Genomic DNA, 114,052 nt, shown 5'->3' on the forward strand with positions numbered 1-114,052 from the left:
GGGTCGGCGTCGAGCGCGCGGACCGCGTCGTCGATCGTGGCGCCGGGGCCGACGATCCGCCCGGCCACCGTCCGCATGTCGGCCTCCAGACGGGCCAACTCCGCGAAACCCCAGGCGTACGTCTCGTCCAGGTCGACCTTCGCGCCGAGGAAGTACTGCGAGGCCAGTTCGTAGCGCTCCCGGCCGGCGGCCTGCTTCTGCCGCCCCTCCGGGGCCAGCTCGGTGCGGAGGAAGTGCCCGAACTCGGCGGTGGCCGCGGTCGCGGCGGCGGCGCCCTTGCGCAGCTCGGCGCCGAGCGGGCCGTCGGAGTCGAGGCGTTCGACCAGGCCGTGGAAGAAGTTGTCGCCGTCCGGGTCGACCCAGGCGTCGCACTGCTTGGCGACCTCGACCAACTGCACCTGTGAGCTGACCCGGCCGACCGCCGCGGCCTCGCGGAGCGTGCGCTTGTAGCCGTCGAGCGCCGACGCGAAGCGGTTGAGCCGGGCGGCCACGTTGGCCTTCGCCTCCTCGCCGTCGGTCGGCATCAGGTCGAAGACCATCCGGAGCTCGTGCAGCCCGCTGGAGATCACGTTGACCTCGCTGGTGAGCTCGCCGGCGTCGTACCGGGCGAGTTCCAGCCCGAGGCGTTCCTGCATCGCCTCCTGGGCGATCCGCTCCGCCTCGGTCTCCGGCTCGATGACGTCGAGTTCGCCGAGCGTGCGCCGGGTCAGTTCGGCGCGGGCCGCGTACCCGTCGGGGGAGAGGTCGTCGAGCTGGTCGTCGTAGCCGGCGATGCCGACGTAGGTGGCGCCGGTCGGGCTCAGCGGAGCCCACTGGGCCACGTATCGGTTGGCGAGGTCATCGATTCGTCCCACGGGGCGACCCTACGTGACCGGACCGCCCCGGTGTCGAGCGTGTTCGCCGTGTCAGGGCAGCAGGTCCGCCGGATCGAAGTCGATCGGGAACGGCAGGTCCAGCTTGAGTCGTTGGCCACTGACGGCCTGGGCCGTGCCGACGTAGCCGCCGTCGTCGAGCGTCAGGAATTCGACGCCGACGTGCCGGATCTGGCGGGCGATCTGCACCCGCATGAAGTACGGCACCCCGGCCTCGGCGCAGCGACGCGGCTTGTCCACGAAGTCCTGGCGTCGACTGCCCGGCGACACGAACTCCACCGCCATGGTGCACAGCCGGGCCGGGATCCAGCGGTCCTCCTGGTCGGTCCCGGGCAACGTGTGCAGGATGGTCAGGTCGGGCTGGATCCACCGGTCGGGGGTGAAGGTCAGGTTCACCTGGCCGAAGACGTAGTAGCCGGCCTCCTTCGCTGCCGGCTTGAGCAGGTGCATCAACTCACCCTCGGCATAGCTGTTGGTGGCGGTCTCGGCGGGGGTCATGACCAGCCTTCCGTCGATGCACTCGTAGCGCGTGCTCGGCAACTCGCGCAACGGGAGGTAACGGTCGGCGAGCCCGGTGGTCCACATGCCGTCGAAATCGACGAGCGGATCGAAACGCATGGGCATGGCCATCGACGTGTCACCTCCTCGACCGGTCAACGCTCCCACTGTAGGTCGGTTGCTGTGGCGGTCGACACCACGTCCGATTTTCGCGCGACTTCGTCGTACCCGAGGGGCAGAGTGTCAGGGGTGACCGTCGAGACCGCTCCTGACCGGGCGCCACTGCGCAGTTGGCTGCCCGGGTTCGTCGCACTTGCCGCGATCTGGGGTTCCAGCTTCCTCTTCATCAAGGTCGGGGTGAGCGAGCTGCATCCCGTGCACCTCACCCTCTACCGGGTGGCCACCGGCGCGGCCACGCTGCTGGTGGTGCTGGCCGTGCTGCGCGACCGGCTGCCCCGCGAGCCCCGGATCTGGGCCCACCTGCTGGTGGTGGCCGCGTTCGGCGTCGCGCTGCCGTTCACCCTGTTCGGCTTCGGCGAGCAGCGGGTCGAGTCCATGCTCGCCGGCATCTGGAACGCCACCACGCCGCTTATCGTGCTGCCGATGGCGGTGCTCGTGTTCCGCACCGAACGGCTGACCGCGCGGCGGGCGGTCGGGCTGGCGCTGGGCTTCGTCGGCGTGCTCGTGGTGCTCGGCGTCTGGGAGGGCGTCGGCGGCGCCCACTTCACCGGCCAGCTCATGTGCTTCGGCGCGGCGGCCTGCTACGGCCTGGCGATCCCCTACCAGAAGAGGTTCATCGCCGGCAGCACGCACTCCGGCCTGTCGCTGTCGGCCGCCCAACTGCTCGTGGCGAGCGCGCAGCTCGCGCTTGTCGCACCGTTCGTGGCCGGTGCCCCGCCGGTGCCGACCGGCCTGTCGTGGCGGGTGGTGGGAAGCGTGCTCGCGCTGGGCGCGCTCGGCACCGGGCTGGCCTTCGTGATCAACATGCGGAACATCCGGCTGGCCGGCGCCAGCACGGCGTCCACCGTGACGTACCTGATCCCGGTCTTCGCGGTGCTCGTCGGCGCCGTGGTCCTCGGCGAACGGACGAACTGGCACCAGCCGGTGGGGGCGTTCGTCGTGCTTGTCGGCGTGGCGGTCGCGCAGGGCCTGTTCGGCCGGCGTCGCCCCGGCGCGCAGCCGGTGCCGGCCGCCGTCCCGGAGTCCGAGCCGGCGCCTGCCGGCGATCCGGTGATCCAGGCGGCCGTCCGGGGCTGACCGCTCAGCCCCGGCTCGTCGTCCACCTCACCAGGCGGTCGGCGGTCCAGGTGTTGACCACCCGGTCCGCCGGTACGCCGCAGCGCGCCGCGCGCTCGCAGCCGAAGCGCTGCCAGTCGAGCTGCCCGGGGGCGTGCGCGTCGGTGTCGATGGCGAACCGGCAGCCGGCCTCCAGGGCGCGGCGGATCAGCCGCTTCGGCGGGTCCTGCCGCTCCGGCCGCGAGTTGATCTCGACGGCCACGTCGTGCTCCGCGCACGCGGCGAAGACGGCATCCGGATCGAAGTCGCTCTCCTTGCGGGTACGCGCCCGGTGTCCCTTGTCACCCGGGCCGGTCACGCCGGCCGGCCGGGACGACACCATCCGGCCGGTGCAGTGCCCCAGGATGTCCAGGTGCGGGTTGGCGACCGCGGTGAGCATCCGGCGGGTCATCTTCGCCCGGTCGTCGTTCAGGCCGCTGTGCACCGAGCCGACCACCACGTCCAGCCGGGCCAGCAGCTCGTCGGTCTGGTCGAGCGAACCGTCGGCGAGGATGTCGACCTCGATGCCGGTGAGGATGCGGAAGCCCTTCGGCAACGCCTCGTTGACCGCCGCCACGTGGTCGAGCTGCCGGCGCAAGCGGTCCGCGGTGAGCCCCCGGGCCACCTTGAGCCGGGGCGAGTGGTCGGTGAGTACCAGATATTCGTGGCCCAGCTCGACCGCGGCCAGCGCCATCTCCTCGATCGGTGAGCCGCCGTCGGACCAGTCCGAGTGGCTGTGGCAGTCGCCGCGCAGCGCGTCCCGCAGCTTCGCCGCCTCCTCGTCCAGGTCGGTGCCCTCGGTGGCCAGCAGCCGGCGCAGGTAGACCGGCTCCTCGCCGGCCAACGACTCGGCCACACAACGGGCGGTGACGTCACCGACGCCGGCCAGCTCGGTCAGCTTCCCCGTGCGGGCCCGCTCGGCCACCTCGCCGCTCGGCAGCGCGCCGAGCGCGTTCGCCGCCGACCGGAACGCCCGTACCCGATAGGTGGCCTCGTTCGCCCGCTCCAGCAGGAACGCGATCCGGCGCAGGTCGGCGATGGGATCCCGGGCACTCATGCCCTGGAACCTACGCGCTCCGGCCGCCCGCCGTGCGCCGGCGGACCGCGCGTCGGGTCACCCGCCCGAGCCGGAGCGACCCGGCGACTTCGGACAGCCGTGCTTGCGCTGCCAGGCGGTGACCTCGGCGACCGGGGAGCGGTTGCTGCCCTTGCGCCAGGAGTTCAGGTAGGGCGCCGGCCAGACCACGCCCCGACGGATCCACCAGTCGTCGTGGCCGGTGCACTTCGGCGACAGCCCGAAGTGCAGGTGGCACACGTTGTTCGCGTTGCCCGTGCGGCCCACCTTGCCGAGTTGCTGCCCGGCGCGGACGCGTACCCCGGCGTCCACGTTGGCGGTGATCGCGCTCAGGTGGGAGCCGTAGTAGCGCACCCCGTCGTCGCCGAGCAGCGACACCGAGAGGCCGCCGTTGTTCGGCCCCAGCGGACCGCGCTTGTCGAACCGGTCCACCCGGCTCACCTCAAGGACCACGCCGTCGGTGACCGCCACCACCGGCTCACCGCAGTCGGCGAAGATGTCGGTGCCCGGATAGCCACCGTGCGTCGGGTGGTAGTCGATGTTGCCGGCCCGGACCGGGAAGACCCGCCGCGTCGCCGCGCGGGTCGGCGTCGGCGTCGGGGTCGGGGTCGGGGCGACGGACGTGGCCGGGCTCGCCGTCGGCGCCGCAGGCTGCGCCGCGGTCACCATCGGGCTGGGATCCTGCCACGCGTCGGCGGGCGCTTCGGGCCGGTCGCACCCGGCGGCGAGCGCCGCGACGAGCAGCAGGACCGGGTACGCCGGACGCGCGCGGCGTCCGATCGATGGCGAGCGCATCCGATCATCCTGGCAGACCACTACCGTAGGAACGAACGCCGAGACCCACCCACGACGGGGTGTCACTGTGCGTGATGTCGCGGGCGTGGTCCAGGGGAGGGAGCAGCGGTGGCGAACGGGTGGCACGGCGGATCCGAGCAAACCGGCCCGGCGGTGTTCCACCCGCCGCCGCGTACCCCGTCGGGGCTCTTCCCGTCCGGCGGGTCGACGCGGCCCAGCTACCGCGAGCCGTACCCGGTCACCGGCGCGGGCGTCGCGATCGGCGCGGTGGTCACGTTCGCCTGGCTGCTGCTGTTCGGGCTGGTCGGCCGCGACGTGGCCGGATACGCCTGGTGGACGCTGCTGGCCGGCGGGCTGGCCTGGGCGGTGGCCGCGGTGCTGGTCCGACACGGCGACCGCGGGGTCGCCACCGGCGTGGCGATCGTCATCGCCGGCGGCTGGAGCATCGCCGCGGCGGTCGTCGCCGTGCGGTGGGCGCAGACCGGCGACTGGCCGCTCTGGTGACCTTCGGTGCCGGTTTCGCTGCGTAGCGAAGACCATCTTGACGTACGGGCGGTGACGGTTCACGCTCGCCGTATGGCCTGGACCACACCGCCGCGGCTCGACCCCGATCGGAGCCGCCGACGCCTTCAGATCCTCGCCGAGTTGGCCGGTGCCCGAGCGGTTCAGCAGCGCGAACGGCCGCAGCGGGCGCACAGCGCGCGTCTTCGCCAACTGATCGCCACGCGTCGCCGCGTCACCGGCTGACCGGCTTTCTCCAGGAACGGCCGGCCCGTTACGGGGCGTTGACCGGTCGCCCGCCGACCCGACCGGTTAACGTGCATCGCGTGAGTTGTCGGCGTGCCGCCGAAGCCAGTTTGGGGGGACCGTGTCGTACTTCGCTGCTGCCGTGGCGCGCGTCGACGGCGGCTGGAGCGCCGGCGAGGTGAGCCTGCGGGGAATCACCGACATCGAGGAGGCGGCCGACCGCCTGCGCGACGTCGAGCCGGACGCGGACATCTCGCTGCTGTTCGTCGAGGCGGACGACACCTACCTGGTGGTCCTGCGCCTGGACGAGGGCGAGGACCTGCGCGTGTTCGGCTCCGACTCGGCGTACGCGGAGGAGTCCCGGCTGGGCGCGTTGCTCGTCGGCGACCTGAAGACCTCGGTCACCGGCCTGGAGGAGGTCGACGAGCCGCGCCCGTCCGGCGGCGACGACGAGACCGAGGAGCAGCCGGCCGTGGACCCGGAGGCCGACCCGGTGGGCGACGCCGACCTCCTCGCCGACCTGGGCATCTCGGCGCAGAAGCTGCTCGCGCTCTGCGCGCACGACGGCAACATGCCGGCCGACGTGACCGCCGAGATCTGCCAGGTGCTCGGCTGCGCGGACGAGGTCGAGGAGCTGCGTGAGGTCTGAGCCCGGCGAGCATGTGACGCCCGGCGCCACCGAGCCGGCCGACGCCACCGACCCGGCGCTGGCGACCGCGGGGACGTCGCGTCCCGGCCCCGGCGCCGACGAAGGGCTGACCGACCCGGGCACGGTGGGCCGCCGGCAGCGGCACGAGCTGTGGATGCGCCGGGCCCTTCAGGTCGCGGTGACCGGCCCGGACAGCGGGCCGCCCGCCGAAGGCGTCGACGACGTGCCGGTCGGGGCGGTGCTCTACGGACCCGACGGCGCCGAACTGGCGATCGGCCGCAACGAGCGGGAGCTGACCGGCGACCCCACCGCGCACGCCGAGGTGCTGGCGCTGCGTCGCGCCGCCCGGCGGCTGGGCCGATGGCGGCTGGACGGCTGCACGCTCGTGGTCACGCTGGAGCCGTGCACCATGTGCGCCGGAGCGATCGCGCTGGCCCGCGTACCGACAGTGGTGTTCGGGGCGTGGGAGCCGAAGACGGGCGCGGTCGGCTCGCTCTGGGACGTGCTGCGCGACCGCCGCCTCCCGCACCGCCCCGAGGTGTACGGCGGCGTCCTCGCACCGGAGAGCGCCGCGTTGCTGCGCGCCTTTTTCAGGTAAGGCGGGGGCCCCGCTTAACGCATCCGGTAGAGGCGGGGCCCCCGCTTAACAAGCCGCCGCCCCCGGCACCGGGCGGGTGGCGGGGGCGGGCGGAAACGGGACGGTCAGGCGATGGCGGTGTCGAGGGCGATCTCGACCATCTGGCCGAACGTCTGCTCACGCTCCTGCGACGTGGTCTTCTCACCGGTCTTGATGTGGTCGCTGACGGTCAGGATGGTCAGCGCGCGGGCCTTGAACCGCGCCGCGATGGTGTAGAGCGCCGCCGACTCCATCTCCACCGCCAGCACGCCGTAGTCGGCGAGCGTGTCGTAGAGGTCCGGCCGGTCGGTGTAGAAGGCGTCCGCGGCCAGGATCGGGCCGACCCGCATGCTGATGCCGCGCCGCTCGGCCACGTCGACCGAGGTACGCAGCAGCCCGAAGTCGGCCACCGGGGCGTAGTCGATCAGCCCGTCGAAGCGCATCCGGTTCATGTTCGAGTCGGTGGACGAGCCGATCGCGGCCACCACGTCCCGCAACTGCAGGTCCTCGGTCAGGGCGCCGCAGGAGCCCACCCGGATCAGCGTCCGCACGCCGTAGTCGTTGATCAGCTCGTGGGCGTAGATGGAGGCGGACGGCATGCCCATGCCGGAGCCCTGGACGGAGACGTCGACGCCGTTCCACCGGCCGGTGAAGCCCAGCATGCCGCGCACCGTCGTGTAGCAGCGGGCCTCCTCGAGGTAGGTCTCCGCGATCCACTTGGCCCGCAGCGGGTCGCCCGGCATCAGGACCCGCTCGGCGATCTCTCCCGGCTCAGCGCCGATGTGCGTACTCATGACAAAGATCCTGCCAGGCCGGCCGACGGGATACCGGCTCGGCGTCCGTGCCGGTGGTCCTGTACCCTCGTCGGCGGTGGCGTGTCCGAGTGGCCTAAGGAGCACGCCTCGAAAGCGTGTGAGGGTTTACGCCCTCCGCGGGTTCAAATCCCGCCGCCACCGCCAATCGCCGAAGCGCCCGGAATCCCCGGGCGCTTCGTCGTCAGCAGGGGCCGTAGCCCTCGTCGAAGAGGCGGCGGGCCCAGTCCGCGTACCCGACGATGATCTTTCGGACGGTGACGCCGTCGTGCAGGAACAGGTAGCCGCGGTCGCCGTCGCGGGCCAGCAGCCCGGCGAAGCGGTGGCTACCGGGCGGCGCCGGCAGCGCGGCGGCGCCGGGGTAGGCGGCGCGCACCTCGCCGACCGGTGTGCCGGCGCTGATCCCCTCCGGCGTGGTCATCGGGTCGTCGAGCCAGAGCAGGACGAGCCGGTCGTCGACGAAGATCGGGCTGACCGAGCCGTGTCCGGCAAGTGTGGGCCCGCAGGCGTCCTCGTCGGTGCGCAGCAGGCCACGCCGGGTCAGGTCGTCCTCGGTGGCGCCGAACTCCGCGTTGCGCAGGCCGTTCAGGCTGACCACCTCGGCGGCGCCGACCGGCCGGGCCGCCACGTCCGGTCCCTGTGGACGGACGCCGCTCCCGGTGGCGGAAGCGGCGACCAGCAGTGCGGCTATAAAACCGAATTGTCGTGATTTCATGTAATCCCCCAGTCCCCAACGGGACCGGGGCGAAGAGGTTGCTGGTGCGGGCCGGATTGGCGCGATTCCCATTCTTCGGCCAACTCGTCCCAGTAGTCGGCGGACAGCCCGCGCCGGCCGTGCGCCAGCCAACCGTCCGTGTCGCGCTCCAGATGCAGGCCCAGTTCGGCGAACGGGTCGATCCACGCGCCCGGCTCGGCACCCAGCCGGGCCAGCGCCGCGTTGATCGGCCACTCGGCGCGCGGCCGGTCCAGCGCGCCGTCGTGGCGCGGCCCCCAGCTCACCTCGCCGCCCAGCCACACCACGGCCGCCTGGTGGCCCAGCCCGCCGGCGAACTCCGCCTCCAGGTATGCCACCGGGCCGGGCCTCGACCAGCGGGCCAGCAGCTCCGCCAGCGGCGGGGAGAGGACGAGCCGGAACGGACGCACGGCGCACGGCTCGTCGGTGGCGAAGTCCGGCGGCGCGCCGGTCAGCTCCGCCACGAGCTGCGGGGTGACCGGCAGCAGCGCGAAGTCCTGCCGGAGCGCGGCCAGCACCGCGTGGTCCAGGTCGGCGGTCTGCTCGCGGAGCAGCTCGACGTCCGCGACCACGGCGCTGAGCTGGTAACTCATCCGATCCCCCAGGTGCGTCCACAGGCTGTGGATAGAACATGTGTACGACGGGGATGGTGGAAAACCCCCGGTCGTAGCCGGATGGTTTCCGGCTGTCGACCACCGGCGGCGCTGCCTAGCGTCGACTGTGTGATCGAACTACGTGAGCTGACCAAACGCTACGGGAGCCGGGTCGCCGTCGACGGGCTGAGCGTCCGGGTCCAGCCGGGCGCGGTGACCGGCTTCCTCGGCCCGAACGGATCCGGCAAGTCGACGACGATGCGCATGATCCTCGGCCTGGACGCCCCGGACCACGGCGAGGCGCTTGTCGACGGCGTCCGGTACCCGGACCTGGCCTGGCCGTTGAAGACGGTCGGCGCGCTGCTCGACACCGGGGCGTTCCACCCCGGCCGCAGCGGGCGCGCACACCTGAGCGCACTGGCCGCCAGCAACGACATCCCCGCCTCCCGGGTCGAACGGGTGCTGCGCGTCGTCGGGCTGACCGACGCGGCGAGCGGGCGCGCCGGCACCTACTCGCTCGGCATGCGCCAACGGCTCGGCGTCGCTGTGGCCCTGCTCGGCGACCCGGCCGTCGTCCTGCTCGACGAGCCGGTCAACGGGCTGGACCCGTAGGGCATCCGCTGGATCCGGGACCTGCTGCGCGGGCTCGCCGCCGAAGGCCGGACCGTGTTCGTGTCCAGCCACCTGATCGCCGAGATGGCGCTGACCGCGGACCGGCTGGTGGTGATCGGTCGGGGCCGGCTGCTGGCCGAGACGACAGTCGCCGAACTCGCCGCCGGCCACGACAACCTGGAGGACGCGTTCTTTCGGCTCACCTCGCAAACCACCGACTATCGCGGAACGGACGTGTCATGAGCGGCTACGGATTCCGGCACGCGGCCCGGATGGAACGGATCAAGCTGGGTAGCGTCCGGTCCACGTGGTGGCTGGCCGGGGCGTCGGTGGCCGCGATGGCCGCGGCCGGCGTCGGGGTGGGACTCGGCTACCGGTCGCACACACCGGTGGCCACCACCGCGCAGATCCTGAACAACAGCCTGAGCGGCGCCATCCTGGCCCAACTCCTTCTCGGCGCGCTCGGCGTCCTCCTGGTGACCGGCGAGTACGGCACCGGGATGATCCGTTCGACGCTCGCCGCCGTACCCCGGCGCAGGACCGTCCTGGCCGCGAAGGCCGCGGTGTGCGGTGGCGCGGCGCTCACCGTCGGTCTGCTCGCCAGCTTCGCCGGCTATCTCGGCGGGCAGCTCGCGATCCGCGATACCGCCATCCCGGCCGCCTCCCTCGGCGACCCGCGGATCCTGCGCGCGGTCCTGCTGACCGGCGGATACCTGGCCGCCACCGCGCTGATCGGCGTGGGCATCGGGACTGTGGTACGGCACTCGGGCGCCGCGATCGGCACGCTGTTCGCGCTGATGTTCGTCCCGACGATCGCGGTCGGCCTGTTCGGCGAGGACGGCATCGGGGTCGGCCGCTTCGTCCCGCTGCTGATGCTGCTCAACTCGGTCGCGGTGACCGCGCCGACACCCGGGCTGTTCGCCGGCTGGGTGAGCGTGCTGCTGATGTGCGGGTACGCGGCGGTGGCGCTCCTCTGCGGCGGCGTACTGCTCCGCCGGCGCGACGCGTGAGCGGCGACAATGGGCCGATGACCGCGCTGCGCGCCCCGTTCACCGGGCCGACCCTGCGCCGGGCGGTGTTCTGCCTGGTCGGCGTGCTCAGCGCGGTCGTGATCCTGGCCGTGCCGGCGCTCGTGCCGGCCCTGGGCGCGCTCATCCTCCGGGCGACCGGCGGCATGTCCCGGCAGCCCGCGCCGGTCGTCGCGCCGATCTTCCTGGTGCTCTTCCCACTCACCGTCGCGCTCCTGGTCGTGCTGGCCGCCCCGATCGGGCGCGCGACGGGCGCGATGCACCGCCGGCTCGCGGACCGGTTGCTCGACGTGCGGGTGGACGCCCCACCACCGCGGCCCTCGAAGCGGCTCGGCGCCCTGGTCGCCGACGGGCCCGGCTGGCGTGCCGTCGGGTACGGCCTGCTCAAGGTGCCACTGGCCATCCCGCAGGGGTACGGCGTCTTCTGCTACGTGCTCGGCCCGGTCAACCTGAGCTACCCGCTGTGGTGGCCGCTGTTCCGCAACCACCCACCCGGCACCCGCCTCGGCCCGGTGTGGGCGCTGACGCCGTTCGGCGCGATCGGCACCCGGACGCTCGCCGGCACGTTCCTCATCGCCGCGGCCGGCCTCGCCATGCTGCTCGTCGCGCCGTGGCTGATGCGGGCCGGTACGACAGCGGACGTGGCCGCGATGCGCCGGCTGCTCGGCCCGCGCCGGCTCGCCGAGCGGGTACGCGAACTCCAGGTCAGCCGCGCCCGCGCGATCGACGACGCGGCCACCATGATGCGCCGGCTGGAACGGGACCTGCACGACGGCGCGCAGATCCGGTTGGCCACGCTGGCGATGAACCTCGGCATGGCGACCGAGAAGCTCGGCGCGGACGGCCCGCCACCGGACCTCGCGCAGGCCCGGGAACTGGTCGCGCTCGCCCACCGGGGCGCGAAGGACGCCCTCGCCGACCTGCGCGACCTGGTGCGCGGCATCCATCCGCCGGTCCTCGACAACGGTCTCGGTGACGCGCTGGCGACGCTCGGCACGAGCAGCGCCGTCCCGGTCGCGGTGACCGTCGAGCTGCCCGCCCGCCCGGCGCCCGCGATCGAGACCATCGCCTACTTCTGCGCCGCCGAGCTGCTCGCGAACGCGGCCAAGCACAGCCGGGCGACCCGGGTCGGGCTCGACGTCGGCGGATCCGCCGAGCGCCTGACGCTCACCGTCACCGACGACGGCGTCGGCGGGGCGTACCCGGACGGCCCCGGCCTGACCGGCCTGGCCCGCCGCATCGCCGTGGTGGACGGCCGGATGCGCGTGCACAGCCCGGCCGGCGGTCCGACCCGGGTCGAGATCGAACTGCCCACGCACGTGTGAACGGAGACGACGACATGCGGGTGGTGATCGCGGAGGACGCCGCGATGATGCGCGAAGGGCTGGTCCGGCTGCTCACCGACCGCGGTTTCGAGGTGTGCGCGGCGGTGGCCGACGCGGACGCGCTGCGGACCGCGGTCGCCGACTTCGTTCCGGACGTGGCAGTCGTCGACATCCGGATGCCACCGACGCACACCGACGAGGGGCTGCGCGCCGCCATCGACGTCCGGCGCGACCAGCCCGGGGTCGGCGTGCTTGTCTTCTCCCAGTACGTGGAGACCCGCTACGCGACCCGCCTGCTCGCCGACCGGCCCACCGGCGTCGGCTACCTGCTCAAGGACCGGGTCGCCGACGTCGCCGACTTCGTGGACGCGCTGACCCGGGTGGCGTCCGGCGGCACCGCCCTGGACCCGGAGGTGGTCGGCCACCTGATGCGGGCCGGGCGGGACACCACCGGGATGGCGTCGCTGACCCCGCGGGAGCGGGAGGTGCTGTCGCTGATGGCCGAGGGACGATCCAACGCCGGGATCGCGGCGGCCCTGGTCATCACGCCCGGAGTCGTGGAGAAGCACGTGGCGAACATCTTCGCCAAACTTGGCCTGCCGGCCTCGGAGGGCGACAACCGCCGCGTCCTGGCCGTCCTCCGCCACGTCAGCGGCTGACGTCAGGCGCCGGCGCCGCCGACGAGATACCTCGGGCGTCCGTCGGTGAGCGCAGCCACCGCGTGACGGCGGCCGACCCGTTGCGACACCGAACGACGAAGGGCCGGCCCTGATTGGGCCAGCCCTGTCGCTTGCTGCTCAAGAGAGCGGAGGATACGAGATTCGAACTCGTGAGGGTGTAAACCCAACACGCTTTCCAAGCGTGCGCCCTAGGCCTCTAGGCGAATCCTCCGCGAGCCAGGATACAGGTCCCGCGACGGTGGGCCACCCCACCCTCCCGGAAGATCCACACGGCTTCGGGTAGGCTTGGCGTCACCTCCCGTGCGGCGGTATCTCGTGAACCTCCCCAGGGCCGGAAGGCAGCAAGGATAAGCGAGCTCTGCCGGGTGCACGGGAGGCCTTTTTGTCTCCCCGGCCCGCCAGCTCGGCGAGGTGGGGGTGTCCCGGCCGCTTCGATGCCGCCACTTCGGCGTGCTGGAGTGGATCAAGGCGCGCGGCCGTCGGGGCTCGGGGTGGTGGGTGGTCACCGGCGGCCGACCGGCGCAGAATGGCTCGGTCGAGAGGAGGCGGGACGGGTGGCACTGGCCCTTTACCGCAAGTACCGGCCGCGGACGTTCGCCGAGATGATCGGCCAGGAGCAGGTCACCGAGCCGCTGTCGCAGGCGCTGCGCAGCGGCCGGCTCAACCACGCCTACCTCTTCTCCGGTCCGCGCGGCTGCGGCAAGACCTCAAGCGCCCGGATCCTGGCCCGCTCCCTCAACTGCGAGCAGGGCCCCACCCCCGAGCCGTGCGGGCAGTGTGACTCGTGCCGCGGGCTGGCTCCCGACGGCGGCGGCTCGATCGACGTCATCGAGATCGACGCGGCCAGCCACGGTGGTGTCGACGACGCCCGTGAGCTGCGCGAGAAGGCGTTCTTCGCCCCGGCCCGCAGCCGCTTCAAGATCTACATCATCGACGAGGCGCACATGGTCTCGTCGGCCGGCTTCAACGCCCTGCTCAAGCTGGTCGAGGAGCCCCCGGAGTACGTCAAGTTCATCTTCGCCACCACCGAACCGGAGAAGGTCCTCGGCACGATCAAGTCGCGGACCCACCACTACCCGTTCCGGCTGTTCCCGCCGAAGGTGGTCCGCCCCTACCTCGAGCAGCTCTGCGAGGCAGAAGGCGTCAAGGTCGAGCCGGCGGTCTTCCCGCTGGTGGTGCGCGCCGGCGGGGGCAGCATGCGCGACAGCCTCTCCGTGCTCGACCAGCTCATCGCCGGCGCCGGCCCGGAGGGCGTCGACTACGTCCGGGCCGCCGCGCTGCTCGGCGTCACCGACGCCGCGCTGATCGACGAGATGTGCGACGCGCTCGCCGCCGGTGACGGCGCCGCCGCTTACGCCACCGTCGACCGGGTTGCCGAGGCCGGGCACGACTCGCGCCGCTTCGCCTCCGACCTGCTGGAACGCCTCCGCGACCTGATCGTGCTCCAGCAGGTGCCGGACGCCGCCGCCAAGGGCCTCGTCGACGGCCCGGCCGACCAGATCGAGCGGATGGCGGCCCAGGCCCAGCGGCTCGGCCCGGCCACGCTGTCGCGGTGCGCGGACATCGTGCACAACGGCCTGGTGGAGATGCGCGGCACCACCGCGCCCCGGCTGCTGCTGGAGCTGATCTGCGCCCGGATGCTCCTGCCCGGCGCGGACGACTCGTCCGGCGGCCTGCTTCAACGCCTGGAGCGGATGGAGCGCCGGCTCACCCTGGGTGGCGCCGAGCCGCCGCCGTCCGCAGCGGCCACACCCACCCAGGAGGTACGCCCACCCGCTCCCGCCCCGGGCGCGGCTGCCGCCGCGGTCCACCCGTCGACCGCCGGCACGCCGGCGGCTGCCGATGCCCCGACCGGGCCCGCCGCCGCTCGTGCCGCTGCCGCGGCGGCCGGCTCCCGAGCCCCCGGCGGCCCGGTAGCAGCCAGCGGCCCCACCGGTCCGGCTGGTCCGGGCGTGGACGCCGATTCCGCCGCGTCGGTATCTCCTTCCCCCGGGTCGGCGATTCCGGAGCCGGCCGCCGCGGCCCGCCGGCCGATGCCGCAGTCGGCGGTGATGCCCGATCCGGCCACGCCCGAGCCGCCCCGTCCGGGTGCGGCGAACCCCGGTGCGCTTGACGCCGTGGCGGTGCGCCGGGTCTGGTCGGAGGTGGTCGGCAAGGTCAACCGGAGCAACAAGCGGATCGCCGCGCTGATGCGCGATGCCGTGGTCCGTGACCTGGACGGTGACACGCTGGTGCTGACCGTGAAGTCGACGGTGCTGGCGAAGATGATGGCGGATCATGCCGCCGTGCTCACCGACGCGCTCTACGAGGAGTTGGGCGGTCGCTGGCAGATCCGCTGCGAGGTGGCTGGCGAGCGGGGTGGCGCGGCACTCGGCGGCCCGTCCCGTGTCGCCGCTCCGGCCCGTCCGGCGGCACCTCAGCCGGAGCCGCCGGCCCGCCCGGAGCAGGGCGGCGCCGGCCCGTCCCGTGGCGCCGGTGGCCCGGACGGCACGAGTCACGCCAGCGGACCGCCCGCGTCGCCCGCACGCCCCGGCCCCTCGGCCGCCGCGCCGGCTCGGCCCGCCGCCGGCGGTGCGCCCCAAGCCGGCGGTGCGTCGCAGCCCGGCGGTGCGTCGCAGCCCGGCGGTGCGTCGCAGGCTGGCGGTGCGTCGCAGCCCGGCGGTGCGCAGCCCGGCGGTGCGTCGCAGGCTGGCGGTGCACCCGCCGACGACGAGGCCGAGGACTGGCCCGAGCCGGCCCGGCCGGGCGGCGCGGCGGCGAGCGCGGACGACGGCGGGTGGCCGGAGCCGGCCCGGCCGGGCGGCATGCCGGCCGTCACCCCGTCGGGCGGCACCCCGTCGGGCGGCGGCACGTCGGCCGGCACCTCGTCGGGCGGCGGCACGACGCTGGGCGGCGCAACCGCGACCGCATCTGCCGCCACGCCGACGGCCCGTGCGGTCCCGGCCACCCCGAAGCCGGCCACGGCACAGTCGCAGGCCGCGCCGGCCGGTCCGCCGGTGAGCAGCGCGATCGCGGCGGCTCGTGCGGCCGCGGCGGGACGGGGTCCGCGTACCGGGCAGGCGGCCCGGAAAACGGCCGACAGCGACTGGGCCGGCGAACCGCCGTACGATCCGGACTTCGACGGCCCGGTGCGCGGCGGCGGGGGACGCCCCGGCGGCGCCGCGCCGGCGAGCTTCGAGGGGTTCGACCCGGGTGACGAGCCGCTGGACGAGGTCATCGACGAGCGGACCGCGCGCGAGTCCAGCCAGGAGCAGGCGGTACGGCTGCTCCGCGAGGCGTTCGGCGCCGAGCAGATCGACGAGGTGGACGCCCGGTAGTCCGCCGTCCTGCGGACGGGTGGGCTGCTACGCGGGGGTGTGACCGCCCAGCGGATAGGCTGAGCGGCGGCCGAGCAGACGAGTGCGAGAAGGAGCGGTCCGTGCGCCCAGGTGGACAGCCGAACATGCAGCAGATGCTGAAGCAGGCGCAGAAGATGCAGCAGCAGATCGCCGCCGCTCAGGCCGAGCTGGCCGAGGCGGAGCTGACCGGCACCGCGGGCGGTGGCCTGGTCACCGCCACCGTCGCCGGCACCGGTGAGCTGAAGGCGATCAAGATCGACCCGAAGGCGGTCGACCCGGAGGACGTGGAGACCCTGGAGGACCTGGTCGTCGCGGCCGTGCACAACGCCGCCGAGGCGGCCCGGGAGCTGACCGAGAAGAAGATGGGCCCGGTCGCGGGCGGGATGGGCGGCCTCGGCCTGCCCGGTTTCTGAGCCGGCAGATGTACGAAGGTGCCATCCAGGATCTGATCGACGAGCTGGGCCGGCTGCCGGGCGTCGGCCCGAAGAGCGCCCAGCGGATCGCGTTCCACGTCCTGTCGGCCGATCCGGCCGACGTCAACCGGCTGGCCGGCGCGCTGCGCAAGGTCAAGGATCTGGTGCGGTTCTGCACGACCTGTTACAACGTGGCCGAGTCCGAGCAGTGCCGGATCTGCCGCGACCCACGGCGTACCGATGAGGTGCTCTGTGTGGTCGAGGAGCCCAAGGACGTGGTGGCGATCGAGCGGACCGGCGAGTTCCGCGGGCGTTACCACGTGCTCGGCGGCGCGATCAATCCGCTGGAGGGCATCGGCCCGGACAACCTGCGGATCCGGGAGCTGATGACCCGGCTGGGCGGTGGTGAGGTCCGCGAGCTGATCCTCGCCACCGACCCGAACACCGAGGGCGAGGCGACCGCCACCTACCTGGCGCTGATGGTCAAGCCGATGGGGATCGCGGTGACCCGGCTGGCCAGCGGCCTGCCGGTCGGCGGCGACCTGGAGTACGCCGACGAGATCACGCTCGGTCGCGCCTTCGAAGGGCGTCGGGCGGTCTGAGTTCATGGCCTGGTGGTGGGGGGTGTACCCGCCACCAGGCCATGATGTGAGGCGGCCTCGGAAGGTGTCGGCTTGATAGCGATTGCCCGCCGCTCTTTCCACTCCTATGTGACATGCCATACCCTCCCGCTCACGGACTGAGTCACAGCTCGGCGTGGACACATGTGCATGACAGAGGTGAGAGATGCAGGCGAGCAGGCTGAAAACGGCCGTGGCCCTCGCGGCCGTGGCCGCCCTGGCGGTCGGTGCGTCCGGCTGCGCCAAGAGCGATCGCGAAGACGACGGTGGGGACGCCAAGACCGGCGGCACCTTCGTCTTCGCCGGCGCCGGGGACCCGAAGAACTTCGACCCGATCTTCAACGACGACGGTGAGTCGTTCCGGCCGATCCGCCAGATGTACGACACCCTCGTGCAGAACAAGCCCGGCACCGCCGAGCTGCAGGGTGCCCTGGCGGAGAGTTGGGAGCACGACCCGGACGGCAAGGTCTGGACCTTCAAGCTCCGCAAGGGCGTGAAGTTCCACGACGGCACCGACTTCAACGCGGCTGCGGTCTGCTTCAACTTCGACCGCTGGTTCAACATGAAGGGCGCCGCCGCCCAATCGCAGATGATCTACTACTCGGACGTCTTCGAGGGCTACGCCAAGAACGAGGCCGAGGGCGTCGGTGACCCGGTCTACAACAAGTGCGAGGCGAAGGACGACGGCACCGCCGTCGTCACCATGAACAAGTACAAGGGCGCCTTCCCGGGTGCCTTCGCGCTGACCGCCCTGTCGATCGCCAGCCCGGACGCGCTGAAGAAGTACGACGCCGACGCGGTCAAGCAGAACGGCGACTCGTTCGAGTACAGCGCGTTCGCCAACGAGCACCCGGTCGGCACCGGCCCGTTCAAGTACGTGGGCTGGGACAAGGCCAAGGGTGAGATCACCCTGGAGCGTAACGCCGACTACTGGGGCGAGAAGGCCAAGGTCGACAAGCTCGTCATCAAGGTCATCAAGGACGAGAACACCCGCAAGCAGGAGCTGCGGGCGGGCACCGTCCAGGGCATCGACTTCCCGGCCCCGGCCGACCGGAAGGCACTGTCGGGTGAGGGGTTCCAGGTCCTCGACCGCCCGGCGTTCAACATCCTCTACCTCGGCTTCAACCAGAAGAACCCGAAGCTGAAGGACCTCAAGGTCCGGCAGGCCATCGCCTACGCCCTCAACCGTGAGCAGCTGGTCCAGACCAAGGGCCCGGGTGGCACCAAGGTCGCCGACGAGTTCATGCCGGACACGGTGCTCGGTTACGCGCAGGACGTGCAGAAGTACGAGTACAACCCGGACAAGGCCAAGCAGTTGCTGAAGGAGGCGGGCGCGGAGAACCTGTCGCTCAACTTCTACTACCCGACCGACGTCTCCCGGCCGTACATGCCGAACCCGCAGGAGATCTTCACCGTGCTCGCCAACGACCTGCAGGCCGTCGGCATCAAGGTCAACGGTGTGGCCCGCCCGTGGAACGGTGGCTACAAGGACGACGTGCAGCAGTTCGGCAAGCACGACCTGCACCTGCTCGGCTGGACCGGTGACTACAACGACCCGGGCAACTTCGTCGGCACGTTCTTCGGCCGCGAGAAGGTCGAGTTCGGCGACCAGGGGATGACCGAGATGTTCGACGCCATCGGCAAGGCCGACGGCACGGTCGACGAGGCCGGCAAGAAGACGGCCTGGGAGCAGGTCAACCGCGACATCGCCGGCAAGTGGCTGCCGGCCGTGCCGGTCTGGCACGCTCCGCCCGCCATCGTGGTCACCAAGGACGTCAAGGGTCTCGTCGCCAGCCCGCTGACCGACGAGCGCTTCAACACCGTCAGCGTCGGCTGAGGCGTTACCCACCGCTGACGCGACACGCGGAATCGGCCCGGGCCGGGCTCTCTCTCCCGGCCCGGGCCGACCCGCTGTTCAACGAGAATCTGGTGTGTGAGAGATGTTGCGAGTCATAGTTCGCCGCCTGCTGCAGCTGGTGGTGACCCTGATAGGGCTGTCCGCGCTGGTCTTCATCTGGCTGCGGAACCTTCCCGGCGGCCCGGTCGAGGCGCTGCTCGGTGAGCGGGCCACCCCGGAGCGGCGGGCCCTGCTGATCAAGGCCCTCGGCTACGACCAGCCCGTCCTGGTGCAGTACGCGAAATTCATGCAGCGGCTGCTGACCGGCGACTTCGGCAACTCGATCCGGAGCGGTGACCCGGTCACCGAGGTGATCGGCCGTGCCTTCCCGGCCACCGTCGAGCTGGCCGCCGCCGCCATGATCATCGCGATCGGGCTCGGTGTGCCGCTCGGCTACCTCGCCGCGCGGCACCGCGGCCGGCTGCTCGACAACCTGAGTATCGGCGGCACCCTGCTCGGCATCTCGATCCCGATCTTCTTCCTGGGCTATCTGCTCAAGGACGTCTTCACCCAGAACATGCACCTGTTCCCGCCGTCCGGCCGGATCAGCACCGGGGTGGACAACACCGACGTCACCGGCTTCTTCGTGCTGGACGGGCTGCTCACCCGGGAGTTCGACGCCACCGGCGACGCACTGTGGCACCTGATCCTGCCGGCGCTCACGCTTGCCACCATCCCGCTCGCGGTCATCGTCCGGATCACCCGGGCCAGCGTGCTCGACGTGCTCAACGAGGACTACGTCCGCACCGCCGAGGCGAAGGGCCTGCGACACAGGACCATCCGGGGCCGGCACATCCTGCGCAACGGCCTGCTGCCGGTGGTCACCACCATCGGCCTGCAGACCGGCGCGCTGCTCTCCGGCGCCGTGCTCACCGAGCGGGTCTACAACTGGGGTGGCCTCGGCACGCTGATCTACGACTCGATCAGCGGCGGCCGTGACTATCCGGTGCTCCAGGCGCTGATCCTGCTGGCCGCGCTGGTCTTCGTGTTGGTCAACCTCCTGGTCGACCTCTCCTACGCCTTCATCGACCCGAGGGTGCGTGTGCGATGAGCGACCCGATCGTCCAGCCCACCGTCGGCGCCCAGCGCGAGAGCGTGGACCCGTCGGCCGTCACGGAGAAGCCCGAGGGCACCCTGCCCCGCGGCCTGGACCGGCTCGGCGAGCGCAAGCGCGCCCGGCTGGAGCAGTTGGCCCAGGCCACCGCCGACAAGGGCGGCGTGAGCCTGGTCCGGGACGCGTTCCGCCGGCTGCGCCGCAACCCGACCGCGATGGTCGGCGCGTCCATCGTGGCGCTCTTCGTCCTGGTCGCGATCTTCGCGCCGCTGCTCGCGCCGCACGACCCCGCGCAGCGGTTCGACGAGCTGACGAAGAACCTGACCGTCGACAACATCCCCGGCGCCAGCAGCGAGTTCCCGCTCGGCTCCGACCCGCTCGGCCGGGACTTCCTGTCCCGGATGATCCACGGCAGCCGGCAGACCCTGTTCGTCGGCGTGCTCGCCACGCTGATCGGGCTGGCCCTGGGCGTGCTGGTGGGCGCGCTCGCGGGCGCGTTCGGCGGGTGGGTCGACAACATCCTGATGCGCTTCACCGACGTGATGCTGGCCCTGCCGGCGCTGCTGCTCGCGATCAGCCTGGTGGCCATGGCCAGCCGGTCCAGCCAGTGGACGGTCATCCTCGCGGTCGCCATCGTCAACGTGCCGATCTTCGCCCGGCTGCTACGCGGTTCGATGCTCGCCCAACGGGAGAGCGACCACGTGCTCGCGGCCCGCGCGCTCGGCGTCAAGCGCGGGGCGATCGTGCTGCGGCACATGCTCCCCAACGCGATGACCGCGGTGATCGTGCAGGCGACGCTCACCCTCTCCACCGCGATCCTGGAAGCCGCGTCGCTCTCCTTCCTCGGCCTCGGTGACCCCGACATCAACCGCGCGGAGTGGGGCCTGATGCTCGGTGTGGACGGTCAGCGCTACTTCGAGGTCCGGCCGGAGCTGGCCTACTTCCCGGCCGTCGCGATCATCGTGGTCGCGCTCGGCTTCACCCTGCTGGGCGAGGGCATGCGCGAGGCCATCGACCCGAAGAGCCGGCGGTGACGGCGGTGCGGACAAATGACCAGCACGGTGAGGAAGTGACCCGATGAGCCTGCTCGACGTACGCGACCTGAGCGTCGTGTTCCAGCGCCGCGGTGAGCGACCGTTCACCGCCGTCGACGAGGTCAGCTTCAGCGTGGAGCCCGGGCAGACGGTCGGCCTGGTCGGCGAGTCCGGCTGCGGCAAGAGCGTCACCAGCCTGGCGATCATGGGCCTGCTGCCGAAGCGCGGCAACAAGGTCACCGGCGAGGTCAACTTCGACGGGGCCGATCTGCTGAAGCTCCGTCCGGAGGACCTGCGGGACCGGCGCGGCCGGGACATCGGCATGATCTTCCAGGACCCGCTGTCCTCGCTGAACCCGGTCATCCCGATCGGCACCCAGGTGGCCGAGGTGCTCGAACGACACCGCGGCATGGACCGCAAGCTGGCGCTGAAGGAGGCCCGGGAGCTGCTCGACGCGGTCGGTATCCCGGACCCGACGCGGCGGCTCAAGGAATACCCGCACCAGATCTCCGGCGGCATGCGCCAGCGCGCCCTGATCGCCATCGCGCTCGCCTGCAAGCCGCGGCTGCTGATCGCCGACGAGCCGACCACCGCCCTGGACGTGACCATCCAGGCGCAGATCCTCACGCTGCTCAAGCAACTCGTCGACGAGACCGGCACCGCCCTGATCATGATCACCCACGATCTGGGCGTGGTGGCCGGCCTCTGCGACACGGTGAACGTGCTCTACGGCGGGAAGATCGTGGAGCGGGCCGCCCGGCACGAGCTGTTCGCCCGGCCGCGGCACCCGTACACGCACGGGCTGCTCAGCTCCGTGCCGAGGCTCGACTCGCCCCGGGGCGAGCGGCTGCACGCCATCCGTGGCTCGGTGGCCGACAACATCCCGTGGACCGAGGGCTGCGCGTTCGCGCCCCGGTGCGACAACGTGGTGGACGCCTGCCTCGATGGGACGCCTCCACTGGAACCCACCGCGAACGGCGGGGACCTGCGCTGCAACAACCCCGTATCCGAGGAGGTGGCGGTCCCGTGACCGAGTCGACCGAGCGGACCGGACCACTCGTCGAACTGCGCGACGTCAAGGTCCACTTTCCGATCAAGAGCGGCGTGCTCTTCGACCGGACCATCGGGCACGTCTACGCCGTCGACGGTGTCTCGCTCACCATCAACAAGGGCGAGACGTACGGGCTGGTGGGCGAGTCGGGATGCGGCAAGTCCACCCTGGGCCGGGGCCTGCTGCGGCTGGTCGAGCCGACCGACGGCGAGATCGTCTTCGACGGCACCGACCTCCGCGCGCTCAAGGACGAGCCGATGCGCCGGATCCGCCGCCGCATCCAGATGATCTTCCAGGACCCGCTGTCCAGCCTCGACCCCCGGCAGTCGGTGGAGTCCCTGCTGGTCGAGGGCCTCAAGGCGCACGACCTGGCGAAGGACAAGGCGGCCGTCGGCAAGCGGCTGCGGGAGGCCCTCGCCGCGGTCGGCCTGCCCGCCTCGGCGCTCAGCAAGTATCCGCACGAGTTCTCCGGCGGCCAGCGCCAGCGCATCGGCATCGCCCGGGCGCTGGTGCTGGAGCCGGACCTGATCGTCGCCGACGAACCGGTGTCCGCGCTCGACGTGTCCATCCAGGCCCAGGTGCTCAACCTGCTCGACGAGTTGCAGGAGGAGCGCGGCCTCACGTACCTGATCATCGCGCACGACCTGGCGGTGGTCCGGCACATCGCCGACACGGTCGGGGTGATGTACCTCGGCGGTCTGGTGGAGGAAGCGTCGAGCGACGACCTCTACCGGGAGCCGATGCACCCGTACACCAAGGCGCTCATGTCGGCGGTGCCGGTGCCCGACCCGCAGGTCGAGGACCGGCGGGAGCGGATCCTGCTCGCCGGCGACCTGCCGTCACCGGCGAACCCGCCGGCCGGCTGCCGGTTCCACACCCGCTGCCCGTGGGCCCAGCCCACCCGCTGCGCCGACGAACGGCCCGCGCTGCGCGAGGTGCTCGACGGACACCGGGTCGCCTGCCACTACGCCGAGGACATCGCGGCCGACCGGATCCGGCCGCACGAGGTGAAGCCGGAGCTGGTCCGGCCGGACGACGGCGCGGCGCCGGGCGACCCGGGGGAACTCATCCCAAACACGTGACACGAGGACGCGCGTCGGCCCCGCACCGGGGCCGACGCGGCGCCTCGATCAACCCTCGGGACGGTTCAGCAGGCCCACCGCGACCGTGTGCACCGCGTCCAACGCGGCCGGATCGGCCAGCGGCGCGGTGCCGCCGGTGACCGCGTACCACTCGTCGGCGTCCTTGTACTGCACCCGCAGCGTCACCCGGCCGTCGGCGTGCTCGGTCCGCAACGTCAACTCGCCGGTCACCACGCCGACCTCGTCGGTCATCACCCCGCCCGGACCGGCGGTGATGTCGGTGGCGCGGGACGCCGCGCCCGCCCCACCCGGCGCCGCATCGGCGGACATTCCCGCGCCGGAGACGTCGGCGGGCGCCGGCTGCCGGCCGTCCGCCGTCATCCCCGCCGAGGCCGGACCGGCCGCCGCGGCGTCCCCGCCGGCCGCTGCGGCGTCCCCGCCGGCCGCTGCGGCGTCACCCGCGGTGACGTCCGGCGTCGGGTCCGGCGTCGGTGTGCCACTCGCCCCGGTCACGGCTTGCTCGCCCATGTGCAGCCCTCCAGCATGTCGGTGAGGGCGGCTTTCTCGGCACTCGTCACCGTCAGCCGCCAGTAGTGCTTGACCGTCACCCAGTCCGCCGCGTACTGGCACCAGTACGACCGGTTCGTCGGCTTCCACTGGGACGGGTCCTGGTCACCCTTTGACCGGTTGGAGCGCGCGGAAACCGCGATGAGCTGCGGGCGGGTCAGATCGTTGGCGTAATCGCCCCGCTTCGAGTCGTCCCACTCGTCCGCGCCGGAACGCCAGGCGTTCGCAAGCGGCACGGTGTGGTCGATGTCCACGTCCGACGGGTCGGTTAGCACCACCCCGTCGTACACGCTCTCCCAGCGCCCACCGACCACGTTGCAGCCGGAGAGCTTGATGCCCTCACCGTCCTTCTGGAGGACGCTGTCCCGCACGTCACAGTTCTTGCCGGTGTCCCGCCAGTGCGGGAACCGGGAGCGGCTGTAACCCTTCATCGACGCGGCAGTGGCCACCGTCAGCTCGCCGAGCTGCTGGTTCACGTTCCCCGAGGCACTCGGCGGCGCGTCCGGCTCGGTGACCGCGGGGTCACAGCCGGCCGCGCCGAGGGCGAGCACCGCGCTGAGCGCGGCGGTCAGCCCGGCTCGAACTCCTGATCTCGTACGCACAGACGACACCTCTCCAGCTTGCGTGCTCCGGGCGAGTCCGCACAGTACCCGGCGGCGGTTTCTGTGATTCGTGGCGTCGACGCGGCAACACGGGCAGAGTGGACAACCGTGATCTCTCCCGCTCCCGCGCTGCGTACCGGCTCCGCCGCAGGACGCGGCACGCTGCTCGCCGCGATCCTCGCCTCCGGCATGGTCTTCCTGGACAGCACCGTGGTCAACGTCGCACTGCCGCGACTCGGCGCGGAACTGGGCGCCACCGTGTCCGGCCTACAGTGGACCGTGAACGGCTACCTGCTCATGCTGGCCGCGTTCGTGCTGCTCGGCGGCGCGCTCGGCGACCGGTTCGGCAGGCGCCGGATCTTCCTGCTCGGGGTGGTCTGGTTCGCGGTCGCGTCGGTGCTCTGCGGACTGGCCCAAGATACCGGCTGGCTCATCGCCGCCCGGTTCCTCCAGGGCGCGGGCGGCGCGTTGCTCACCCCCGGCTCACTCTCCGTGCTCCAGGCCAGCTTCCACCCGGACGACCGGGGCCGGGCGATCGGCACCTGGTCCGGCCTCTCCGGCGTGTCCACCGCGCTCGGGCCGCTCGTCGGCGGCTGGCTGATCGACACGTTCTCCTGGCGGTGGATCTTCTTCGTCAACCTCCCGCTGGCCGTGGGCGTGGTGCTCGCCGCGATGCGTTGGGTGCCGGAGAGCCGCGACGAGACGGTCTCGCGTACCGGAGGAGGGCACGGGTTCGACGTGACCGGTGCGTTGCTCGGCGCGCTGGCGCTCGGCGGCGTCACGTACGCGCTGATCGACGCCCCGGCGCGCGGCGCCTCCCCGACGGTGCTCGCCGCGGCGGTGGTCGGGGTGGCCGCCGTGGCGGTCTTCGTGTTCGTCGAACGGCGACGCGGCGACACCGCGATGCTGCCCACCGCGCTGTTCGGCAGCCGGCTCTTCTCCGTGCTCAACGTGTTCACCGTGGTGGTGTACGCGGCGCTCGGCGGGTTCACCTTCTTCCTCGCCGTCTACCTGCAGAACGTGGTCGGCTGGTCGGCGCTGCTCACCGGCCTGGCCACGGTGCCGATGACGGTGCTGCTGCTCGTCGGCTCGCCGCGGGCCGGCGCGCTCTCCGCCCGGATCGGGCCCCGGCTGCCGCTCACCGTCGGCCCGGTCGTCGCCGCGGCGGGCCTGCTGCTGCTGCGTCGCGTCGGCCCGGGCGCTTCCTACTGGACGGACGTGCTGCCCGGCGTGGTGCTGTTCGGCGCCGGGCTGACCCTCGTGGTCGCGCCGCTGACCACGTCGGTGCTCGGCGCCGTGTCGGACCGGTTCGCCGGGGTGGCGAGCGGCTTCAACAACGCCGCCTCCCGGGCCGGCGGCCTGCTCGCGGTGGCGGCGCTGCCGCTGCTGGTCGGGCTCTCCGGCACCGGGTACGAGCAGAAGGGCGCGTTGGCGCACGCCTACCGGGGCGCGATGGCGTGGTGCGCGGGGCTGCTGCTCGCCGGCGCGCTGCTGGCCGTCGTGCTCATCCACCGCCCCCGGAAGTAAGGAGGGGGCCCTTCTTAACGCATTCGGTAGAGGCGGGGGCCCTTATTAACACCGCGGCCCCGCGCACAGGGTGCGAAGTGTTAAGCGGGGCCCCTTCCTATGCAAAAAGCGTTAAGAAGGGGCCCCGCCTTACACCTCAGCGGGTGCGGTTGGCGGCGCTCGTTACCGCCTTGATCGAGGCGGTGACGATGTTGGCGTCCACCCCGACGCCCCACACCGTCCGGCCGTCCACCTCGCACTCCACGTACGCGGCTGCCTGCGCGTCCCCGCCGGAGGAGAGCGCGTGCTCGTGGTAGTCGAGCACCCGTACCGTCACGCCCAGCGACTGGAGCGCGTTGACGTACGCGTCGATCGGGCCGTTGCCGACCGAGGTGAGCGGCCGGACCTCGCCGCCGAAGCCGACCCGGGCGTCGATCTCGACCTTGCCGTCGACGGTGCCGATGGTGTAGCCGGCCAGCGTGACCGCCGGGTCGACCTGGTGGTCGACCAGGTAGTTGCGGGCGAAGATCTCCCACATGGTGCCCGGGTCGACCTCGCCGCCGTCGTGGTCGGTGACGCTCTGCACCACGCCGGAGAACTCGATCTGGAGCCGGCGCGGCAGGTCGAGCTGGTGCTCGGACTTCATGATGTACGCGACGCCGCCCTTGCCGGACTGCGAGTTGACCCGGATGACGGCCTCGTAGGTGCGGCCCAGGTCCTTCGGGTCGATCGGCAGGTAGGGCACGGCCCAGGTGAACTCGTCGACCGGCACACCGGCCGCCGCCGCGTCGGTGTGCAGCGCGGCGAAGCCCTTGTTGATGGCGTCCTGGTGGGAGCCGGAGAAGGCGGTGTAGACCAGGTCGCCGGCGTAGGGGTGGCGCTCGTGCACGGGCAGTTGGTTGCAGTATTCGACCGCGCGCCGGATCTCGTCGATGTTCGAGAAGTCGATCATCGGGTCGATGCCCTGGGAGAACAGGTTCAGGCCCAGCGTCACCAGGTCGACGTTGCCGGTGCGCTCGCCGTTGCCGAACAGGCAGCCCTCGATCCGGTCGGCGCCGGCGAGCAGGCCCAGCTCGGCGGCGGCGACGCCGGTGCCCCGGTCGTTGTGCGGGTGCAGGCTCAGCGCCAGGCTGTCCCGCCGGGGCAGGTGCCGGTGCATCCACTCGATCGAGTCGGCGTAGACGTTCGGCGTGGCCATCTCGACCGTGGCCGGCAGGTTGACGATCAGTTTCCGGTCCGGGGTGGGGTCGACCACCTCGATCACCGCCGCGCAAACCTCCAGCGCGTAGTCCAGCTCGGTGCCGGTGTAGGACTCCGGCGAGTACTCGTAGTGGATGTCGGTGTCCGGGGTGTGGATCTCGGCGTACTTCTGGCAGAGCCGGGCGCCCTGGGTGGCGATGTCGGTGATGCCGTCGCGGTCCAGGCCGAAGACGACCCGGCGCTGGAGCGTGGAGGTCGAGTTGTAGAAGTGCACGATGGCCCGGCGGGCGCCGCGCAGCGACTCGAAGGTCCGCTCGATCAGGTGCTCCCGGCACTGGGTCAGCACCTGGATGGTGACGTCCTCCGGGATCAGGTCCTGCTCGATCAGTTGGCGGACGAAGTCGTAGTCGGTCTGGCTGGCCGACGGGAAGCCGACCTCGATCTCCTTGTAGCCCATCTGTACGAGCAGGTGGAACATCCGGCGCTTGCGCTCGGGGGACATCGGGTCGATCAGCGCCTGGTTGCCGTCGCGGAGGTCGACGGCGCACCACCGGGGCGCGGCCTCGACGCGGCGGGTCGGCCAGGCACGATCCGGCAGCTCGACCTGGAACTGCTTGTCGTACGGGAGGTAACGGTGGATCGGCATCCGGCTGGGGCGCTGCCGGGCGAACGGATCGGTGTCGGTGACAGGTTGAGCCATCTCGGATTGCTCCCTGGGAACATGTGGCGTCAGCAGATCGGAAGGTGTCGGCGGGGTGCCGGGCGACGGTGCGCGGCGGTGCCGAGGAGAAGTTCGGATTGCTGGACGGCGCGGTTCAACTCCGCGACGAGGTGCCGGCCGGTCAGGCCCCGTCGCGGCAGCCAAGGAGAAGATAGGCCCGCCACATGTCGGGGTCACCCTACGTGGTGGGACGGGCGGTGGGAAGGCCGGTCCGGACTGTGGGACCAACGTCACCGACCGCGTCCGCGGAGCAGCAGGTCAGTGCAGGAGCAGGGCGGGCAGGGGCCGGCGGCGGCGGAGCGCGGTCTCCCGGGCGTACAGGTCCGGCGGGAGCGTGGCCGGGTCGCCGAGCCGGCCGACCGCGGCCACCGCCAACGGCCGGACGTCGTCGGGCAGGTCCAGTTCGGTGGCGAGGCGGGCGCGGTCGAGGCGGGTGAGCTGGCGTACGTGCAGGCCGAGCGCGGTGGCCTGCACGGTGAGGTGGGCGACCGCCTGACCCAGGTCGTACGCGGTGCGTTCCGGTTCGCCGCCGGCGTGCGCGGCGAGCAGCAGGGCGGCGGCGTGCCGTGCCCAGCCCTGGTCGGCTTCGGGCAGGCCGACCAGGATCCGCTTCCAGGTTTCGCTCTGCCGGCGTCCGAGCGCGAACCGCCACGGTTGGGCGTTGCCGGCCGAGGGCGCCCAGCGGGCCGCCTCCAGCAGGGTGGCCACCTCGTCGGCGGTCAGCTCCGCGTCGGGGTCGAACGCGCGGGGACTCCAGCGGAAGGCGAGTAGCGGGGTCAGATCGGTCATGGGGGACATAGTCCTTGATGCCCGTTTCAGGCTTCCGGCACGGGTGTCAATAATGTGGTCAAGGACACCCGTAACGGACAAAACGCTACGACGGTTCCGGTGTGGACCCGTCCCGACCCACCGGCTCACCCTCGGTCACCGCGCCCGCCAGGTCGATCGTCGCCGGAGCCGGGCCCGGCTCACCGGTCAGCGTGAGCGCGCCGAAGGTGGCACGCACCGCCACCGGGGTGCCGTCCTCCCGGAAGCAGTAGACGCCCACGTCAAGCGGCGCGTTGAGCGAGGCCGAGGTGGAGTCGACCGTGTAGCACCGGCCGTCGTCGACGCCGGACGGCGGCGTGGCGGGCGAGACGACGAGCGGCGCGCGCCGGTCGGTGAGCACCTCCAGCCAGTCGGTGAACGGGTGCTGCACCCGCGGGTCCAGCCGGCGTGGCATCGCGTCGTCGGCGTCGCCGAGGCGCACGCACCCGGCCGGCCGCGTCCACCCGGCCGAGGGCAGCGCGCACTGGAACAGGCCGTCCGAGGTGCCGGCGAGGGAGACGTCCACCGTGCCGTTGCGCCCCCAACCGGGCACGTCGACCCGCCAGCTCCCGTCGTTAGCGCTTGTCACCGCGACCGGTCGGGCGGCGCCGCCGGGTGGCGCGAAGGCGTACGTGGCGGTGAGGTGCCGGTCCTGGGCGGCGGCGGCAAGCCCGGCCAGCTCGTCGCGGGCGGCGTCGACCTGCACCGACACCGGATCGGGGGTGCCGGTCGGGGTCGCCTCCCGCGGGTCGGGGACGCAGGCGGCCAGCAGCGCCGGCAGGGTGAGCGCGAGCAGGCCGGCCAGCCGGCGGGCCGCGCGTCGGTGAGCGTGCACCAGGCCATTCTGCGCCGCCGCGACCGTCCGGGTCAGCCCACCGTACGGCTGTACCGTTTGCGGCCCGTGTGGCCCCCGAGGCTGGTGAGCCGCCCCACCCCGGGGCCGGATGGTGGGATCACCCGACCCGGCGGCGTGACCCGCCCGATACCCTGAAGAGGTCTGACACGCGCCGCCGGACCGAGAGACCCGGCGGCGTCGGCACGCTCAGGGCCGTCACTGGAGGGGAGCGCACCGTCGTGGCACTCGTGGTGCAGAAGTACGGCGGGTCCTCCGTCGCCAACGCCGAGCGGATCAAGCGGGTGGCCGAGCGCATCGTGGCGGCCCGCAAGGCAGGTGACGACGTCGTCGTGGTGGTCTCCGCCATGGGCGACACCACCGACGAATTGCTCGACCTGGCCAACCAGGTCAGCCCGCTGCCGCCGGGCCGCGAGCTGGACATGCTGCTCACCGCCGGGGAGCGGATCTCCATGGCGCTGCTCGCCATGGCCATCCACAACCTGGGGTACGAAGCCCGCTCGTTCACCGGCTCGCAGGCCGGCGTGATCACCACCTCGGTGCACGGCCGGGCCCGGATCATCGACGTGACTCCGGGGCGGCTCAAGGGCGCGCTGGACGAGGGCGCGGTGGTCATCGTCGCCGGTTTCCAGGGCGTCTCGCAGGACACCAAGGACGTCACCACCCTCGGCCGGGGCGGTTCGGACACCACCGCGGTGGCGCTCGCCGCCGCGCTCCACGCGGACGTCTGCGAGATCTACACCGACGTGGACGGCATCTTCACCGCCGACCCGCGGATCGTGCCGAACGCCCGGCACATCGAGCGGATCACCTACGAGGAGACGCTGGAGCTGGCCGCCTGCGGCGCGAAGGTGCTGCACCTGCGCAGCGTGGAGTACGCCCGACGCGCGGGGTTGCCGATCCACGTCCGTTCGTCATACTCGACCAACACCGGCACGATGGTCACCGGATCGATGGAGGACCTTCCTGTGGAACAGGCACTGATCACCGGCGTCGCCCACGACCGCAGCGAAGCGAAGATCACCATCGTCGGGGTGCCCGACGAGCCGGGCGCCGCCGCGCGGATCTTCGACACCGTGGCCGGTGCCGAGATCAACATCGACATGATCGTGCAGAACGTGTCCACCGAGGGCACCGGCCGCACCGACATCTCGTTCACGCTGCCCAAGGCGGACGGTCCGACCGCGATGGCCGCGCTCAGCAAGATCCAGGAGCCGGTCAAGTTCAAGGGCCTGCTCTACGACGACCACGTCGGCAAGGTCTCGCTGATCGGCGCCGGCATGCGTTCGCACCCGGGCGTCGCCGCCGGCTTCTTCGCCGCCCTCGGCACCGCCGGCGTGAACATCGAAATGATCTCCACCTCGGAGATCCGGGTCTCCGTGGTCTGCCGGGACACCGACCTGGACAAGGCGGTCAAGGCCATCCACGACGCCTTCGAGCTGGGTGGTGACACCGAAGCCGTCGTCTACGCCGGCACCGGGCGGTAACGCCGATGGCGTCGCTGCCCACCCTCGCCGTGGTCGGGGCGACAGGTGCCGTCGGCACGGTGATGTGCCAGATCCTCTCGTCCCGGCGCAACGTGTGGGGCGAGATCCGGCTGCTCGCCTCCGAGCGCTCGGCCGGCCGGCGGGTGCCGTGCCGGGGTGAGGAACTGACCGTGCGGGCCCTCACCGCCGAGGCGTTCGACGGTGTCGACGTGGCGATGTTCGACGTGCCCGACGACGTCTCGGCCGAGTGGGCGCCGGTCGCGGTGGCCCGTGGCGCGGTGGTGGTGGACAACTCGGGCGCGTTCCGGATGGAGCGGGACGTGCCGCTCGTGGTTCCCGAGATCAACCCCGAGCAGGTACGCGACCGGCCCCGGGGCATCGTCGCCAACGCCAACTGCACCACCCTGGCGATGATCGTGGCAATTGCTCCGCTGCACCGGGAGTACGGCCTGCGCGAGCTGGTCCTCGCCTCCTACCAGGCGGCCTCCGGGGCGGGACAGGCCGGGGCGGACGCGCTGCACCTGCAACTCGGCAAGGTCGCCGGGGACCGCGGGCTCGGCTCCCGGGCCGGCGACGTGCGCCAGGCGGTCGGCGACGAGCTGGGCCCGTTCCCGGCCCCGCTGGCGCTCAACGTGGTGCCCTGGACGGGCTCGCTCGGCGACGGCGGCTGGTCCACCGAGGAGCTGAAGCTGCGCAACGAGTCGCGCAAGATCCTCGGCCTGCCCGACCTGAAGGTCTCCGCCACCTGCGTACGGGTGCCGGTGGTGACCGGCCACTCGGTCGCCGTGCACGCGGTCTTCGCCACCGAGGTGGACGCCGAGGGCGCCCGCCAGGCGCTGCGTAACGCACCGGGGGTGATCCTGGTCGACGACCCCGCCGCCGGTGAGTTTCCGATGCCGATCGACGCGGTCGGCACCGACCCGTCCTGGGTCGGCCGGATCCGCCGCGCGGTGGACGACCCCCGCGCCCTGGACCTCTTCGTCACAGGTGACAACCTCCGCAAGGGCGCCGCCCTGAACACCGCCCAGATAGCCGAACTCCTGGCCAAGGACCTGACCCGCTAGCCCGACCACCCCTTAGGCGGCGGAGAGGTGGACGCCGTCCCGGCCGTGGCGCTTCACCGCGTACAGGGCCTGGTCGGCTCGGTGGAGGGTGCGCTCGGGGGATTCGCCCTGGCGGGGCAGCGCGACGCCGACGCTTATCGTCCGGCCGGTGCGTCGGGCCGCGTCGGTGAGCCGCTCGGCGATCCCGACCGCCTCCTGCGGATGGCTCACCTCGATCACCGCGACGAACTCGTCGCCGCCGGTCCGGTACAGCTCGTCGCCCTGCCGCAGCGCGCCCTCAAGCGCCCGGGCCAGCCCCACCAGCAGGCGGTCGCCGGCCTGGTGGCCGTACGTGTCGTTGACGTCCTTGAACCCGTCGACGTCGATCGCCAGCAGGGCGGTACGCCCCGGCGTGGCGCTGGCGATCCGCCGCCCGAACGGCCCGGTGTGCCGGAGCCCGGTGAGCGGGTCGGAGCTGGCCTGCTCGCGTAGTCGCGCCAGGGTACGCAGCCGGTCGAGGCAGGTCCACGCCTGCCCGGCCAGCAGCTCGATCAGGTTGACCGTGGTCGGGTCCGGCCGTAGCGACCGTTCGTCGGCGACCAGCAGCACCCCACCGGCGGACGGCGCGCCGACCGGCACCGCCACGAGTGTGTACGCGCCGGCCCGGGTCAGCGGCAGGTATTCCTCGGTCGGCGGGTGCCCCGCCTCGCCGAGCGTGTACGCCGAGCCGTACCGGTGGGCGCGCTCGATCATCTTCTCCAACGCGGCCGGGCCCGCCTCGGCCAACTCGGCCCGGATCCGGGTCTCCAGCTCGCCCGGGGTGTCGGTGGCCGCGCCCAGCCGGGGTCCGTGGCGGCCGGTGAGCACCAGCACGGCTGCGGAGAGCGCGGACACGTCCCGCGCCGCGGCGATCGCGGCGGCCATCAGGTCCCAGTCGGTCGGGGCGGCGGTGAACGCGGCGGCGTGCCGGAGCAGCTTCTCGCTGCGGCTTTCGGCGGGTGGCCCGCCGAGCGCCGCGATCCGGGCGCCGAGCCGGTCGGCCAGCCGTTCGGCGGTCGCCTGCCACGGCGCGAGCGTGACCGGTCCGCTCCACTGGAGGTCGAGCACGCCGATCGGGGCGCCGGCCGGGTCGCGTACCGGCACGCAGAGTTCAGCGGTGACGTCCGGGCGGACCGGGAGGTAGTCGGGATCGGCGGCGACGTCGGGAACGGCGGCGGTCTCGCCGGAGGTGTAGACCCGCCGCACCACCGACGGTTCGGGCCGGTGCCGCGCCGGCGCCGTGCCGTCGGTCGTGGCCGACACGTGCGAGAAGACCTGCCAGGCGCCGGTGGCGGCGACGCATCGGAGACGGTCGTGGACGCGGAGCAGGACGGTGGCGGTCGCCGGGGTGTGCCGGGCGAGCGCGGCCACGGTCCACTGGCACGCCTCGGGCACGGTCGACGCCGTGGGGAGGCGCGCCGTGACGTCGCGGAGGACTCGCTCGTGATCCACGTCGTTCCTGCTGGGAGGGGGGATGGTCGCGATCAAATGTACTCATCTCCGGGTGTCGTCGACCTTCGTACACATGTGCTATCCACAGCCTGTGGACGGCCTGTGGGTACGGTGGAGATCCCGGGTCCGAGGAGGCACTGATGCTCAGCGGTCCGCGTCAGCCACCCGGCCGGGCGCTGGGCGTGCCGCTGCTCTGGTACGTCGCGTACGGGTCCAACCTGCACGCGGCGCGGCTCGCCTGGTATCTGCGTGGCGGGCAGCCACCGGGCGGGCTGCGCACGTACCCGGGTTGCCGGGACTGCCGGCCGCCGCGGCGGACGGTGCCGGCGGTGATTCCCGGCGGGGTCTACTTCGCCGGCGAGTCCCGGGCCTGGACCGGCGGCATGGCGTTCTACGACCCGGAGCTGCCGGGCGGCGCGGCGGTCCGCGGCTACCTGGTGACGGTCGAGCAGTTCGCCGACATCGCCGCCCAGGAGATGTACCGGCCGCCCGGCGCGGACCTGGCGCGGATCCTCGCGGCCGTCGAAACCGGCCGGGCCACGCTCGGTCCGGGACGGTACGAGACGTTGCTGCGGGTCGGCGAACGCGACGGCCTGCCGATGCTCACCTTCACCACCGGCCACCGGGCGGTGGAGGTGCCCTGGACCCGACCGGCCCCGGTCTATCTCGGCATGCTGGCGCGCGGGTTGCGGGAGGCGCACGGCTGGGACGTCGCGGGGATCGTCGACTACCTGACGGGTCGGCCGGGCGTCGCCGGGCGGTGGACCCGGGCGGCGCTCCGCACGCTTGTCGCCTCCCAGATCTCCGACCGACCCTCCGGCGGCACGGTCGAGTTCGGACAGACCGCCGTGGGTGCCGGACCGTCGGGTGTGATCGGCCGTTCGGTTCGCGATGGATGGCCCGGCGGGAGTTATTCCGGGGAGGAAGGTTGCCAGGGCAAGGTTTTCCGCGTGACATGAGCGTCGACGCCGGCTCCCTGGTCCCTGGGAGCCGGCGTCCTCCGGTTCCGGGCCGCGCGCCCTCGTCCCACGGCAATTCACCCGACCGTCATGTCGGACTCGTCGGGCAGACCGGCACCTGTCGTCCGGCCCATCCAGGATTCCGCATGCCACCAGGTCGACCTGCGGCCCGGTGGATGAGAAGCTACCCCGGGCGGGGCGGCGTTCCCCCGATCGCCGCCGTCCGCGATCGACCCCTGTCACGGCACGGATCAGGGCCGCCGGGCGAACCATCGTCCGGCCACCACGCGCCGGTATCTCACGAGGAGTTCCATGTCCGTCCCCGGGATGCGCCGCCGGGCCGCCGTCGGCCTGGCCGCACTCACCGCGACCGCGTTCACCGCGGTCGCCGTTCACCCCGACCAGGCCGAGGCCCACTCGAAGCCGGTCGACGTCCAACTGCTCGCCATCAACGACCTGCACGGCAACCTGGAGCCACCGACCGGGTCCAGCGGCACCATCGACGGGCAGACCGCCGGTGGCGTGGAATACCTGGCCAGCCACCTCAAGGCCATGCGCGCGGCGGCCAAGAAGCAGGGCAAGGGCACGGTCACGGTCGCCGCGGGCGACCTGATCGGCGCCTCGCCGCTGCTCTCCGCCGCCTTCCACGACGAGCCCACCATCGAGGAGATGAACCTCGCCGGGCTCGAGTTCGCAAGCGTCGGCAACCACGAGTTCGACGAGGGCGCCACCGAATTGCTGCGGATGCAGCGCGGCGGTTGCCACCCGGTGGACGGCTGCGCCGACGGCACCCCGTTCAAGGGCGCCAAGTTCAAGTACCTCTCGGCGAACGCGTTCAAGACCTCCACCGGCCTGCCGCTGATGCAGCCGTTCGGCATCAAGATCGTCAAGGGTGTGCCGATCGGCTTCATCGGGATGACCCTGGAGGGCACCCCGAACATCGTCAGCCAGCAGGGCGTCGCCGGACTGCGCTTCACCGACGAGGCCGACACCGCCAACAAGTACGCCAAGATCCTGCGACTGCTCGGCGTCAAGAGCATCGTGGTGCTGCTGCACGAGGGCGGCGTGCAGAACGGCGGCGGCATCAACGACTGCACCGGGTTCAGCGGGCCGATCGTCGACATCGCCAACCGGATGGACCCGGCCATCGACGTGATCGTCAGCGGGCACACCCACGCCGCGTACAACTGCAACATCAACGGCAAGCTGGTCACCAGCGCCAGCTCGTTCGGCCGCCTCGTCACCGACATCAACCTGAAGATCGACCCGCGTACCCGGGACGTCATCAGCGCGTCGGCGAACAACGTCGTGGTCACCCGCGACGTGGCCAAGGACCCGGCCTCGACCGAGCTGATCAACAGGTACAAGACCGCGCTTGGCCCGGTGGCCGACCGGGTGGTCGGCGAGACCAGCGAGGCGATCACCAAGACCCAGGAGAACCTGTACCAGACCGGGGTCGACGCCAACGGCCAGCCGACCTACCAGACCGGTGAGTCGCCGCTGGGCAACCTCATCGCCGACTCACAACTCGCCGCCACCGACAACGAGCAGAACGCCGTCGCCGCGTTCATGAACCCCGGCGGCGTACGCGCCGACATCGACGCCGGCCCGGTCACCTACGCCGAGGCGTTCACCGTCCAGCCGTTCGCCAACAACCTGGTGACGCTGGACCTGACCGGGGCGCAGCTCTACTGCATGCTGGAGCAGCAGTTCACCGTGGCCCGGGTGCTCTACGCCTCGTCGAGCGTGCACTACGTCGTCGACGTCGACGGCACCACCGCGCCGGCCGGCACGCCGTGCGCCGGCACCCGCGTGGTCCGGGGCAGCCTCACCATCAACGGCACCCCGGTGACCGACACCGCCACGTACCGGATCACGGTGAACAACTTCCTCTCCGGTGGTGGCGACGGCTTCAGCGTCCTGACCGGCGGCACCAACGCGGTCACCGGCCAGATCGACCTGGACGCCCTCACCGCGTACCTGACCGAGAAGTCGCCGGTGTCCGCGCCGGCGCTGGACCGGATCCAGACCACCGCGGAGGTCCCCGCCGCCTGACCCGCACCACCAACGGGCCCCGGAGCTGTGCTCCGGGGCCCGCTGCCGTCCGCCACCCACCTTCGGTGCGTTGATCAAGGGGTTCGCGTCGGAGCACGTGCCTCACGGTGACGCAAACTCCTTGATCAACGAGCGGGGTGGGGAGGGGTGGGGGTGAGGGTGGCTGGTTTGGGATGTTGGGGTGGTGAGTGCGACCTGGCGTCATCTGCCCGCTCCCGCCCGCGAGATCGCTGTGACCGCCAGTGATGCGGTTGACGCGGCCCGGGCGCGCGACGCCGAGGCGTACCAGCCGGCCGTGGAACGACTCGCCGCCGCCGACCGGGCCGGGCTGGTGCTCGGCGGCGTGGTCCGGCTGCTGCTGGAGGAGGGGCATCCGGACGGGCTGGACGGCGACGACGTCCGCCAGGTGCTGGAGCGTTGCGTCCGGTCGAGCGCGGCGTGGTGGCCCGAGGTCGACCCGCACGTGCTGCTGGTGCTGCTGGCCGGCGCGCTCGGCGTCTACGACCCGGGCGACGACGAGAACCCACCCGACCCGGGGGCCGTCGCCCGGCACGCCCCGCTGCTTGTGGCCGACCTGCTGGCGGTCACCGGGCGCCCGCTCGCCGGCTACCTGGACGCGGCGTTCACCGAGGTAGCCCGCACCGAGCTGCACGACTGAGCATGCGTCCGGGCCGGCGGCGTCCGATCACGGGCTGGCGGCGAGGAAGACGAACGCGGCCAGCAGCACCAGGTGCACGCCGCCCTGGAGCACGGTGGCCCGTCCGGGCACCACGGTGAGTACGGCGGTCACCGCGGTCAGCGCCAGCAGCGTCATCTGGGTGCCGCCCAGGCCCAGCAGCAGCGGGCCGTCCAGCCAGATCGAGGCGATGGCGATCGCCGGAATGGTCAGGCCGATGCTCGCCATCGCCGAGCCGAGAGCGAGGTTGAGGCTGATCTGCACCCGGTCCCGCCGGGCCGCCCGGGCGGCGGCAAGCGTCTCCGGCGCCAGCACCAGCAGGGCGATGACCACGCCGACGAACGCCTGCGGCAGGTTCGCCGCCTGGACGGCGGTCTCGATCGCCGGGGAGACGGTCTTCGCGTCGCCGACCACCGCGACCAGCGCCACGACCAGCAAACCCAGGCTGACCAGGGCGGTACGCGTGGACGGCGGCTCGGCGTGCCCGTCGCCGTCCCGATCCTCGGGCAGGATGCTGCCCTCCTGGGTGACCGGGAGGAAGTAGTCCCGGTGCCGGCCGGTCTGCACCATCACGAACAGCAGGTAGAGCGCGAGCGACGCGACCGCCGCGAAGGCGAGCTGGGCCGGGGAGAACTCCGGACCGGGCCGGCTGGTGGTGAACGTCGGCACCACCATGCTGAGCGTGGCGAGGGTGGCCACGGTGGCCAACGCGCCGCCGGTGCCCTCCGGGTTGAACACCGCCACCTGCCGGCGTAGCGCGCCGAGCAGCAGGGACAGGCCGAGGATGCCGTTGCAGGTGATCATCACGGCGGCGAAGACGGTGTCCCGGGCCAGCGCCTGCGTCTTGTCCCCGCCGCTGATCATCAGGGTGACGATCAGACCGACCTCGATCACGGTGACCGCGACCGCCAGCACCAGCGAGCCGTACGGCTCACCCACCTTGTGCGCCACCACCTCCGCGTGGTGGACGGCCGCCAGGACGGCGACCGCGAGCAGGCCGGCGACCACGAAGATCAGTACGCCGGGCAGTTCCCGACCCCAGGTGAACACGAGCAGGAGCACCGCGACCACGGGTGCGACGGTGGTCCAATCGGTCAGGCGGGATCGGATCATGGCTGGCATGCGTCAACCATGCCAGGCGGAGCGAACGACCGCCCACAGCCGGGCGCACCAGCCGGCGGCCCTCAATCGCCTTCGAGTCAAGGCCCTACGTGGAGGGCCCGAACAGGGCGTTCAGTCGTTACTGTGCGAGAGTGCTTGGGTGCGGAGCGCGTTGCCCTTCTGCCAAGTGAGGCCGCGAGTTAGGATGAACCTGCGCGACCCCGTTCGACGAAAGAGCCCCTGGGCTCTGGCGAGAGCCTAGTTGGGCGGGGGTTCGTGCTGTCGAGCTAGTAGTAGTGCGTCCTGCCCGACGCCCAGAGATCGTATTCGTAGCGGACCTTCGGGCGGATCATCTCAAGGTAGGTCTCGTCGCCTCGCTCTCGCCTGCGGGTCACTGCCCAGGTGCAGTAGTCCGCAGCTTGCAGGGCAAAGTCGCTTGAGCACGGCCAGAAGGCCAGGCTGCGTTTGACCCGGTAGCTCACACATTGGGTGAGCACATCCTCGATCGCCCCACGGAAGGCCTTGCGCGTCTTCTTGGTGCCGAGTTCGGCCGCCACGATCAGCGCCTCGTCGTCCTGGGCGAAGAGTCTCGGTGCGAGCCACTTGAGATGGTAGTACCACGCGTACTGGTAAAAGACCGCGTCGGTTCGATGGAGGTGTGGCTGTGCCTTCGACTTTTCAAGCAGCGTCACGTCGAACTGGAAGTCGATCGATGACAGTGCGGCAAAGACGGCCGCCCGGACGTCGTGAGAGTCCTTCGTGGCATGGAAGTAGGAGTCGAGGCCATGGTTCCGGAATGCCAACTCGTCGCGGAGGGCCGCCAGCGTCGCCCGAAGCTTTCGTAGCTCTGCCTCGTCGATGACCAGGGTTCCGACCGCGAAGTACTTCGAGATGTTCGGCCCCTTCGTGAAGGACAGGTCGCCACTCTCATCCGAGAAGAGGAAACGGCGGGCCACATGCCACTCCGAGGGTGAGACGAGGGGGGAGCCGTCATCGTAGTATCTGGCTCGTCACGGTGCGTTCATCCACGCCGAGGCGCCCGAGTGCTGCTGCCTTCTCGCTGCATCGGGAGCATCGGTGGGACCCGCAAACGGGTCGAGGCCCCTCCGTGGAGGGGCCTCGACCCGTTCTACCTCTGGTCGGGGTGGCCGGATTCGAACCGACGACCTCTTCGTCCCGAACGAAGCGCGCTACCAAGCTGCGCCACACCCCGAGGCGTGCCGACAAATAGTAGCCCACCCGCTCCCGGGATCAAATTCAGTACCCCCGCCCTGCCGTGGAGCGGGGTCAGCGGGGGATCAGGGTCAGGATGCTCGCCTCCGGTGGGCACGCGAAGCGGATCGGGGCCGTCGGGTGGGTGCCCAGGCCGGCGGAGACGTGCAACCACGAGTCCGAGCCGGGCCAGCGGTGCAGGCCGCGCGCCATCGACCGGGGCAGCCCGCAGTTGGTCACCAGCGCGCCGTACCCGGGCACGCAGACCTGCCCGCCGTGGGTGTGCCCGGCGAGCAGCAGCCCGAAGCCGTCGGCGGTCATCCGGTCCAGCACGGCCGGCTCCGGCGAGTGGGTCAGGGCGATCGACAGCGCGCCGGGGTCGCTCACCTGCCCGGCCACCGCGTCGTAGTCGTCGCGCTCGATGTGCGGGTCGTCCACACCGACCAACTCGATCTCCCGCCCGCCGGCCTTCAGCGTGGTGCGGGCGTTGTTCAGGTCCGCCCAACCCGCGCCGGTGAGGATGCCGCGCAGTTCCTCGTACGGCAGCGGGACACCCTCGGTGTACCCGCGGTCGGGCAGGAAGTAGGCGAACGGGTTCTTCACGACGGGGCCGGTGTAGTCGTTGGAGCCGAACACGAACGCGCCTGGTAGGTCGAGCAGTGGCTGGAGGGCACGCAGCACGCCGGGCACCGCCTCCGGGTCGGCCATGTTGTCGCCGGTGACCACCACCAGGTCGGGGTCGAGGGCCGCCAGCGAGGCCACCCAGTCCTGCTTGCGCCGCTGGTTGGGCATCATGTGCAGGTCCGACAGGTGGAGCACCCGCAGCGGCTCGGCGTCGGTCGGGAGCACCGGCACGTCGTACCGGCGGAGGGTGAACAGGTTGCGCTCGACGAGCGACGCGTACGCCAGGGTGGCCGCGCCGACGGCGGCGGTTCCGGCCGCGAGCCGGAATAGTGTGCGCTTTCGCATGGTGTTCAGGGTAGTTTGACCGTCCATGAGCACGCTGAAGGACCGTCTCACCACCGACATGCGCGCCGCCCTCAAGGCCCGCGACGAGCTGACCACCTCCACGCTGCGGATGGCCCTCGCGGCCGTCGGCAACGCCGAGGTCGCCGGCCGGGAGAAGCGCGAGCTCAGCGACGACGAGGTGCTCGCGGTGCTGACCAAGGAGGCGAAGAAGCGGCGCGAGGCGGCCACCGCCTTCGCCGACGCCGGGCGCGCCGAGCAGGCCGGCAAGGAGACCGCGGAGGGCGCGGTGCTGGAGCGCTACCTGCCGAAGCAGCTTCCCGACGACGAGCTGGCCGAGCTGGTCTCGGGGGCGCTCGCCGCGGGCGGCTTCACCGGCAAGGCGCAGATGGGCCCGGCCATGAAGGCGGCCCAGGCCGCGGTGGCGGGCCGGGCCGAGGGGGGCCGGGTGGCCGCCGAGGTACGCCGGCAGCTCGGCCTCTGAGGTTCGTCTGAACGGACGGAACGGGCGGGCACCCGCTGGGGTGCCCGCCCGTCGTCGTCGCTTCCCGGTCAGCGGCGTCCAGGCCGCCCGTTGTTTTGGTTCGGTGGGGTGTCCGGCCCGCCGGAGTTGCCCGGTTTCGGCGCGCCCTGGCCGGAGCTGACCTCGATCAGGACCACGCCGCCCTTGATGGTGCGCCCGTCCGGGCTGGTGCCGGCCGCGCTGCCCGCCGGGCACTCCGACGGCACCCGGTTGCTGGAGACCACCGGCTCGAAGCCGGCGCCCTTGATCCGTGACTTGGCGGTGTCGACCGACTCGCACTTCACGCCGGGGATCGAGCGCTGGTCACCCATGACGATCTTGCCACTCGGCGGGGTGAAGTTCTTCCGCTCCTTGCCCTTCATGGCGTCGCGCAGCGTCTCGTAGACGGCCGGGTTGATGCCCTGGGGCGATTCGTTGTGCAGCATCTTCTGCGTGGTCTGCGCCCAGTCCGGGTCGGCCATGATGCCGGCCACCGCGTACTGCTTGGTCATGGCGACCAGGGCGGAGGTCTTGTCGCCGTCGGTGGTGCCGGACTTGCCGGCCACCGGCGCCTTGACGATGCCGCGGACGTTGCCGGCGGTGGCGGAGGGGCCGCACTTGGAGGTGGAGGAGTGGTCACCGACCGGGCAGCGGGCGGCGTCGACCGCCGCGCGGGCCACCTCGGTGCTGACCCGCTGCTCGCAGTGCGGGTTGGCGATGTCGAGCTTGTCGCCGTCCGGCCCGCGGATCTCCTGCACCGGGATCGGCTCGCAGTATTTGCCGTCGGCGGCGAGCGTGGCGTAGGCGTTGGCGAGTTCCAGCGGGGTGGTCTGCGAGACGCCGAGGCTGAACGCGCCCCACTGGTGCGGGTTGGCCGCGAGCGCGGCGTCGTCCGACGAGCGGAACGTGATGCCGAGCTTCTGCGCCGCCTTGACCACGTTCTCGGCGCCGACCCGCTGCTGGAGGTCGATGAAGAACGTGTTGACCGAGAAGCTGAAGCCGCTCCACATGTTGTGCATGCCGGCCATCGCGGGGTTGGCGTTCTTCGGGCAGTACTTGCTGGTGCCCGGGCAGGCGGCCGGTGAGTTGAACTTGACCGGGTAGTCCGACTTGAAGACCGGCTGGGCGTCGATCGGGTAGCTGAGCGGGTAGCCCTTCTCCAGCGCGGCCACCAGCGTGAAGATCTTGAAGGTGGAGCCGGCCTGGTAGCCGGAGATGCCGGGGCCGCCGGTGATCAACGGGTTCACCGTGTTCGGGTAGTTGCCCCGGATCTTCTTCTTGGCCTTCTTCGGCTCACTGGCGAGCTTGTTCTGCGGGTGCTTCGGGTCGTCGATCTTGAACTTGCGGTTCGTCGCCACGGCCCGGACCCGGCCGGTGCCGGGCTCGATCACGGCCACCATCCGGGCCGCCTTGCTGCTCTCGCTCAGGTGGTTGCGGACGGCCTTGTCGGCGGCCTTCTGCGCCTGCACGTCCATGCTCGTGACGATGGTGTAGCCGCCGCTCTTCAGCCGCCGCTCACGGTCGTACGTGGTGCTGCCGAACGTCTCCTGCCCGAGCCACCAGCGGTAGAAGAAGTCGCAGAAGAAGCCCCAGGAGTTGGTGCTGGTCTGCACGCAGCCGTTCGGGGTGCGCTTGTCCTTCACCACCAGCTTGATCTTCTTGGCGGCGTCCGCCTCCGCCTGGGTGATCGCGCCGATCTGCACCATGTTCTGGATGACGTAGTCGCGCCGGCCGACCGCCTCCGGGTAGCCGGCCTTGGTGGTCGGGTCGAACGCGGTCGGCGCCTTCACCATGCCGGCGAGCATCGCCGACTCCTGGATGTCGAGCTTGCTCGGCGGCTTGCCGAAGTAGACCTGGCTGGCGGCGTAGATGCCGTACGCGCCGTTGCCGAACGCGGCGATGTTCAGGTAGCGCTCCAGGATCTCGTCCTTGGACAGCTCCTTGTCGACCTGGAGCGCGAGGCTCATCTCACGCAGCTTGCGGGCGCTGGTGTCCTCGGTGGCGGCGACCACGTCGGCCGGGTGGGTGGCCGAGTAGGAGATGGCCAGCCGGACGTACTGCATGGTGAGCGTCGAGGCGCCCTGCTGGGAGGAGCCGGAGGACTGGTTGTTGACGAACGCCCGGGCCACGCCGTTGAGGTCGACGCCGTTGTGCTTGTAGAACTCGTGGTCCTCCGCCGCGATGAGGGCCTTCTGCATGATCGGCGAGACGTCCTTGAGCTTGACGTCCTTGCGGTTCTCGTCGTACATGGTCGCCAGCGGCGTCTTGCGGTCGGAGGCAAGCAGATAGGTGATCTGCGGAGCGCGGGCCACCGTCAGCTCCTTGGGCAGCGCGCCGAACGTCTCGGCGCCCGCCTTTGCGGCAAGGCCGGACATCGCCACCGCAGGGAAGGCCGCCGCGGCGACCACCACGCCGGCCAGCAGGCCACAGATCAGCAGCGATGCGGCGTTGGTAAAGACATTGTGGTCACGTTTCCGCATCCAGGTCACCTCGACAGGGTACGCGAGCAGGGATCGGCCGGCGCACGGGGAACTTTCCCCATTTCCATCCCGCGCCGGCCTCGTTGTGCTAAACGCACGAGCCCTGGTCCGGGGTTGCGTGAGATCCGCCGGAAGTCGTCGCCGATCTCGGGGGCGGGGCGGCGTTTCTCCGTACCGGGGACGGGTAGTCGGCGGCGAAGGCCCGGGAAGCCGGGAGTGTCCGGAATGATGGATTTAGCCGACAACGTTGCGTAATCAGGCGACTACACAGCATGATGGTGACGGCGATCGCAGTCACACGTCGTCCGTGCCGCCCTGGGGAGGTCGGCCGGACGACCGGGGGGAAGTTCGGGGGCTGCTCGCACGAAGTCGGTAGGTACTGCAAGGGGGGACGTGTACAGATGGGCATGATCACTGACTGGCCGTCGCTGGCGGCGTGTCAGAACGGGGACCCGGACGCGTTGTTCGTACAGGGCGCCGAACAGAACGTGGCGAAGAGGATCTGCCGGAGCTGCCCAGTTCGGTACGAGTGCCTGGCCGACGCGCTCGACAACCGGATCGAGTTCGGGGTGTGGGGTGGCATGACCGAACGCGAACGCCGTGCGCTGTTGCGCCGGCACCCGCAGGTGACCAGCTGGCGCAAGATGTTCGAGGCGGCCATGAAGAAGAACGCCAAGGACAAGTCCGGCAAGGACAAGATCCTCGTCACCACCGCCACCTGACCGTCGGGCGGCCCGCCGGCCCCGTTCACTGCCGGCTGATCGCCTCGCCGATCGTCCGCAGCCCGTCGACGTCGTGCACGTCGGCGGGCTGCGCCGTCACCGACACCGCCGGCACCGCCGGGAACGCCTCGGTGAACCGGGCCGCCACCCGCTGCTCGCGTACCGCCTGCTGGGCCAATGCGGCGTGCGCGCGCAGCACCTCGGCGGCGGCCTCGTGGCCGCCGGAGGCCGCCAGCCGATCCGCGGCGGCCAGGCTCCGCTCCGCGGACAGCCCCGCCGCCGCGGGCCGGTGCACCCGGTTGAGCACGAGCCCGGCCAGCGGCATCCGCTCGTCGCGCAGCCGGCCGGCGAAGTAGGCGGCCTCCCGGACCGCGTCCGGCTCCGGCGCCGCGACCAGCAGGAATGCGGTCTCGCCAGCCTGAAGGATCCGGTACGTCTGCTCGGCCCGCTGCCGGAACCCGCCGAACATCGAGTCGAGCGCGGCGACGAAGCCGGACAGGTCGGTGAGCAGTTGGGCGCCGAGCACCTTCTGCACCACCTTCGAGAACATCCCGAAGCTCGCCGTGACCAGGCTGAACATGCTCCGCCCGCCACTGCGCGCCGGAGCCAGCAGCAGCCTGAGCATCCGGCCGTCGAGGAACCGGGACAGCCGGGCCGGCGCGTCGAGGAAGTCGAGCGCGGAGCGGGACGGCGGGGTGTCCACCACGATCAGGTCCCACTCACCGCGGGCGTGCAACTGGCCCAGCTTCTCCATCGCCATGTATTCCTGCGTGCCGGCGAAGGTGGAACTCATCGCCTGGTAGAAGGGGTTGGCGAAGATCTCCGCCGCCTTCGCCGGGTCGGTGTGCTGGAGCACCACGTCGTCGAACGTGCGCTTCATGTCGAGCATCATGGCGTGCAGCTCACCGCCGCTGTCCTCGACGTCGATGCCCTTGACCTGGCGCGGCGTGTTGTCCAGCTCGGTCAGGCCGAGCGACTGCGCGAGCCGGCGGGCCGGGTCGATGGTGAGCACCACGGTGCGCCGGCCGTGCCGCTCGGCCGCCCGCAGCGCGAGCGCCGCGGCGGTGGTCGTCTTGCCCACACCGCCCGCCCCGCAGCAGACCACGATCCGCACGCCCGGGTCGGCGAGGATCTGGTCGACGTCCAGCGGAGGCGCCGCGTCTTCGGAAGGCACCAATCGAGCGTATCGGTCCCGAGGGGCTCTCTGCTCCGTGCCGGCCGCAGGTGTGAGTCAATCCGCCCGGACGAGCGCCTCGGCCAGCGTCTCCAGCCCCGCCCGGTCGACCCCGTCGGGCAGCAGCGGCAGCTCGGTCAGAGGCAGCTCCAACTCCACCAGGTCGCCCCGCAGCGAGTCCTCCAGGTCCCGGCGTACCCGCTGGTCGCGGGCCTCCTCGGCGAGGCCCGCCACGGTCCGCGCGTCGGTGGGCAGGCCGGCGGCGGCCAACCCCCGCCTCAGCTCCGCCGCGGTGACCGTGCGACCGGCCGGGACCGGCGGGCGGACCGCGTTCACGATCACCCGGCCGACCGGAAAGCCCAACTGGGTCAGGTCGGCCACCGCGTCGAGCGTCTCCTGGACCGGCATCTCCTCCAGCAGCGTAACCACGTGCACCGAGGTCATCGGCGAACGGAGCAACGCGGAGACGCCCTCGCTCTGGGTCTTGATCGGGCCGACCTTGGCGAGCCGGGCGGTCTCCGCCGTGACGTTGAGGAAACGGCCGATCCGCCCGGTCGGCGGCGCGTCCAGCACCACCGCGTCGTACGCCCGGCGTGACCCGCTGGTGCGGGTGGTGGCCTCCTTGACCTTGCCGGTGAGCAGCACGTCCCGCAGGCCCGGGGCGATCGTGGTGGCGAAGTCGATCGCACCGAGCTTGCGCAACGCCCGGCCGGCCGCGCCGAGCTTGTAGAACATGTCCAGGTATTCGAGGAGGGCCTCCTCGGCGTCGACCGCCAGGGCCCGCACCTCACCGCCGCCGGGGGCGTCGGTGAGGTGCCGCTCCTCGTAGGGCAGCGGGTCGGTGTCGAAGAGCTGGGCGATGCCCTGTCGCCCCTCGACCTCGACCAGCAGGGTGCGCCGGCCCCCGGTGGCCAGCCCGAGGGCCAGCGCGGCGGCCACGCTTGTCTTGCCCGTGCCACCCTTGCCGGTCACCACGTGCAGGCGGCCGGGCCATCTGCCGGCGGACTCGGCCGGCTGCTCACTCGCTGCCACCCGTCGAGCCTAACCAGCCGGCGGGATCAGGCGACCTCGCAGACCCACCAACCCGTCCTCCGCACCACGGTGAAGCGCAACTCCTGGTCGGCGACCTTCTCGTCGGCGGTGGTCATGGTGACCCGGGTGGAGACCGTGGCGCGGTCCCCGGTCTGGTTGTCGACGGTCGGATTGGTCCAGCGGAACCGGGGGTTCTGGTATTGCCCGGCGTACTTCTGCACCTCGGCGACCTTGGCGGCGATCCGGTCGTCGTCGCGGGCCGCGGAGCAGACGAACGTGGCCGCCTTCTCGGCGTCCTGTTCCTGGTAGACGGCCTTGAGGAAGCCGTCCACCGCGACCTGCGGCTCCTCCGCGCCCCGGCCGTCCTCGCCGTTGCGGAGGGCGAGGAACGCGGCCGTGCCGCCGCCGCCGCAGAGCAGAACCGCCGCGACCAGCACGATCGAGACGACCAGCAGGGACCGGCGCCTGGGCGGACGGGCCCCGGGTGGGTACGGCGGGTGGCCCGGTGGTGTGGCTGCGTGCGCCGGCTGGCCGGGACCGGCCGGCGGGGTGGCGCCGGCGGACACCGGCTGCGGGATCGGGTCGCCGGGCATGCCGGTGGCACCACCGGCGGGCGGTTGGGTCATCGGACTCCCCCGGGTTGCGGCGCGCCCGTCGCCGCCCCAGGCGACGGGCACGGGTCGAGGTGATGGGCGAGCGACCGCGACCGCCCAGTCCGGAAGGGTAGCGGTCGGCGGCCCGCTTGCCAGCCCCGCGTGTGTGGTTGCCGGATGGGAAATCGCCGTCGCGTTTCGGACCAGCCTTGTGTCGCATATGTGACTTTATGTGATCAGGCGTGCGCGTCCCGTTGTCGAAGCGGGTGGGCGCGCCCTACGTTCGTCGCGGAGCGGTGACCGGACCGGGGGAGGCCGAGCCGCACGGTGGTGTTGGTGAGCAGGTATGACGCCCGGAGGCAGCGCATGCGCGACGCGGAGAACGTTCCCCGAGCACAGTTTCCCCCCGGCGACCGGGCCGCGCGGCCCGGCGGCGCCGACGGTCCCGGCGCGGGCACACCGTTCAACGAGCGCTCGTACCGTCCCGCGGCGGAGACGGTCCGGACACTGGTCCGGCCCACCGTCCGAGGCCGGGACGAGGAGGAGCCCGGCTACGTCATCCACCTGCCGGTGCGGGTGCCCGACCTGGCGTCGGCCACCGCGCTCGCCAGCATCGTGGCCACCTCGTTGGGCTTTCTCGCCGAGTTGGACGCCGGCGAGACCACCGTCTCCACGGCGGACGACCAGAACAACAGGCACCGCGTCTTCTGCGACCTGCTGCTGGTCGACCGCAGCCGCTGCCCGCAGCGTTACGAGCACGAGGGGCCCTGCGGCGAGCCGCCCGCGCCGGAGCAGCGTCCCGCGACGGGCTGAGGCCGCCGGACCGTAGGCTGTGCCTGACCGAAGTCCACGTCAGGCAAGGGAGCCTTCCGCCGATGCAGAAGTGGGAATACGCCACGGTCCCGCTGCTGGTCCACGCGACCAAGCAGATCCTCGACAACTGGGGTGAGGACGGCTGGGAGCTGGTCTCCGTGGTGCCCGGCCCGAACCCGGAGCAGCTCGTCGCGTACCTGAAGCGCCCGAAGGGTTAGCCGATGAGCAACGGACCCCACGCCAAGCTCGCCGAACTCGGCCTCGAACTGCCCGAGGTGGTGCCGCCGGTGGCCAGCTACGTGCCGGCCGTCCAGTCCGGCCGGCACGTCTACGTCTCCGGTCAGCTCCCGATGGCTGACGGCAGGTTGCTCGCCACCGGCAAGGTCGGCAACGGCGTCTCCGCCGAGCAGGCCAAGGACCTGGCGCAGCGGTGCGCGCTGAACGGGCTCGCCGCGGTCGACGCGCTTGTCGGGTTGGAGAACGTGGTCAAGGTCGTGAAGCTGACCGGCTTCGTGGCCAGCGCGTCCGGTTTCACCGGCCAGCCCGGGGTGATCAATGGCGCGTCGGACCTGCTCGGCGCGGTCTTCGGTGAGGCCGGGCGGCACGCCCGCAGCGCCGTCGGCGTGGCCGAGCTGCCGCTCGACGCCCCCGTCGAGGTGGAGCTGATCGTCGAGGTCGGGTAACGCGATCCTGCGGGTCCGCCCCCGGGCGCAAAGCCTCAGACGAGGACAAACCCGGGGGCCGGACCTGCAAGATCGCGGAGTGTGGCCGGCGGGGTCGTACGATCGCTGCCATGGGTGGGCGTGTGACGGGGGCGCTGGCGGACGGGTTGCCGGCATGGGTGACGTTGCTCCGCGCACCCAACCCCGGGCCGATGACCCTCGACGGGACGAACACCTGGGTGCTGCGGCCCACCCTCGACGCGCCGGCCGTGGTGGTCGATCCCGGCCCGGCCGACGAGGGGCACCTGGCCGCGATCGCGGCGCACGGCCCGGTCGGGCTCGTGCTGATCACACACGGGCACCCGGACCACACCGAGGGCGCGCCCCGGTTGAGCGAGCTGCTCGGTGGCGTGCCGGTGCTCGCCGCCGACCCGGCGCACACCATCGGTGGTGCGCCACTGACCGCCGCCACCCTGCCCGACTCGGGTCTCGGCATCCGGCTGCTACCCACCCCCGGGCACACCGCCGACTCGATCTGCCTCCTGGTCGAGCACGACGACCAGCCGGCGGTGCTGACCGGCGACACCATCCTCGGCCGGGGCACCACCGTGGTCGCCCACCCGGACGGGCACCTCGGCGACTACCTGTCGAGCCTGGAACTGCTCTCGGCGTACCGGGGGATTCCGGCGCTGCCGGGGCACGGCCCGGCGCTCGCCGACTGCGGTGCGGTGGCCGAGTCCTACCTGGCCCACCGGCGGGCCCGGCTCGACCAGGTGCGCGCCGCCGTGGCCGCCGGCGCGACCACCGCCGCCGAGGTGGTCGCCGTGGTCTACGCCGACGTGGACCGGTCGCTGTGGTGGGCCGCCGAGTGGTCGGTCCGCGCCCAGCTCGAACACCTCGGGGTGGAGCAGCCGTGACCTGCCCGGTGTGCGGGACCGTCGCCGTGCCCGGCGCGAAGTTCTGTCACAACTGCGGCGCGGCGCTGCCGGCCGCCGCCACGCTGCCGGCCGCCGAGCGCCGGGTGGTCACCGTCCTCTTCGGCGACCTCTCCGAGTTCACCTCCTGGTCGGAGGACCTCGACCCGGAGCGGGTCGGGGCGGTCACCGACCGGGTGCTGGCCGCTCTCGCCGGTGCGGTCAAGACGTTCGGTGGGCACGTCGACAAGCTGACCGGCGACGGGATCATGGCGGTCTTCGGCGCGCCCGTCGCGCACGAGGACGACGCCGAACGGGCGGTGCGGGCGGCGCTGTCCATGCAGCGGGCCGTTCGCCGGGTGCTCGACGACGAGCGGGGCGGCGGCGCGCCGCTGGGCCTGCGGGTCGGGCTCAACACCGGGAACGTCATCGCCGGCATCCAGGCCGCGATCGAATACACGGTCATCGGCGACACGGTGAACACCGCCGCGCGCCTCGCCGACGCCGCCGCGGTCGGCGCGATCTACGCCGGCGCGCGCACCTCCGCCGCGACCCGGCACGTCGCCTCCTGGCGGGCGCTGCGCCCGCTGCGGCTCAAGGGCAAACGCGAGCCGGTCGAGGCGTACGAGCTGCTGGGCCTGCTGGACGCCCCGGGCACCCGGTCCGGTCTCGGCGACGAGGCGCCCTACGTGGGCCGGGAGACCGAGATCGGCCGGGTCGCCGGCCGGCTCGCCGAGGTGATCGACCGGGGGGAGCCTCGGGTGCTGCTGATGACCGCCGAGGCGGGCATCGGCAAGTCCCGGTTCGCCGCCGAGGTGGAGCGCCTCGCCGCCGGCTACGACGTCGGCGCCGGCCGGTACGCGGCGCACACCGGCGCCCGGGTGCTCTCGGTCCGCTGCGCCGCGTTCGGCGAGCGACGCCGGCTGGCGCCCCTGGCCGACCTGGTCCGCGCCGCGGTCGGCCTGCCCGGCGACCCGGGGACCGCGGTCACCCGGGCGGCCGTCGAGGAACGGCTGCGCCGGCTCGGCCAGCGTCTCGCCCGGCTCCCCGGCGACCCGCCGCAGATCGCCGTGGACCAGCTTCTGGCCCTGCTCGGGTACGCCGAACTCCCGCCCGCCGCGGACAGCGTCGAGTGGAACGCCGCCGCGCCGCCGACGGACGCCGAGGCGGTGCCGAACGCGGTCGCCGACCTGCTCAACGCGCTCGCCGGCGAGGCGCCCATGATGATCGTGGTGGACGACCTGCACGACGCCACCGCCGAGACGGTCAAGGCGCTCGCGCTTGCCCTCAACCGGCTGGCCGGGCCGGTGCTGGCGCTGCTGCTCGGCCGCCCCGAGCTGGTGCGGACCGCAGGCGTGCTGACCCGGCTCGCGGACGCCGAGGTGCACGCGCTGCCGCCGTTGCGCGGCGCGGACGCGGCCCGGCTGCTCACCAGCTATCTGGGCGGCGGCCGGCTGCCGCAGGCCGACGCGGACCGGCTCCTCGCCACCGCCCAGGGCAACCCGTTCTACCTGGCCGAACTGGTCACCCTGCTGATGGAGCGCGGTGCGCTGACCGCGGGCGCGGGGCGCGGCACGGACGTGGCCTGGCGGCTGGCACCCGGCTCGCTCGGCAGCCGGCTGCTCTCCCGGGACCTGGCCGCCGTCCTCGCCGCCCGCATCGACGCGCTGCCGCCGGACGCCCGCTCGGTGCTGCGCGACGCCGCGGTGGTCGGCGACACCGCCGTCGCCGGCGCGCTCGAGGCGCTGCGGGAACAACGGGCCGGGCGGGACGGGCGTCCCGCCGCGGTGGCCGAGGTCGAGTGGGACCGGGCCGTCGAGGAATTGCTGCAACGCCGGATGCTGCACCGGACGCGCACCGGCTTCGCGTTCGCCACGCCGCTGATGCGTGAGGCCGCGTACGCCGGGGTGAGCAAGGCCGAGCTGGCCGAGCGGCACGCCGCACTGGCCCGCTGGGCCGCGCCGGAGAGCACGGACCCGGCCGGCGTCCCCGCGGGCGGGTTCACCGAGGCGGCCCGGGACGACTTCGTCGCCGCGCACGTCGAGCGGGCGAACGCGCTCGCCGACGCGGTCAAGCTCCGCCCGGACGCGCCGGCCCGGGCGGTCGCCGGCCTGGGCGTGGCCGCGCTGGGCCGGGCCGCCCGCCGGTCGCTGCGCGTCGGGGAGCCGGCGCTCGCCGTCGAGTACGCGGAGCGCGCCGCCGAGCTGGCCCGGGGCGGACTGCCTCCGGCGGAGCGGGTGGTGCACGCCCGGGCACTGCTCCAGATCGGCCGCCCGGCCGACGCGCTCGCCTCGGCCGAGAAGATCGCCGCGAACGCCGGGGAAGCGGCCACCCGGGCCGCCGCGCTGCTGCTTGCCGGTCAGGCGCAGCAGACCCTGGGCGACGTCGAGCGGGCCGACCGCAGCTACACCGAGGCGTTGCAGGTGGCCACCGACGCCGGCCTGCCGACCCTGCGGGCCTCGGCGATGCGCCGGCTCGGCATGGCCGACTTCGTCGCCGGCCGGCTGGGACAGGCGAGCAGCCGGCTGGCCGCCTCCTACCAGGTCAGCCTCGCCGCGAAGGACCCGCGCGGCCAGGCCTGGTCGTTGCAGAACCTGGCCTGGGTGACCACCACCCGGGGTGACTTCGCCGGCACCGACGCGGTGCTCGGCCGGGCCGCCCGGCTCTTCGCCGAGCTGAAGGACCCGTACGGGCGAGCCTGGCTGCGTGGCACCACCGCATTCGCCCGGCTGCTCGCCGGCCGGCTGCGGGAGGCGTACCGCCTGGCGAACGTCTTCCTGCCGTTCGGGGAGCGGGTCGGTGAGGCGTGGGCGGTGGGCACGCTGCGGGCGGTCGAGGCGTATGCCACGGCTGAGCTGGGCGACCTGGCCGAGGCGGACCGGGCGGCGCGGCGCGCGTACCGGGAGTTCGCGGCGGTGGGGGACGACTGGGGGCAGGGCTTCGCGCTCGTGGTGCGCGGCGTGGTGGCGCGCGGGCTGGGCGAGCCGGAGCACGCCGCCGACCTGTTCGGCGACGCGCTCGGGTACGCCGACCGGACGACCCACCCGCTGCTCACCGGGATGGCCGGCACGCTGCGCGGTTTCGTCGCGCTGGACATGGGTGACTGCGAGACCGCCGAACGGGAGGCCCGGTCGGTGCTGACCAGCGTGGAGCCGCACAATCCGCAGGCGCCGGCCCAGGTCGCGCCGCGGGTGCTGCTCGCCATGGCCCGGGTCGCGGCCGGTGACCCGGGTACCGCGGTGGGGCTGCTCGCCCCGGTGGCCACCGGGGCGGCGAACGCGCCGTCGTTGCTGTTCTCCCGGCGGCAGACGATGGCCCGGTACGCGAGCGCGCTGCTCGCCCACGGCCAGCGGGAACAGGCGCTGGACTGGGCGCGGCGGGCCATCGCCGCCCCGGCCGAGGACGTCCGCAGTCAGGTGGTGGCGCGGATGGTGCTGGCCGAGGCGCTGGCGGCCGACGGGCGTGCGGTGGAGGCGAGGGCCAGCGCCGAGGAGGCGGTGCGCCTGGCGTACGCCACCGAGCAGCGCAGTGAGCGGGCCGCGGCCGACGCGTTGCGGGCCCGCCTCGCTGCCGCCTGACCGCATCGTGGTTCTGCCGGTTCCGGGGATGTGCTCGTCGGTGCGGCCGGTTAGTTTGGGGCGGCGGTGCGCGTGCGCGATCGCCGCTGGGGGAGGAACGATGAGGCTGCCGCGCTCCGGCGCCGGCTGGACGATCGCGGTGTTCGGGCTCCTCGCGCTGCTCCTCGGCGCGCTGGGTCTGATCTGGCCGGAGACGCAGCTACGCCTGCTCGGCTTCGAGGTGCCGGCCGAACGTGGCCCGGGCGACTACACCGGGACGTTCCTCACCGCGTCCTCGATGGCCTCGTTCAACATGGGCGTCTACTACCTGCTCGCGGTCGCCACCGAGTGGCGGCCGTTCTACCGCTTCACGGTCTGGTTCCGACTTGTCACGTTCACCGTGTTCACCATCGCGGTGCTCGCCGACGTGGCACCGGGCCGGTTCTTCGGGGTGGCCGCGTGGGAGGGGCTGGGCGCGCTCGCCACCGCCGCCGGCCTGTGGTGGGACGCCCGTCGATCGGTGCGACCGACCGGGTCGGCCGGGTCCGTCCCGGCGCCGGCCTCCGACGCGGCGCGCTGACCGACCGGGACCGTTGGGTATTTTCGAGCCGTGACCGAGACCCCGCCCGGCGCCCTGCGGCTGCCCATCGTGCCCGGCCTGACCGATCTGGAGGTGTTTGCCCGCGGTGGTTACGCCACCGTCTACCGGGCCACCCAGATCTCGGTCGGGCGTGAGGTCGCCGTCAAGGTCGAGAACCGGACGCTCGACAGCGAGCGCGACCAGGCCCGCTTCCTGCGGGAGGCCCGCGCGGCCGGCCGGATGTCGTCGCACCCGCACGTGGTCGACCTCTTCGACGTCGGGGTCACCGTCGACCAGCACCCCTACCTGATCATGGAACTGTGCGACGGCTCGTACGCGGAGCGGATGCGCACCTCGCCGCTGGGCCCGCTGGAGACCCGCGACCTCGGCGTGAAGATCGCCGACGCGCTGGCCCACTCGCACGCGGCAGGCGTCCTGCACCGCGACGTCAAACCGGCGAACATCCTGCACTCCGAGTTCAACTCGGCGGTGCTCGCCGACTTCGGCCTGGCGGTGCTCGCCGAGGTGCGCGACGCCTCGGTCACGCTCGAGGTGCTCACCCCGGCTTACGCGCCGCCGGAGATGTTCAGCCACAGCCCGCCCAGCCCGGCCGTCGACGTCTACGCGCTCTGCGCCACGCTCTACGCGGTCATGCACGGACGCCCGCCGCGCTGGCAGTCCGAGCGCAACCCGAGCCTGGTCACCGTGCTGGAGATGTTCCAGCAACCGATCCCCGGCCTGCCCGGGGTGCCCGACGAACTGATCGACGTGCTCCGCCTGGGCATGTCGAACGATCCGGGTGAGCGCCCCTCCGCCGTCGAGCTTCGCGGCATGCTCGCCGCGCTTCCGCTCGACCCGGGCGGCGGCGTGCACGGCGGCGGCCCGTACGGCCGTCCCGGCGGGCCGAGCCCGCGACCGCCCGTCGAGGACGACCACCCGACCATGCCGACGCGGAGCCGGCGCTGGCCGAAGCGCTGGTTCCTCGGCGGGGCCGGGGTGCTCGCGCTCGCCGCCTCGGCCGGCGCGGGCGCCTGGCTGGCCGGCGGCCCACCGCGGGCGGTGTCGCCGACACCGGCGACCACAGGCGTGGCCGAGGCGGCTCCGTCGCCCGGATGCGCGTCCGCCGCCGTTCGACTTCCGGCCGGCGCACGCTGCGCGCCCGAATTGGAGTGCTACGGCCCGGTGCGGTTGCGCCGCGACCGGGCCGAGGCGAGCCGGGTGCCGTGCGACGGCCAGCACACCTGGGAGACCTACGCCGCCGGTGACCTGCCCGTCGGGCTCGCCGGGGCGGCGTACCGGGCGGTCGCCGCCGACCCGGCCGTCCGCAAGGTGTGCAACGTCGGCACGTTCCGGCTGGTCAGCGGCGTCGAGCGCGCGAGTGGGTGGCACCTGGAAGTGCTGCCTCCCCCCGACACCGAACCCGACCGGACCTATCGCTGCCTGGCCGGGCAGGGCGTGAACGCGCTCGCCGGCCCCACCCTCACCGGTCGCTGAGCCCGTTCCCGGCGCGCTGCTGCTGCCGCACCGACCTCGGGTCGAGCGTCTCCAGCGTGTCCGCGTCGACCGGATGGGCGGCCGGGGTCCGCAGGTTCCGCACCGCGCGCGGGTCGATCGCCTCAAGCGTGTCGGCGTCCACTCCGTACCCGTGTCCGGGGTCGGGGCGCGGCCACGTCTCGGCCGGCGGGGGCTCGCCCGCGCCGCCGGACTGCCGGACCGTGGTGATCGTCACCCCGGCGATCATGCCGAGCACGACGCAGGTCAGGGCCAGGACGACCGACAGGATGCCCGGTGGTCGCCACACCACGAGCGTCGCCAGCGCCGCCACCGTCGCCAGGGACGCGATGACGGCCTTCACCCGCGCATCGGACTTCCGGTACGAACTCACCCGACAAGCATGGCCCAGCGGGTCGACCTGTCAACCGCTGGCCCGAGACGTCTTCCCGTCACCGGGCTGCTCCATATCGGATCCCGAAAGGTGTCGATCGAGACAAAGTCGTTACATGACGTGGCCTTTTGCCGCGTCGGCCGACGCGTCGGGCACACAGTGGGTATTTGTCGCTCCCCAGAGTGACCAGTCGGGAGCGCCTCGACGGAACTGTCCCCCATCGGAAGGCAACCAGATGCCACGTGCAGTCCGGTCCCTCGCCGCCACCGGGATCGCCGGAATCGTCCTCGCCGGATCGGCCGTCGCGCCCGCCGCGGCCACCCCGCAGCCGCCGCCGTACGACCGCACCAGCGCGGCCGAGGCGCGCCGGGTGGACCGCGTCCCGACGCCCCGGCTCGACTGGTACGCCTGCTACGACTACGCCCAGTGCACCAGCGTCCGGCTGCCGCTTGACTACGACCACCCGAAGGGCGCCACCACCGAGGTCGCGTTGCTCCGGGTCCGGGCCCGCGACCAGCAGCACCGGATCGGCAGCCTCTTCGTCAACCCGGGCGGCCCGGGCGTGTCCGGCACCGACTTCGCGCTCGCCGCGCCCTACTACCTCGGCGACGACCTGCTCGACCGCTTCGACGTCGTCGGCGTCGACCCGCGCGGCGCGGCGGCCAGTGAGAACATCAGGTGCTTTCGATCGGTGAAGGACCAGACCCGAGCGTACGCCGGGTTGAACGTCCCCTTCCCCTGGACGAAGGCCGAGGAGAAGGCGTACGTCGCCGCCTCGAAACGGGTCGGCCGCGGATGCTCGACCACCGGCAGACCGCTGACCGGCGCGGCCTCCACCGCCGAGGTGGCCCGCGACATGGAGGTGCTGCGCCGGGCGGTCGGCGACCGGAAGCTCAGCTACCTGGGCTTCAGCTACGGCACCGCGCTGGGCCAGTACTACGCCAACATGTTCCCGGACCGGTTCCGGACGATCGCCGTCGACGGCGTGCTCGACCCGAACGCCTGGGCCGGCCGGGGGCAGGCCCGCAACCAGATGCAGGAGACCCGGCTGCGCAGCGCCGACGGCGCCTACCGGGCGTTGAACGAGATCCTGCTCCGGTGCTCCCAGGTGGCCCGCTCCGGAGGATGCGCGCTTGGCGACCACCCCGCCGCCGCGTTCGACACGGTGGCGAAGCGGCTGCGCGTCAAGCCGCTGGTGGTCGGCTCGTACACCATCAGCTACGCCGACTTCATCGGCGCCACGCTCAACGCGCTCTATTACCCGTACGGCTGGGAAGACATCGTCGAGCTGACGGCCGAGCTGCTGGCCGCGACCGCCCCGGGCGCGTCGAGGGCCGCCGGCGCGACCGCCCGCCGGGCGCTCGCCGCCCGCGCCGCGCCGGGGTACGACTTCCCGTACGACAACGCGCAGGAGACGTTCCTGACCGTGGCCTGCACCGACGCGTACCACCCGAAGAGCGCGGACGCCTGGCCGGCGCTGGCGGCCCGGGAGGACCAGCGCGCGCCGTACTTCGGGCGGGCCTGGGCCTGGACCACCTCGCCGTGCGCCCGCGACACCTGGACGGTACGCGACGAGGACGCCTGGACCGGCCCGTTCAACCGCACCACCGCCGCCCCGCTGCTCGTGGTCGGCGACTACTGGGACCCGGCGACCAACTACCAGGGCGCGGTCGGCTCGGCCGCGCTGCTGCCGAACAGCCGGCTGCTCAGCAGCGACAGTTGGGGGCACACCGCGTACGGCACCTCGGCGTGCGTGACCAGCCGGATCGACGCGTACCTGATCAGCGGTGCGTTGCCGGACGAGGGCACGGTCTGCGTCGGTGACACCCAGCCGTTCGCGGACCTTTCGACGGCGAAGCGGGTGTACGCGTCCAAGAGCGAGCTGGCCCGCGCTGGACTGCCCGGCCGCGGCGAGCCGAAGCGGCTGCCGCCGGTGGCCGGTCCACGGCCCGCGGCGGGCACGCTCACCGTCCGCTGAGGACCCCCGGGGTACGACGGGTGATCGGGCACCCGTCGTACCCCGGGCCCACGACGTCGATCACGGGGCAACGCGCGACCACTGCGCGGATTAGAGTCAGGCCCCATGTCACGACGATGGATCTCGACGTTGGCCGCCGCCGGGCTGGTGCTCGGCGCGGCGCTGGGCGCCACCGCGCCCGCCGGTGCGGCCGGCGCCACCCCCGACGGAGACGGCCGGGCACACGCCGGCGTCAAGCCGGGCGCGCGGGTCAGCTCCGTCTCGGCGAAAGCCGCCGTCCCGGCCGGATACACCATCCAGGGTGTGGACGTCGCCAGTCACGACCACAACCTCGGCCCGATCGACTGGCCGGCGCTGGCGGCCCAAGGCTACAAGTTCGCCTACGTCAAGGCGACCGAGGGGGAGACCTACCTCAACCCCTACTTCGCCGAGGACTACGCCGCCGCGAAGGCCGCCGGGCTGCTCGTCGGCGCCTACCACTTCACCCGGCCGGACGGTCGCAACCCGATCGTCGAGGCCAACTTCTTCGCCGACAAGGCGCGGTTCGCCAAGGACGCCCAGACGCTCGTGCCGATGGTCGACGTGGAGTGGCCGTACTGGGACGGCGCGCCCACCTGCTACGGCCTGACCCCCGCCGAGACGTCGGCCTGGCTCCGCGCCTTCACCGACCAGCTCCAGGCCCGCTTCGGTCGGCCGGTGATGATCTACACGAACGCCAACTACTGGAACCCGTGCACCGGCAACGACGCCTCCTTCGGCAACCACCCGCTGGACATCGCCGGCTACACCGCCACCCGGCCGGCGCTGCCGGCCGGCTGGACGACGGAGACCATCTGGCAGTACGCCCCCGGTGACGCCAGCAAGCCGGGCAACTACAGCCAGAACGTGTTCAACGGGGACTACCCGACGCTCACCCAGCTCACCGGAGCGCCGGTGGCCGCCGCTCCGGTGGCGTTCCGCGCCCGAGCCAACAACAAGATCGTGTCGGCGGACAGCGCCGGCAACAAGCCGCTGATCGCCAACCGCGACAGTGTGGGCGCGTGGGAGCAGTTCGACCTCGTCGACGCCGGAGGCGGCCTGGTCGCGCTGCGCGCCCGGGTGAACGGTAAGTACGTGTCGGCGGACAGCGCGGGCAACAAGCCGCTGATCGCCAACCGCGCCACCGTCGGCGCGTGGGAGACGTTCACCATCCGCGACAACGCGGACGGCACGATCAGCCTGCGGGCGACGGTCAACGGCGGGTACGTGTCGGCGGACAGCGCGGGCAACAAGCCGCTGATCGCCAACCGCACCACCATCGGCGCGTGGGAGAAGTTCGACAAGCTCCCCATCGCCTGAGCTCGCGCTATTTCTTGGATCTTGGTACAGATCCGCCCCCGCAAGGGCGGATCTGTACCAAGATCTGGAGGGAACGACTGGTCGCGGGGCGGAGTGCGGCTCTGCGGACGAAGATGGAGCGGCGGGCGGTCGCGTCGCCGCGCTCGTCGACCTGGTAGCCGTCCAACCAGACCCATCCGTCGCAGGTGGTCCAGTCGAGTTCGCGAATCAGCCGAAAGACGATCGGCCGGACGAACTGCGGGCTGGCGGCGCGCGTCACGTGGAGCAGGTCACCGGCCTTCACGCCGGCCGCGCCCGTGCCGGCAGGACCGGATCGGGCGCGGTCACCAGTGTCCCCGGTTGACCAGGACGCGCTGCTTGACCCGGCAGGGCAGCGGCGAACCGCACGAGCACATCCGCCTGGCCCGGCGTAGCGACCACACCGGACGGTGCTTGCGCGCCAGCTCCTCGGCCAGCGCGAGCACGTATTCCGCGTAGCTGACGTGCCTGGTCATCCGCCCCTCCTCAGGTGAGGGGCGCGGTGGCCGGGCCACGCACGGTCATCCGACCACCACACCCAGGGTCATCGTTCGCTCACCGGATGAGATGTGCAATATTACATCTTGAATGAAACGGCCGAACGCATTTCACATCGACGCATTCGATTGCTCAGTGTGGCCGACAGGTGTTACATATCGAGCGGAGCTTTCGCCCGGTATGTAGTCGCGGAGGAGGAATGATCAATGACGACGGATGCCGGATCGACCGTCCCGAGACGACAACTCGGGCGGTACCTGCGGAAGCTCCGCGAGGAAGCGCGCATGACGGTCAAGGCGGCAGCCGACGCGCTTGAGTGGTCCACGCCGAAGATCTGGCGCATCGAGACCGGCGCGACGTCGATGCGCTCGCTCGACGTGGAGGCGATGTGCAGAATTTACCGAGCGTCACCGGATCTGACCGAGGCGCTGATGGGCCTCGCCAAGGAGACGAAAGGGCGCGGCTGGTGGCACTCCTACGGTGACGCCATCCCCGAGTGGTTCGAGCTGTACGTCGGGCTGGAAGCCGCCGCCGCTCGCCTCCGCACCTACGAGGCGCAACTCGTCCCCGGCCTGTTGCAGACCGAGTCATACGCCACCCGGGTCCTGGAAACAGCCCGACCGGACATGGGTCAGGGAGAAATCGAACGCCGCGTGGCTCTGCGCCTCGGTCGTCAGGCGCTGCTGACCCGAGTCGCGCCGCGTGCGCCCCAGTTCGACGTGCTGCTCGACGAGGCGGTCCTACGGCGGGACGTGGATCGGGAGCAGCTCCAACGTCTGGTCACTGTCGGCAGGCAGCCCAATATCGCGCTCCGGCTGATCCCCTTGGTTGCCGGCCTGCACCGAGGCAACATGACCAGCGGTACATTCACCATCCTCGACTTCGAGGGCGGAACAGAGCCGTCGCTCGTCTACTCCGACAGCCTGACCGGCGCGCTCTACCTCGACAAGCCAGGCGAGGTGACCACCTACGGGGAGGCGTGGGCCGCCATGGAGAAGCTGGCGCTCACCGAAGCGCAGTCCCGCAAACTCATCGCATCGATCGCGGAGGACCAGGCATGACCAGCCTCATCTGGAAGAAGAGCACGCGTAGCAACGAGGGAAACTGCGTCGAGGTTGCCACCCCGCCCCAGGTCGTCATGGTCCGCGACAGCAAGGACCGCCAGGGCCCGACGTTGGCCTTCACGTCCCCCAGTTGGACCGGCTTCGTCCAGGGCCTCAAATCGGGCACCTTCGACGCCTGAAGCGTCCTCCGCGCAGATCTTGGAAGCGGAGGGGGCCCCTCTGGGGGCCGTTTGCTTCCAAGTACCTGGTCTCGTCGGGACGCCGCGCAGGCGTGAAAACGGGCAACCGGCCGCACGGTGGCCTGCTCTCCGGCCGGGTCTCGTGCGAGGAAGCGCGGGCGGTGATCGTTTGGCCATGATCAACACCAGTTCGGTGAAGTGGTGGCATCGCCGGTGGTCGGATACCGCCACATCACCGAACTGGCGCCCGGCCTACCGACGTCTCCCGAGCACCGGGGGCATCAAGACGGCCAAACGGGTGCAAGCTGAGTCTGTTTACCGGTCAGATCTGCGCCGAGCCTGCGCCGGGTCAGCGCGTCTTGCGGAGCAGGTCGGCCGAGTTGGCTGCTTCGACCAACTCGTCGCCGAGGCGGGTTCCCGCGTGGGCCACCGCGGCTGCCCACAGCAGGTCCGTCGGGGTCTCGGAGGCCCACCAACGCTCCATCTCGCCTCTCGCCGGCTCCTCCGGCGCCGACCATCGCACGGTGTCCGCGAGGTGGCGGAGGGGCGCCTCGCCCGTCAGCTCCGCGAAGTCCGCCAGGTACGGGTCGAGGCCCAACCTCAGCTCGGCCACCGCGTTCAGCAGGTCCTCCGCCGGGTACGTGGACGGCCAAGACGTCAGCGTCCACCGCCACCAGGCGCGGAAGAAGTCCCCGACGGCGTCCCGCTCGGCCGGCGTCCAGCCCGCCCAGTGTCGGGCGATCCGGCGGGCCAGCGTGTCCGGCCAGGAGTGGTCGACCATCTCGCCGGCGGCGTAGGCGGTCAGCAGCCGGGGTGCCAGGTGCGGCAGCTCGCTCCCGTCACCCCAGGTGCCCGGGTTGGACAGGTAGCTGCCGAGTTGTTCCGGCGTCAGCGCGCGCAGCGGCGTACGCCGGAACCGGTCGACGTCCGCCGGGTCCACGCAGTGCTCGCACGCTGCCATATCGGACGGCATCGGATGCCCGGCGAACACGGCGTACAGCCGCTCACCCGCCCGCTCCACCGGATCCGCCCACACCCCGACAGTCTCCCCACCTCTCGCGACGGGCGTCGACCGGATAATCGCCGGTCAGTAGGACTTGTCCTGGCCGAGGACGTGCTGGGCGACGAAGTTGAGGATCATCTCGCGGCTCACCGGGGCGATCCGGCCGGCCCGCACCGCGCCGAGCAGCGTCGCCACCCCGTACTCCGTGGTCATGCCGGCCCCGCCGAGCGCCTGGACGGCGGTGTCCACGGCGAGCGCGGCGGCCTCGCCGGCCGCGTACTTGGCCATGTTGCCGGCGACGCCGGCCTCCAGGTCGCGGCCGGCGTCGTAGAGCGTGGCCGCCTTGTGGATCATCAGGCGGGCCAGCTCGACCTGCACGGCCGCGTGCGCGAGCGGGTGCGCGACGCCCTGGTGGGAGCCGATCGACCGGCCGCCCCAGACCTTGCGGGTGGCGGTGTAGTCGGACGCCTTCTCGATGGCGTAGCGGCCGGTGCCGGCGCCCATCGCGGCCACCGTGATGCGTTCCGGGTTGAGGCCGGCGAACAGCGCCGGCAGGCCGGCATCGAGCGACTCGCCGACGAGCGCGTCGGCGGGCAGCCGGACGTCGTCCAGGTAGAGCAGGAACTGGTTCTCCGGGGACAGGATCTCCATGTCCAGCTTCGACTTCTCCAGCCCCAGAGCGTCGGTCGGCACGATGAACAACGCCGGCTTGAGCTTTCCGGTGGCGGAGTCTTCGGTCCGGGCCACCACCAGCACGTGATCGGCCTCGTCCACGCCGGAGATGTAGACCTTGCGGCCGGTGAGCAGCCAGTCGTCGCCGTCGCGGCGGGCCACCGTGCCGAGCCGGTGGAAGTTCGAGCCGGCGTCCGGTTCGGTGATCGCGAAGACGATCTTCTGGGAGCCGTCGGCGAGGCCGGGCAGGTGCCGCTTGCGCTGCTCCTCCGTACCATGCTTGTGGATCACCGTGGCGGCGATGGCGGGGGAGACCACGAGCAGCAGCAGCGGGCAGCCCGCCGCGGCCAGCTCCTCGCAGACAAGCGCCAGCTCGGTGATGCCGCCGCCGCCACCGCCGTACTCGGTGGGGATGTTGACGCCGAGGTAGCCGAGCCGACCGGCCTCGTGCCACAGCTCGGTGGTGTGTTCGCCGGCTTTGGCTTTCGACACGAAGTAGGAGTGGCCGTACCTGCGGCCCAGCGCCCGGACGGCGTCGCGGAGCTGGTCCTGCTCGTCGGTGAGGTCGAAGTTCACTGCGGGTCCTCCTCGGGGTCGACCACGGCCAGCACGGCGCCCGTCTCCACCTGGCCGCCGGGCGGCACCGGCAGCCCCGCCACCACGCCGGCGGCCGGGGCGAGCACCTGATGTTCGAGCTTCATCGCTTCCAGCGTCAGTAGCAGGTCACCGGCGGCGACCCGCTGGCCGACCTCGACGTGCACCCGGGTCACCGCGCCGGGCAGCGGCGCGAGCAGCGACCCGGCCGCCAGCGCCACGGTGGGCGGGGGCAGCCGTGGCAGCTCGGTGAGGCTCGCCGCCCCGTCCGGGCCGTCCACGAAGACCGACGACCCCACCCGGTGTACGCGGAACGCGCGCCGCACCCCGTCGACGTCGAGCACCACCCGGTCCGGCGCGGCGCTCACCAGCTCCACCGGCGCCTGCGGCTCGCCGGGCTCGCCGGCTCCGGTGTTAATAGGGGCCCCTTCCTCTACCGAATCCGTTAAAAGGGGCCCCCGCCTTTCCCACTCGGCGAGGGCGCCGGTGCGGGTGAGGCGGTAGCTGATCTCGATGGTGGTGAAGCGGGTGAGCTGGGGGAGGGCGGGGACGTTGCGCCAGCCGGACGGCAGGCCCGCCAGCACCGGTGCGGCGGCCCGGCGCGCTGCCGCACCCGCCAGCGCCGCCGCCAGCGCGGCCACCGGAAGCTGGTCCGGCGGCAGCAGCGGGGCGAAGACCTCGGGGTGCCGGTCCAGGAAGCCGGTGTCCACGTCGGCGGCGGTGAACTCCGGGCTGCGCAGCACGCGCACCAGCAGATCCCGGTTGGTGGCCACGCCGTGCAACTCGGCCCGGGTCAGCGCGCCGGCCAGGGCGCGGGCCGCCTCGGCACGGGTGGGCGCCCAGGCGACAAGCTTCGCGAGCATCGAGTCGTAGTGCACGCTCACCGTCGAGCCGTCCACCACGCCCGAGTCCAGGCGCAGCCCGCGCGCCGGCCCGAACTCGGCGGCCACCCCGGGGATCGCGAACCGGTGCAGCGTGCCGGTCGCCGGGCGGAAGCCCTCGGCCGGTTCCTCGGCGCAGAGCCGCACCTCGATCGCGTGCCCCTCGGCGGGCGGCGTGGCCGGGACCGGCAGCGGCTCGCCCTCGGCCACGAGCAGTTGCAGCCGGACCAGGTCCAGCCCGGTGGTCAGCTCGGTGACCGGGTGTTCCACCTGGAGGCGGGTGTTCATCTCCAGGAAGTGCACCTGCCCGTCCGGCGCGAGCAGGAACTCCACAGTCCCCGCGCCCACGTAGTCGACCGCCCGCCCGGCCGCCACCGCCGCCTCGTGCAGGCGCGCCCGCACCCCGTCGGGCAGCACCCCCGGCGCCTCCTCGACGATCTTCTGGTGCCGGCGCTGGATCGAGCAGTCGCGTACCCCGAGCGCCATCACCGTGCCGTGGGTGTCGCCGAAGATCTGCACCTCGACGTGCCGGCCGCGTTCGACGTACCGCTCGATGAAGACCGTGCCGTCGCCGAACGCCGACGCCGCCTCGCGGCGCGCCCCCGCGACGGCCTCGGCCAGCCCGGCGGCGTCGCGGACGATCCGCATGCCCCGGCCGCCACCGCCCGCGGTGGCCTTGACCAGCACCGGGAAGGCGGTGACCTGGTCGGGGTCGGTCCAGGTGGGCAGCATCGGCACGCCCGCGTCGGCGAGCAGCGCCTTGGCCGCCATCTTGTCGCCCATCGCGGCGATCGCCTTGGCCGGCGGACCCACCCACGTCAGGCCGGCGTCGGTCACCGCGGCGGCGAACTCGGCGTTCTCGGCGAGGAAGCCGTAGCCGGGGTGGACCGCGTCCGCGCCGGCCCGCCGGGCCGCGTCCAGGATCAGGTCAATCCGCAGGTACGTCTCGACCGGCGTGTTCCCCGGGAGCCGGACCGCCTGGTCGGCCTCGGCGACGAACGGCGCGTCGGCGTCCGCGTCGGAGTGCACGGCCACGGTCGCCACGCCGAGCGCCCGGCAGGTGGCGAAGACCCGGCGGGCGATCTCCCCCCGGTTCGCCACGAGAAGCTTCGTGATCATTCGCGCTGAGCCTGCCTTTCGTTCGCGACTGCGGGACTCCGCTTCGCTGCGTTCCTCGCGCTCACAGGTCACATCCGGAAGACGCCGAAGCCGTCGGCGCCCCTCACCGGTCCGTTGTGGATCGCCGACAGGCAGAGCCCGAGGACGGTACGGGTGTCGCGGGGGTCGATCACCCCGTCGTCGTAGAGCCGGCCGGAGAGGAAAAGCGCCCCCGACTGCGACTCGATCTGCTGCTCGACCATCATCCGCATGGCCGCGTCGGAGTCCTCGTCGTAGTCGCGGCCCCGGGCGGCGGCTGCCTGCCGGGCGACGATCGACAGCACGCCGGCCAACTGCGCCGGCCCCATCACCGCCGACTTCGCGTTCGGCCAGGTGAACAGGAACCTCGGCTCGTACGCCCGACCGCACATGCCGTAGTTGCCGGCGCCGTAGGAGGCGCCCAGGTTGACGGTCAGGTGCGGCACCGTCGAGTTCGACACCGCGTTGATCATCAGCGCGCCGTGCTTGATGATGCCGCGCTGCTCGTACTCGGTGCCGACCATGTAGCCGGTGGTGTTCTGGAGGAAGACGAGCGGAGTGTCGGCCGCGTTGGCGAGCTGGATGAACTGGGTCGCCTTCTGCGCCTCCTCGCTGAACAACACGCCCCGGGCGTTCGCCAGCACGCCGACCGGCCAGCCGTGCAGCTCGCCCCAACCGGTCACCAGCGCGGTGCCGTAGCCGGGCTTGAACTCGTCGAACGCGCTGTCGTCGAGCACCCGGGCGAGGACCTCGCGCGGGTCGAACGGTACCTTCAGGTCGGCGCTGGCGAGGCCGAGCAGCTCCTCCGGGTCGTACCGGGGTGGCAGCGGGGACAAGGTGCGCGGCGGCGGGCCGTGCTTGCGCCAGTTGAGCCGGCGTACGCACTGGCGGGCCAGCCGGATCCCGTCCCGTTCGTCCTCGGCGAGGAAGTCGGCCAGGCCGGACGTGGTGGCGTGCATCGCCGCGCCGCCGAGTGACTCGTCGTCGGTGACCTCGCCGGTGGCCATCTTCACCAGCGGCGGTCCGGCCAGGTAGACCTGCGACCGGTCCCGGATCATGATGGTGAAGTCGGACATGCCGGGCACGTACGCGCCGCCGGCAGTGGCGTTGCCGAAGACCACGCTCACCGTGGGGATCTTCGCCTTGGAGAGCCGGGTCAGGTCGCGGAACACCCGCCCGCCGGGAATGAAGATCTCCGCCTGGCTGGGCAGGTCCGCGCCGGCCGACTCGACCAGGTTCACCATCGGCAGCCGGTTCGCGAGCGCGATCTCACCCGCCCGCCGGGTCTTCGCCAGCGACCACGGGTTGACCGCGCCGCCGCGTACCGTCGGGTCGTTCGCCACGATCAGGCACTCCACGCCCTCGACCACGCCGATGCCGGTCACGGTGCTGGCGCCCACCGGGAAGTCGGTGCCGTACGCGGCCGCCGGCGACAGCTCCAGGAACGGGCTGTCCGGGTCGAGCAGCAACTCGATTCGTTCCCGGGGGAGCAGCTTGCCGCGCTTGTGGTGCCGGGTCACGTACTTCTCGCCGCCGCCGGCCCGCGCCTGGTCGAGCGCCGCCTCCAGTTCGGCGAGGCGTTCCCGCAGCGCCTCCCGGTTGGCCGCGAACGCCGGCGCCGACGGGTCGATCGTGCTCTGGAGAACGGTCACAGGCCCATGCCCTTCGCGATGATCTCGTTCATGATCTCGGTGGTGCCGCCGCCGATGCCGAGGATCCGGGCGTCCCGGTAGTGCCGTTCCACCTCGGCGTCGCGCAGGTAGCCGAACCCGCCGTGCAGTTGCAGCGCGGCGTCGACCACGTGGTCGCAGGCAGCCACCGCCACGTTTTTCGCCATCGCCACCTCGGTCACCACCGGCTGCCCCGCGGCGACGCGCTCCGCGACCTCGTGCACGTACGCCCGGGCCGCCTCGGCGCGGGTGTGCATCTCGGCCAGCCGGTGCCGGACGAGCTGCCGGCCGGCGAGCGGGCGGCCGAACGTGGAGCGGTCCCGGCACCACCGCACCGCCAGGTCGACGCAGCGCTGCGCGGTCGCGTACGCCTGCGTGGCGAGCGAGAGCCGCTCGGTGGCGAACTGCTGCATGATGGCCAGGAAGGCGGTGTCCTCCGGCCCGACCCGGTTCGTCACCGGCACCCGGACGTCGACGAAGGACAGCTCGGCGGTGTCCGAGCAGTGCCAGCCCAGCTTCTCCAGCCGACGGCCCACGGTGAACCCGGGCGTGCCCTTGTCGATCACCAGTAGGCTCAGCGAGCCCGACCCGGGGAAGTCGGTGCAGACCGCGGTGGTCACGAAGTCCGCCCGGACGCCGCTGGTGATGTAGGTCTTCGACCCGTTCACCACGTAGTGGTCGCCGTCGCGTACCGCGCAGGTGCGGATCGCCGCCACGTCCGAGCCGCCGTCCGGTTCGGTGATCGCCAGCGCGCCGATCATGGTGCCGGCCAGCGTCGGCCGTACGTAGGTGTCGATGAGGTGCTGCGGACCGCCGGCGCCCGAGCCGGCCGTGTCGCCGCAGGCGGCGACGATGTGCGGCAGCGCGATGCCGTGCGTGAACAGCGCCGCGACCAGCCCGGACGAGCCGCCCGAGCGGATGATCTCCTCGGTGACGACGATCGAGTCGAGCAGGTCGCCCCCGCTGCCGCCGACCGACTCGGGGAAGCCGACGCCGAGCAGCCCGATCTTCGCGGCGGTCTCGTGCAACGACCGGGGCACCTCGCCGGCCCGCTCCCAGCCGGCCAGGTGGGGCAGCACCTCCCGGGTGACGAAGGCGCGGGTCAGCTCGCGGAGCTGGCGTCGTTCGGGGGTGTCCACGAGGGTCATGCCGGCACCTCCGCCGGCAGGTCGACCACCCGGGCGCGGAGCAGCTCGCCCAGCGCCTTGGCCTGCGGGTCGAACCGGGTGGACGCGGCCACGCCCGGCCCCAGCAGTCCCCGGATCACGAAGTTGACCGCGCGCAGGTTCGGCAGCTCGTACCGCTCCACGGCAAGCGTCGCCGTCTCCGGCAGCAGGTCCGCCAGCCGCTCGACGGTGAGCCAGCCGCGCAGCCAGTCCCAGGTGGCGTCCGTCCGGGCCCACACGCCGAGGTTGGCGTCCCCACCCTTGTCGCCCGAGCGCGCTCCCACCACCTCCCCCAACGCTCCGCGCCGGCTGAGGTGTAAGGCGGGGGCCCCGCTTAACGCATTCGGTAGAGGCGGGGGCCCCGCCAATCGTTTCGTCGTGGGCGGCGGCGGGATCGGGACGCGCTCGCCGGACGGGAGCACCGCCACGTGCTCCACCGCGTCCTGCGCGACGGTGTCGGCGGTGAACACGCCGTACGGCGTCGCGTCGCCGGGCAGCGTGGTCAACGTGCAGCCCGGGTAGGAGGCGAGCGCCAGCTCCACCGCGGCGGTCGAGAACGCCCGCCCGGCCCGCGCCCGGTCGCCGTCCCGCAGGTGTACGTGCAGCAGCGCGCTCGCCGCCTCGGTGTCGGCGGCGTCCGGGTGGTCGGTGCGGGCCAGCGTGAACTCCAGCCCGTCGACGCCGACCGCCTCCTCCACCTGGCCCCGGACCAGGGCCGCCTTGGCCGGGATGTCCAGCCCGCACAGCACGAACGTCATCGAGTTGCGGAAGCCGCCCAGGTTGTTGACGCCCACCTTCAGCGTGTCCGGCGGCGGCGTGCCGCGCACCCCGGAGACCCGGACCCGGTCCGGCCCCTCCTGCTCCAGGCGCACCGTGTCCAGCCGGGTCACCACGTCCGGCCCGAGATAGTCCGGCCCGCCCACCTCGTACAGCAGTTGGGCGGTGACCGTCTCGACGGTGACCGCGCCACCGGTGCCCGGGTGTTTGGTGAGCACCGACGACCCGTCCGGGTGCAGCTCGGCGATCGGGAAGCCGGGCCGGTGCCCGCCGTCCGGCAGCTCGGTGAAGAAGCTGAAGTTGCCGCCGGTGACCTGCGCCCCACACTCGATCAGGTGCCCGGCGACTGTCGCCCCGGCCAGCGCGTCGAGGTCGTCGCGGGTCCAGCCGAAGCGGGCGATCGCCGGCCCCACCGTCAGGGAGGCGTCGGTGACCCGCCCGGTGACCACCACGTCCGCGCCCGCGTCGAGGCAGGCCGCGATCCCGAACGCGCCCAGGTACGCGTTCGCGGTGAGCGCGTCCGGTCGGGGGAGCGCGTCGCCCTCCACGTACCCGACCCGCACGTCGAGGCCGAGCCGCGCGGCGAGCGACCGGACCGCGTCGGCCAGGCCGCCCGGGTTGAGGCCGCCGGCGTTCGTGACAAGGGTGACCCCGCGCTCCAGCGCGGTGCCGAGCACGCCCTCCAGTTGCCGCAGGAACGTCTTCGCGTAGCCGAGCGACGGGTCACGCATCCGGTCCCGGCCGAGGATCAGCATGGTCAACTCGGCCAGGTAGTCGCCGGTCAGCACGTCCAACTCACCGCCGTCGAGCATCTCCCGCCAGGCGGCGAACCGGTCGCCGTAGAAGCCGGAGGCGTTGCCGACCCGCAGCGCGCTCATAGGTGCGCCCCGCTCGCCGGCTGCCGCTTGTCGCCGGGCGGCCCGGCGAACGCCTGGGCCACGTCCAGCCACTCGTCGGCGACCGGACCGGTCGCGACCAGGGCCAGGTCGGCGCGGTGCCGCCGCTGCGTCACCAGCAGGCAGAAGTCGAGCGCCGGCCCGGTCACCCGGTCGGCGGCGTCCGCCGGCCCGAACGCCCAGACCTCGTCGCCGGCGGGCGCGGCCAGCTCGACCCGGACCGGGTCCGCCGGCACCGCGCGGCCGTGCGCGGCGAAGCCGTGCCCGAGGGTACGGAAGCCGAGGTACGCGATGTGCCGCAGCCGGGCGGTCGGGGTGCGGGTGACGCCGAGCGCGTCGGCGACGTCCTCGCCGTGCGCCCAGGTCTCCATGAGCCGGGCGGTGGCCATCGAGGTGGGCGACATCCGGGTCCCGTACCAGGGCAGCTTCTCGCCGGCCGGGGCGGCGGCCAGGGCCGCCGCGAGCGCGGACCGGCCGTCCCGCCAGCGGGTCAGCAGCGCGTCAGGCGGAGCGAGGAACGCCTCGGCGCCGTCCTCGACCAGGCGGGACAGGTCCGGCGCGGCGGTGACCGAGGCGAAGAACGCCGACTCGTCGGTGGCGGCCAGGTGGGCCACGTGGTCGGTCCAGGCCAGGTGCGCGATCTGGTGCGCGACGGTCCAGCCCGCTGCGGGGGTGGATCGGGTCCAGCCCTCCGGGGGTAACCCGCTGACGAGAGCGTCGAGCTGGTCGGACTCGGCGGCGAGATCCGCGAGCAGTGCGGTCAGGTCGACCATGGGGCCTCCGCAGGGTGGGCCGGTCAGGGGCGTCGAATCAGTGCGGCCCGTCGTCGGTGTCGGGGGTGAGGAGCGTGGCGAGCTGGCGTTTCCAGGTGTGCAGCAGCGCCGCGCGGCGGGTCGAGTCGTCGTTGAGCAGGTTTGCCACGCCCAGCCCGCGAAGCAGGTCGAGGGTGGCCTGCACCGCCTCGCGGACGCCGGGGCGGCGTTCGTCGACGTCGAGCAGCTCGACGGTGAGTCTGTGCATCTCCCGGCCCACCGTGGCCTCCAGCGGGACGAGCGCGCCGCGCAGCTCGGCGTCGGTGCGGGCGGCGACCCAGAGTTCGAGGGCGGCGACGAAGAGCGGCCCGGTGAAGGCCGCGCCGAGTAGGTCGATCACCCGGTCCAGTCGTTGCGGGCCGGGCGGCAGCGCGTCCGCCTCGGTGCGCAGCTCGACCGCCCGGCGCTCGGCGAGGTGGCCGACGGCGGCGGTGACGAGCGCGGCCCTGGTGGGGTAGTGGTGGAGCTGCGCGCCCCGGGAGACACCGGCGCGGGCGGCCACCACGGTGGTGGTGGTGCCGGACCAGCCGTGCTCCACCAGGCATTCGACGGTCGCCTCCAGCAGCCGGGCCTGGGTGGCGCGGCTGCGTTCCTGCTGCGGGACGCGGGTCGGTGCGGCGGGCACGGGGACAGCCTCCCGTCCCGGAAACAAACAGTCAAGACTGACTTTTTCTCGGGCCGACATCCGACACCTCCGGCGGCCGGATTCGGCGATACTGTGCTCCGTTCACGGGGAGGGCACGAGACATGGATCAATTCGTGCTGGTCGGCGGCTCCGGATTCCTCGGCACCGCCACCGCCGAGGCATTGCTGGCCGCCGGGGCGCGGGTCACCACCGTGGACCGCCATCCGCCGGCCGAGGCGCACACCGCCGCCGGCCTCGACTGGATCCCGGTGGACCTGCTCACCGACGACCCGCCCGAGCTGCCGCCCGGCATCGTCGTGGTGCTGCTCGGCGCCAGCGAGCCGCGTCCCCGCCGGCCCTGGACGCTGCCGCTCGACAACGCCGTCAGCACCGCCCGGCTGCTGCCCCGCCTCGCCGGCCGGCGGGTGGTGCTGACCTCGTCCGTCGAGGTGTACGGCGCGGTGGCCGGGCCACTGACCGAGGACACCGCGCCCGAGCTGGCGTGGACCGTCGAGGAGATCGACGACTGGTGCGCGCGGGCCCGCGAGCTGGCCCGGACGCCCTGCCCACCCTGGCGGTCCGCCCCGCTGGCCCGCGCCATGGCCGACGCCGATCCCACCGGCCGCTGGACGTACGCGATGGCGAAGCTCGCCCAGGAACGGCTCGTCGCCGGCGCGGTCGACCCCGATCGGCTGACCGTGCTCCGGCTCGCGAACGTGGTCGGCGCGGGACAGCACCGGGTCGCCACCCGGCTGGTCCGCCGGGCCCGCCAGGGGTTGCCGCTGCCGGTCACCGCGGACGCCGTCCGCAGCTTCCTGCCCGCCGGCGCGCTCGCCCGGATGCTGCTCGACGGGATCGGCCCCGGCGTCTGGAACGTCGGCGGGGAGCCGGTGCCCCTCACCGACCTCGCCACCTGGATCCGGGACCTGTGCGGCTCGTCGTCGCCGCTGCGGACCGTACCCCGCTCCACGCCGGACAGCTCCGGGCTGGTGGTCACCGACAGGCTGGCCGCCGCCGGCCACCGGATCGGTCCGCTCCGCCCGCACCTGGCGGCGCTGGTCGCCGAGGTGGACGCCGACCGGACCCCGCTGTTCCGGCCGCCGCTGCCGGTGGTCGTGCCGCCCCCGCCGGCCAACCCCGAGCTGGTGGCCGCCCGCCAGCAGGAGGCGCTCGCCAGCGGCGAGGTCAAGCACGGCAACCGGTGGACGCGCGAGCTGACCGAACGACTGGGCAAGGAACTGGAACTCGACGACGACCACCGGGTCCTTGTCACCGCGTCCGGCACCGCCGCGTTGCGGATCATGGTGGCCGCCACCGTCGGCCCGGCCCGCCCCGGCGACGTGGCGGTGCTGCCGTCGTACACCTTTCCCGCGACCGCGGAGATCCTGGTCCAACTCGGGTACGCGCTGCGCTTCGCCGACGTGGACGCCGCGACCTGGACGCTCGATCCGGCGGCCGTCGCCACCGCGATCGGGCGCGGCGGCGTACGGGTGGTGCTCGGCGTCGACACCTTCGGCAACCCGTGCGACTACCCGGCCCTGCGTGCGGTCTGCGACGCGGCCGGGGTGGCGCTGCTTGCCGACTCCGCCGCCGCCCTCGGCAGCCTGCACCAGGGACGCCCGGTGGCGCAGCAGGCGCTCGCCCACTCGTACTCGATGAGTTTCGCCAAGGTGGTCTCGGCCGGTGGGGCCGGCGGCGCCCTGGTGTTGCCCGCCGACGCCGCCGAGGCGGTGCTCGCCGCGCCCGCCGGCTGGACCCGCTCGGAGCTGATGAACGAGTTGCACGCCGTCGTCGCGGTCGACCAGCTTGCGGAACTGGACACGCTGGTCCGCCGACGGGTCGAGGTGGCCGAGGTGTACGCGGACGCCGCGCGCGCCCTGCCGGTGGAGTTCCAGCAGGTCCGCCCCGGGGACCGGCACTGCTGGGTGCACTGGGTGGCCCGGGTCGCCGAGCGGGACCTGGTGGCGGCGGAGCTGGCCGCCCTCGGTGTGCAGACCAAGCCCTACTTCGCGGCCATCCACCGGGGCCCGCTCGGCGGCGGCGAACCACTGCCGGTGACCGACCGGCTGGACGCCGAGGCGCTGGCCCTGCCCATGTCCTCGGAACTCACCGTGGAGCAGGCCGAACGGGTCGTCGCCGCGCTGCGCCGCTGCCTGGACTGACGCCCGCGCCTCAGACCGGGGCGCGGCGGCCGGTCACCAGCAGTTGCTTGCCGGCGTCGGCGAGGACCGGGTCATCGCCGAGCCGGCGCTCCAGCGCCAGCAGCGCCTCCGGGTCGGCGGCGAGTCGCGCGGCCAGCCCCGCGCGACCCAGCGGCCCGGCGCTCACCAGCAACCCGGCGCTGCGGACCTCGACCAGGCCGGCGGCGGCGAACGCGGCCTCCAGCCGGGCGCGGTCCAGCAGGTGCAGGTCGGCGGCGTGCCCGTCGGCCCGCCACACACCCCGACGCCGGGCCAACCGGTCCACCGCCTCCTCGCCCCGGCCCGCGCCGACCAGCTCCAGCACCAGGCCGACGAGCGAGTCGACGAGCACGGCAAGCACCCCACCCGGGCGCAACCAACCGGCCAGGTGCCGGACCGCCCGCTCGGGATCGGCGGTGTACTGCAGGGAACCCATGGCCAGCACCGCACCGGCCGTGGCGGGCAGCGTCACCTCCGTCATCGAGCCCTCGACCAGAGTGAAACCGGGACCTGGCGGGCGGCGGCGCAGCTCGGCGATCATCCCCGGGGCCTGCTCCACACCTGTCACCGGGTGGCCCAGGTCGAGCAACCGCCGAGCCCAGCGGCCCACCCCGCAGCCGGCGTCCACCACCGGCGCGTCCGGCGGCAGCAGCGCCCGCACCCGCTCCCACGCCAGGTCGTCGTAGGCGCGCCGGTGCGGCACCGCGAAGTGCTCCTCGTAGCCGGGGGCCAGCGCGTCGTACAGCGGCTGGCTCGGGCGCATCGGCTCAGACAAGGCTGCGCCGCCCGCGCCGCCACTGCCGGTCGGCCAGATAGGTGCCGGGTCGCCAGCGCAGGTTGAGGCTGTAGTTGCTGCCGCAGCCGACGCACTCCTTGCGGAACAGCCGCGCGTGCTCGGCGCGGTATTCCGGGGCGTCGACGATCTCGGCGATCGGCCGCTGCCGGACCGAGGCGGTCGGGTCGTGCGCCCAGCAGCCGCCGATCTCGCCCCGGGAGTGCACCATCAGCTTGAGCTGCGACTCGGCGCACGGCAGGTCACGTTGCACCAGGTCGTCGAAGTGCCCGCGCAGGTAGCGCAGCTCCGAGTAGCGCGGCAGCCACCGCCGGTCGGCCCGGGCCATCGCCTCCAGCTCGGCCAGCGCCGCGTCGAGCCGGTCGCCGGCCACGTCGGTCTGCCCGGTGACCGCGTCGGTGCGGAACAGGAACGTCCGGTCGGTGACCAGGTTGAGATAGAGCGTCACGCCCAGCTCCTGGGCCAGCGCCGCGATGCCGGGCAGGCTGTCCACATTGTCCCGCATCACGGTGAAGTTCATCCGCACCTTCAGGCCGAGCCGGTCGCGCTCCGCGATCAGGTTGCGCAGGTGGCGGGTGGTCGTCTCGAACGCGCCGAGCCGGCCCCGGATCCGGTCGTGCACCAACGCCGTCGGCCCGTCGACGGAGACGTTGAAGCTGCGTACGCCCGCGGCGAGCACCTCGGCGAGGACGGGCGGGGTGAGCCGGATGCCGTTGGTGTTCAGGTGCATGTGGCGTACGCCCACCTCGCGGGCGTACGCCATCAGGGCCAGCGCGTCCGGCCGGATCAACGGCTCGCCGCCGGTGAAGTTGACCTTGTGGATGCGCAGCGCGACGAGTTGCCGCAGGACGTCCCGCCACTCCTCGGTCGACAACTCGCCCTTGGTGTTCGTGGTCCAGCAGCCGCAGCTCGTGCAGCGCAGGTTGCAGTTGTCGGTGAGGAACAGCTCGGCGACGAGCGGTCGTACGTGCAGCCGGGGGGCGACCCGTTCCTTGACCGCGAGCCGGCCGAAGAACCAGGCCAGCCGTGCGGTGTCGGCCATGCTCACGGGCACCTCCGGTCGGTGTCGGTGTCGGTCTCGCGCACGGGCGTGTCCGGGCGCTTCCGGGCGACGACGAAGAGGTTGGCCGAGCGGAAGAGCCGGCCGTCGAGGTGGATGCCGCGCTCCAACAGCCGGCGCAGCGACCCGCCGGTGAGCAGCGCCGGGATCTGCAACCACCGCCAGAACAGGTTCGCGCCGGTGACCGTGGTCGGCGCGAAGCCCGCCGCGCGCAGGAGGTCGAGCAGCTCCCCGGTGCGGTAGTTGGTGTGCCGGTCCCGGCCGACCGACATGTCGCCGCGCAGGTCGTCGGAGAGATCGGCGAACCGGCTGTGCCACACCTGCGACCCGAACCGCCACGAGTAGATCCGGCGGTGCAGCCGGGGGAAGTCGAACTTCGCATTGTCCGGGTCGAGGAAACTGAAGACGTGCCGGCGCGGCACGGTCAGCACCAGCAGCCCGCCGGGGGCGAGCACCCGGTGCGTCTCGGCGAGCAGCGCGGCCTCGTCCGGCACGTGCTCCAGCACGTCGAGCAGGCTCACCGAGTCGAAGCGACAGTCGGGGAACGGCAACGGCCCGCCGACCCGGAGCCGGTGCAGTGGCAGGCCCGGGTGGCGGGCGGCCAGCCCGGCGAGGTAGCCCGGGTGCGGGTCGGCGCCCTCGCAGCTCACCGTGCCGTGCTCGTGCAGCGTGCCGAGGAAGTCACCGGGACCGCAGCCCAGGTCGAGGTGCCGGCCGGTGCGACCGGCGAGCGCCGCCCAGGCGAACGCGTACCGGCGCAGCGGATGGGTGGCGAACGGCTGCCGGGTCGCCTCGTCGGCCCGGCTCGTCGGCCCGGTTCGGCGCTCGTCGGCCCGGCTCATCGGACCAGCCGGGCGCAGAGCGCGTCGAGCGTGGCGACAAGCCGTTCGTCGTCGACCGCGTCGGGCAGCGGCCGTTCGACGAGCAACAGCCGCTGCCGCTCCGGGTGCCCGGCCACCACGGCCGGCAGGTCGGCCACGTCCCACACCGCGACCACCCGACCCGTGCGCTCCTCCGCGCGCAGGTAGGAGACCTGGTGGTCGTTGCCCATCTCGCCCCGTGCGGCCTCCCGGGCCACCGCGACCGGCACCCGGCCGAGGCGCTGGACCAGCCGGACGGTGTTGCCCGCGTGGGTGATCACCACGTCGGCGGCGGCCAGCCGCTCCCGCAGGTCGTCCAGGGGTAGGAACGCCTCGTGCGGGCACGGCGGTGTCACGGTCGAGGTGCCGGTCTGGACGAACACGTCGTGCGCGGCGCAGAGCGGCGCGACGGCGGCGACCAGGCGGTCGAACGGCCACGGACCCATGCCGACGGTGACCAGGACGCGGGCCATGCTCAGTAGAGCTCACCGATGAGCACCGCGCGGGGCCGGGAGGCCAGCAGGGCGGGCCGCTGGACCAGCACCGCGGCGGCGAGCCGGGAACAGAGCCGGGCGGCGGCCCCGGCGGGCCCGGTCATGTTGAACGTCTCCAGCCACAGCGACGGCACCCGGAGCAGGCGGGCGGCGAGGAAGACTCCCACCGCCACTCCGGTGCCGGCCGACACCACCACGTCGGGTCGCTCCCGGCGCAGCAGACGCAGGGCCCGCCAGGTCGCCGGCACCACCCGGAGCCGGGTGCGCGTCGACAGCTCGGGCTGCCAGTGCACCCGCTGCCCGGCCAGCGCGACCTCGGTGTCGGGGGCGCGGACCGCCACCCAGACCGGGTCGTGCCGCTCCCACCAGGGGCGCAGTGCGAGCAGGTCCAGCAGGACGCCGCCGCTGCTGGAGACGAGGAGTATCCGGTAACGCCGGCCCATCACGCCACGCTATCGCAGAGTCGCGGATCGGGGCGGCCCGGTCCAGGATGGACGGTCGTCGGCAGCCGTCCCGGGGACCGAAGGCGGTGAGGAGGTCGGGACCGGCCCGGGCCGCGCGGGGCGGACCGGGCCGGAGCGAATCGGGGGCCGGGAGGGTCAGACCCGCGCGCGGCGGGCCAGGCGCTCCGGGTCGAGGATGATGATGCTCTTGCCGTCCAGTCGCAGCCAGCCGCGTGAGGCGAAGTCGGCGAGCGCCTTGTTGACGGTCTCCCGGGAGGCGCCGACGAGCTGGGCGATCTCCTCCTGGGTGAGGTCGTGGGTCACCCGCAGCACGCCGCCGTCGCGGGTGCCGAACCGGCCGGCCATCTGGAGCAGGTTCTTGGCGACCCGGCCCGGCACGTCGGTGAAGATCAGGTCGGCGAGTGAGTCGTTGGTCCGGCGCAGCCTGCGGGCCAGCACCCGGAGCAGCTGCTCGGCGATCTCCGGGCGGTTGTTGAGCCACGGCCGCAGGGCCTGCTTGCGCAGCCGGACCAGCCGGGTGTCGGTGACCGCGGTGGCGGTCGCCGTCCGCGGGCCGGGGTCGAACAGCGACAGCTCGCCGACCATGTCCGACGGGCCCATCACGGCGATCAGGTTCTGCCGGCCGTCCGCCGCGCGGCGACCGACCTTGATCTTGCCGGACAGGAGGATGTAGAGACTGTCTCCGGGCTCGCCCTCGTTGAAGACGACCTCGCCCTTGCGGACCTCGATCGTCTCCATCTCCTTGGCGAGCGCCTCGGCAGCCTCCGGGTCAACGCCCTGGAAGATCCCGCTGCGGGCCAGTACCTCGTCCATCGCGCACCTCCGCCTGCGCGTGCCGTCCGTCGGCCGGGTCCGCCGTCCGCTGATCCCTCGCGCGCCGCCAGTCTAGGCGCACGTGAGCAGGAATCGGAGGTGCACCCCTGGATCTCGCTCCCTGGTCCGGGCCGGCGCCACCCCTGCCCACCTGTGATCGTAGGGTGACCGGCGTGCTGGGTGAGCCGATCCTTACCAGCCGGTCGGAGGCCGGGTGGGACATTCCGCTGTTGGTCTGGCGGGCCGCCACGCCGTTGCTCGCGGTCGGCTCCGCCCCGCTGGGCGGGGGGATCGGCGTCCGGGGGTGGGTGGTGAACGCGACCGTGCCGATGTCGTACGACCGGGACGACCCCGCCGCCCACCTGGCCGGGCTGGCCCGCGATCTCGACCTGGACGGACCCGGGGTCGGGCTGCTGACCGGCGTGGACGTGAGCGAGGTGGTGCGCCGGGCGGACGGTGGTGTCCGGGTCTGGGCGACGGTCGGCCTGGGCGCCCCGGTGTGGGCCGCCGCGCCCGCCCCCGCCGCCGTGACGGACCCCGCCGCCGCGACGGCCCGGCGCGTCGGCACGGTCAACATCGTCGTGTACGTGCCGGCCCGGCTCGGGGACGCGGCCCTGGTTAACGCGGTGGCCACGGCCACCGAGGCGAAGGCGCAGGCGATCTGGGAGCTGGGGCTGCCGGCCACCGGGACCGCCACCGACGCGGTGACCGTGCTCTGCCCGGCCGACGGCGAGCCGGCCCCGTACGGCGGCCCGCGCTCGGCGTGGGGCGCACCGCTGGCCCGCGCCGTGCACGCCGCGGTGCGCGACGGCGGCGCCGGCACGGTGGTGCCGTGGTCCGACCGGCGGGCAGGCTGACGTGCGCGGGCGACTACTCCGGCCATTCGGCCCTCGTCGCGGCGTTCCCGGCACGGTAGCGTCGCCGACGATGTACGCTCCCACCCCTTCTGTGTCCCGTGCCCGTCGCCCCGCCGGTCCGGGCCCGCGCCGCGTCGACCCCGCCGCGCGCCGGTCCGTCCTCGGCGCGCGGCTCGCCGCGCTCGGCGCCCTCTTCGCGGTCCTGCTCGCCGCCGGCTGCTCGGACTCCGGCGGCGACGACCCGCTCTGGCAGAACGGGCAGGGCGGGGGGTCGACCGGCTCGGCCGGGCCCGCCACGGGCGACCAGCCGGCGGCCGGCGAGTCGAAGGAGCCGTCGATCTCACTCACTGCGACCGGCGACGTGATCATGGGGAACGCGCCGGACCGGCTTCCCCCCAACGGCGGCAAGGGCTTCTTCGACGACGTGAAGTCCGCGCTCAAGGGTGACCTGGTGATGGGCAACCTGGAGGAGCCGCTCACCGAGGACACCGGCGCCGGCAAGTGCGGCCCGAACCCGAAGAACTGCTATCAGTTCCGGGCACCGCCCGGCTACGCGGCGCACCTGCGCACGGCCGGGTTCCAGCTGCTCAACCAGGCCAACAACCACGGCAACGACTACGGGCAGCAGGGCTACGAGAACACCCAGTCGGCGCTTGAGGCGCACGGGCTCAAGCACACCGGGGCGCCCGGCGAGATCACCGTCGTCGAGGTCAAGGGCATCAAGGTGGCAGTGGTCGGCTTCTCGTCGTACCCCTGGTCGAACAGCCTGGTCGACCTCGACGCCGCCAAGCAGGTCATCGAGATGGCCAAGGAGCAGGCCCAGCTCGTGGTGGTGCAGGTGCACATGGGCGCCGAGGGCGCCGACAAGACCAGGGTGAAGCCGGGCACCGAGACGTACGTCGGGGAGAACCGGGGCGACCCGGTGCGCTTCTCCCGTGCCGTCATCGACGCCGGCGCGGACCTGGTGATCGGGCACGGCCCGCACGTGCTGCGTGGCATGGAGTTCTACCAGGGCAAGCTGATCGCCTACAGCCTGGGCAACTTCGCCGGCGGCGGGAAGTCGTTGAACAGCGCCGGCCGGCTCGGCTGGGGCGGCGTGCTCAAGGTGTCGCTCACCGCCGAGGGGCGGTTCGTCGGCGGCACGTTCACCTCGACCGTGATGAACGGCGTGGGCCGTCCGTCCGTCGACCGGCAGGACCGTGGTCTCGGGCTGGTGCGCGAGCTGACCGGGACGGACTTCGGCAGGACCGGCGCGAAGCTCGACGCGACCGGCAAGATCAGCGCCCCGGCGGGTGGCTGAGCGCACGCGGACCGCGTCGGCGCGCCGGCTCGTCGGCCCCGCGACGTAGGCTGGCCGGCGTGACCACGCGCTCCCCCGAGACCGACCTCGGCCGTACGCGTCGCGCCCGCCGCATCGGCCGGGTGCTGACCGAGACCCACCCCGACGCGCACTGTGAACTCGACCACGCCAACGCGCTGGAGCTGGCGGTCGCCACGATCCTGTCCGCCCAGTGCACCGACAAGAAGGTCAACGAGGTCACGCCGAAGTTGTTCGCCCGCTACCGCACCGCCGCCGACTACGCCGGGGCGGACCGCGCGGAGCTGGAGGAGCTGATCCGGCCCACCGGGTTCTACCGCAACAAGACCAGCTCACTGATCAACCTGGGCCGCGCGCTCTGCGAGCGGTACGACGGCGAGGTGCCCGGCAAGCTGACCGACCTGGTCACCCTGCCGGGCATCGGGCGCAAGACCGCGAACGTCATCCTCGGCAACGCCTTCGACGTCCCCGGCATCACCGTCGACACCCACTTCCAACGGCTGGTGCAGCGGTGGGAGCTGACCATTGAGACCGACCCGGTCAAGATCGAGCACGCGATCGGCGCGATCTTCCCCAGGCGCGACTGGACCATGCTGTCGCACCGGATCATCTTCCACGGCCGCCGGGTCTGCCATGCCCGCAAGCCGGCCTGCGGCGCGTGCACGCTGGCGAAGCTCTGCCCCGCGTACGGCACCGGGCCGACCGAGCCGGCCGCCGCGGCCAAGCTGTTGAAGGGCCCCCGCGCGCGGGACCTCGCGGCGGCCGTCGGGCTCGACCCCGACCTGGTGCCGCCGCAGGCGACCGGGGCGGACGTGCCGTGAACCACCGCCGGCTCATCCTCCTGCTCGTCCCGCTGCTGCTGGCGGCGGCGGGCTGCACCGCCACGGCCGAGGAGCCCGCCGGGCCGGCGCCGGCCACCCGGGCGGAACGCCCGTCGCCGTTCGCCGACTGCGCCCCGCTGACCGTGGCGCCGGCCTCGGCCACGCCGTCGCCGCCCGGCAAGGCCGGTGATCCGCTGCCCGACCTGACGCTCAACTGCTTCACCGGCGGGGCGCCGGTGCGGCTGCGCGAGGTGAAGGGCCCGGCCGTGCTCAACGTCTGGGCGTCCTGGTGCCCGCCGTGCCGCAAGGAACTGCCCGCGTTCCAGCGGCTCAGCGAGCGGGCCGACGGCCGGTTCCAGGTCATCGGCGTGAACAGCCGGGACAGCCGCGGCGGCGCGCAGTCCATCGGTGAGGACTTCGGCGTCGGCTTCCCGATGCTCGTCGACCAGGGCGACGCGTTCGAACGCGCGCTCGAACGCAGCGCGTTCCCGCTGACCGTGCTCGTCGGCGCCGACGGCCGGATCCGGCACATCGAGGGGACCGGCGCGCTCGACGACGCCCGCCTCGCCACGCTCGTCCGTACCCACCTCGGGGTGACCGTATGACCCGACGGCCGCCCGGATGGTTCGACCCGCTGCTGGGCCGGCTCGGCACCGCGCGGGCGGAGGACTTCACCCGGCTCACCACGCCGGAGACCGGCGGCCGGGAGAGCGCCGTGCTGGTGCTGCTCGGCGAGGAACCCGGCGCCGGGCCGGACGTGCTCGTCCTCCAGCGCGCCGCGACCCTGCGCAACCACGCCGGCCAGCCGGCCTTCCCCGGCGGGGCGGCCGACCCGGAGGACGCCGACGCCCGGGCCACCGCGCTGCGCGAGGCGAACGAGGAGGTCGACCTCGACCCGGCAAGCGTCACCGTGCTGGCCGAGCTGCCCCGCCTCTGGATCCCGGTGAGTGACTTCGTGGTCACCCCGGTGCTCGCCTGGTGGCACGACCCGCACCCGGTGCACCCGCGCGAGCCGGCCGAGGTGGCGCACGTCGCCCGGCTGCCCGTGGCCGAGCTTGTCGACCCGGACAACCGGATGCGGGTACGCCATCCCAGCGGCTGGACCGGCCCGGCCTTCTCGGCGCGCGGCATGCTGGTCTGGGGCTTCACCGCCGGAGTGATCGACCGGCTGCTGGAGATGGGCGGCTGGGCCCGGCCCTGGCCGCGCTCCCGGGTGGTGGAGCTGCCGCCGGTCGGCGCCACGCCGGCCCCCTCGGCCGGCACCGACGCGGCCGACGAGAGCCGGGTGCGCTGATCACTCGCACGCATCCTCAGGTCACGTTCAGCGAGCGCTGAGCCGGCTGCGAGCCCGGTGCCCGTACCCTGGGGGCGTGTCCGCCGTGGATCTCGTACTGCTGCTGCTCATGCTCGTGTTCGCGATCAGCGGATACCGTCAGGGCTTCGTCATCGGTGCCCTGTCGTTCTCCGGGTTCTTCCTGGGCGCGTTGATAGGTCTCCAGGTCGGCCCGCTGATCGCCAGGCAGTTCGCGGCCAGCGGCACCCGGGTGCTGATCTCCCTGGTGGCGATCTTCGGGCTCGCCGTGCTGGGGCAGGCGCTCGCCGGTTGGCTCGGCTCCAACCTGCGCGCCGCCATCACCGGACCGACCGGGAAGAAGGTCGACGACGTCGGCGGCGCATTCATCTCGGTCATCGCAGTCATGCTCGTGGCCTGGCTGGTCGCGGTGCCGCTGGGCTCCTCGTCGGTGCCCTGGCTGGCCGCCTCGGTCAAGGACAGCGCGCTGCTCACCGTGGTGGACCGGGTGCTGCCCGACCGCGCCCAGGAGCTCTCCACGGCGTTGCGGGACACCGTCGACACCAACGGCTTCCCCGACGTGTTCAACGGCCTGGGCAGCACCAACGCCCGGCAGGTCTCCCCGCCAGACCCGGCGCTCGCCGGCTCGCAGGTGGTCGCGAACAGCAAGCGGTCCGTGGTGAAAGTGCTCGGCTCCGCGCCGAGCTGCTCCCGCCGGATCGAGGGCTCCGGCTTCGTCTACGCCGACGACCGGGTGATGACGAACGCGCACGTGGTGGCCGGCACCCGATCGGTGGCGGTGGAGCTGCGCGGGGAGCGCTACGACGGCGAGGTGGTGGTCTACGACCCGGCGCGGGACCTGGCCGTGCTCTACGTGCCCGGGCTGCCCGGACCGTCGCTGCGTTTCGCCGCCGGGGCCGCCGGCAGCGGGGCGGACGCGATCGTGCTCGGCTTCCCCCTCGACGGCCCGTACGACGCCCGGCCGGCCCGGGTCCGCGACGTCGACCGGATCACCGGGCCGGACATCTACTCCTCCGGCGACGTGACGCGGGAGATCTACACGATCCGGGCGCTGGTGCGCAGCGGCAACTCCGGCGGCCCGCTCGTCTCCTCGAACGGGCTGGTGCTCGGGGTGATCTTCGCGGCGGCCGCGGACGACCCGAACACCGGCTTCGCGGTGACCGCGGCCGAGGCGCGGTCGGTGGCGCTGGCGGGCGCGGAGCGTACCCGGGGAGTGGCCACCGGCGACTGCACCTGAGCCGGCGCGGCGGTCAGCCGCCTGCCGGCGCGCCCGCCGGCGTCACGTCGTCGCCCGGACGGATCGGCGGCACCTTCGCCCGCCCCCAGGTGAGCGTGCGGTCGAGCACCGTCCGCGCCATGATCGCCACGCAGGTGCCGCCGTTGACGAACGAGGCCACCACGTCACTCGGATGGTGCATGCCCCGGTACATCCGAGTGAGCGCCACGCCGACCGGGACCAGCACCAGCAGCGTCCACCAGGTGACCTTGGCCGGCGTGCTGCGCGCCCGCAGCGCCAGCAGCAGTGCGAGGCCGACGTAGAGCGCGGTCGCCGCCGAGGTGTGCCCGGAGGGGAAGCTGGACGTCGGCGGGGAGGAGTCCATGTGCGCCACGGCCGGACGGTTCCGGTCGATGACCATGGTGGTGAAGAGGAAGATCAGGGCCTGCGCGATCACCGCCGCGCAGAGGAAGATCGGCTCCCGCCAGCGGTGCAGCACCAGCCGCAGCACCAACGCGGCCAGCACCGTCACCACGACGATCATCTGGGTGCTGGCCAACGTGCTGAAGACGAGCGAGACGTCGTTCCACCCCGGACTCCGGTCGCCCGCGAACTCCCGGTTGACCGCGTCCTCCACGGTGAACGGCCAGGTGTGCGTGAGCACCCGGGTGACCAGCAGGCCCAGGCCCACCATGGCGGCGAAGAGCAGGGCCACCGGCAGCAGGACGCGCCGGGCGATCTGGACCGCGACATCGGACATGAGCCGCCCTTTACCCCGCCGGACCTCCTGTTACGCCCATCTATCCTCGGAACCCGGCTCGACCACCTCGGGTTCCACCCCCTCCTGCAGCGGCCGGACCGGCCGGTGCCCGGCGCCGGGCCGCCAGGTGGTGAAACCGGCCGCGGTGGCGGCCACCACGGCCGCACCGAGCACCCAGCCGCCCACCACGTCGCTGGTCCAGTGCACGCCCAACGCGATCCGGCTCAGCCCGGTCACCACCGTGAGCAGCGCCGCCGCGGTCCACAACGCGACCCGCCCGGCCCCGCCGCGGGCGAACGGCAGGAAGACCAGCAGCAGCACCCCGGCGGCCAGCGCCGCGGTCAGCGCGTGCCCGGACGGGAAGGAGTAACCGGCGGCCCGGGCCACCGGCTCCAGCAGATCCGGCCGGTCCCGGCCGACGAGCAGTTTGAGCAGCGCGCCGAGCAGGCCACCGGCCACCATCGTGGCCACCACCCAGACCGCCAGCCGGCGTGCCCCGCGCCGCAGCAGCCAGATCACCACCACCGCGGCGGCCACCCGCAGCGGGCCGGGCCCGAAGACGTGCGTCCACACGGTCATCGCCCGCACCCAGGCCGGATGACCCACCGCGTAGCCGTGGAACGCGTCGGTGACCGCCGCGTCCAGCCGGAGCAGCGGCGGCCAGGCACCGAGCACCAGCAGCGCCAGCAGGGCGAACGGCACCAGCACCAGGATCGCCGCGACGGCGGCCAGGGTGAGCCGGAGACCCAGCGACCGGTCGGGGTCGAGGCGGCGGCTCCGCCAGGACCGGTCGCGGGTGAACGTCGAGCCGGAGCTGTTCATGCGATGGTCACTACCCCGCTCGGCGCGTGGTCAGACCGGTGGCGGTCGCCGGTCAGCGACGGGCCCGCCGGAACCGGCGCACCATCAACGCGGTGCCGGTGACAAGCGCGACGAACAGGGCCAGCCCGGACCACAGCCGCTCCGGCGTGGAACGGTCGGCCTGCCCCGCCGGGCGGGCCGCCCACCCCGCCGGCTGCGAGCGGCCGAGCGGGTCGCCGCCCTGCCCCGCCGCCGCGGCCCGGGTGTCCGGGTCCGCACCCGGCGCGGGCCCGAAGCCCACCACGCCCGGCGAGGCGTTGTCGTCGAGCGGGTTGTGCCCCACCGCCGCCACGTCGGCGGTGAGCGCCGCCACCGGGTCGACCATGCCGTAGCCGAACCGGTCGTCCCGGCCGGTCGGGCCGAGATCCCGGGCGGTGCGGATCAGCCGGTTGACCACGTCGCCGGCCGACATCCGTGGATACCGCGCGCGGACCAGGGCGGCCGTGGCGGCGACAAGCGGCGCGGCGAAGCTCGTGCCCTGCACCCGCCAGTAGCCACCCTGCGAACGGGCGCCGTAGAGAGCGGTGGCCGGTGCGCTGAGGATGGTCTCGCGGCCGGTGATCGCGCCGGACCAGAGGTGCTCGCTGTTGCGATCCAGGCCGGTGACCGCCAGCACGCCCGGCTCCCGGGCCGGATACCAGACCTTCGTGGTGGTCGAGGTGGCCAGGTTGCCGGTGCACGCCACCACCACCACGTCCCGGGCGAAGGCGTAGTCGAGCGCGGCGGCCAGGGCCGGGCTGTCTCCGCCGCCGCCCAACGACAGGTTGACCACGCGGGCGCCGTTGTCGACCGCCCAGCGCACCGCCTTCGCGATGATCAAAGCGTCGTCGTACCGGTTCTCGGCGTCCAGCACCCGGATCGGGAGGATCTTCGCGTCCGGCGCCAGCCCCACCACGCCACGGTCGTCGTCGGCCCGGCCGGCGATCAACCCGGCCACCGTGGTGCCGTGCCCGACCGGATCCGGCTCGTCCGTGCCGCCCGGCGAGACCATGTCGAGGCCGGGCAGCACCTGCCCGGCCAGGTCCGGGTGGGACGCGTCCACCCCGGAGTCGATCACTGCGACCACCACGCCGCGACCGGTCGACGTCTTCCAGGCGGTCTTCGCCCGCAGCTCCGCCAACTGCCACTGCTCGTCGCGGACCTGGTCCGCCCGGAACACGAGCCGCGGAGTCGCCCAGGAGGGCGGCCGGGTGGCGACGGAGGCGGCCGGCGCGGCGTACGCCGGCGGAACCAGCGGACCGGCCGTGACGGCCAGCCCCGCCGCGGCGGCGAGCAGTGCCCGCCCGGCGAGACGCCGGGGCGGCACGCCGGGAAGTCCCTGCCGGTCCCTGGTCACAGTCCCCCAGCCATTCCGTCGCTCCCGAAACATGCTGCTCGGAGATTACCGGTTGTCCCGGCCGTCACGGGGCACTTCCGCGCGTCCGGTCACCCGGGCGGGAGATGAGCCAACTGCACCAGACGTACGCCCTCACGGCGGGTGACCAGACGGGCCCGGCCCGGCGGCAGTGGCCCGGCCTTCACCTGCCCGACGAGCGGACCCTCCTCCGGGCCGCCCGACATCACCAGCCCGGCCGTGGACAACTCCCGCAGCCGCTGGATGATCGGTTCGTACGCGGTCCGCCCGGCCCCGCCGGAACGCCGTGCCAGCACCAGGTGCAGCCCGACGTCCCGGGCATGCGGAAGGTGCTCCTCCAACGCCCGCAACGGGTTCGTCGGCCCGCCGGCCACCAGGTCGTAGTCGTCGACGAGCACGAACAACTCCGGCCCGGTCCACCACGACCGGCTGCGCAACTCGGCCGGAGTCACCCCGGGCCCCGGCTGCCGCCCCTGGAGATAACCGACCGCCGACTCGATCAGCTCGGTGGTGTGCGGGGCGGCGGTGCCATACCCGATGAGGTGGGCCGTCTCGATCGCGCCCATCAGGCTGCGCCGGTAGTCGACCAGGATCACCCGGGCCTGCTCCGGGGCGAACCGACCGACGATCGAGGTGGCGAGCGCGCGCAGGAACGAGGACTTGCCGCACTCGGCGTCGCCGAAGACCACGAAGTTCGGCTCGGTGGCGAAGTCCAGCACCACCGGGGCCAGGTCGGCCTCGGCCACCCCGATCGGGAAGGCCAGGCCGGTGGTCCCGGTCTGGTCCAGCTCGGCGTACGGCAGCACCGGCGGGAGCAGCCGTACCCGGGGCGCGGCCGGGCCGGTCCACGCCTGCGCGACGGACGTGACCAGGTCACCGGTCTCGGCGCCCAAGGCGGTCACCCGGGGCTGCGCGGTGAGGAAGTGCAGCCCACCGGCGGTGATCCCGCGCCCCGGCCGCTCCTCCGGCACGGTCGCCGCCAGCGCGCGCTTGACCACCACCGAGTCGGCCGGGTCGCCGAGGCGCAGCTCCAGCCGGGACCCGAACAGGTCCCGGATCGCCGGCCGGAAGTCCGACCAGCGCAGCGCGCTCGCCACCACGTGCACCCCGTACGCCAGCCCCCGGGTGGCCAGCTCGGTGACGAGCGGCTCCAGGTCCTCGTACTCACCACGCAGCGTGTTCCAGCCGTCCACGACCAGGAACACGTCCCCGAACGGGTCGGCCCCGGCCGGTCCGCCCGCCGGCGTGGCGGCCCGCCGCCGGCGCCAGGCGGCCATCGACTCCACCCCCGCCTCGGTGAACCGCCGCTCCCGCTCGGTGAGCAGGTTGGCGACCTCGCCGACGGTGCGACGGACCGCGGTGCCGTCGGTCCGGCCGCTGACGCCGCCGACGTGCGGCAGGTCGCGCAGTGCGCCGAGCGTCCCGCCGCCGAAGTCGAGGCAATAGACCTGCACCTCGGTCGGGGTGTGGGTGAGCGCCAACGCGCAGACGAGCGTGCGCAGCAGCGCCGACCGGCCGCTGCGGGTGGTGCCGACCACCGCGACGTGTCCGGCCGCACCGTCCAGGGCCAGCCAGAACAGGTCCCGCCGCTGCTCGAAGGGCTTGTCCACCACGGCCACCGGCACCTGCAACGCGCCGTGCAGCTCGGGATTGGCCACGGTCAGCCCGCGGGTCGGATCGACGCCGACCGGGCCGAGCAGCTCGTCCAGCGTGGGTGCGGCGTCCAGCGGGGGCAGCCACACCTGGTGGGCCGGGGGACCCTGCCCGGCCAGCCGGCCCACGAGCAGGTCGAGCAGTGTCTCCCCGCCCTCCTCCTCGGCCGTGAGGGCGGCCGGCTCGGCCGGCTCGGGCACCGGCGTCAGGTGGGTGGAGAACGCGAGCACCCGCGCCTCGCCGGCGCCGGCGCCGCCCGCCGGGCCGGTGCGCCGGCGGACCGCCCCGGAGACGTACGCGGCTTTGAACCGGACCAGCGGATCGGTGCCGGAACGCAGGTAGCCGTGCCCGGGCGTGCGGGGCAGCTCGTGCGCGTCCGGCACGCCGAGCACCGTCCGGGACTCCAGCGCCGAGAACGTGCGCAACCCGATCCGGTACGACAGGTGGGTGTCCAGCCCGCGCAGCCGTCCCTCCTCCAGCCGCTGGCTGGCCAGCAGCAGGTGCACGCCGAGCGACCGGCCCAGCCGGCCGATCTGCACGAACAGGTCGATGAAGTCGGGCTTGGCGGAGAGCAGCTCGGAGAACTCGTCGCAGATCAGCAGCAGCGACGGCAGCGGGGCCAGCGGGCTGCCGGCCGCGCGCGCCCGCTCGTAGTCGCGCACGCTCGCGAAGTTGCCGGCCCGGCGCAGCAGCTCCTGACGACGCATCAGCTCCCCGTTGATCGCGTCGACCATCCGGTCGACCAGGGGTAGCGCGTCGGCCAGGTTGGTGATCACGGCGGCGGTGTGCGGCAACCGCTCGAACGGCGCGAAGGTGGCACCGCCCTTGAAGTCGACGAGCACGAAGTTGAGCTGCTCCGAGCCGTGCGTGGCGGCCAGACCGAGCACGAGCGTGCGGAGCAGCTCCGACTTGCCCGACCCGGTGGCCCCGATCAGCAGTCCGTGCGGGCCCATGCCGTCGAGCGCCGACTCCTTCAGGTCAAGGTCGATCGCCCCGCCGTCCGCGCCCACCCCGATCGGCACCCGCAGCCGGTCGCGGGCGGCGCGGGGCGCCCAGCCCTGCTCGGCGGTGAAGCCCTCCGGGTCGCCGAGGCCGAGCAGCTCCGGCAGGCCCGGCTCGGCGCCAGGTGCCGCGGCCGGTCCACGTGCCGCACCGGCCAGCCGCAGCGGCGCGAGCCGCCGGGCCACCGCCTCCGCGTCCGCCGGCGCCAGCGTGTCCGCGGCGCCGACCTCGGCGTGCCCCTCCGCGGAGTGCGAGTGCAGCCGGCCGTCGACCACGTCGAGCAGCAGGGCGTACCGGTCGAGCAGCCGGGGCGGCGGGGTGTCCAGGTCGAGCACGGTGACCGCGTCGATGCCGCCGTCGCCGGCCAGGTCGGCGGCCCCGGTCAGGTCGCCGCCGTCGAGCACCACCACCACGTGCGGCCCGTCGGTGGCCGGGCCGTGCGGGCTGAACCGGGACCGGCTGCCGAGCACGTCGTCGAGGAGCCGTTCCAGGTCGGCGGCGGCGCTGGTGACCAGGCGCACCGGACCGAGCGCGTCGGTGCGCGCCGGGTGGTGGGCGTGCGGCAGCCACTTCACCCACTCCCAGCGGTCCCGGCGTTCCGGCCCGGCGCAGACCGCGACCAGCATCTCGTCCGGGGCGTGGAAGACGGCGAGCTGGGTGAGCACCGCCCGGGCCAGCGCCTGCGCGGCCGGCGAGCCGGCGCCGCGTACCGCGCCGGCCGGACCGCGCACGAAGACCCGGGCGAAGCTGCGCAGCGACAGCGCCACCGGCAGGTCCGGCACCACCGAGTACGCGTCCAGGAAGCGCCGCAACGCCCCGGCGGTCATCGGCTCCAGCTCCTCCAGCGGGCGGGTGACCGGCGGGACCAGCGGGGTGGCGAGCGTCTGCGGCCCGACGCCCACGCGGACCACGGCGAAGTCCGGGTCGCCCGGCCGGCGCTCCCACACCCGGTGGCTGTCCACCGTGGACCAGAGTCGCCCCGGCTCCGGATGGCGGTAGGAGAGCCCGGCCCGTTGCGCGCCGGCGGTCTCCCGGACCCGGCTGCGCAGCGTGGCCAGGTGCCGCAGGTATTCCCGGCGGGCGCCCATCAGCTCGGACTTCTTCGGGCCGGCACTGCCCCAGGTGGTGACGAGCATCGCCAGCGAGGAGAGCCCGAACATCCCGCCCACCACGTACGAGTAGGCGCCGCCGCCCCGGCCGAACATCATCGCCATGGCCACCGTCCCGCCGAGCATCGGCAGCACCAGCAGCGCCTGCTGCCAGCGCCCGCCGGCCGCGGTGGGGATCTCCGGCGGCGCCTCGACGGGCAGCTCGCCGACCGGGATCTCCGGGGCCGGACGGCGCGGTGGCCGCTTGATGACGACAGTGGACACGCAGCCTCCCATGGCTCTCGGTAACCCGAGCCTGGCTCATAGTAGGTAAAGTCCTCTCGTCCGTCAGCCCACCGATCCGGCTCGATGATGGAGATACGTCGATGACAAGCGGGCTCGCCCGGGTCACGATCAGCGCGCCCCGGCGGCGGGTCGACGTGGCCCTGCCGGAGCAGACTCCCCTGGCCGAGCTGCTGCCCGAGGTGCTCCGGCACGCCGGGGAGGGGCTCGCCGACGACGGCGAACGGCACGGCGGGTGGGTGCTGCGGCGCACCGACGGCGCGGTGCTCGCCACCGCCCAGGCGCTGTTGCCGCAGGGCGTCCGCGACGGCGAGGTGCTGCACCTCGTACCCGCCCGCGCGGAGTGGCCCGAGCTGGAGTACGACGACGTGGTCGAGGCGATCGTCGACGGGTCCCGCCGCCGCGGGGCCGCCTGGTCGGCCGGCGCGACCCGGGCCGCCACGCTCGCCGGCGCCGGTGTGCCGCTCGCCGTCGGGCTGGTCGCCGTGCTGTCGGCCGGTCCCGGGGAACGCGGCGGCTGGCCGGTCGCCACCGCGGTCGCCCTGATCCTGGTGCTCGCCGCCACCGCCGCCTCCCGGGCGTACGGGGACGGCCCGGCCGGCGCCGCCCTCGGCGGATACGCGCTGCCCTGGGCGGCGGCGGCCGGGGCGCTCGCGGTCGGCTCGGGCGATCCGGTCGGCCCGCTCCCCGGCCTGCGCTGGCTCGGCGCGCCCGAACTGCTCGTCGGCTCCGTCGCGCTGCTGCTGGTGGCGGTGCTCGTCCTCCTCGGCGTGGCCCACCGGTCCCGGGTCCCGGTGGCCGGCGTGACCGCCGGCGCGGGCGGCGCGGCGGCCGCCCTCGGCGCGCTGCCGCTCGACCCGGCCGGCACCGCGGCCGTGCTGCTCGGCGTCCTGGTCTTCGCGCTCGGCGGTCTGCCGCTGCTGGCCATCCGGGTCGGCAAGCTGCCGCTGCCACCGCTCACCCTGCCCACCCCCGCCGGCACCCGCGACCTGCCCGACCGGGGGCGGGTGCACGCGGCGGTGGCCCGGGCCGAGGAGGCGCTGACCGGGATGCTGCTCGGGCACGCGCTGCTGGCCGTGGGCGCCGCCGTCGTGCTCGTGGCCACCGGTAGGACCTCCGGGCGGCTGCTTGTCGCCGTCGCCTGCGGCGTGCTGCTGCTGCGTTCCCGGCTCTTCGTGGCGGTGCGGCACCGGGTGCCGGCCGTCACCGCCGGGCTGGCCGGCTACGCCCTGCTCGGCATGGTGGTCGCGGCACGGGTCGGGCCGGGCGGTCGGATCGCGCTGGCCGTCGGCGGGCTCGCCCTGGCCCTGGCGACGGTCACCGCCGGCGTGACGTACGCCCGGCGGCCGGTCTCGCCGTACCTCGGACGGTTGGCCGACCTGACCGACACCGCGCTCGTGGTCGCGGTGGTCCCGGTGGCCTGCGCGGTGCTCGACCTCTACGACCGGGCCCGCGGCCTGCTCGCCTGAACGCGACCGGCCCGCGACCGGCCCGCGACCGGCTCGCCCGGACGCGCCGGGGCCCGGGTCGCGAACGCGGCCCGGGCCCCGGCGAGGTCTCGCCGTCAGTGCAGCGTCTCGCCGCGCTCCGCGGCCTCCTTGGCACGCCGGTAGGAGTTGACGATCTCCGCCTCCGCCTCGACCCGACCCACCCAGGTCGCGCCCTCGACCGACTTGCCCGGCTCCAGGTCCTTGTAGACCTCGAAGAAGTGCTGGATCTCCAGCCGGTCGAACTCGCCCAGGTGGTGGATGTCCCGCAGGTGCTCCTGGCGCGGGTCCTCGTAGGGGACGCAGAGGACCTTGTCGTCGCCGCCCTTCTCGTCCGTCATCCGGAACATGCCGATGGTGCGGCAGCGGATCAGGCAGCCCGGGAAGGTGGGCTCGGGCACCAGCACCAGCGCGTCCAGCGGGTCGCCGTCCTCGCCCAGGGTGCCCTCGATGAAGCCGTAGTCGGCGGGGTACTGGGTGGAGGTGAAGAGGGTGCGGTCCAGCCGGATCCGGCCGGTCGCGTGGTCCACCTCGTACTTGTTGCGGTGACCCTTGGGGATCTCAACCGTGACGTCGAAATCCATCTTCCACGCTCCCTCGTTGCCCACGCTGGCTGACGGAAACCACCGGCTCGCCGCCCGCACGGGGGAACGCCCCCGCCGGCTCCGGCCGCCGCATAGTGTTCGGACCGAAGTAGTGTCACCCAAGGTGATTTCGAGTGGGGGAGGAGGGGTCCGTGGGGAGGGAAGATTCACACTACCGCCCCGAGGGGGTTGACGGGCGGCGGTCCGCCGGATCCGATGCCGGTCCCACTGGGGCCGCCGGGCGGGTGTCCGTCCCCGGCGCCAACCTGACCCATCCGGCGACGCCGGCCACCGGCTCGGCCCGGTTCGGCCACCCGGGCGACCGGACGTCGCCGGGAAACTGGCCCGCCCCGGTCCCGGTGAGCCCGCCGGTCCCGCCCGCGAGTGTCGCCCCGCCGCCATACTCTCCGCCGCCGCCCGCCGGCTCTCCGCCGCCGGCCGTCCGGCCGCGCCGCCGGGGCCGACTGGTCGCCGTGCTCGTCGGCGTGCTGGTCCTGGCCCTCGCGGCGGGCGGAGTGGCCGTGCTCCGGCCCGGCCCGGTCGCCGGCTGGCTCGGCGGCGGGGCCACGCCATCCGGTACGGCCGCCGCGCCGCCCGAGCCCGACCCGCCGGCGGTGCTGGCCGGCCCGGACGGCAACGCCCCGCTGCCCACCGGGGCCGGCCTCCGGGCCGCGCTGGATCCGCTGGTACGCGCCGCCGCGCTCGGCGACCGGGTGCACGTGTCGGTGGCGGACGTGAGCACCGGTCAGGCGCTCTACGGCAACGGGCCGGACACGCCCACCGTGCCCGCCTCGGTGACCAAGCTGGCCACCGCCGTCGCGGTGCTCGCGGCGCGCGGCCCGGCGTACCGGATCCCCACCCGGGCGGTGGCCGGCGCGAACCCGGGCGAGGTGGTCCTGGTCGGCGGCGGCGACCCCACCCTCGCGGTGGACAAGAAGAACGCCTTCTATCCGGGCGCGGCCCGCCTGGACGACCTGGCCGCCCAGGTACGCGCCGCGCTCGGCGGCACCGCCCCGACCAAGGTGACCGTCGACTCGTCGCTGTTCAGCGGCCCGGTCTTCGAGCCCGGCTGGGACGCCGACATCCCCACCGGCGGGTTCGGCGCGGCGATCACCGCGCTGATGACCGACGGCGCGCGGAAGGACCCGGCGCAGGCACGGCGCACCGCCGAGGAGACCAACCACGCCGCCGAGCGGGTGCCACAGCCGGACCTGACCGCCGGCCGGCAGTTCGCGAAGCTGCTCGGGCTCACCGGGAGCGCGGCCCAGGTGACCCGGGAAACCGCGCCGACCGCCGGCGGGTCGGGCACCGCGCCCGGCGCCGAGCTGGGCAAGGTCGAGTCGTTGCCGGTGATTCGGCTGGTCGACATCATGATCAGCGACAGCGACAACGTGATCGCCGAGACGATGGCCCGCCAGGTCGCGCTGGCCAAGGGCAAGCCCGGGTCCTTCGTCGGCGGCGCGGCGGCCACCGACGAGGTGCTCGGCGAGCTGGGGCTGCCCGCCGAGGAGATCAGCCTGGCCGACGGCAGCGGGCTGTCCCGTACCAACCGGATCAGCCCGTCGCTGCTCACCGACCTGATCACGCTCGCCGGCAACGGGAGTCACCCCGAGCTGGCCGCGATCTTCGGCGGCCTGCCGGTCGGCGGCTGGTCCGGCACGCTCGACGACCGCTACCGGGCGGCCACCACCAAGGCCGGCGCCGGCGTGGTGCGCGCCAAGACCGGCACGCTGACCGGGGTGAACGCCATCGCCGGAACGGTGACCACCGCCGACGGCCGGCTGCTCACGTTCGCCGTGCTCACCGACCGGACCCAGGGTTCGCTCGACGACACCCGGCAGGCGCTCGACCGGATCACCTCCGCGCTGGCCGGCTGCGGCTGTCGGTGACCGACCACCGTCGATCGGCCGGCGTGAGCCGGGGTGGGGGTGTTCCGGCGCGGGTACGGTGGGTTCATGGCGCAGTTCGTGGACTGGGATCTGGCCGCCGCTACCGCGGGGGCGCTGAGCAAGTCGGGCCCCCGGGTGTCGTACGCCGAGGCCACCGACGTCGTCGGTGACCTGCGCCGGCTGACCGAGGAGGCCGCCGGCCACGTCGCCGACTACACCGGCCTGCGGGCCCAGGTGGCGCACCCGCCGGTGCGCGTGGTCGACCGCCGGGACTGGGCGGCGGCGAACATCGCCGGGTTGCGCGAGGTCGTCACCCCGCTCGTCGAGCGGCTCTCCGGGGACAAGCGGCCGGGCGCGTTCACCGAGGCGATCGGCTCCCGGCTCACCGGCGTGCAGGCCGGCACCATCCTGGCCTACCTCTCCGGCCGGGTGCTCGGCCAGTACGAGGTCTTCGCCGGCGACCCCGGGCAACTGCTGCTCGTGGCCCCGAACATCGTCGAGGTCGAGCGGAAGCTCGGCGCCGACCCGCGTGACTTCCGGCTGTGGGTGTGCCTGCACGAGGTGACCCACCGCACCCAGTTCACCGCCGTGCCGTGGATGCGCGCCTACTTCCTCGGCGAGGTGCAGGCGTTCGTGGACGCCTCGCAGGGCGGCGAGCACCTGCTGGAGCGCCTGCGCCGCGGCGTGGCCACGCTCTCCGACGCGGTCCGGGAGCCGGACAGCCGGGCCAGCGTGCTGGACATCGTGCAGACGCCGGCGCAGCGGGCCGTGCTGGACCGGCTGACCGCGCTGATGACCCTGCTGGAGGGGCACGCGGAGTTCGTGATGGACGGCGTCGGCCCGGAGGTCATTCCCAGCGTCGAGGCGATCCGGTCGGCGTTCAACCGCCGCCGGGAGTCCGGCAACCCGCTGGAGAAGGCGATCCGCCGGCTGCTCGGCGTCGAGGTGAAGATGCGCCAGTACGCCGAGGGCCGCAAGTTCGTGCACGGCGTGGTCGACCGCGTCGGTATGACCGGCTTCAACAAGATCTTCTCCTCCCCGCTCACCCTGCCCCGGCTGGACGAGTTGGGCGACCCGGACGCCTGGGTGTCGCGGGTGCACGGGCCGGCCGGTGCCACCCCGACCGCCGGCTGAACCGGCCGCCCGGGTGCCGGCCGCCCCGCCCGCCCGGGCACCGGCCGCGCCGGCGCCGGCGGTCACCGCCGTCCGGCTCGCCGTCCGCCGGCTGCTGACCGGCCTGCCCGGGGACGGGCCGGTGCTGGTGGCCTGCTCCGGTGGGGCCGACTCGCTGGCGCTCGCCGCGGCCACCGCCTTCGTGGCGCCCCGGCTCGGCCGCCCGGCCGGCCTGGTGACCGTCGACCACGGCCTGCAACCCGGTTCGGCCGAGCGAGCCGACGCGGTCGCCGGTTGGGCCCGCACGGCCGGGCTCGACCCCGTCGACGTGATCCCGGTACGGGTCAGCGGCCGACCCGGCGGTCCCGAGGCCGCCGCCCGGCAGGCCCGCTACGAGGCGCTCGTCGCGGCGGCCCGGCGGCACGGCGCGGCCAGCGTGCTGCTCGGGCACACCCGCGACGACCAGGCGGAGACCGTGCTGCTGGCGTTGGCCCGGGGCGCCGGGCCGCGCGGGTTGGCCGGGATGCCGGAGCGGCGCGAGTGGGACGGGGTGCCGCTGCTGCGCCCGCTGCTCGACGTCACCCGGTCCGACACCCGGGCGGCCTGCGCCGCGCTCGGCCTGGCGGCGTGGGCCGACCCGCACAACACCGATCCCGCGTACGCCCGCGCCCGGGTCCGGGCCGAGGCGCTGCCGGCGCTCGTCGACGCGCTCGGGCCGGCGGTGGTGGCGAACCTGGCCCGGACCGCCCGTCTGCTCGCGGCCGACACCGCCGCGCTCGACGCGCTCGCCGACGCCGCGCTCGCCGACGTCCGGGCCGCCGGTGGCGGGCTCTCGGTCGACGGGCTCGCCGCGTTGCCGGCGGCGGTCCGCACCCGGGTGCTGCACGCCTGGGCGCGGGAGTTGGGCGCCGCGCCGGCCGCCCTGTCCCACCGGCACGTGGCCGCGCTCGACGCCCTGGTCACCGACTGGCGGGGGCAGGGCCCGGCGCACCTGCCCGGCGGCCTGCCCGTGCGCCGCCTCACCGGCCGCCTGGTGCAAGGCGGGGGCCCCGCTTAACGCCTTCGGTATAGGCGGGGGCCCCGCTTAACCGCGGGCCGGTCAGGCGTCGGCGCGTTCGCGGAAGGTGGTCCGGTAGGCGTGCGGCGTGGTGCCGACCCGGCGGGTGAAGTGGTGCCGCAGCGCCGCCGCGTCGCCGAAGCCGGCCTGGTCGGCGACGCTCTCCACGCTGAGCCGGGTGTCCTCCAGCAGCCGCCGGGCCAGCAGCACCCGCTGGTTGGTCAGCCAGTCGTGCGGCGTGGTGCCGGTCTCGGCGCGGAACCGGCGGGCGAAGGTGCGCGGCGCCATGCCGGCGCGGGCGGCCAGCTCGTCCACGGTCACGCCGTGGTGCAGGTGACCCATCAGCCACTCCAGCACCGGTTCGAGGGTGGGCGCCTCCGGCGCCTTCGGGATCGGCGCCTCGACGTACTGGGACTGGCCGCCGTCGCGGTGCGGCGGGACCACCATCCGCCGGGCCAGCCGGGTGGCCACCGCGGAGCCGTGCTCCTGGCGGACCAGGTGCAGGCAGGCGTCGATCCCGGCGGCGGTGCCGGCGCTCGTGAGCAGCCGGCCGTCCTGCACGTAGAGCGAGTTGCACCGGACCCGGGCCCGGGGGTTGCGGCGCTGCAACTCGTCGCCGTAGAGCCAATGGGTGGTGCACTCCCGGTCGTCGAGCAGGCCGGCCGCGCCGAGCACGAACGCGCCCGAGCAGACGCTCATCACGTACGCCCCGCGCTCGGCGGCCCGGCGCAGCGCCGCCAGCACGTCGGACGGGATCGCGGCGAGATCCTCGTCACCGGGCACCGTGACGCCGCTGAAGTGCGCGGGCACCGCGACGAGGTCGGCCTCTTCGAGCGGCGCCAGGTCGGCGTGCGGCTGGAGATGGAAGCCGGAGGAGGTGCGCACCGCGCGGCCGCCAGGCGTGCAGACCTGGAACCGGTAGCGGGGGAAGCCGTCGTCGGTGCGGTCGGTGCCGAACACCTCGGCGAACACGCCCAGCTCGAACGTGGCGACCCGGTCCATCGCGAGGACGGCAACGGAGCGGAGCATGTGACGAGGGTAACCCGGCCAGTGGCAGGAAATCGATGGTGGCGGGCATTCCTGCCACTGTCCGCAGCGGACGGCGGGCCGCAGACTTGGTGGTGTCCGGTGCGCACCGGCGGCGAAAACACTCTCCACCAAGTGAAAGCGAGCGCCGCCGTGACCGTTCTGCTGCTCCTCCTCTTCCTGCTCCTTCTCGTCGGCGCCAGCGCCCTCGGGCTCACCGCCGACACGCGCGACTCGGCCGACTGGAAGCCGACCGACGACGGCCGACGCTGGCGCTCCCGCGCCTGCTGAGGTGATTTGTTCCGTTAGTGCCATAGATCCCTGGCGGGGCCGGGCCGAAAGGTGCGGCCCCGCCGACGGAGGCCATCCGGCGTACGGCAGGCTAGGAGCATGGCTGACGGCTCCTGGTACGACGCCGACATCGACCACGTGATCATCTCCGAGGCGCAGATCCGCGAGAAGACGGCGGAGCTGGCCAAGCAGGTCTCGGCGGACTACGCCCACGTCGACGACGGTCTCCTGCTCGTCTGCGTGCTCAAGGGCGCGGTCATGTTCATGGCCGACTTCGCCCGCGCGCTGGGCCGCCAGGGCCCGCCCGCGGAGCTGGAGTTCATGGCCGTGTCGTCGTACGGCCAGGGCACCACCTCGTCCGGGGTGGTCCGCATCCTCAAGGACCTGGACCGGGACATCGCCGGCCGGCACGTGGTGGTGGTCGAGGACATCGTCGACTCCGGCCTGACCCTCTCCTGGCTGCTGCGCTACCTGGAGTCGCGCTCCGCGGCCAGCGTCGAGGTGGTCGCCCTGTTCCGCAAGCCGGACGCGGTCAAGGTGCAGGTGCCGGTGAAGTACGTCGGCTTCGACATCCCGACCGAGTTCGTCGTCGGCTACGGCCTCGACTTCGGCGAGCGCTACCGCGAGCTGCCGTACGTCGGGGTGCTCAAGCCCGAGGTGTACGCGCGGGCCTGAGCGCCGCCGGGCCGCTCGTCAGCGGACATTCAGCGGACTCTCAGCCTTCCGGTCTACGGTAGGGACGGTGACGTGGAGGCACCCTCCACGCCCGACCCCTCAGGCCGCGTGACCGTGCGGCAGGTGCGGATCGGGTGGGGAGCTCCCGGCCACGCCGGCTCAGACCCTGGTTCGCCGTACGCGTAGTTGTGCCGGGCTCGCAAGCTCACATCCGGCACGCACTGCACCTGAATGTGCGCGACTGCGGGGCTCGCAAGCTCACTCCTCGCGCGCACGGGGCTCGAATTGTGCGCGACTGCGGGGCTCGCAAGCTCACTCCTCGCGCGCACGGGGCTCGAATTGTGCGCGACTGCGGGGCTCGCAAGCTCACTCCTCGCGCGCACGGTGTACCGTCGAATGACCGTGGTGCGGCAGTTCGCGTGCCCCGGGGGTCGGGCCGGCCCGCACGGCGGCCCCGGCCGCCGCCGAGGCGGCGACACCATTCAGACGGTCAGGACGTCGATCAGGAGGATGCGGGCGCCTCGGTGCCCGACGACAGCATGGAACGTACGCGTTTCTTCCGCCGACCGGTGGTCTGGATCATCCTGGTCATCCTCGGCGCCGTTGTGCTCAGTCAACTGTTCACCGCTGGTCCCAGCTACCACCGGGTGGACACATCCGTGGCGCTCAACCAGCTCAACTCCGGTGGCATCGACAAGGTCGTCTTCCAGGACAAGGAGCAGACGCTCCAACTCGACCTGAAGGACAAGGCCAAGTTCGGCGACACCACCACCGACAAGATCGAGGCGCAGTTCCCGTACGAGGTCGGCGGCCAGGTCTGGAACCAGGTCCGCGAGGCCGAGGCGGCGGACCGGATCACCGGTTCGGTCGACACCAAGGTGTCGTCGGACAGCATCTGGGTCAGCCTGCTCGTCAATCTCCTCCCCATCGCGCTGCTCGTGCTCCTGCTGCTGTTCTTCATGTCGCAGATGCAGGGCGGCGGCTCGCGGGTGCTCAACTTCGGCAAGTCCAAGGCGAAGATGATCACCAAGGACACGCCGAAGACCACCTTCGCGGACGTGGCCGGTGCGGAGGAGGCCGTCGAGGAACTGCACGAGATCAAGGACTTCCTGCAGAACCCGGCGAAATACCAGGCCCTGGGCGCCAAGATCCCGAAGGGCGTGCTGCTCTTCGGCCCGCCCGGTACCGGTAAGACGCTGCTGGCCCGCGCCGTCGCCGGCGAGGCGGGCGTGCCGTTCTACTCCATCTCCGGCTCCGACTTCGTCGAGATGTTCGTCGGTGTCGGCGCCAGCCGGGTCCGTGACCTGTTCGAGCAGGCCAAGTCGAACGCGCCGGCGATCGTCTTCGTCGACGAGATCGACGCCGTCGGCCGGCACCGCGGCGCCGGCATGGGCGGCGGTCACGACGAGCGGGAGCAGACCCTCAACCAGCTCCTGGTCGAGATGGACGGCTTCGACACCAAGGGCGGCGTCATCCTGATCGCCGCCACCAACCGGCCGGACATCCTCGACCCGGCGCTGCTGCGCCCGGGCCGGTTCGACCGGCAGATCCCGGTCGACGCCCCCGACATGGAGGGCCGCAAGGCCATCCTCCGGGTGCACGCCAAGGGCAAGCCGTTCACGCCCGACGTCGACCTCGACGCGGTCGCCCGGCGCACCCCGGGCTTCAGCGGCGCCGACCTGGCCAACGTGATCAACGAGTCCGCGCTGCTCACCGCGCGGAAGGAGCAGCGGGCGATCAGCAACGACTCGCTCGAGGAGTCGATCGACCGGGTGATCGCCGGGCCGCAGCGCCGGACCCGGGTGATGAGCGACCAGGAAAAGAAGATCACCGCGTACCACGAGGGTGGGCACGCGCTCGTGGCCTGGGCGTTGCCGCACGCCGCGCCGGTGCACAAGGTGACCATCCTGTCCCGGGGCCGGTCGCTGGGGCACACGCTTGTCCTCCCGACCGAGGACAAGTACACCCAGACCCGGGCCGAGATGATCGACACCCTGGCGTACGCGCTTGGTGGCCGGGCAGCCGAGGAACTGGTGTTCCACGAGCCGACCACCGGCGCCGGCAACGACATCGAGAAGGCCACCCAACTGGCCCGCGCGATGATCACGCAGTACGGCATGAGCTCCAAGCTCGGTGCGATCAAGTACGGCACCAGCGGTGACGAGCCGTTCCTCGGCCGCAACATGGGCCACGAGCGGGACTACTCCGACTCGGTGGCCGCCGAGATCGACGGCGAGATGCGCGCGCTGATCGAGCTGGCCCACGACGAGGCCTGGGAGATCCTGGTGGAATACCGGGACGTCCTGGACAACATGGTCCTGGAGCTGATGGAGAAGGAAACCCTCTCCACCGCCGACATGGCCCGGATCTGCGCCCGGGTGGTCAAGCGCCCGCCGATGGCCCCCTACCACGGCTTCGGCAAGCGCCAGCCCTCCACCGAGCCGCCGGTGCTCACCCCGGCCGAGAAGGCGCGGGCCACGGCCGACGGCATCTCGGTCGGCGGCGCCAGCAACAACTCGGACGGTACGCACTGAGCACCGACCCGACGGCCGGCTCCCCTGACCGGGAGCCGGCCGTTTCCGCTACCGAGCCCGACGAGGACGACGCGCTCGACCACGTCGCCGCGCGCCTGATCAGTGGCCGGCTGACCGGCGGCCCGGTGGAGGACAGCGTCGACCTCAACCGGATCGAGAAGGCGGTCCGGGAGATCCTCATCGCGGTCGGCGAGGACCCGGACCGCGACGGCCTCCGGGAGACGCCGGCCCGCGTCGCCCGCGCCTACGCCGAACTCTTCGCCGGCCTGCGGGTCGACCCGGCGCAGGTGCTCCGCACCACCTTCGAGGCCAACCACGAGGAACTCGTGCTCGTCCGGGACATCGACGTGATGAGCCTCTGCGAGCACCACCTGCTGCCGTTCCGCGGCAGCGCGCACATCGGCTACATCCCCGGGCCGGACGGCCGGATCACCGGCCTGTCCAAGCTGGCCCGGCTGGTCGAGGTGTACGCCCGCCGGCCGCAGGTGCAGGAACGGCTCACCTCCCAGATCGCCGACCTGCTGATGTCCAGCCTCAACCCGCGCGGCGTCATCGTGGTGCTCGAATGCGAGCACATGTGCATGGCCATGCGGGGCATCCAGAAATCCGGTGCCAAGACCATCACCTCTGCGGTCCGCGGCGGCCTCCAGAACGACGCCAAGTCACGGGCCGAGGCGATGGCGCTGATCATGCACCGCTGACCCGGCTCCCCGACGGCCGCGCACTCCCCACCGGGAGGCGCGGCGGTCGCCGTCCCGCGACGGTCAGCCGGGCAGCATGGCCAGCAGCAGGCCGGCCGCGGCCAGCACCGCCGGGACCAGGCACACCAAGGCGCCGAACCGAGGCGTCCGATCCACCCGGTCCGTCGGGCGAGGGCGGAAGAACCGCCCCACCGCCAGCCAGCCCACCATGAACGCGACCGCCGGCAGTGGCAGCCCCACCAGCAGCGCCACCACGACCACCGGCCCGGGACCGGCGACCGCGTAGAGGACGAGCTGGAGCAACGGCACCACGAGCGCCACCGGCCCGTACACCAGCAGATTGCGCGGGCGGGCCGGCCACCGGGTCAACCGGGGCAGACCACGCGCGGCCAAGGCGTCGTCCGCCGCGTCCGCCCAGCCGCCGGCCGAGCGCAGCGCCGCCAGCACCGCCGACGGCCCACCCGCCATCGACCGGGCCGCCTCGGTCACCTCCGGCGGCGTCGGGACCAGCGAGATCGGCGGTACGCCCAGCTCACGCAACCGGGACTGCTGTGACGCCAGCCGCTCGCGTACCGTCGTCAGCTCCTCGCGGGCAGCGGCCACCGACCGGGCCTGCTCCCCGGCGGCGGTCGCCGCCGCCCGGCGTACCCCGTCGAGCTGCCGCGCGGCCGCGACGTACTCCGCCCACGCCGACTCGGCCGGGTCGACCGTCACCGTCGGATCACCCACCCGCGGCCCGGGCACCGCCGTCCCCGTCTCGCTCATCAGGCGCCGCCCTCCGCGCCGAAGGGCACGAAGACCGTGCCCTGCTCCGCCGGACCGTCCCAGAGCACCGCGCGGCCGGGGCGGGGCTCCCACCACACCGGCCGGTCGAAGAGCCGCTCCAGCCGACCACCCGGCACGTCCGTGACCGCCACGGCGGTGAGCTTGTCCACCGCACCCGCCGGACCGAGCAGCCCGGCCAACGGGCCCGGCGTGCGCCACCAGCCGAGCAGGTGCCGACCGGACGGCGGCCCCTCCAACAGCAGCGCCCGCAGCAACTCCGGCGGCAACTCGGCGGCGTCCGGCACGTCCAGGCCGAACACCACCAGGTAACCCGGCGCGGCCGACTCGATGGCCGCCCGCAGCCCGGCGGCGTCGACCGTCTCCACCCGATGCCGCCCGGCCAGCTCGGCGGCGAGCACGCCGGCCGGCTCGGCCGATCCGTTCGCCAACGGCGCCAGCACGAACCGCCCGGCGTCCGGGTGCGCCGCCGCCGCGCTACGGACCGCGGTGACAAGCAGCCGCTCGGCCTCCTCGTCCCGGCCCAACACGGCCAGGTTGCGCCCGGCGGCCGGACCCAACGGCACCGCCACCGTGCTGCGCCGGACGTCCACCGCCCGACCCAGCAACGCCGCCGGCGCGTGCACCCGGCCGGCAAGCGCCGCCCGGTGCCGCGGATCGTTTGCCAGCAGCGGGCGGGCGTAGCCGGCGAACACCACAGGCGCGACGGCGTCCTCCGGCCGGGCCGACCACAGCCGCCGCCGCAGATCAGTGAGAACCTCCGGATCGCCGTACGGATCCGGGAAACGGATCATCCGCTCGTGGCCGCGGGTCGCGCCCCGCGGGCCGCCCAACCCGCCGGCCGTGTTCACCACCGCGCTGCCCACCGGCAGGCCGGCCGCCGAGTCGTTGGCCGGCTCCAGCACCGCCGAGCCGCCGGGCAGCGCCACCCGCACCGGGAACTGCCCGAGCAGCGGATCCCGCGGGCCGCCGATGCCCAGGTCACCCTCGCCGGCCAGAACCAGATGGATCCCGTACGAGCGGGCGGCGCGGGCCAACGCGTCCAGCCGGTCCCGCAGTTCGGTGGCGAGCCGGTCCCGATCCCGCAGCGCAAGCGGGAAGTTGTCGACCACACAGACGATCCGGGGCAGCGAGCAGTGCTCGCGCAACTCGGTGAAGCGCTGCCCGCCGGCCCGCCGGGACGCCTCCTCCCGGCGGCGCAACTCCGCCTCCAACTCGCCGAACAGGTCGGCGACGTACTCCCGGTCGGCGGCCATCCCGGCGGCGCGGACCTGCGGCACCCAGGACCGGTCCCGCTCGGTCTGGAGGAACTCCACGAAGGACTCGCCGTCACCCAGGTCGGCCAGGTAGAGCGCCAGCTCGTCCGGGCCGTACCGGGCGGCCAGGCCGAACAACGCATCGGTGAGGAACGCCGACCGGCCGGCCTGCGACCTGCCACTCACCAGCCAGTGCGGGGTCAACTCGGTGAAGCCGAGACTCACCGGCCGCCCGGCCGCGTCGCCGACCGTGGTGCTCAGCCCGTCGACCGAGTCGACAGTCCACAACCCGTCCGCCGGCAACAGGTCGGGCAGGGTCAGCCGGGAACCGTCCTCGATCTGGCGGGCCAGCCGCCGGCACACCTCGGCGACCAGCTCCGGCGGCGGATCGTCATCCAGGAACACCGGCGAGTTCAACCCGCCCGGCGAACCGGCGCCCGGGCTGCTGAACCCGACCCGCGGCGGGTCGCCGACAAGCGCGTACGCGGTGCGCACCGTGAGCGGGGTGGCCCGGGGCAGCGGACTGCCGGCCGGCCAGCCGGCGGCCACCAGGTGCAGCCCGGCCCGCGGCCCCCGCTCCGCCAGGTCGGCGAGCCGGTCCAGGTCGGCCCGGGCCGCGCCGTCGGGCAACGCGGCGACCACCAGCAGCAGCGTACGGTCGTGGCCGCGTTGCCGGGCGCTCCCGGCGGCCACCCACTGCTCCGCCTCGGCCAGCACCGCCCGCAACCCGGCCAGGTCCGTGGCGGGCGGCGGCAGCAGGCCGGCGTCGGCGAGCGGCGCGTACCCGCCGAACGTGTCGCCCGGCCCGCCGTCGACCGCCCGGGCCAGCAACTCGCCCGCTGGCGTAGCCGCGAAGAGGCGCAGCAGCAGCGCCCGCAGCAGCCCGGCCACCCGGGGATCCGTCGCGTCCGCGTCGACGCTCAGATGGCCGCTGCCCAGCAGGGGCACCAGCGCGGGAAAGCGGACGTCGTCGAGCGGCGCGGCGACGCCGACCCGCACGCCCGGGGGTGGACCGTCGCCGGGCGGCGTCGTCGGCGCCAGCGCTTCCAACGGCGCGCCGGCCCACCCGGGCGCCACCCGCTCGGCCGCCGACCGCAGGCGTTCGGCCAGCTCGTACTGACGGTGGTGGTCGGCGGGCGCGGGTCGGATCTCGTCGAGGATGCCCGCCGCCGCGGTCGCCGCGGCCTCGGCCCGGCGATGCAACGCGGCGGCCCGACCGGCACGCGCCTTCGGAGTCGCCACCGCGTCCACCTCTCTTCCCGAGGCCGACATCTTCCCCCCGAGCTGTGACGGTAACCCAGCCGGGAGCCCTCCACCGGGATGTCGGTCGGCGCGGTGGGCCGCACGCCGGTGACCAGCCTCACCCGATCACCGGACGGCGTCCGCCCGGCGGTTCGCCACGATCCGCCAGTTCTGAGGCATTGGGTACGCGGCGCGCAGCCGATAGCCTCAGGAGGTGGAATCAGTGCAGCCCCCCGCCGGTTCCCAGGTCTCCCGCGTACCGGCGCAGCGGACCCCGCCGGAGCAGTTGGCGCCCCCCGCGCCCGCTCCGGTTCCGGTGCGGCCGAAGCGCCCGTTGCGCACGGCGCTCACCATCATCGCGGGGGTGTTGGCGTTGCTCTGCGCGGGCGGAGCGCTTGTCGGTTTCGTGCTCTACGACCGGGCGACCGCCCCGGACCGCAGCGCCCCGGACGTGGTGGTGGCGAACTACGTCCAGGCTTATCTCATCGACCGCAATGACACCAAAGCGCAGGAGTTCGTCTGCAGGAACGACGGTGGCCTCGCCGACATGCGTGCATTGCGGGCGGAACTGGAGCAGCGCGAGGCCAACTTCAACGTGGTGATCAAAGTGAGCTGGGCGCCTCTGATCCGAGCTAAGGATGGAAAAGGCGAATCGGTTACGACGACGCTTGCCATCTCAAGTTCACAAGACGGTCAGTCACGGAGCAGCCGTCGTGAAGCTTGGCGCTTCGGATTGGTGGACGCCAAGGACGGTTGGCGCATCTGCGAGGCAAGCAAGATTAGCTAGGCGACGGCTACTCCAGCCAGAGCAGATGCACGGGCACCTCCAGGGTGGTCGGTGCCTGGCCGCGCCAGGCCCAGCGGTACCACTCCACCTCGGGCGTGACCCGGACGCAGATGTCGCCGTCCGCGCCGGAGTAGGTCTCGGTGACCGCGCGTAGGTCGCGTCGCTCCGCGCCGCCGTCCACGTGCACCACCCGCCGCCCGGTCACGGCGTCGGCCTCGAAGACCGGAGTGGGCGGCCGGCGCGCCGGCGCGTCGAGCGAGACCAGCCGGATGCCCGATCCGCTCGACGCCGGTGCCGGTCGCCGTTCGCCGATCGTCTCCACCCAGACCCGTTCCACCGGCACCAGCGGGGCGAACACCTCCACCTGCTCCGACTCGGCCCGGTACCACTCGTGCTCCGGGATGACCGGCACGTAGGTGCGGCTGCCCTGCACCACCCGCTCGTCGGCCCGCAGGTCACCACGCCAGCCGAGGCCGGGGAGGCCGACAAGCACACGGCGACCGCGCAGCTCGGCACCGCCGGTGGCGGGTACGACGTCGATCGGGCGGGGCGGCAGCGGGGCCCAGTCGGGGCGGTCCGCGAAGGGATCCGGCAGCGGGTTGCTCACGGGCGGGACCTCACTTGCTCTCGCCCAGGGGCGCGCCCCGTTCGCGCATGAACGGCACCGGGTTCTCGGCGCCGCCGCTGGACCGGTCGCTGTCGTGGTGCACCTCGAAGTGCAGGTGCGGGCCGGAGGAGTTGCCGCTGGTGCCCGAGAGTCCGATCACCTCGCCCGCCGCGACCTCCTGGCCCGGGCGTACCCGGGGGCGTTCGATCATGTGGCAGTAGCGGGTGATGAACCCCTCGGCGTGCAGGATGTCCACGAACCACCCGCAGCCGCCCTTGTTCGGCCAGCCGTCCCGGTCACAGTCCCGCCGGCCGGAGTGGTCGGGGTCGCAGCGGGCGACAAGCACCCGGCCCGCCGAGGCGGCGTGGATCTCGGTCCGCTTGCCCGCGGCCAGGTCCACGCCGTCGTGGCTCGGGCGGGCCTCGGTCCGAAAGCCGGAGACCACGCCGCCGGGTAGCGGCGCGGTCCAGCCGGAGGCGGCGATCCGGGCCCCGGCGGCGGCGTCGCAGACGGCCCTACCGGCGATCTCCACGGTCCGGGCCGCCCCGCCGGCGAGCGCGTCGACGATCCGCCCGGCCAGCGCCTCGTGCTTGGCGTAGGCGTCGGGGAACGCGCTGACCTGGACCCGCTGCGCCACCGCGGTCAGCGGCCGTTGTTCCCAATTCGGCACCTTCGCCATCTTCTGGTAGAACTTGCGGGCCGCGTACGAGGGCGTCATCCGCTCCTCGACGCTGCCCCAGCCGGGCCGCTGTTGGAACAGGCCCAGCGAGTCGTGGTCGGCGCCGACCCCCTCGTGCGGCAGGGCCAGCGACGCCGACACCTTGCGGTTGGCGAGGTTGCGCAGCGCCGACTCCTGCATCGCGGTGGCCAGCGCGATCACCCAGCCGCGGGCGGGCAGTTTCATGTCCTGGCCGACCTTGATGATGACGGCGGCGTTACGCAGTTGACTCTCGCCGTACTCGGCGAAACGTGGCATGTCGCCGGTCAGGTTCACCTGGTAGTCGGGGTCGCAGGAGAGGCTGGCCAGCTTCGGGTCCTCCCGGTCGCCGCCCAGTTCGGTGAGGAAGAACGCGCCCGCGCCGCCGACGCAGCAGAGCAGGGTGAGGACGGCGGTGACCGCGGTGGCCAGCACGCCGACCCGCAGCTTGCGCCGGACCCCGGCCGGCCCGGCGCTCACGGACGCTCCCAATCGACCGCGTCCACCAGCCACGGGCCGTCCGCCGCGATCAGGTCGAGCCGGAGCGTGCCGTGGTCAAGCGGGATCGACGCCTCGACGAAGGACTCGGTGCGTGGTCGCAGCGTCGGCGGGCCGGTGGTCCGCCGCGCCGGCACGGTCTCCGGGTCGGCGCCTGTCATCTTCTCCTCGAGCGCGGGGGAGGAGAGCGGACGCAGCCGGGCCTGCCAGGCGTCCCCGGTGCTGCCCGGGCCGGTCAGCCACGCGGTGGCGAACCGCGCCGCGACCTGCTCGGGCGTGGCCTCACCCGGGCGCGTCCTCGGCGCGACCGCGGCCGGCGGGCTGGACAGCACCCCGTCCTCACCTGCTTCCGGGTCCGCCGTGCTGATCGGCTGGGTGGGGCGGACGGCCACCCCGCTGCCCGCGTCGGCCGGCCCGGAGACCAGCCGGGCCGCGCCGATCACCCCGAAGATCAGGACGGCGATCACCAACGCCACGCCGAGCCGGGACCGGAGGACCCGGGTGAAGAGGAATTCCACCGCCCGCCGCACCGGTCTCACCTGGCCTCGGTGCGGATCCGCGGCGCCGGCCGGGCCGGCGCGCCGCCGCGGTCCGCCGAGTCCGGCCGGTAGACGGCGTAGGAGGGCGCCTCCTCGGGCACGTCCGGCTCGGTCCAGGTCGACGGCGCGCGGCGTGGCCGGGGTGCGGTGGTGGGACGCCCGCCCGGACGCTCGGTCGGGGGCGCCTCGTCCGGCCGTTCCCGCCCGTCCGGCCGTTCCCGGTCCACCGTGGTGACGGTGTGTGCCGGATCCTCGTGCCGGGCCTCCGGCCGGAGGCTGCGCTGGTCGGCCACGACGCCGCGACGCCGGCCGAGCGCCGGCTCGTTGGTGCCACCGGGCTCGGCCACGTCCAACCGGGCGGCGATCCGCATGTCCCGGAAGAACCGGCGGTGCCACGAACCGGCCGAACTGACCGCCTCGCTGCTGTCCTTGCCGCCGAGCTGGGTGATCCGCCGGTACGGTCGCAGCAGCAGCCAGCCCACCACCCCGCAGAGCCAGACCAGGACCACCTGGAGCCAGCCGGGCAGCGTGGCCGTGTTCATGATCAGGTCGACCGCGAAGAGGTAGACGGCCGCCCCGGTGCCGAAGATGGCGATGTTGAACACGGCGGCGACCACGGCGTTCGCCAGCCGGCGGAGCCCGGCGCTGGCCGGGCGCATCAGGCCGACCGTGCCGAGGATCGGCGCGGCGATCACCGCCCACCGGAAGATCAGGAAGCCGAGCAGCACCAGCACCGACGCGGTCAGGTCGAACATGGCGAACAGCAGCGAGGCGAGGACCGCGATGAAGCCGGCGCCGATCCGGTCCATGTCCTTGGTGCCCTGGAGGTATTCGTACGCCTCCGGGTCCTCCGACTTGATCTGCTCGGCGACCCGGGCCCACTGCTGTTGCTTGGCCTTGATCACGACGTCACGTGTGGCCGGATTGGCGCGAATCGACTCCGCCTCGTCCCAGGTCAGCGACTTGGCGTCGTAGAGCGCCAGGCCGTACTTCTTGGCGGTCTCGCTGTCCGCCGAGCCGAGGATGCCACGCAGCCAGTTGCGGTAGAGCATGGTCTCGGTGGCGGTGTCGCTGGCCCGTACGGCGGGCGGGCGATGGTCCTTGCATGCTTCGGGGTTGGGATCGTCGCACTGGCCAGGGGGAGTGTCCTTGGCTGAAGGGCCGACCGCGTCGTGCACCACGCCGAGTGTGGTGATCAGCGTGTTGTCGGCGATGTTCGCGGACTTCACCGGCCAGGCGGCGAGCGCGGTCACCGCCACCATCACCAGGATCGCCCAGCCGGCGGTGGTCATCGCGTTGCTCATGTCCGACTGGCGGGACCGCCAGAGCAGGTAGAGGCCCACCACGCAGATGGTGATGATGCCGAAGACGCTGAACACCTTCTGGTAGACGGCCTTGGTGGCCTGTTCCACGAGCGGGTCGGCCCAGCGCCACATGGTCCGCGGGTCCCACGCGCGCTCCCGCAACGCGTTCGACGCGCCGATGACCGCGTTGGCGAACATGAACTCGCCGTTCGCCACCATGGTGGTGAAGCGGTAGTCCGGGTGGAGTACGGAGGAGGCGCAGCCGCCGTCCACGTCGTACGTGGTGTAGCTGTAGCCGGCGTACCCGTAGTCGCTGTAGAGGCCCTTCGGGCCGGGCTCCTTGGCCGAGTCGGGCCGGGACGCGAACCAGCCGGCCAGGCCGGAGTCCGGCGCGCTCGGCACCGGCGCGTTGCGGCACTCGACCTGGTCCTCGCTCACCGCCTTGAGCTTCCCGACGCAGGCGCGGAAGTCGGTCTGCCACTCCTTGGTGCTGCACAGCTCGGCGCGTGCCTGTGCGGTCGGGCCGGCGGCGTACGCGGGTGTGGCCCCGACCAGCGGCCAGGAGATCGTGGCCCCGGCGAGTACGCCGAGAACGATGAGGAGCGCCGCGATCCGTGCCCGGGCCCTCGCCATGTCACGCCTCCAGGTCAGCCAGCACGGTCGGGAGTTGCCCGGCGGCCTGGGCGACCGCGGCGGGGGTGGTGTCCAGGTGGTTCAGCAGCCCGTCGACGTACGACACGTCGACCCGGACCTTCTGCACGCGCCCGTCGACGTCGCGCATGACGAACTCGCGGAAGCCGAGCCGGTTGGCCGATCCGCTGTCGGCCTGGGACAGCGAGGCGAGGGTGGCCTCGTAGCCGTCGTCGACCGGCACCCGCAGCAGCCGCAGCGCCTCGGAGGCGATCTCGCTGTCCTCGGCGATGCGGCCGACGAAGACGGTGGAGACGAGGTTCTGCACGTCGAGGCCGAGGATGTCCTTCGGGTTCTGCGAGGCGACGAGCGCGGCCAGGTTCCACTTGCGGGAGTCGCGGGCGAGCCGGACCAGGAACGACCGTCCGGAGCGCCACCCCTCCATGAAGTGCGCCTCGTCCAGGCCGACGAGCTTGCGGGACGACATCGAGCCGCCGTAGCAGCGGCGGACCGCGAGCCGGTGCGCGGTGTGCAGCATCGGCAGGGCCAGGGCCTCCTCGGCCGACCAGTATTCTCGTTCGATCTTGAGGTCGGGCAGCCGGAGGCCGGCCATGGTGATCACGGTGAGCGCCGCGTCGGCGCCGAGCAGCCCTTCCGGCGGGCGGCCGAAGAAGAGCATGGCCAGCGGCATCTCGGCGGTGTCGAGCAGCAGGTTCGCCAGCTCACGGCCGGCGTCGTCGTCGAGCCCCTGGAGGCAGGCGACCACGTCGTCCAGGGTGGACGTCTCCTCGGCCGGCACCTGGCGTACGGCGTGCCGGAACAGCGTGGCGGTGGACGCCTCCCGGGCCACCTGTGGCGGCACCAGCATCATGCAGATGTCCTGCACCAGCATCCGGCGTTCGGCCCGGGCGTTGGAGACGGCGATCTCGAACTCCCGGTCGCCGGCGGCCCCGGTGGTGAACTCGCTGCGCAGTGGCGTGGGGATCAGCGCGTAGGGCGCCAGGGTGCCCTGCTCGGACCCGGTCAGGTTGAGCACCCGCGAGTAGGGCGCCAGCTCGGGCATGGCGCAGAGCCGGGCCAGCGGGCCGGACGGGTCGAGCAGCGTCACCTGCGCGCCGCGCCGGGCGGCCAGGTAGCCGAGCGCGCCGAGCAGGGTGGACTTGCCGCCGCCCGGCTCGGCGACGAAGACGGCGAGGCCGGAGCGCTCGCGTACCTCCATCGGGAAGTGCAGGTCGAGGAAGACCGGCCGGCGGCAGGTGCCGGCGGTCCGGCCGATCAGGTCGCCGCGTCGGTCGCCGACGGTGGACGCGGCCTGCGGCAGCGCGGCGGCGAGCAGGTTGACGGGCATCCGGCGGACGTATCCGGTGTTGGCGATCGGCTCGCCGGGGATGAACTCGCGGGCCAGCCAGTCCTGGTTCTTCGGGTGCTGGAGCGAGATCCGCAGCTCGCGGGAGTAGAGCTGGATGAGTCGGCGGGCCCGTTCCAGGCACTCCTCGCGGGTGCGACCGCCGACGGCGATCCGGTGCCAGCCGTGCGCGCGGGCCGAGTCGACAGGCAGCCCGGTGGTCATCTCGTCGCCGATCACCAGCGCCCGCTTGGCCAGGCGTTCCAGCTCGGGCGGCGCGTCGATGCCGTGCTCGGCGTAGTCGAGCTGTTGGGAGCGGATCATCCGGAGTCGGTGTTCGAGGTTCCGGAAGGAGTCGTTGGGGCCGAGGATGTCGACGCGGGTGGACAGCTCCATCGGCCACGGCAGGCGTTCGTGGAAGTGCAGCCAGGGCTCGTGCCGTTCGGGAATCTCCAGCGGCTCCATCCGGCCGACCGCGAGCACCGCCACGTGTCGTTCCTCGCCGGTCATCCGGTTGACCAGCTTCACCGTGGAGCCGTAGGGGGTGCGGTAGCGCTCCACCTGCTCGGTGAGGGCCAGCAGGTCGCCGCGTTCCCATCGGCCGTTGGTGATGGGGGAGAGGACGCCGGGCGGCGCCATGCAGAGCGCCACCGAGCGGTAGAGCAGCCACTCCAGCTCGGGCGCGCTGACCCGGCGGCCCCGCATGCCGAACGCGCCGAGCACCTCGTCGAACTGTTCGACGGTGCGGCCCAGCCGGCGTCGCTCGCCGTCGGCGGTGCCCCGGCCGAACGTGCGCAGCAGGCGTTCGGTGAGCGAGTCGCCGAGCGACCGGCGGGCGAAGGTGACGCCGAGGTAGGTCTGCCCCTCGGCGTGGTTGACCGACATCAGGTGCCGCTGGGCGGCGACCAGGTGGTCGGCCCAGCCGGTGGTGCCGGGCACGTCGGGCAGCGGCGTGGCGGTGTGCGCGTCGATCGTGCGGGCCCACTCGTCGGCCGGGAAGGGTCGGGTGGTGCGGCGCAGGTGCAGCCGGAATCCGGCCAGGCCGGCGTACTGCTCGGAGATCGCCGAGAGCAGCGCCTCGCGTTCGGCGTCCGGGCGGAACGCCCAGCGCACCTCGGGCAGCCAGTACCAGGCGGTGACCGTGTTGGGAGTGAAGGTGAGGTGGCCGGCGATCTCGGTGATGGCCAGCTCGACCGAGGGGTCCCGGTCGCCGAATTTGATCTTCGGGGCGCGGACCCGGACCGGCTTGGCCGGCCTGTTCCGGCGTTCGGCGGAGCGCTGCCGGGGCGGGGTCACCTCCCGGTGCGCCGGCCGGCCGAGATCACGGGACGGCGCGGCCGGCACCGGACGGGCGTCCAGCGGGTCAGGTTCCGGCTCCCGCCGATCGGCGCGGTGGGCCGGGCCGCGCACGTCGGCGGGCGCCACCGGCGCGACGACGGGCTCGGGGGCCGGCTCCGGCTCGGCGGTGGGCCGGAGGGCGGGAAGCCGGTCACCCGCCTGCGTCGGCACCCGGTTGCGGGTCGCCGGTGGCGGGTCGAGCGCGGGCGGCTCGACGGGCGCGGCGAGCGCGGGTGGTTCGACGGGCGGGGCGAGCGCCGGCTCCGGGCGCGGTCGCCCCACCGCGCGTACGCCGGGGGCGTGTTCCCGGGCCGGCGGGCCGGGCTGGTGCGGTGCCGGTTCGACCGGCACAGCGGGCTGGTGCGGGATGGGCAGCGCGTCGCGGCCGACACCACGGCGGGGCGGCGCCACCACGGGCTCGATCGCCGGCGCCGGTGAGGGCGGTCCGGCGGCCGGCGCGGCGGGGCGGCGGACCCGGGGCTGCGCGCCGCCGAACAGGTCGAGGAAGGGCGAGTCGATGTCGCCGTCGGGGCCCACCGGCTCGCGCGGCTCGGCGCCGCGTGGGGCGAGTGGACGCGGCGGTTGGAAGACGCCGACCCGGCCGTGTCCGGGGCTGGTGACGAGCGCCGGGTCGAGGACCACCTCGTCCAGCTCCTCGTCGGGCGGGTAGTCGAACGATCGCGCACGGTTACCAGAGGGCCTGGCCGGGCGCCCGGCCGGGGAACCCGGCGTGGAAGAGCGACTCATGCGACCGCCTCACCCGCGTCGTTCGTCTGCGCCATCGGCGTACGCCCTGTCATGCCAGTTCCTCCCGGATCCTGATCCGGCTCGCGACGAGGCGCGGGTCCCGCAGCTCGGCGGCCGGCTCCCGGGTGCGTCGCCAGTCGGTCAGCGCGGTCCGGATGACCATGCGCGCCGGCCGGTCCGGGTCGACGTACCGGAAGATGAACGAGGTCGTCACGATCGCGAGCGAGATCTCCCAGGCGGGGAAGAGCTCCACCTGGAGCGTGAACAACCAGTGGATGAACACGTAGAGGGGTACGAGCAGCATGAACAGGCCGTACTGGGCGTACGGCAGGTGGACGGGAAGGGTGTAGCCGGGCGGCCCCAGGTAGACCAGGCGAGCCCGGTAGATGTCGTCGTCGGTGCGCAGCCGCATCGTCGCCCAACGCCCTACTCGAAGATGAGGTTGATCAGGTAGTCGCCGACGAAGAAGAGTGTGGCCGCGCCGGCGATGAAGGCCAGCCCGATGATGGCGATGGCCGAGCTGGTGAGCACCTTGGAGATCTCGCCCCGGCTGGCCCGGCCGATGAAGATCACTCCGAGGACCGCGAGCAGGATCGGTGCGACCTTGCTGGCGAAGAAGGTGACGACGTTGTCGGTGTCGATGCCCTTCGGGGCCGGCTCGGCGAGTGGAGTCGACGCCAGGGTGTGGAGCGCGTGGTCGACGGCGGTCGACGCCGTTGCCATGAGCTCGATGGCGATCACTGGAAACCTCCCCAAGGGTCGCGGCCGGCGGTGCCGCGATGGTGCAGTCAAGGCAAACCTGGCGGGATGGTGCTCATCCGGAACAGCGCCGTCGACGCTGGGTCCGTCACCCACCACGTACGGTGGTGAGCTTTGGGGGGATTGTTCCCGCTTCGGCCCTCCCTCCAGGCTTCGCCATCTCGATGCCGGGCAATTCCAAAGCGTACGGGCCGGCCACCTTTGCGACAAGCCGCGAAGAGTGGACCCCGATCAACCCGGACGACCGATCGTACACCTGTTCCAATGTGCACGTCAGGGGTGCCGGATCCGCAGCGCGCCCGGTGGCCGGAACCCCTGCCGGCGAGCGGTACTGTCGGGTCCGTGACCGATCTGGTACGAGCGGACGCCCCGGTGGTGATGGGCGTTCTCAACGTCACCCCCGACTCGTTCTCGGACGGCGGCAGATACGCCGGTCTGGACGCCGCCGTCGCACACGGGGTGCGACTGCGCGCGGCCGGCGCGGACCTGGTCGACGTCGGCGGCGAGTCCACCCGGCCCGGCGCCGACCGGGTCGACGCGGAGACCGAGACCGCCCGCGTGCTCCCGGTGGTCCGGGAGCTGAGCGCCGCCGGCATCCCGGTGAGCGTCGACACCACCCGGGCCCGGGTCGCCGAGGCCGCGCTGGCCGCCGGCGCCGACGTGGTGAACGACGTCTCCGGCGGGCTC

At 73.1% G+C, this 114,052-nt stretch carries 103 protein-coding genes, 3 tRNA genes, 1 other RNA gene and 1 pseudogene (1 of these 108 cut by a window edge); 54 read left to right on the top strand and 54 right to left on the bottom strand.

The window, feature by feature from the left end:
* Positions 1–854: DUF885 domain-containing protein (locus O7602_RS00005; protein WP_281586162.1), on the bottom strand; the 854-nt coding region annotated here is incomplete at its 3' end.
* A gap of 51 nt (positions 855–905) precedes the next feature.
* Positions 906–1,502, bottom strand: coding sequence for a Uma2 family endonuclease (locus tag O7602_RS00010; RefSeq protein WP_281586141.1), 597 nt, complete (start codon positions 1,500–1,502; stop codon positions 906–908).
* 117 nt (positions 1,503–1,619) lie between these two features.
* Here O7602_RS00010 and O7602_RS00015 point away from each other — a divergent pair, with 117 nt between their 5' ends.
* Positions 1,620–2,627 (top strand): DMT family transporter, encoded by a 1,008-nt coding sequence (locus tag O7602_RS00015; protein ID WP_281586143.1) that lies wholly within the window; start codon positions 1,620–1,622, stop codon positions 2,625–2,627.
* A 4-nt stretch (positions 2,628–2,631) separates the two neighbouring features.
* On the opposite strand, the gene O7602_RS00020 is transcribed toward O7602_RS00015, so the two are convergent.
* Together O7602_RS00020 and O7602_RS00025 are read right to left on the bottom strand one after the other, a co-directional pair.
* On the bottom strand, positions 2,632–3,702 hold the full coding sequence (locus O7602_RS00020) for a PHP domain-containing protein (protein WP_281586144.1): 1,071 nt from the start codon (positions 3,700–3,702) through the stop codon (positions 2,632–2,634).
* A gap of 57 nt (positions 3,703–3,759) precedes the next feature.
* Positions 3,760–4,515, bottom strand: a complete 756-nt coding sequence (locus O7602_RS00025; RefSeq protein ID WP_281586146.1) for a M23 family metallopeptidase — start codon at positions 4,513–4,515, stop codon at positions 3,760–3,762.
* A gap of 153 nt (positions 4,516–4,668) precedes the next feature.
* On the opposite strand from O7602_RS00025, the gene O7602_RS00030 reads away from it, so the two are divergent.
* The 3 genes from O7602_RS00030 (at position 4,669) to O7602_RS00040 (ending at position 6,509) form a co-directional block, all read left to right on the top strand.
* Positions 4,669–5,019: a hypothetical protein gene (locus O7602_RS00030; RefSeq protein WP_281590637.1), complete on the top strand. Its 351-nt coding sequence runs from the start codon at positions 4,669–4,671 to the stop codon at positions 5,017–5,019.
* 364 nt (positions 5,020–5,383) lie between these two features.
* The gene (locus O7602_RS00035) at positions 5,384–5,911 is read left to right on the top strand and encodes a tRNA adenosine deaminase-associated protein (RefSeq protein ID WP_281586148.1); all 528 of its coding nucleotides are present in this window, start codon (positions 5,384–5,386) and stop codon (positions 5,909–5,911) included.
* A 154-nt stretch (positions 5,912–6,065) separates the two neighbouring features.
* A complete protein-coding gene (locus O7602_RS00040; protein WP_281590639.1) occupies positions 6,066–6,509 on the top strand; it encodes a nucleoside deaminase in 444 nt (147 codons plus the stop codon).
* A gap of 104 nt (positions 6,510–6,613) precedes the next feature.
* On the opposite strand, the gene deoD is transcribed toward O7602_RS00040, so the two are convergent.
* Positions 6,614–7,321, bottom strand: coding sequence for a purine-nucleoside phosphorylase (deoD, locus tag O7602_RS00045; protein WP_281586150.1), 708 nt, complete (start codon positions 7,319–7,321; stop codon positions 6,614–6,616).
* Between the two features lie 75 nt (positions 7,322–7,396).
* Between deoD and O7602_RS00050 the strand changes: the two genes are divergently transcribed.
* Positions 7,397–7,486 (top strand) — tRNA-Ser (locus O7602_RS00050).
* A 37-nt stretch (positions 7,487–7,523) separates the two neighbouring features.
* On the opposite strand, the gene O7602_RS00055 is transcribed toward O7602_RS00050, so the two are convergent.
* Positions 7,524–8,054: a hypothetical protein gene (locus O7602_RS00055; RefSeq protein WP_281586152.1), complete on the bottom strand. Its 531-nt coding sequence runs from the start codon at positions 8,052–8,054 to the stop codon at positions 7,524–7,526.
* The gene (locus O7602_RS00060; protein WP_281586154.1) at positions 8,051–8,665 is read right to left on the bottom strand and encodes a hypothetical protein; all 615 of its coding nucleotides are present in this window, start codon (positions 8,663–8,665) and stop codon (positions 8,051–8,053) included. Before O7602_RS00060 ends, O7602_RS00055 begins: the two co-directional genes overlap by 4 nt.
* Positions 8,666–8,794: 129 nt before the next feature.
* Between O7602_RS00060 and O7602_RS00065 the strand changes: the two are divergent.
* The 4 genes and pseudogenes from O7602_RS00065 to O7602_RS00080 form a co-directional block, all read left to right on the top strand.
* Positions 8,795–9,442, top strand: a pseudogene (locus tag O7602_RS00065) (ATP-binding cassette domain-containing protein); the annotation flags it as partial.
* Between the two features lie 74 nt (positions 9,443–9,516).
* Positions 9,517–10,287, top strand: coding sequence for an ABC transporter permease subunit (locus O7602_RS00070; protein WP_281586156.1), 771 nt, complete (start codon positions 9,517–9,519; stop codon positions 10,285–10,287).
* A gap of 17 nt (positions 10,288–10,304) precedes the next feature.
* The gene (locus O7602_RS00075) at positions 10,305–11,630 is read left to right on the top strand and encodes a sensor histidine kinase (RefSeq protein ID WP_281586158.1); all 1,326 of its coding nucleotides are present in this window, start codon (positions 10,305–10,307) and stop codon (positions 11,628–11,630) included.
* A gap of 14 nt (positions 11,631–11,644) precedes the next feature.
* On the top strand, positions 11,645–12,289 hold the full coding sequence (locus tag O7602_RS00080; RefSeq protein ID WP_281586160.1) for a response regulator transcription factor: 645 nt from the start codon (positions 11,645–11,647) through the stop codon (positions 12,287–12,289).
* Positions 12,290–12,436: 147 nt separating this feature from the next.
* Here the strand turns inward: O7602_RS00080 and O7602_RS00085 are convergent.
* A tRNA-Ser gene (locus O7602_RS00085) sits at positions 12,437–12,521 on the bottom strand.
* Positions 12,522–12,602: 81 nt separating this feature from the next.
* Here O7602_RS00085 and ffs point away from each other — a divergent pair.
* The 9 genes from ffs (at position 12,603) to O7602_RS00130 (ending at position 22,799) form a co-directional block, all read left to right on the top strand.
* An RNA gene (ffs, locus tag O7602_RS00090) (signal recognition particle sRNA small type) lies at positions 12,603–12,692 on the top strand.
* A gap of 172 nt (positions 12,693–12,864) precedes the next feature.
* Positions 12,865–15,627, top strand: a complete 2,763-nt coding sequence (locus tag O7602_RS00095; RefSeq protein WP_281586164.1) for a DNA polymerase III subunit gamma and tau — start codon at positions 12,865–12,867, stop codon at positions 15,625–15,627.
* A 125-nt stretch (positions 15,628–15,752) separates the two neighbouring features.
* Positions 15,753–16,061 (top strand): YbaB/EbfC family nucleoid-associated protein, encoded by a 309-nt coding sequence (locus O7602_RS00100; protein WP_281590015.1) that lies wholly within the window; start codon positions 15,753–15,755, stop codon positions 16,059–16,061.
* Between the two features lie 8 nt (positions 16,062–16,069).
* The gene (gene recR / locus O7602_RS00105) at positions 16,070–16,663 is read left to right on the top strand and encodes a recombination mediator RecR (protein WP_013289050.1); all 594 of its coding nucleotides are present in this window, start codon (positions 16,070–16,072) and stop codon (positions 16,661–16,663) included.
* Positions 16,664–16,847: 184 nt separating this feature from the next.
* Positions 16,848–18,518 (top strand): ABC transporter substrate-binding protein, encoded by a 1,671-nt coding sequence (locus tag O7602_RS00110; protein ID WP_281586167.1) that lies wholly within the window; start codon positions 16,848–16,850, stop codon positions 18,516–18,518.
* A 103-nt stretch (positions 18,519–18,621) separates the two neighbouring features.
* Positions 18,622–19,629, top strand: coding sequence for an ABC transporter permease (locus O7602_RS00115; protein WP_281586169.1), 1,008 nt, complete (start codon positions 18,622–18,624; stop codon positions 19,627–19,629).
* Positions 19,630–19,724: 95 nt separating this feature from the next.
* The gene (locus tag O7602_RS00120) at positions 19,725–20,666 is read left to right on the top strand and encodes an ABC transporter permease (protein WP_348651324.1); all 942 of its coding nucleotides are present in this window, start codon (positions 19,725–19,727) and stop codon (positions 20,664–20,666) included.
* A 43-nt stretch (positions 20,667–20,709) separates the two neighbouring features.
* A complete protein-coding gene (locus O7602_RS00125; protein ID WP_281586173.1) occupies positions 20,710–21,696 on the top strand; it encodes an ABC transporter ATP-binding protein in 987 nt (328 codons plus the stop codon).
* On the top strand, positions 21,693–22,799 hold the full coding sequence (locus tag O7602_RS00130; RefSeq protein WP_281586174.1) for an oligopeptide/dipeptide ABC transporter ATP-binding protein: 1,107 nt from the start codon (positions 21,693–21,695) through the stop codon (positions 22,797–22,799). Before O7602_RS00125 ends, O7602_RS00130 begins: the two co-directional genes overlap by 4 nt.
* Positions 22,800–22,847: 48 nt before the next feature.
* Here O7602_RS00130 and O7602_RS00135 read toward each other — a convergent pair whose 3' ends face one another.
* Positions 22,848–23,327: a hypothetical protein gene (locus O7602_RS00135; RefSeq protein ID WP_281586176.1), complete on the bottom strand. Its 480-nt coding sequence runs from the start codon at positions 23,325–23,327 to the stop codon at positions 22,848–22,850.
* Positions 23,309–23,968 carry an HNH endonuclease family protein gene (locus O7602_RS00140; protein WP_281590017.1) on the bottom strand — a complete coding sequence of 220 codons (660 nt, stop codon included), beginning with the start codon at positions 23,966–23,968 and terminating at the stop codon, positions 23,309–23,311. Before O7602_RS00140 ends, O7602_RS00135 begins: the two co-directional genes overlap by 19 nt.
* Before the next feature lie 111 nt (positions 23,969–24,079).
* Here O7602_RS00140 and O7602_RS00145 point away from each other — a divergent pair, with 111 nt between their 5' ends.
* Complete coding sequence (locus tag O7602_RS00145) at positions 24,080–25,495, top strand: MFS transporter (RefSeq protein ID WP_281590019.1); 1,416 nt, start codon at positions 24,080–24,082, stop codon at positions 25,493–25,495.
* 136 nt (positions 25,496–25,631) lie between these two features.
* Here O7602_RS00145 and leuA read toward each other — a convergent pair whose 3' ends face one another.
* From leuA to O7602_RS00160, 3 genes are all read right to left on the bottom strand, one after another.
* Positions 25,632–27,374 carry a 2-isopropylmalate synthase gene (gene leuA, locus O7602_RS00150; RefSeq protein ID WP_281586178.1) on the bottom strand — a complete coding sequence of 581 codons (1,743 nt, stop codon included), beginning with the start codon at positions 27,372–27,374 and terminating at the stop codon, positions 25,632–25,634.
* A 279-nt stretch (positions 27,375–27,653) separates the two neighbouring features.
* Positions 27,654–28,184, bottom strand: coding sequence for a nitroreductase family protein (locus O7602_RS00155; RefSeq protein WP_281586180.1), 531 nt, complete (start codon positions 28,182–28,184; stop codon positions 27,654–27,656).
* Positions 28,185–28,269: 85 nt separating this feature from the next.
* Positions 28,270–29,037 (bottom strand): hypothetical protein, encoded by a 768-nt coding sequence (locus tag O7602_RS00160; protein WP_281586182.1) that lies wholly within the window; start codon positions 29,035–29,037, stop codon positions 28,270–28,272.
* A 239-nt stretch (positions 29,038–29,276) separates the two neighbouring features.
* On the opposite strand from O7602_RS00160, the gene O7602_RS00165 reads away from it, so the two are divergent.
* Complete coding sequence (locus O7602_RS00165; RefSeq protein WP_281586184.1) at positions 29,277–30,542, top strand: aspartate kinase; 1,266 nt, start codon at positions 29,277–29,279, stop codon at positions 30,540–30,542.
* Between the two features lie 5 nt (positions 30,543–30,547).
* A complete protein-coding gene (locus O7602_RS00170) occupies positions 30,548–31,606 on the top strand; it encodes an aspartate-semialdehyde dehydrogenase (protein ID WP_281586186.1) in 1,059 nt (352 codons plus the stop codon).
* A gap of 12 nt (positions 31,607–31,618) precedes the next feature.
* Here the strand turns inward: O7602_RS00170 and O7602_RS00175 are convergent, their stop codons facing one another.
* Positions 31,619–33,076, bottom strand: coding sequence for a sensor domain-containing diguanylate cyclase (locus tag O7602_RS00175; protein ID WP_281586188.1), 1,458 nt, complete (start codon positions 33,074–33,076; stop codon positions 31,619–31,621).
* Between the two features lie 140 nt (positions 33,077–33,216).
* Here O7602_RS00175 and O7602_RS00180 point away from each other — a divergent pair, with 140 nt between their 5' ends.
* The 3 genes from O7602_RS00180 to O7602_RS00190 all read left to right on the top strand — a co-directional run bounded on the left by O7602_RS00180 (position 33,217) and on the right by O7602_RS00190 (position 36,748).
* Positions 33,217–34,035, top strand: coding sequence for a histone deacetylase (locus O7602_RS00180; protein WP_281586191.1), 819 nt, complete (start codon positions 33,217–33,219; stop codon positions 34,033–34,035).
* 312 nt (positions 34,036–34,347) lie between these two features.
* A complete protein-coding gene (locus tag O7602_RS00185) occupies positions 34,348–36,090 on the top strand; it encodes a bifunctional metallophosphatase/5'-nucleotidase (protein WP_281586193.1) in 1,743 nt (580 codons plus the stop codon).
* A 184-nt stretch (positions 36,091–36,274) separates the two neighbouring features.
* Positions 36,275–36,748, top strand: a complete 474-nt coding sequence (locus tag O7602_RS00190) for a hypothetical protein (RefSeq protein WP_281586195.1) — start codon at positions 36,275–36,277, stop codon at positions 36,746–36,748.
* A 27-nt stretch (positions 36,749–36,775) separates the two neighbouring features.
* Here the strand turns inward: O7602_RS00190 and O7602_RS00195 are convergent, their stop codons facing one another.
* The 4 genes from O7602_RS00195 to O7602_RS00210 form a co-directional block, all read right to left on the bottom strand.
* A complete protein-coding gene (locus O7602_RS00195; protein ID WP_281590020.1) occupies positions 36,776–37,879 on the bottom strand; it encodes an ionic transporter y4hA in 1,104 nt (367 codons plus the stop codon).
* 275 nt (positions 37,880–38,154) lie between these two features.
* Entirely contained in the window at positions 38,155–38,823 is a 669-nt protein-coding gene (locus O7602_RS00200; protein WP_281586197.1) for a DUF3800 domain-containing protein, read from the bottom strand.
* Between the two features lie 180 nt (positions 38,824–39,003).
* Positions 39,004–39,080 (bottom strand) — tRNA-Pro (locus tag O7602_RS00205).
* A 74-nt stretch (positions 39,081–39,154) separates the two neighbouring features.
* Positions 39,155–40,048, bottom strand: a complete 894-nt coding sequence (locus O7602_RS00210; RefSeq protein WP_281586199.1) for a metallophosphoesterase — start codon at positions 40,046–40,048, stop codon at positions 39,155–39,157.
* Between the two features lie 25 nt (positions 40,049–40,073).
* On the opposite strand from O7602_RS00210, the gene O7602_RS00215 reads away from it, so the two are divergent.
* The gene (locus O7602_RS00215) at positions 40,074–40,529 is read left to right on the top strand and encodes a GatB/YqeY domain-containing protein (protein ID WP_281586201.1); all 456 of its coding nucleotides are present in this window, start codon (positions 40,074–40,076) and stop codon (positions 40,527–40,529) included.
* A gap of 68 nt (positions 40,530–40,597) precedes the next feature.
* Here O7602_RS00215 and O7602_RS00220 read toward each other — a convergent pair whose 3' ends face one another.
* Entirely contained in the window at positions 40,598–43,027 is a 2,430-nt protein-coding gene (locus tag O7602_RS00220) for a transglycosylase domain-containing protein (protein WP_281586203.1), read from the bottom strand.
* Between the two features lie 401 nt (positions 43,028–43,428).
* Here O7602_RS00220 and O7602_RS00225 point away from each other — a divergent pair, with 401 nt between their 5' ends.
* On the top strand, positions 43,429–43,749 hold the full coding sequence (locus O7602_RS00225; protein WP_281586205.1) for a WhiB family transcriptional regulator: 321 nt from the start codon (positions 43,429–43,431) through the stop codon (positions 43,747–43,749).
* A gap of 25 nt (positions 43,750–43,774) precedes the next feature.
* Here O7602_RS00225 and O7602_RS00230 read toward each other — a convergent pair whose 3' ends face one another.
* From O7602_RS00230 to O7602_RS00240, 3 genes are read right to left on the bottom strand one after another with little or no spacing between them, the layout of a single operon-like run.
* A complete protein-coding gene (locus O7602_RS00230) occupies positions 43,775–44,926 on the bottom strand; it encodes an ArsA-related P-loop ATPase (protein ID WP_281586206.1) in 1,152 nt (383 codons plus the stop codon).
* A gap of 54 nt (positions 44,927–44,980) precedes the next feature.
* Positions 44,981–45,955: an ArsA-related P-loop ATPase gene (locus O7602_RS00235; protein ID WP_281586208.1), complete on the bottom strand. Its 975-nt coding sequence runs from the start codon at positions 45,953–45,955 to the stop codon at positions 44,981–44,983.
* 26 nt (positions 45,956–45,981) lie between these two features.
* A complete protein-coding gene (locus O7602_RS00240) occupies positions 45,982–46,581 on the bottom strand; it encodes a hypothetical protein (protein WP_281586210.1) in 600 nt (199 codons plus the stop codon).
* A 333-nt stretch (positions 46,582–46,914) separates the two neighbouring features.
* Between O7602_RS00240 and O7602_RS00245 the strand changes: the two genes are divergently transcribed.
* From O7602_RS00245 to O7602_RS00275, 7 genes are all read left to right on the top strand, one after another.
* Entirely contained in the window at positions 46,915–47,361 is a 447-nt protein-coding gene (locus tag O7602_RS00245; protein ID WP_281590022.1) for a hypothetical protein, read from the top strand.
* Positions 47,362–47,423: 62 nt separating this feature from the next.
* The gene (locus tag O7602_RS00250; protein ID WP_013289021.1) at positions 47,424–47,579 is read left to right on the top strand and encodes a DUF4177 domain-containing protein; all 156 of its coding nucleotides are present in this window, start codon (positions 47,424–47,426) and stop codon (positions 47,577–47,579) included.
* A gap of 3 nt (positions 47,580–47,582) precedes the next feature.
* Positions 47,583–48,044 carry a RidA family protein gene (locus tag O7602_RS00255; RefSeq protein ID WP_281586211.1) on the top strand — a complete coding sequence of 154 codons (462 nt, stop codon included), beginning with the start codon at positions 47,583–47,585 and terminating at the stop codon, positions 48,042–48,044.
* A 110-nt stretch (positions 48,045–48,154) separates the two neighbouring features.
* Complete coding sequence (locus tag O7602_RS00260; protein ID WP_281586213.1) at positions 48,155–48,940, top strand: MBL fold metallo-hydrolase; 786 nt, start codon at positions 48,155–48,157, stop codon at positions 48,938–48,940.
* Complete coding sequence (locus O7602_RS00265) at positions 48,937–52,515, top strand: adenylate/guanylate cyclase domain-containing protein (protein ID WP_281586215.1); 3,579 nt, start codon at positions 48,937–48,939, stop codon at positions 52,513–52,515. Before O7602_RS00260 ends, O7602_RS00265 begins: the two co-directional genes overlap by 4 nt.
* A gap of 100 nt (positions 52,516–52,615) precedes the next feature.
* A complete protein-coding gene (locus O7602_RS00270; protein ID WP_281586217.1) occupies positions 52,616–53,074 on the top strand; it encodes a hypothetical protein in 459 nt (152 codons plus the stop codon).
* A gap of 30 nt (positions 53,075–53,104) precedes the next feature.
* The gene (locus O7602_RS00275; protein ID WP_281586219.1) at positions 53,105–54,568 is read left to right on the top strand and encodes a serine/threonine-protein kinase; all 1,464 of its coding nucleotides are present in this window, start codon (positions 53,105–53,107) and stop codon (positions 54,566–54,568) included.
* On the opposite strand, the gene O7602_RS00280 is transcribed toward O7602_RS00275, so the two are convergent.
* Positions 54,555–54,959 carry a hypothetical protein gene (locus O7602_RS00280; RefSeq protein ID WP_281586221.1) on the bottom strand — a complete coding sequence of 135 codons (405 nt, stop codon included), beginning with the start codon at positions 54,957–54,959 and terminating at the stop codon, positions 54,555–54,557. The two genes, O7602_RS00275 and O7602_RS00280, sit on opposite strands and share 14 nt — an antisense overlap.
* A 235-nt stretch (positions 54,960–55,194) precedes the next feature.
* On the opposite strand from O7602_RS00280, the gene O7602_RS00285 reads away from it, so the two are divergent.
* Positions 55,195–56,937 (top strand): alpha/beta fold hydrolase, encoded by a 1,743-nt coding sequence (locus tag O7602_RS00285; protein WP_281586222.1) that lies wholly within the window; start codon positions 55,195–55,197, stop codon positions 56,935–56,937.
* Positions 56,938–57,042: 105 nt separating this feature from the next.
* The gene (locus tag O7602_RS00290; RefSeq protein ID WP_281586224.1) at positions 57,043–58,275 is read left to right on the top strand and encodes a GH25 family lysozyme; all 1,233 of its coding nucleotides are present in this window, start codon (positions 57,043–57,045) and stop codon (positions 58,273–58,275) included.
* Between the two features lie 7 nt (positions 58,276–58,282).
* Here the strand turns inward: O7602_RS00290 and O7602_RS00295 are convergent, their stop codons facing one another.
* Positions 58,283–58,558 (bottom strand): hypothetical protein, encoded by a 276-nt coding sequence (locus O7602_RS00295; protein ID WP_281586226.1) that lies wholly within the window; start codon positions 58,556–58,558, stop codon positions 58,283–58,285.
* 40 nt (positions 58,559–58,598) lie between these two features.
* A complete protein-coding gene (locus O7602_RS00300) occupies positions 58,599–58,769 on the bottom strand; it encodes a hypothetical protein (RefSeq protein ID WP_281586228.1) in 171 nt (56 codons plus the stop codon).
* 228 nt (positions 58,770–58,997) lie between these two features.
* On the opposite strand from O7602_RS00300, the gene O7602_RS00305 reads away from it, so the two are divergent.
* The gene (locus O7602_RS00305) at positions 58,998–59,852 is read left to right on the top strand and encodes a helix-turn-helix transcriptional regulator (protein ID WP_281586230.1); all 855 of its coding nucleotides are present in this window, start codon (positions 58,998–59,000) and stop codon (positions 59,850–59,852) included.
* Positions 59,849–60,034 (top strand): DUF397 domain-containing protein, encoded by a 186-nt coding sequence (locus tag O7602_RS00310; RefSeq protein ID WP_281586232.1) that lies wholly within the window; start codon positions 59,849–59,851, stop codon positions 60,032–60,034. Before O7602_RS00305 ends, O7602_RS00310 begins: the two co-directional genes overlap by 4 nt.
* A gap of 349 nt (positions 60,035–60,383) precedes the next feature.
* Here the strand turns inward: O7602_RS00310 and O7602_RS00315 are convergent, their stop codons facing one another.
* The 8 genes from O7602_RS00315 to O7602_RS00350 form a co-directional block, all read right to left on the bottom strand.
* Positions 60,384–61,070 (bottom strand): hypothetical protein, encoded by a 687-nt coding sequence (locus O7602_RS00315; protein WP_281586234.1) that lies wholly within the window; start codon positions 61,068–61,070, stop codon positions 60,384–60,386.
* A 51-nt stretch (positions 61,071–61,121) separates the two neighbouring features.
* Positions 61,122–62,285, bottom strand: a complete 1,164-nt coding sequence (locus O7602_RS00320; protein ID WP_281586236.1) for an acyl-CoA dehydrogenase — start codon at positions 62,283–62,285, stop codon at positions 61,122–61,124.
* Positions 62,282–64,303 (bottom strand): biotin carboxylase N-terminal domain-containing protein, encoded by a 2,022-nt coding sequence (locus O7602_RS00325; protein ID WP_281586238.1) that lies wholly within the window; start codon positions 64,301–64,303, stop codon positions 62,282–62,284. The genes O7602_RS00320 and O7602_RS00325 overlap by 4 nt, the downstream gene beginning before the upstream one ends.
* Positions 64,304–64,371: 68 nt before the next feature.
* Entirely contained in the window at positions 64,372–65,973 is a 1,602-nt protein-coding gene (locus O7602_RS00330) for a carboxyl transferase domain-containing protein (RefSeq protein WP_281586240.1), read from the bottom strand.
* Entirely contained in the window at positions 65,970–67,139 is a 1,170-nt protein-coding gene (locus O7602_RS00335) for an acyl-CoA dehydrogenase family protein (protein ID WP_281586242.1), read from the bottom strand. The genes O7602_RS00330 and O7602_RS00335 overlap by 4 nt, the downstream gene beginning before the upstream one ends.
* On the bottom strand, positions 67,136–68,812 hold the full coding sequence (locus tag O7602_RS00340; RefSeq protein ID WP_281586244.1) for an acyclic terpene utilization AtuA family protein: 1,677 nt from the start codon (positions 68,810–68,812) through the stop codon (positions 67,136–67,138). The genes O7602_RS00335 and O7602_RS00340 overlap by 4 nt, the downstream gene beginning before the upstream one ends.
* The gene (locus O7602_RS00345; protein ID WP_281586246.1) at positions 68,809–69,603 is read right to left on the bottom strand and encodes a TIGR03084 family metal-binding protein; all 795 of its coding nucleotides are present in this window, start codon (positions 69,601–69,603) and stop codon (positions 68,809–68,811) included. Before O7602_RS00345 ends, O7602_RS00340 begins: the two co-directional genes overlap by 4 nt.
* A 37-nt stretch (positions 69,604–69,640) precedes the next feature.
* Positions 69,641–70,267 (bottom strand): TetR/AcrR family transcriptional regulator, encoded by a 627-nt coding sequence (locus O7602_RS00350; RefSeq protein WP_281586247.1) that lies wholly within the window; start codon positions 70,265–70,267, stop codon positions 69,641–69,643.
* Positions 70,268–70,389: 122 nt separating this feature from the next.
* Here O7602_RS00350 and O7602_RS00355 point away from each other — a divergent pair, with 122 nt between their 5' ends.
* Positions 70,390–72,429: an aminotransferase class I/II-fold pyridoxal phosphate-dependent enzyme gene (locus tag O7602_RS00355; protein ID WP_281586249.1), complete on the top strand. Its 2,040-nt coding sequence runs from the start codon at positions 70,390–70,392 to the stop codon at positions 72,427–72,429.
* Between the two features lie 10 nt (positions 72,430–72,439).
* On the opposite strand, the gene O7602_RS00360 is transcribed toward O7602_RS00355, so the two are convergent.
* From O7602_RS00360 to O7602_RS00385, 6 genes are all read right to left on the bottom strand, one after another.
* Complete coding sequence (locus O7602_RS00360; protein WP_281586251.1) at positions 72,440–73,210, bottom strand: class I SAM-dependent methyltransferase; 771 nt, start codon at positions 73,208–73,210, stop codon at positions 72,440–72,442.
* A gap of 4 nt (positions 73,211–73,214) precedes the next feature.
* A complete protein-coding gene (locus tag O7602_RS00365) occupies positions 73,215–74,282 on the bottom strand; it encodes a radical SAM protein (RefSeq protein ID WP_281586253.1) in 1,068 nt (355 codons plus the stop codon).
* A 2-nt stretch (positions 74,283–74,284) separates the two neighbouring features.
* Positions 74,285–75,142: a methyltransferase domain-containing protein gene (locus O7602_RS00370; RefSeq protein WP_281586255.1), complete on the bottom strand. Its 858-nt coding sequence runs from the start codon at positions 75,140–75,142 to the stop codon at positions 74,285–74,287.
* A complete protein-coding gene (locus O7602_RS00375) occupies positions 75,139–75,633 on the bottom strand; it encodes a hypothetical protein (RefSeq protein WP_281586257.1) in 495 nt (164 codons plus the stop codon). Before O7602_RS00375 ends, O7602_RS00370 begins: the two co-directional genes overlap by 4 nt.
* Positions 75,634–75,635: 2 nt before the next feature.
* Positions 75,636–76,097 (bottom strand): glycosyltransferase, encoded by a 462-nt coding sequence (locus O7602_RS00380; protein ID WP_281586259.1) that lies wholly within the window; start codon positions 76,095–76,097, stop codon positions 75,636–75,638.
* A gap of 156 nt (positions 76,098–76,253) precedes the next feature.
* A complete protein-coding gene (locus tag O7602_RS00385; protein WP_007073398.1) occupies positions 76,254–76,931 on the bottom strand; it encodes a Crp/Fnr family transcriptional regulator in 678 nt (225 codons plus the stop codon).
* Between the two features lie 173 nt (positions 76,932–77,104).
* Between O7602_RS00385 and O7602_RS00390 the strand changes: the two genes are divergently transcribed.
* The 6 genes from O7602_RS00390 (at position 77,105) to O7602_RS00415 (ending at position 82,476) form a co-directional block, all read left to right on the top strand.
* Entirely contained in the window at positions 77,105–77,788 is a 684-nt protein-coding gene (locus O7602_RS00390; RefSeq protein ID WP_281590024.1) for an adenosylcobinamide amidohydrolase, read from the top strand.
* A 202-nt stretch (positions 77,789–77,990) separates the two neighbouring features.
* Positions 77,991–79,088: a CapA family protein gene (locus O7602_RS00395; RefSeq protein WP_281590026.1), complete on the top strand. Its 1,098-nt coding sequence runs from the start codon at positions 77,991–77,993 to the stop codon at positions 79,086–79,088.
* Between the two features lie 59 nt (positions 79,089–79,147).
* Positions 79,148–79,927 (top strand): endonuclease III, encoded by a 780-nt coding sequence (gene nth, locus O7602_RS00400; RefSeq protein ID WP_281586264.1) that lies wholly within the window; start codon positions 79,148–79,150, stop codon positions 79,925–79,927.
* Complete coding sequence (locus O7602_RS00405; protein WP_281586266.1) at positions 79,924–80,532, top strand: TlpA disulfide reductase family protein; 609 nt, start codon at positions 79,924–79,926, stop codon at positions 80,530–80,532. The genes nth and O7602_RS00405 overlap by 4 nt, the downstream gene beginning before the upstream one ends.
* Entirely contained in the window at positions 80,529–81,221 is a 693-nt protein-coding gene (locus O7602_RS00410; RefSeq protein WP_281586268.1) for a CoA pyrophosphatase, read from the top strand. The genes O7602_RS00405 and O7602_RS00410 overlap by 4 nt, the downstream gene beginning before the upstream one ends.
* Positions 81,222–81,297: 76 nt before the next feature.
* Positions 81,298–82,476, top strand: a complete 1,179-nt coding sequence (locus O7602_RS00415; protein ID WP_281586269.1) for a MarP family serine protease — start codon at positions 81,298–81,300, stop codon at positions 82,474–82,476.
* Between the two features lie 13 nt (positions 82,477–82,489).
* Here the strand turns inward: O7602_RS00415 and O7602_RS00420 are convergent, their stop codons facing one another.
* From O7602_RS00420 to eccCa, 4 genes are all read right to left on the bottom strand, one after another.
* Entirely contained in the window at positions 82,490–83,215 is a 726-nt protein-coding gene (locus O7602_RS00420; protein ID WP_281586270.1) for a phosphatase PAP2 family protein, read from the bottom strand.
* Between the two features lie 30 nt (positions 83,216–83,245).
* The gene (locus O7602_RS00425; RefSeq protein ID WP_281586271.1) at positions 83,246–84,037 is read right to left on the bottom strand and encodes a phosphatase PAP2 family protein; all 792 of its coding nucleotides are present in this window, start codon (positions 84,035–84,037) and stop codon (positions 83,246–83,248) included.
* Between the two features lie 52 nt (positions 84,038–84,089).
* Positions 84,090–85,382 carry a type VII secretion-associated serine protease mycosin gene (gene mycP / locus O7602_RS00430; protein ID WP_281586272.1) on the bottom strand — a complete coding sequence of 431 codons (1,293 nt, stop codon included), beginning with the start codon at positions 85,380–85,382 and terminating at the stop codon, positions 84,090–84,092.
* A 119-nt stretch (positions 85,383–85,501) separates the two neighbouring features.
* The gene (gene eccCa / locus O7602_RS00435; protein WP_281586273.1) at positions 85,502–89,458 is read right to left on the bottom strand and encodes a type VII secretion protein EccCa; all 3,957 of its coding nucleotides are present in this window, start codon (positions 89,456–89,458) and stop codon (positions 85,502–85,504) included.
* 101 nt (positions 89,459–89,559) lie between these two features.
* Between eccCa and eccD the strand changes: the two genes are divergently transcribed.
* Positions 89,560–90,945 carry a type VII secretion integral membrane protein EccD gene (gene eccD / locus O7602_RS00440; protein WP_281586274.1) on the top strand — a complete coding sequence of 462 codons (1,386 nt, stop codon included), beginning with the start codon at positions 89,560–89,562 and terminating at the stop codon, positions 90,943–90,945.
* Positions 90,946–91,040: 95 nt separating this feature from the next.
* Here eccD and O7602_RS00445 read toward each other — a convergent pair whose 3' ends face one another.
* Positions 91,041–91,547, bottom strand: a complete 507-nt coding sequence (locus O7602_RS00445) for an inorganic diphosphatase (RefSeq protein ID WP_091070192.1) — start codon at positions 91,545–91,547, stop codon at positions 91,041–91,043.
* A gap of 464 nt (positions 91,548–92,011) precedes the next feature.
* On the opposite strand from O7602_RS00445, the gene dacB reads away from it, so the two are divergent.
* The 3 genes from dacB (at position 92,012) to tilS (ending at position 95,606) form a co-directional block, all read left to right on the top strand.
* A complete protein-coding gene (gene dacB / locus O7602_RS00450; RefSeq protein WP_281590028.1) occupies positions 92,012–93,436 on the top strand; it encodes a D-alanyl-D-alanine carboxypeptidase/D-alanyl-D-alanine-endopeptidase in 1,425 nt (474 codons plus the stop codon).
* Positions 93,437–93,502: 66 nt separating this feature from the next.
* Positions 93,503–94,570: a zinc-dependent metalloprotease gene (locus O7602_RS00455; protein ID WP_281586275.1), complete on the top strand. Its 1,068-nt coding sequence runs from the start codon at positions 93,503–93,505 to the stop codon at positions 94,568–94,570.
* Between the two features lie 13 nt (positions 94,571–94,583).
* A complete protein-coding gene (gene tilS, locus O7602_RS00460; RefSeq protein ID WP_281590030.1) occupies positions 94,584–95,606 on the top strand; it encodes a tRNA lysidine(34) synthetase TilS in 1,023 nt (340 codons plus the stop codon).
* Between the two features lie 42 nt (positions 95,607–95,648).
* On the opposite strand, the gene O7602_RS00465 is transcribed toward tilS, so the two are convergent.
* Positions 95,649–96,635 (bottom strand): helix-turn-helix domain-containing protein, encoded by a 987-nt coding sequence (locus tag O7602_RS00465; protein ID WP_281586276.1) that lies wholly within the window; start codon positions 96,633–96,635, stop codon positions 95,649–95,651.
* A 150-nt stretch (positions 96,636–96,785) separates the two neighbouring features.
* Here O7602_RS00465 and O7602_RS00470 point away from each other — a divergent pair, with 150 nt between their 5' ends.
* From O7602_RS00470 to folE, 4 genes are all read left to right on the top strand, one after another.
* Positions 96,786–96,923 carry a hypothetical protein gene (locus O7602_RS00470; protein WP_281586277.1) on the top strand — a complete coding sequence of 46 codons (138 nt, stop codon included), beginning with the start codon at positions 96,786–96,788 and terminating at the stop codon, positions 96,921–96,923.
* A gap of 99 nt (positions 96,924–97,022) precedes the next feature.
* Positions 97,023–97,598, top strand: a complete 576-nt coding sequence (gene hpt / locus O7602_RS00475) for a hypoxanthine phosphoribosyltransferase (protein ID WP_265009961.1) — start codon at positions 97,023–97,025, stop codon at positions 97,596–97,598.
* Positions 97,599–98,137: 539 nt separating this feature from the next.
* Positions 98,138–100,132 (top strand): ATP-dependent zinc metalloprotease FtsH, encoded by a 1,995-nt coding sequence (gene ftsH / locus O7602_RS00480; protein ID WP_281586278.1) that lies wholly within the window; start codon positions 98,138–98,140, stop codon positions 100,130–100,132.
* The gene (gene folE, locus O7602_RS00485; RefSeq protein ID WP_281590032.1) at positions 100,129–100,833 is read left to right on the top strand and encodes a GTP cyclohydrolase I FolE; all 705 of its coding nucleotides are present in this window, start codon (positions 100,129–100,131) and stop codon (positions 100,831–100,833) included. Before ftsH ends, folE begins: the two co-directional genes overlap by 4 nt.
* Positions 100,834–100,896: 63 nt before the next feature.
* Here folE and O7602_RS00490 read toward each other — a convergent pair whose 3' ends face one another.
* Both O7602_RS00490 and O7602_RS00495 read right to left on the bottom strand, forming a co-directional pair.
* The gene (locus tag O7602_RS00490) at positions 100,897–101,598 is read right to left on the bottom strand and encodes a hypothetical protein (protein WP_281586279.1); all 702 of its coding nucleotides are present in this window, start codon (positions 101,596–101,598) and stop codon (positions 100,897–100,899) included.
* Entirely contained in the window at positions 101,598–104,123 is a 2,526-nt protein-coding gene (locus O7602_RS00495; protein WP_281586280.1) for an FtsK/SpoIIIE domain-containing protein, read from the bottom strand. The genes O7602_RS00490 and O7602_RS00495 overlap by 1 nt, the downstream gene beginning before the upstream one ends.
* A 214-nt stretch (positions 104,124–104,337) precedes the next feature.
* Here O7602_RS00495 and O7602_RS00500 point away from each other — a divergent pair, with 214 nt between their 5' ends.
* Positions 104,338–104,901: a hypothetical protein gene (locus O7602_RS00500; RefSeq protein WP_281590033.1), complete on the top strand. Its 564-nt coding sequence runs from the start codon at positions 104,338–104,340 to the stop codon at positions 104,899–104,901.
* Between the two features lie 7 nt (positions 104,902–104,908).
* On the opposite strand, the gene O7602_RS00505 is transcribed toward O7602_RS00500, so the two are convergent.
* Genes O7602_RS00505 through O7602_RS00535 form a run of 7 tightly spaced genes read right to left on the bottom strand, consistent with a single transcriptional unit; the run spans position 104,909 to position 113,347 of the window.
* Positions 104,909–105,508: a hypothetical protein gene (locus tag O7602_RS00505; protein ID WP_281586281.1), complete on the bottom strand. Its 600-nt coding sequence runs from the start codon at positions 105,506–105,508 to the stop codon at positions 104,909–104,911.
* Positions 105,509–105,518: 10 nt separating this feature from the next.
* The gene (locus tag O7602_RS00510; protein ID WP_281586282.1) at positions 105,519–106,685 is read right to left on the bottom strand and encodes a M23 family metallopeptidase; all 1,167 of its coding nucleotides are present in this window, start codon (positions 106,683–106,685) and stop codon (positions 105,519–105,521) included.
* Positions 106,682–107,242, bottom strand: coding sequence for a hypothetical protein (locus O7602_RS00515; protein WP_281586283.1), 561 nt, complete (start codon positions 107,240–107,242; stop codon positions 106,682–106,684). Before O7602_RS00515 ends, O7602_RS00510 begins: the two co-directional genes overlap by 4 nt.
* A complete protein-coding gene (locus O7602_RS00520) occupies positions 107,239–109,179 on the bottom strand; it encodes an MFS transporter (RefSeq protein ID WP_281586284.1) in 1,941 nt (646 codons plus the stop codon). The genes O7602_RS00515 and O7602_RS00520 overlap by 4 nt, the downstream gene beginning before the upstream one ends.
* A 1-nt stretch (position 109,180) precedes the next feature.
* Entirely contained in the window at positions 109,181–112,606 is a 3,426-nt protein-coding gene (locus tag O7602_RS00525) for an ATP-binding protein (RefSeq protein WP_281586285.1), read from the bottom strand.
* Between the two features lie 49 nt (positions 112,607–112,655).
* Positions 112,656–113,018 carry a hypothetical protein gene (locus O7602_RS00530; RefSeq protein ID WP_089157613.1) on the bottom strand — a complete coding sequence of 121 codons (363 nt, stop codon included), beginning with the start codon at positions 113,016–113,018 and terminating at the stop codon, positions 112,656–112,658.
* 14 nt (positions 113,019–113,032) lie between these two features.
* Complete coding sequence (locus tag O7602_RS00535; RefSeq protein WP_091070155.1) at positions 113,033–113,347, bottom strand: hypothetical protein; 315 nt, start codon at positions 113,345–113,347, stop codon at positions 113,033–113,035.
* A gap of 360 nt (positions 113,348–113,707) precedes the next feature.
* Between O7602_RS00535 and folP the strand changes: the two genes are divergently transcribed.
* On the top strand, positions 113,708–114,052 hold the 5' end (the start) of the coding sequence (gene folP / locus O7602_RS00540; protein WP_281586286.1) for a dihydropteroate synthase. Its footprint extends 534 nt past the window's final position; the window shows 345 of its 879 coding nt (coding positions 1–345); its start codon is at positions 113,708–113,710; its stop codon lies beyond the right edge, outside the window.

This window comes from Micromonospora sp. WMMD1128, assembly GCF_027497235.1.
Lineage (GTDB): Bacteria > Actinomycetota > Actinomycetes > Mycobacteriales > Micromonosporaceae > Micromonospora.

What these genes read in the sequence shown, in the direction of transcription:
- O7602_RS00270 (WP_281586217.1), top strand. Translation starts at nt 52,616, where the DNA reads ATGAGGCTGCCGCGCTCCGGCGCCGGCTGGACGATCGCGGTGTTCGGG.
- ftsH (WP_281586278.1), top strand. Translation starts at nt 98,138, where the DNA reads ATGGAACGTACGCGTTTCTTCCGCCGACCGGTGGTCTGGATCATCCTG.
- deoD (WP_281586150.1), bottom strand. Translation starts at nt 7,321, where the DNA reads ATGAGTACGCACATCGGCGCTGAGCCGGGAGAGATCGCCGAGCGGGTC.
- O7602_RS00525 (WP_281586285.1), bottom strand. Translation starts at nt 112,606, where the DNA reads ATGAGTCGCTCTTCCACGCCGGGTTCCCCGGCCGGGCGCCCGGCCAGG.
- O7602_RS00290 (WP_281586224.1), top strand. Translation starts at nt 57,043, where the DNA reads ATGTCACGACGATGGATCTCGACGTTGGCCGCCGCCGGGCTGGTGCTC.
- O7602_RS00255 (WP_281586211.1), top strand. Translation starts at nt 47,583, where the DNA reads ATGAGCAACGGACCCCACGCCAAGCTCGCCGAACTCGGCCTCGAACTG.
- O7602_RS00325 (WP_281586238.1), bottom strand. Translation starts at nt 64,303, where the DNA reads ATGATCACGAAGCTTCTCGTGGCGAACCGGGGGGAGATCGCCCGCCGG.
- O7602_RS00185 (WP_281586193.1), top strand. Translation starts at nt 34,348, where the DNA reads ATGTCCGTCCCCGGGATGCGCCGCCGGGCCGCCGTCGGCCTGGCCGCA.
- O7602_RS00370 (WP_281586255.1), bottom strand. Translation starts at nt 75,142, where the DNA reads ATGAGCCGGGCCGACGAGCGCCGAACCGGGCCGACGAGCCGGGCCGAC.
- O7602_RS00080 (WP_281586160.1), top strand. Translation starts at nt 11,645, where the DNA reads ATGCGGGTGGTGATCGCGGAGGACGCCGCGATGATGCGCGAAGGGCTG.
- O7602_RS00155 (WP_281586180.1), bottom strand. Translation starts at nt 28,184, where the DNA reads ATGACCGATCTGACCCCGCTACTCGCCTTCCGCTGGAGTCCCCGCGCG.
- O7602_RS00530 (WP_089157613.1), bottom strand. Translation starts at nt 113,018, where the DNA reads ATGCGGCTGCGCACCGACGACGACATCTACCGGGCTCGCCTGGTCTAC.
- O7602_RS00170 (WP_281586186.1), top strand. Translation starts at nt 30,548, where the DNA reads ATGGCGTCGCTGCCCACCCTCGCCGTGGTCGGGGCGACAGGTGCCGTC.
- O7602_RS00455 (WP_281586275.1), top strand. Translation starts at nt 93,503, where the DNA reads ATGGCGCAGTTCGTGGACTGGGATCTGGCCGCCGCTACCGCGGGGGCG.
- hpt (WP_265009961.1), top strand. Translation starts at nt 97,023, where the DNA reads ATGGCTGACGGCTCCTGGTACGACGCCGACATCGACCACGTGATCATC.
- O7602_RS00260 (WP_281586213.1), top strand. Translation starts at nt 48,155, where the DNA reads ATGGGTGGGCGTGTGACGGGGGCGCTGGCGGACGGGTTGCCGGCATGG.
- O7602_RS00445 (WP_091070192.1), bottom strand. Translation starts at nt 91,547, where the DNA reads ATGGATTTCGACGTCACGGTTGAGATCCCCAAGGGTCACCGCAACAAG.
- O7602_RS00380 (WP_281586259.1), bottom strand. Translation starts at nt 76,097, where the DNA reads ATGGGCCGGCGTTACCGGATACTCCTCGTCTCCAGCAGCGGCGGCGTC.
- O7602_RS00425 (WP_281586271.1), bottom strand. Translation starts at nt 84,037, where the DNA reads ATGAACAGCTCCGGCTCGACGTTCACCCGCGACCGGTCCTGGCGGAGC.
- O7602_RS00250 (WP_013289021.1), top strand. Translation starts at nt 47,424, where the DNA reads ATGCAGAAGTGGGAATACGCCACGGTCCCGCTGCTGGTCCACGCGACC.
- O7602_RS00110 (WP_281586167.1), top strand. Translation starts at nt 16,848, where the DNA reads ATGCAGGCGAGCAGGCTGAAAACGGCCGTGGCCCTCGCGGCCGTGGCC.
- O7602_RS00020 (WP_281586144.1), bottom strand. Translation starts at nt 3,702, where the DNA reads ATGAGTGCCCGGGATCCCATCGCCGACCTGCGCCGGATCGCGTTCCTG.
- leuA (WP_281586178.1), bottom strand. Translation starts at nt 27,374, where the DNA reads ATGGCTCAACCTGTCACCGACACCGATCCGTTCGCCCGGCAGCGCCCC.
- O7602_RS00375 (WP_281586257.1), bottom strand. Translation starts at nt 75,633, where the DNA reads ATGGCCCGCGTCCTGGTCACCGTCGGCATGGGTCCGTGGCCGTTCGAC.
- eccD (WP_281586274.1), top strand. Translation starts at nt 89,560, where the DNA reads ATGACAAGCGGGCTCGCCCGGGTCACGATCAGCGCGCCCCGGCGGCGG.
- O7602_RS00210 (WP_281586199.1), bottom strand. Translation starts at nt 40,048, where the DNA reads ATGCGAAAGCGCACACTATTCCGGCTCGCGGCCGGAACCGCCGCCGTC.
- O7602_RS00180 (WP_281586191.1), top strand. Translation starts at nt 33,217, where the DNA reads ATGCTCAGCGGTCCGCGTCAGCCACCCGGCCGGGCGCTGGGCGTGCCG.
- O7602_RS00410 (WP_281586268.1), top strand. Translation starts at nt 80,529, where the DNA reads ATGACCCGACGGCCGCCCGGATGGTTCGACCCGCTGCTGGGCCGGCTC.
- O7602_RS00040 (WP_281590639.1), top strand. Translation starts at nt 6,066, where the DNA reads ATGCGCCGGGCCCTTCAGGTCGCGGTGACCGGCCCGGACAGCGGGCCG.
- O7602_RS00070 (WP_281586156.1), top strand. Translation starts at nt 9,517, where the DNA reads ATGAGCGGCTACGGATTCCGGCACGCGGCCCGGATGGAACGGATCAAG.
- O7602_RS00310 (WP_281586232.1), top strand. Translation starts at nt 59,849, where the DNA reads ATGACCAGCCTCATCTGGAAGAAGAGCACGCGTAGCAACGAGGGAAAC.
- O7602_RS00520 (WP_281586284.1), bottom strand. Translation starts at nt 109,179, where the DNA reads ATGGCGAGGGCCCGGGCACGGATCGCGGCGCTCCTCATCGTTCTCGGC.
- O7602_RS00340 (WP_281586244.1), bottom strand. Translation starts at nt 68,812, where the DNA reads ATGAGCGCGCTGCGGGTCGGCAACGCCTCCGGCTTCTACGGCGACCGG.
- O7602_RS00305 (WP_281586230.1), top strand. Translation starts at nt 58,998, where the DNA reads ATGACGACGGATGCCGGATCGACCGTCCCGAGACGACAACTCGGGCGG.
- O7602_RS00055 (WP_281586152.1), bottom strand. Translation starts at nt 8,054, where the DNA reads ATGAAATCACGACAATTCGGTTTTATAGCCGCACTGCTGGTCGCCGCT.
- O7602_RS00075 (WP_281586158.1), top strand. Translation starts at nt 10,305, where the DNA reads ATGACCGCGCTGCGCGCCCCGTTCACCGGGCCGACCCTGCGCCGGGCG.
- O7602_RS00365 (WP_281586253.1), bottom strand. Translation starts at nt 74,282, where the DNA reads ATGGCCGACACCGCACGGCTGGCCTGGTTCTTCGGCCGGCTCGCGGTC.
- O7602_RS00490 (WP_281586279.1), bottom strand. Translation starts at nt 101,598, where the DNA reads ATGAGCGAGACGGGGACGGCGGTGCCCGGGCCGCGGGTGGGTGATCCG.
- O7602_RS00025 (WP_281586146.1), bottom strand. Translation starts at nt 4,515, where the DNA reads ATGCGCTCGCCATCGATCGGACGCCGCGCGCGTCCGGCGTACCCGGTC.
- O7602_RS00285 (WP_281586222.1), top strand. Translation starts at nt 55,195, where the DNA reads ATGCCACGTGCAGTCCGGTCCCTCGCCGCCACCGGGATCGCCGGAATC.
- O7602_RS00355 (WP_281586249.1), top strand. Translation starts at nt 70,390, where the DNA reads ATGGATCAATTCGTGCTGGTCGGCGGCTCCGGATTCCTCGGCACCGCC.
- O7602_RS00220 (WP_281586203.1), bottom strand. Translation starts at nt 43,027, where the DNA reads ATGCGGAAACGTGACCACAATGTCTTTACCAACGCCGCATCGCTGCTG.
- O7602_RS00225 (WP_281586205.1), top strand. Translation starts at nt 43,429, where the DNA reads ATGGGCATGATCACTGACTGGCCGTCGCTGGCGGCGTGTCAGAACGGG.
- O7602_RS00335 (WP_281586242.1), bottom strand. Translation starts at nt 67,139, where the DNA reads ATGACCCTCGTGGACACCCCCGAACGACGCCAGCTCCGCGAGCTGACC.
- O7602_RS00240 (WP_281586210.1), bottom strand. Translation starts at nt 46,581, where the DNA reads ATGACCCAACCGCCCGCCGGTGGTGCCACCGGCATGCCCGGCGACCCG.
- O7602_RS00360 (WP_281586251.1), bottom strand. Translation starts at nt 73,210, where the DNA reads ATGCGCCCGAGCCAGCCGCTGTACGACGCGCTGGCCCCCGGCTACGAG.
- O7602_RS00345 (WP_281586246.1), bottom strand. Translation starts at nt 69,603, where the DNA reads ATGGTCGACCTGACCGCACTGCTCGCGGATCTCGCCGCCGAGTCCGAC.
- O7602_RS00215 (WP_281586201.1), top strand. Translation starts at nt 40,074, where the DNA reads ATGAGCACGCTGAAGGACCGTCTCACCACCGACATGCGCGCCGCCCTC.
- O7602_RS00420 (WP_281586270.1), bottom strand. Translation starts at nt 83,215, where the DNA reads ATGTCCGATGTCGCGGTCCAGATCGCCCGGCGCGTCCTGCTGCCGGTG.
- O7602_RS00100 (WP_281590015.1), top strand. Translation starts at nt 15,753, where the DNA reads ATGCAGCAGATGCTGAAGCAGGCGCAGAAGATGCAGCAGCAGATCGCC.
- O7602_RS00135 (WP_281586176.1), bottom strand. Translation starts at nt 23,327, where the DNA reads ATGGGCGAGCAAGCCGTGACCGGGGCGAGTGGCACACCGACGCCGGAC.
- O7602_RS00245 (WP_281590022.1), top strand. Translation starts at nt 46,915, where the DNA reads ATGCGCGACGCGGAGAACGTTCCCCGAGCACAGTTTCCCCCCGGCGAC.
- O7602_RS00465 (WP_281586276.1), bottom strand. Translation starts at nt 96,635, where the DNA reads ATGCTCCGCTCCGTTGCCGTCCTCGCGATGGACCGGGTCGCCACGTTC.
- O7602_RS00010 (WP_281586141.1), bottom strand. Translation starts at nt 1,502, where the DNA reads ATGGCCATGCCCATGCGTTTCGATCCGCTCGTCGATTTCGACGGCATG.
- recR (WP_013289050.1), top strand. Translation starts at nt 16,070, where the DNA reads ATGTACGAAGGTGCCATCCAGGATCTGATCGACGAGCTGGGCCGGCTG.
- O7602_RS00060 (WP_281586154.1), bottom strand. Translation starts at nt 8,665, where the DNA reads ATGAGTTACCAGCTCAGCGCCGTGGTCGCGGACGTCGAGCTGCTCCGC.
- O7602_RS00385 (WP_007073398.1), bottom strand. Translation starts at nt 76,931, where the DNA reads ATGGACGAGGTACTGGCCCGCAGCGGGATCTTCCAGGGCGTTGACCCG.
- O7602_RS00125 (WP_281586173.1), top strand. Translation starts at nt 20,710, where the DNA reads ATGAGCCTGCTCGACGTACGCGACCTGAGCGTCGTGTTCCAGCGCCGC.
- O7602_RS00115 (WP_281586169.1), top strand. Translation starts at nt 18,622, where the DNA reads ATGTTGCGAGTCATAGTTCGCCGCCTGCTGCAGCTGGTGGTGACCCTG.
- O7602_RS00195 (WP_281590020.1), bottom strand. Translation starts at nt 37,879, where the DNA reads ATGATCCGATCCCGCCTGACCGATTGGACCACCGTCGCACCCGTGGTC.
- O7602_RS00300 (WP_281586228.1), bottom strand. Translation starts at nt 58,769, where the DNA reads ATGACCAGGCACGTCAGCTACGCGGAATACGTGCTCGCGCTGGCCGAG.